Here is a 115,343-nt window from a genome sequence, read left to right as displayed (position 1 = left end):
TACAAGCGGTAATTTTCCACTTGAACCGTAGTACATATATACTTTTTTATCGTCATCTTGAAAAATAGCTGGATCCCAAGTTGGCAACATAGCTTTGTCTACGTGACGTGTCCATCTTCCAGATTTTGGATCTGCTGTTTTCCAGATTGGATGATCTCTTTTCCAAGTTGAACCAACATAAAATAAAGTATCATTAACAACCCAAGCTGCAGGAGCGCATTGATCATCATCGCCTGGTTGTCTTTGGAAACTTCCATAAACAAAATTCCAATCAGACATATCTTTACTCCAAAAGAAACCTGCCTGATTCGTTGCAAATAAATAATATTCACCTTTATAAGTAATAATTACTGGATCAGCACTTGAGCGGCGAGATTCTGGAATTCCGTTGTGATTGTGTGTTGTATAATTGTAGCCAATATTAATCGGATTACAATAAGTGGTCGCAGGTTTATTAGGATCAAACCATTCTGTTTTACCTAATTTTTGTGCCGAAAGATTATTTACGAAAAGCATCGCAAACAATAGTATTGGCATCGTAAGTTGTTTATATATTTTTTTCATGGTTAGATTTTAAGTTTATAAGCCTAAAAGATTATTTTTTTGCCTGTAATCTTTCAGTTAGAAGTTCGGGTTCGTTTGTCGTAATGTAATTGAATTTATGATCGATAATCCAATCCATATCTTTTGCCTCATTTACTGTCCAAGCATTCAGAAGAATTTTATTGTCTTTTGCCTCTTGAATCCATTCAGGATGTTTTTGAAAAACAGAATAATGATAATCAACGCCGTTAATTTTATCAGCCTTTACCTCTTTTGGAGATTTATTCCCTTCTAAATATTGCAGAGAAGTTTTAGGATCCATTGCTCTAATTTTTTTTAGAATATCATAATCAAAACTGATGTAGCAGGTATTTTTATTGGCTTTTAATTTTTTAATGGTTTCGACTGCTGCTACACCCGTTTTTTGTCCTCTTTCTTTACTAATTTCTGATGGTTTGATTTCGCAAACCAAAAGTGTATGTTTATTATTCCGCATTCCTTCCGAAATGTATTCGTACAAGGTTGGAAGCTTTTCTCCATTAGAAAGCTTAAACTTTATCAAATCAGCATAATTTGTTTCTTCGATAAGCAGTTTATTGTAATGTGCATCGTGATTGATTACAAGAGAATCATCGGCTGTTCTCCAGACATCAAATTCTGAACCTGGCAATTTTAAATCAATTGCATGTCTCAATGATGCAATCGAATTTTCGGGAAGATTGTTTCTTTTCCAAGCTCCTCTGTGTGCAACTATTGCATTCTTTTGAGCATTGCAATATGAAAAAGCAATTAGACATACTGCACTAAATATTTTAAAAGTATTCATAATTACGTAGTTAAAAAATTACAAAAAAGGTTCTTCAGCTTAGAAAAAAAGCCCTCCAAACGAAGGGCTTTTCACTAATCAAATAAACCAACTATTTAGTTAACTCAAAACTAACTTTCTTATCGGCGTTTGAATTTCCTCCAACGAAAATATCAAACTGACCAGGCTCTGCTACAAATTGTAAATCAGAGTTATAGAATTTTAAATCTTCTGCGGTGATATCAAAACTTACTGTTTGTTTTACACCTTTTTTAAGTGCTATTTTTTGGAAACCTTTCAATTCTCTAACTGGTCTTGTAACTGAACCAACTAAATCTCTAATGTATAATTGAACCGTTTCTTTTCCGTCAAAATTTCCAGTGTTTGTTACATCAACAGTTACTTTCAATTTTCCAGATGGATTCATTTTATCAGAAGAAATTTTCAAGTTTGAATAATCAAAAGTGGTGTAGCTTAAACCAAATCCGAATGGGAATAAAGGCTCGTTTCTTTCGTCAATATAATTTGATCTGAATTTCTCGAATTTACCTTCTGTATTAGAAAGTGGTCTTCCTGTATTTTTGTGTGCGTAGTAAATTGGCAATTGTCCAACGCTTCTTGGGAAAGTTGAAGTTAATTTTCCTGAAGGATTTACATCTCCAAATAACACATCAGCAATAGCATAACCAGCTTCTGTACCAGCAAACCAAACGTTTAAGATAGCAGGAACTGTTTTTTCTTCGTCAGTAATTACTAACGGACGCCCATCAAATAAAACTAAAACAACTGGTTTTCCTGTTTTTAATAAAGCGTTTAATAAATCTTTTTGCGCTTGTGGAATTTCTAAATTCGTACGGCTGCTAGATTCACCGCTCATTTCAGCAGATTCTCCCAAAGCAGCAACAATTACATCAGATTGTTCAGCTACTTTTAAAGCTTCAGCTAATAAATCTTCTTTTGAACGTGAATCACGGTGTAATGTTTTTCCAAACATTGTTGCATTAGTTTCAAAAGTTTCATCGTAATCTAAATTGCTTCCTTTTGCATATAAAACTTTGGTTCCAGCTCCAGCAACTTCTTGAATACCTCTCAATAATGAAACAGCATTTTCCATTTTTGTAGCCACACTCCAAGTTCCTGGCATATTTTCTTTAGCGTCAGCTAATGGTCCGATTAAACCAATTGTACCTGATTTTTTAAGTGGTAAAAGCTGGTTTTGGTTTTTTAATAATACTAAAGATTGAGCTGCAATATCTCGTGCTTCTTTTCTGCTATCTGTTGTAAAGATTTCAGTTTTAGCTCTTTTTTCATCACAGTATTTGTATGGATCTTGGAATAAACCTAAATCATATTTTGCCTCTAAAATAAGTTTTACAGCATTATCGATAGTTTCGATTTTTACTTTTCCTTCGTCTAAAGATTTTTTCAAAGTTCCTAAGAAACCTTCTCCAACCATATCCATTTCAACACCAGCATTCATAGCTAATGCAGACACATCTTGAAGATTTCCCATTCCGTGTTCGATCATTTCAGGAATTCCTGTAAAATCTGTTACTACAAATCCTTTGAAACCCCATTGTTTTCTCAAAACATCTGTCATTAACCATTTGTTTCCAGTTGCTGGAATTCCGTCAACTTCGTTGAAAGAAGCCATTACAGAACCTACACCTGCATCAACTGCTGCTTTGTAAGGAGGAAAATAATCGTTAAACATTCTGATATGGCTCATATCTACCGTGTTATAATCACGACCAGCTTCTGGAGCTCCATATAATGCGAAGTGTTTAACACAAGCTAAAATTGAGTTATTCTTAGAAAGATCATGTTGTTGGTATCCGTTTACCATTGCTTTTGCAATTTGTCCACCTAAGTATGGATCTTCTCCTGAACCTTCAGAAACTCTACCCCATCTTGGATCACGAGAAATATCAACCATTGGTGAAAACGTCCAGTTAATTCCATCAGCACTTGCTTCTTTAGCAGCAATTTGCGCGCTTCTTTCGATAAGATTCATATCCCAAGTACAAGACAATCCTAACGGAATTGGGAATGTTGTTTCGTAACCGTGAATAACGTCCATACCAAAAAGCAATGGAATTTTTAAACGGCTTTTCTCAACAGCAATTTTCTGTACTTCTTTAATTTTTTGTACTGATTTAATGTTGAACAAACCTCCTACTTTGCCTTCAGCAATATTTTTTGCCACATTTGAGCTGTTTGCCTGCCCTGTGGTAATATCACCAGATGTTGGCAAGTTTAACTGACCCAATTTCTCGTCTAAAGTCATTTTTGACATTAATTCCGCCACAAATTCAGACTTTGGTTTAATTTTCACTGTATTTTTAGCTGGCTTTTTTTGAGCATAACCCAAAACAGCGCATCCTAAAAAAAGTAAGACTAATTTGTTTTTCATTCTATTCTATTTATTTGTTTGTATTCGTTTTTCTTTGCTGAAACATCCAGTCGTAGATTTCTTTGTTATCATAAACTCTTGTCCAGCTGTCATGATTTGCATCATCAAAAATGGTCAGCTTAACATCTTTTGCGTTGCATTTTTTCAATTCATTATAAATTGTAATTGCATAATTCACATTTACCACATTATCCTGTAATCCGTGAAAAATTCTGGTTGGAATATTGGCTATTTCACAAGCATGTTCTAACTGAATTAAATCTACAAAACCAGCAACAGGTACGTTTGCGGCAAATAGATCTGGATGTGCAAAAGCCAAATTCCAAGAAGCCCAGCCTCCTGAGCTCAAACCAGTAACATATATTCTTTCTGAATCGATTTTATTCTCTTTCTGAATTTTTACGATCAGCTGATAAATTGATTCTATATCCCAATTTTCGTCTTCCTTACATTGTGGAGCCAATACATAAGCGTCTAATTGGTTCGTTTTTAAATATTTTAAAGGACCATTAATTTTTACTTTTTCTAGATCAGTTCCTTTTTCTCCATCTCCTGAAATAAAAACAATTAATGGCTTTTTCTCCTTAACATTCGCTGGACGATGCAAAACATATCCCAGCTCATATTTAGACATTATAACTGTATTAATTTTTCCTGTTGTTTCACTCTGCCCAAAAACAACTATAGAAAATAACAGTGATATAAATGCTAATGTATTCTTCATAGAATTTTAAATTCCGTATTTCCCAGATTTAAATCCAAGTTTTGTTAAACCTTGTTTTACTTCTGGTGCGTTCATAAATAATTTCCACAATAAACCTGTACGGTAATTTTCTATCATTACTACTTCAGGACCTTGATCAATTGCTAAATAACGTTTTGCAACCCATTTATTACCTAAGCTTAGAGCATCATAAAAACCTGCATCTCCCCAAGTTTCTTCTTTATGGTTTTCATACAAATTGCGAATAAATGTCATTGATTCCTTTGGTGTATAAACAATTGAACTGATTGCTGCAGTTGGCGAAATCACACCTTGATCATTACTTGGCATGTGTGCATTATATCCAATAGAACCATCAGGATTTCTAGAATATGATGCTGTTAGTCCCCAATATTCTGGACCATATCCAGCGATTTTCTTTGGATTTTCTACGCAGTATTGATAATTGATTTTGGTCTGATTTACATTTAAATCCCAATAATTAGCGTATTTATCGCTTAATTGATTTGGATCTAAACCTACATAAGAATAATGAGCCCAGAATAATGGACCGCCAAATTCTTCTGCACCATTGTGCTTTAAAATAAGTGGGATATTATATTTTGTTTTTGAAGAAACTATGCCACCGCTTCTTGCCCAACCTTCGTGATATGCTTTCGCATCGATTGTATGTGTTGGCGAAGACGCTGCCATTACGTAAGTAATAAGGCATTCGTTATATCCTTGTAGTGGGAAATTCATCTCCCAAGCATAGCTCGGAGACCAGTGCCAATATAGTACATTTTTTTGATTTGTATACCATTGCCAGTCAACACCTTTCCAAAGTGCATCGTATTTTTGAGCAACTGCTTTTTCTTTTTCAGAACCATCTTTAAGATATTCACGAACTGTAATCATTCCTGCAACCAAAAATGAAGTTTCGACCAAATCGCCACCATTATCCTTGGTTCCAAAAGGTTTTACTTTTCCTGTATTTCCATCGATCCAATGCGACCATGCTCCGTGAAAACGATCAGCTTTACCTAAAAAATCTGCTATTTTGTTAAGTCTCTCTACACCTTTTTCTTTAGTAATGTAACCTTGTGACATTCCTGAAACAATCGCCATTAATCCAAAACCTGAACCACCTGTTGTAACGATATTCGAATCATTTTCAGGATAAACTCCGTCAGGATGATAACGTTCTCTAGCTAACCCAGAATTTGGTTCTGCGTAATCCCAGAAATATTTAAAGGTTTGTTTTTGAACAGTATCTAAAAGCTGCTCATCTGTTAATGCAGCAACACCAGAAGTATTTTCTTCCGCATTTTCTTTCGACTTATCGGCATTTGATCCACAGCTAAAAAAAGTAAAAGCTAAAAATAAAACTGAAATTCTAATCATTATAAAAATTTAAGATTTTAATAAAATAATCACTTCCTTCAGCAAAGTGAAGGAAGTGATATATAGTGGTATTAATTGTAACCTGGATTTTGTTGAGACATTCCGTCTGCCTGCAAAATGAAGTTAGCAGGAATTGGGAATAATTCATTTTTACCTACAGTAAATACTTTTCCGTCTGCAGCAAAAGCACTTTCAGCTTGACCAGTTCTAACTAAATCAAAGAATCTATCAAACTCAAAAGCTAACTCAACTCTTCTTTCTTTCCAGATTGCAGTTCTAACTGCTGCTTGAGTAGTTGCTGGAGTATCTCCTAGTTGAGCTCTGTGTCTAATTTGGTTCAATAACCCTATAGCTTCAGAAGTTTGACCTAATTCGTTTAATGCTTCAGCTTTCATTAAAAGCACTTCACCATATCTTAAATATTTAATATTTGCATCCGTTTCCCATGCGTCAGTATATGAAGAAGAATATGCTTTAAAATTATACATTGGATTTTCTACCGTTTCTGGCACAACTCTTCCATCATATAATGTAGAATTTCTAAAGATAATTGTAGCATCTTTTCTAACGTCTCCTGCCTCATATGCATTTAACAAACTTTGTGATGGAACATTGAATCCCCATCCCCATCCACCGGCACCACGAGCACCTTGTGTGTTTGAGTAACCTGAGATACCTTTAGTTGGTACTGCACCGTTTCCGTTTATTTCGAAAATTGATTCAACATCATTTTCACCTTCTAATCTAAACATTTTAGCATAGCTTGGATTAAGACTGTAACCTGTAATTAGGTCACAGTTATCTACAACTTGCTGCCATTTCTTTTGATACAAACTTACTTTTGCTAATAAAGCATAAGCTGCTCCTTTTGAAGCTCTCGCTTTTTCATCTGCAGCATAAGCACTTCTGTTTGGTAAAACTGCAATTGCTTCTGCTAGATCTTTTTCAATAAAAGCATATACTTCTTCTACAGATTTACGAGTCAGCAACATTTTTTTATCTTCCTCAGAAGTTGGGCTTTGTAAACGATCAACAATTGGAACACCTCCGTAGCATTTTACTAATGTAAAATACATGAAAGCTCTTAAAAATTTTGCTTCACCCATTAATCTTTGTCTTAATGTAGCATCAGCTTTATCCAATTTTGGGATCATATCTAAAGCTTGGTTACATCTGTTAATTCCATCGTATTGAGCAATAAAAGTACTTTCTGCAGATGGGTTTGAAGCATTATATGTTAAGGCATCCAAAACGTCTTTATCTGTTCCTGTATCACCAGGAGAAGATCCTTTATCAGCATCATCAGAAGTGATACTTGCTAAACCAATCCATCCAAATGAACTCATATCCCAATCAAGGAATTTACTGTAAATTGAAGTTACAAATGTTTTTGCACCACTATCGCTATTGTATTGATCAACATCTGTCGTTGGTACAGCTTGTGTTGAATCAACATCTAAAAAGTCATCTGCACACCCTGTAAAGAATAATGCTGATAGAGCTAACATTGATATATATATCTTTTTCATAATATTAAAATTTTAAATTAGCACCTATAACGAAAGATCTTAATGTTGGATAAGCATCTAGCTCAATCCCTTGAGTTCCGTAAGGATTACCGTCTCCATTTAATTCAGGAGAAAAACCTGAGAATTTTTGAGTAATAAATGGGTTAATAGCATTTACATAAAGTCTGCAATAGTTGATAAAACTTGTCTCATTTAAAGGAAGTTTGTATCCTAAAGTGATGTTGTTAATTCTAAAGAAATCTCCTGATTCCATATAGTATGTTGAAGCAACTGGCACTTCATTAAACGGTGCAGGATTTGATGCTGTTGTATTTGATGCTGTCCAGAAATCGCTTGTTAAAGAAGCTTCAACATTTTCACCTGTAAAACGTTGTGCTTTTTTACCATTGTAAACTTTAGCACCACCAGTACCATAACCGTCAACAGAGAAATCAATGTTTTTGTAGTTTAATCCTAAAGTAACACCGTAGTTGTTTTTAGGTAAAATAGAACCAACATATTTTTTGTCTTTTGTAGCGTCAAGTAAGTTTTGAGTTACTTTATCACCAGCTGCATTATAGTATAACATTTTACCATTAGCTGGGTCAATACCTGCATACTCATATAAGTAGAAGCTTCCCAATGGTTGGCCAATTGAAGTTTTGTTCAACATTTTAGTATTTTGACCATTACCTAAATTACCTCCAATTACTGGCGAAATATCAAAATCTTTTATAGAAGCAAGTTCGTTTTGATTGTGAGAGAAGTTTCCTCCAACCCAATAGCTTAAGTTATCGTTAATCTTATCATCCCAACGTAAAGAAACCTCATAACCTTTGTTAGAAATCTCACCAACGTGTGCAGGAGTTGCGATTGTCAAACCTGATGGCATGTATGGAATTGTATTTAAAATAACATTGTTTGTATTTTTATCATACCAATCAAAAGATCCTTTTAATCTGCTGTCTAAGAATTCAAAATCAACACCCACAGAAGTTTCCTCTGTAACCTCCCAAGATAAACTCGGATCAATTTGAGAGTTAATTGTTGTTCCTTGATATAAAAGTGAACCTCCTAAATAAGCATTAAGTCCAGAAGCATATGCTTGAGTATTTAAAGGAACATTTTGATTTCCTAATTTACCCCAACCTCCTCTTAATTTAATTAAATCAACACCTTTAACACCAGCTAAGAAACTTTCTTTTGTCATAACCCAACCAAGACCGAAAGATGGGAAAGTTCCCCAACGGTAATCTTTACCAAAGTTTGAAGATCCATCACGTCTAATAGTTCCAGTAAATAAATATCTGTCCATTAATTTATATTGGAATCTTCCAAAGTATGAAGCTAATCTGCTTTCATTATATTTAATATCATATAAACTAGTAACATCACCAACATATTGAACACCTGTTGCGTCTTTTGCATTATACAAAGACCAATAGTCTGAATTTTCACTTACATTTTTTCTTGCAATAGTCAAAGTTTCTCTTGGCCCTTTTACAGAAGCCTCGATACCTGCAGTAAGTTCAACGTCGTGAATATTTGCAAAAACTTTGTTGTAAGTTAAGTAGTTAGATAAATTCCAGTTAAAGTATTCTTCTCTACCTCTTGTCAATAAATTTACTGGATCTGATGCGTGAGTAGCTACGTAGTCTGCTTCTGTTGTGTTAGGGTTTGCAGCCATCCAGATACCTTGCTTATCTTCAAAATTGTATTGGTTCCAATTATAGTACTCACCATTAAACTGAGAAGTAAATTTTAATTCTTTTAAAATTTCCCAATCTAATTTTAAACCTCCTTGAAGCGTAATGCTTTTTTGTTGTTCATTATAGAAATCTAACTGAGCAACTGGATTTCCAACATTATTAAATGATGAACCAATTGGAGCAGCTACACCATTAGCATCTACACGAGAAACACCATATTGACCGTCAGCAAAACGTACTGGTACTATAGGAGATTGTTTATAAGCATTTGTAAAAGCTCCTAATGGTTTTGGTGAAGATTTAGCTGATGTAAAACTGAAATTTTGATTTAACGTTACTTTCTTAGACAGTTTAAATTCATTGTTGTTTCTGAATGTAGTACGCCCGTAATCAAGACCATTTAAAATACCTTTCTCTTCATAGTTTCCTAAACTAAAGAAATATTTAATATTTTCAGAAGCTCCAGAAACCGAAACGTTATTTTGGGTATAAGATCCTGTTCTTGTAATTTCATCTAACCAATCTGTATTAACTGGCTGATTAGCAGCAAATGTGTTTGTTCCTAATGCCGCGTTTGAGTAAGCTGCATATTGGTTTCCGTTTGCCATTTTCACTTTTTTCAATGGAGATCTAACACCACCAAAACTTTCAATCTCTACAGATACTTTATCACCTTTACCTTTTTTAGTTGTAATAATGATAACCCCGTTTGCAGCTCTTGTTCCATAAATAGCTAACGCAGAAGCATCTTTTAAGATTTCATAAGAAGTAATATCGTTTGTATTAATGTTATTGATATTTTCCGTTGGCATACCATCAACAATATATAAAGGACTTCTACCTCCTAATGCTGTACCTAAACCTCTAATAACTACAGAAGGTGTGCTTCCAGGAACGTCTGAAGAAGTTACTTGAACACCCGCAGCTTTACCTTGAATAGCTTGTGATGCATTTAAAACTTTTGTTTTAGTAACATCTTCTGCTTTTAATGAAGCCACGGCAGTAGTATTATCAATTTTCTTTCTGGTACCGTAACCAATTACAACCACCTCTTTTAAGGCTGTATCACCAGCTTCTTTTAAAGTGATTGACATACCTGCAGCTGCTGGAACAGAAACTGCATCGAAACCAAGCATTGAGATTTTTAAAATTTCTCCTGGTTTTGCATTAATGGTGAAATTACCATCGAAGTCAGCATCAGCAGAAGTTCTGGATTCTGAAGCACTAATAATTGCTCCTGGAACTCCCATTCCGCTACTGTCTACTACTTTTCCTTTAATTGCTTGTGCTTGCCCCATCATATATGTAGGCAGCAACAAGAGAGCTAAAAAGCTAAAAATAAAATTTTTCATACAGTACGTAATCGTTTAAGTTAGTAGAGCCAAATTAAGCAATTACAACGTTGTAGTACATCAAATACCACTACAACATAGCTACATCATTATGTTAAAATTTTACCTTACAACAATGATTATCAACACTATAAATGTTAAAGAAATTCGTTTAACATAACATTATGATGTAGTAATGATGTATCACAATTATATAAAAAATGATATGGAAAAATATAAATTCTGTAAAAAACAAAACCAAATCTTACAGAGTTAATAAAAACTTTGACAGGTTTTCGTCCTGAGTAAGGTTTAGCTTCTTTCTAAGACGATATCTATGCAATTCTACACCTCTAAAAGAGATATTCATCATAGGAGCAATTTCTTTAGAAGAAAGGTTCATTTTTAGATAAACACACAGTTTTATATCCTTTGGAGTTAGTTGTGGATATTTTTTAGAAAGGTTTATAATAAACTCGTTGTGAATTTGATTCAGATTGGTCTCAAATATTTCCCATTCGTGTTTATTTACTTCATTAATCTTAATCGCTTTTTTAATTTCGTTTTTAAGCTTGCCAAAATCTTTTTCTGTTTCTAAAATACCTTGAATTTTATCAATCATTTCTGTTTGCTTCGCAATAGATAAAGATTTCCCAGCTACCTCAGAAGATTTTGCTTGTAATTCTAATTCTAAAATATGTTTCTCATATTCCTGAATATTGAGCTCGTTTTCTTTTTTCAATTCCATTTCTAGAATTTCTCGCTGATGCTTTAATTCTTCTCCCTGCAATTTTAGTTTTTGCATATAACGAAGTTTATTCCATTTATAATAGAAAAATAGAACTACGCCAACAACCAGTAAATAAAGCAGAATCATCCAGAAAGAAAAATACCAAGGTTCTGCTACTTTAAATTTATAGGAAGAAACTTTGTCATAAGTTGCGCCATCGTGTTTAAATATTTCAACAGAATGATAACCGCTTATTAAATTATTCAAAACAATTAATCCGTCAGAAATTGGGACAAAATCTTTTTCCTTGTCTAGTTTATAAAATAGATTTGGTTTACTAGCTCCGTAAATTCCAGAAATGACATTTATCTTTAATTCTGTATTGAACTTTATTTTCTCATCGTTTGGAATTAAAACATCATTACTAAACGCTTCGATTTCAACTTTTGAATTTTGTTTGTTTTCATATTCAAGCTTAAGCGAGATAAATCCGTCATCTAGATTAAACAAATAATAATTGTCTTTTTTGAAGATCCTTAAATTTTCGTTTATCAGCTTTCCTTTATAATATTTCTCCTGAATTATATTCCAGATAAATTTATTTCCTTGAGCATAAATGTGATATAAGATTCCGTTTTGCAAAACCATAAAATGGTCTTCATCAATAGACACAACATCTGTTACATTCTTGAAACTTGCATTAAACAAGTCATTTTGCTCCAGTTTATTAGCAATTGAATTATAGGTATACCAAGAATTATTAATTAGAAAAAGTATTTCTTTTCTAAACTCAAAAATCTTAATTCCAAAATCATTCTTTATTTTACTTTGCTGAGTGACATTTTCTACTTTTAAAGTATTGTAATTATCATCTAACAAAACACGATATAAACCTCGATAATTGTCGGCAGCCCAAATTTCATTTTTCTTGTTTTGAGCAACATATTTTATTGGTTTGGCAAGATCCTTTATTATTTTATAATGAGATAAATTCGTAGGATCATCATAAACTAAAATACCGCTGTATGTCGATTGAAAATAAGTATTATTAATACTGCTTTTAGACATATTCCAACCGCCGCTTATTCCGTTTATTTTTGTCAAAGCATTGTTTTCGTATGAAAAAGTACCGTCATTATGTCCTATAATATATTTTCCGTCAATAAAAGAAATATTCCAACCCTGTCCTTGTGTATTAGGCATCATATTGAATTTCCCTGAACTATACTCGAAAATTCCATGATTTGAAGCAATCAAATATCCTTTATTAATTGCAGCCACAGCATAAACTGATCCTAAAAGACCTGAATTATCATAAAAGAAAGAAATAGGCGAATTAACCTCAACATGCGCAATACCATTATCCAAACCTACCCATAAGTCGTTTTCTTTGTCAAATCCTAAACTTAAGACCGAATTATTCATTAAAACATTGTCACGTTCAATATTTTTATAGGAATTGTTCTTTAAATCCAAAAGGTAAATCCCCCTGTTTCCAGTCCCAATAATTAGCTTTTCGTCGTTGATAAATTTTGCCACATTTATTGTAGCCGATTTTAAAGTTTCATTTATCGGATTATCCCAACTTTTTAAACCATTTTTTTCTACAATAAAAACCCCTTTTTTCTGTGTAAATATGTAAGTCTTGTTTTGATGTTTTTCTATGGCATGGACAACAGTGTTTTTTAAAATATTCCATCCTTTAGGATTGGCAATATGGTTACCATTCATTTTAAAAATCCCATCCTGTACAGAAGCTACATATAAATTCTGATCTACTCCAAAACAATACGAAATCAGAAACGGAAACTTAATTTTCTTAATTGTTTTTCCGTTGTAAATGAAAACATCGTTGAAGGATTGAAAATAAAGTGATCCGTTGAATCTAAAAATCTTCCAGATTTCTTCGTTATCTCTTTCATCAAATAATCTAAGGTTTTTGGTAATTGAAACATAATGCATTGTTCCATCTTTTCTATACCAATAACCAAATTCTTTATAAGAGCCAGAATAAATTTTATCACCTTCAATCAAAATTGATCGGATAATCGTTTTATTTGGAAGTGTATATTTTTCCCATTTTACGCCATCATAACGCAATAAGTAATGATTATTGGCAAAATACATGGCATCATCATTTCCTTGTGCAACATTCCAGATTTGATTATCACCCTGATAATCTGATTTACTGTAATTTTCGACAAATGGAAGTAATTCTTGTGCTTGAAGTTGTAAAGCGATGAAAAAGAAGAAAACTGATTTAAAAAGTATCGATTTCAAGATATTCGTTTTTAAATTCAAAGATACTCACAAATATTTAATTTTTAGAGCTAAAAAAAACTCCTCGAATCGAGGAGTTCTTTCTAATATTCTTTCAAATCTAATTCTCTAGTAAGTTAAAAACCTGATTTGCAATTTCATACTCTTCATCTGTTGGAACGACTAAAACCTTTACAATAGATTTTTCTGAATTTATTTCACGCAATTCTTTAGAACGAATTTGATTCTTTTCTTTGTCAATTTCAATTCCAAAATAATTCATATCTGTACAAATTAAATTACGCATATATGATGAGTTTTCTCCAATTCCAGCCGTAAAAACAATCGCATCTAGTCCGTTTAAAGCTGCGACATAAGCGCCAATTGTTTTTCTAATTCTGTACGCATTCATTTGCAAAGCCAGTTGACAATCTTTATTTCCTTTCTCTGCTTCTGCTTCAATATCACGCAAATCGCTGTAACCTGTAAGTCCAAGCATACCGCTTTGCTTCAATAAAACTGCATTTACTTCGTCTGGAGTATATCCTAAATTTTTAATCATATAAAATACAACCGACTGGTCAATATCTCCAGCGCGCGTTCCCATTATTAAACCATTTGAAGGAGAAAATCCCATTGAAGTATCAATACATTTTCCGTTTTTAATAGCTGCCATACTACAACCGTTTCCTAAATGAATGGTAATTATTTTTGAATTGTCCTGTAAATAATTAATCGCTTTTTCAGAAACATATTTATGGCTAGTTCCATGAAAACCGTAAACTCGCACTTTATTTTCGGTCAAAAGGTAATTCGGAATAGCATATTTATAAGCTACTTCAGGCATTGTTTGATGAAAAGCCGTATCAAAAACCGCAATTTGCTCAGCCGAACTGAAAATTTCTTCTGCCACATTAATTCCTTCTAAATTAGCAGGATTGTGTAATGGAGCCAATTCAAAAAGCTGTTTAATTTTTGCTTTTACTTTTTCATCAATTTTTACTGTAGCGCTAAAATCGCTTCCGCCATGCACAACGCGATGTCCAACAGCAGCAATCTCTGAAGTTGATTTAATAACGCCTTTTTCAGCATCCAAAAGCATATTAGCTACTTTTTGCAAACCAACTTTATGATTTGGAATTGGTAGCGTTTCTTCACGTGAAGCTGTCGCAGTTTTAAAAGTAACATTTGAAGTTTCTAAGCCAATTCGGTCAATCATTCCAGAACAAATTACTTCATTTTCTGGCATTACCATTAATTGGTATTTAATTGAAGAACTTCCTGAGTTTATTATAAGTATTTTCATTTTTTAAGGTACTAAGATGCTAAGTTTCTAAGGTGCTGAGTTTTTTTAGAAGACTCAAAACTTTTTATTTTATATTTTTAATATCACGAATTCACATTAAAATAAAGGTGATTTTTAAGGTAAAGTATAATTCATAATTTACCATTAACAATTCACAATTATTTACATTCCCTGCGCTTGAATCGCTGTAATCACAACTGTATTAATAATATCGTCTACAGTACAACCACGGCTCAAATCGTTTACTGGCTTGTTTAAACCTTGTAACATTGGCCCAATTGCCAAAGCTCCAGTTTCTCTTTGAACGGCTTTGTAAGTATTATTTCCAGTATTTAAATCAGGGAAAATAAGCACACTCGCCTGGCCTGCCACTTCTGAATCTGGCATTTTGCTTTTTCCAACACTTAAATCAACCGCTGCATCGTACTGAATTGGCCCTTCAATCTTTAAATCAGGTCTTTTTTCTTTTACGATTGCCGTAGCAGCTCTTACTTTATCAACTTCATCACCTTTTCCTGATGATCCAGAAGAATAAGAAAGCATAGCTATTTTTGGTTCAATTCCGAATGCTAAACTTGATTCTGCAGAAGAAATTGCAATTTCTGCCAATTGCTCAGCCGTTGGATTAGGATTGATGGCACAATCTCCAAAAACTGAAACTCGATCTTCTAAACACATGAAAAATACAGAAGAAACTACAGAAGAATTTGGTTTTGTTTTAATGAATTGCAATGCTGGCAAAATAGTATGTTGTGTAGTATGTGCCGCTCCAGAAACCATTCCGTCTGCGTGTCCTTTGTACACCATCATTGTTCCGAAATACGAAACATCTTCCATTAAATCTCTTGCCATTGTGATACTTACGTTTTTCGCTTTTCTAAGCTCATAATAAGTATTAGCATAATCCTCATACATTTCAGATTCGATCGGATTGATGATGTTTACTTTAGAAAAATCAAATGTAAGTCCAAGTTCTGCAACTTTGCTTTCAATTTGCTTTTTGTCTCCAATAATAGAAATATCAACCACATCCATATCTAATAATCTTGAAGCTGCAGCAATAATTCGGTCATCATTTCCTTCCGGCAAAACAATATGTTTTCTGTGCTGTTTAGCTCTTTTAACCATGTTGTATTGAAACATTTTTGGCGTCATGCCTTCAGGTTGGAAAGTAATTACTCTTTGTGATAGAGCTTCAATCTCAACGTATTTTTCAAAAGTATTAATTGACGTTTCAATTTTGTGTGTATTATTAGCGTAAATCTCCGATTTTATAGAACCAATTTTATTAGTAATATGATAAGTTCCTCCATCAACAGCGATAATCGGAACAATAGCAGAAAGTCCTTCAATAAGCTTCAAAATACTCTCTTCTGGAACAATATTTCCAGTCAGGATAATTCCTGAAATGGTTGGATAATTAGCCGATTCATTTGCTTGCAAAGCCCCTAAAATAATATCCGAACGATCTCCAGGAGTAATTACTAAGGCATTATTATGCAAATGCACTAAATAATTATGCAATTGCATCGCACCAACGCTGTAATGTCCAATTTCATTGTTTAAATAGTTTTCTCCAAATAATACCTTAGCATTCAATTCGTTTACAATTTCCTGCATAGTTGGATTATTCAGACTAGAAACAAGCGGAATTGTATTGATTAATACGTTTGATGGCAGACTTTTTTGTAAACTATTCGTAACCAATTCGATATTTTCTGGCTGTACTTTATTAGCAAAAACAGATAAAACCTCAACCTCTTTTACTTTAAAAGAATCGTAAACCAAATACAAACTATCTAAAAGTTCTTCTAAAGTTTTACCAACTCCTGAACCGACAATTATGGTTGGAATTCCAAGATTTTTAGCAATTAAAACGTTCAAATCTAATTCGATCGAAGTTCCTTCGCCAGTAAAACTCGTTCCCTCTACCAAAACAAAATCGAAACGTTCTTCTAGTTTTTTATACTTTTCAATAATTAAATCAAGAACCTCTCCTATTTTACCTTTATTCTTTTTCTTAATTAATCTGCTTTTAGTAATAGCGTACGCATCTTCAAACGCAATATCAAGGTTAAAATACGACAAAACGGTCTCGATATGATTATCTACCTCACCATCAACAAAATCTTCGATTATAGGTCTAAAATACCCTACTTTGGCTGTTTTACCAATTAAGATACTCATCAAACCGAGTGTGATAATTGATTTACCACTATTATGATCGCTAGTGGCTATATATATTGCTTTACTCATAATTATTTATATTTATTCTAAATAACAAATTTATATAAAATCACATTCTTCCAAAACAGAACAAACGTTAAAACCAGCGTCGTTTCTTAAAATAAATGATTAGGGCTAATACCAACAAAAACATTACGCCCATCACTACAAAATAGCCATTTTGCATTTTGAGTTCTGGCATATTTTCAAAGTTCATTCCGTACACTCCCACAATAAAAGTAAGCGGAATAAATATAGCTGAAATGATGGTCAGCGTTTTCATGATTTCGTTCATTTTTCGGCTTTGTTCCGAAAAATAAAAGTTCGAGGCACTTTCTAAAGAACTCATATCTGATTCTATTTGATCCAAAAGCTCCAAACTTTTTTGATGCAGTCTAATAAAGAAATTGAAAGTGTCTTTCTGAATTAAACCATTATCTTCATCGTCGTCTTTTTTCGTTTTCAAATAATAAAGCGAATCTCGAAGCGGTACTATAGAACGCTTTAGAAAATTCAAGTTATCTCTGTGATTTTCAATTTTTTCTAAAATAACAGGTTTCGCTTCTTTTTTTGTCAAATTGATTAATTCTTCAATCTTATCTTCTTCGTCTTCCAATGTGATGTAGAAATTCTCCATTACAGCGTCTAAAAGTAAATACAAGAGGTAATCAACCTTTTTAGTTCTAACTATTCCTGCATGCGTACGCAAACGCTCGCGAATGTGTGTAAAGAAATCGCTTCTCTTTTCTTGAAAAGAAATTAAGATTCCGTCTTTTAATATAAAACTTAACTGTTCTACACTAATATTATCTGAATATTCAGAAGGAAGGAGCGATTTTATATTAAAGAACAAAATATCTTGCTGTTCTTCTAATTTGGTTCTCTTAGTAGTATTTAAAATATCGGCAAGTAGGAAATCATCAATTTTGAAATGCGCACCAATTGTTTTTATAAGATTGATATCATTTAAACCGTGAATATTGAGCCAATTGTTTTTGGTGTAATCAAAACAAGAATTTAAAGCTAAAACTGTAAACTTATCGTATTCTATAACATCTGCGTCATTATATACAAAAAGCTGCATTTCTGTTTCGTGCTCTTTATGCGTGCCAGTATACTCTAAAGTAATGTGTTGCAGCTTACGTCCTTTCTTGTATTTGATCTTTCTCATCCATGAAATTTTACAATAGTAATATTACGAAAAAGAATCTGAACAGGAAATGACATTTATCAGTTTGTGCAAAACCTAGACTTAGACGCACTGCAGTGCGTCTCTACAGTAATTCATACCCATAAAAAAACCGAGTCATTTCTGACTCGGTTTTATATCTTAATACTTTGCACTAATTACTTAGTACTAAAGAATTACTTAACCTCTTCGAATTCAACGTCTTCAACATTGTCTCCAGATTGCTCTTGTTGTGGAGCAGCTTGTTGAGCGTCACCACCTTGAGCGTACATTGCTTCTGTAGCTGTTTTCCATGCTGCATTTACATTGTCTAATCCTTTTTGGATTGCCTCAAGATCTTGAGATTGGTGAGCGAATCTTAATTCAGTTAAAGCAAATTCGATAGCTGTTTTTTGATCGTCTGTCAATTTATCTCCTAACTCTTTCAATTGAGATTCAGTTTGGAAGATAGTACTGTCAGCTTCGTTCAATTTCTCAGCTCTTTCTTTTGCAATTCTGTCAGCATCAGCATTAGCTTCAGCATCTTTTTTCATTTTTTCGATTTCTTCAGCTGTTAATCCAGAAGAAGCTTCGATACGGATATCGTGAGATTTTCCTGTTCCTTTATCAGTTGCAGAAACTTTGATGATACCATTAGCATCGATATCGAAAGTTACTTCGATTTGAGGAACTCCTCTTGGTGCTGGTGGAATACCATCTAAGTGGAAACGACCGATAGTTTTGTTATCAGCAGCCATAGCTCTTTCTCCTTGTAATACGTGGATTTCAACAGATGGTTGAGAATCAGCAGCAGTAGAGAATACTTGAGATTTTTTAGTTGGAATAGTTGTGTTAGACTCGATTAATTTAGTCAATACACCACCCATAGTTTCGATACCTAAAGAAAGAGGCGTTACGTCAAGTAACAATACATCTTTTACATCTCCAGATAAAACTCCACCTTGAATAGCAGCTCCAATAGCAACAACCTCATCAGGGTTAACGCCTTTAGAAGCTTTTTTACCGAAGAATTTTTCAACTTCATCAGCGATTCTTGGCATACGAGTAGAACCTCCTACAAGGATTACTTCGTCGATATCAGATGTAGATAAACCTGCATCTTTTAATGCTTTAGCAACTGGCTCCATAGAACGTTTTACTAAAGAATCAGATAATTGCTCAAATTTAGCTCTAGATAATTTTTTCACTAAGTGTTTTGGTCCAGAAGCAGTAGCAGTTACGTATGGTAAGTTGATTTCTGTTTCAGCAGAAGATGATAATTCAATCTTAGCTTTCTCAGCAGCTTCTTTTAAACGTTGTAATGACATTGGATCTAAACGTAAATCAATACCTTCTTCAGATTTGAATTCGTCAGCTAACCAGTCAATAATAACTTGGTCAAAATCATCACCACCTAAGTGAGTATCACCATTTGTAGATAATACTTCAAATACACCATCTCCTAATTCAAGAACAGAGATATCAAAAGTACCTCCACCTAAATCGTAAACAGCAATTTTTTGATCATTTCCTTTTTTATCTAATCCGTAAGCAAGTGCAGCAGCAGTTGGCTCGTTGATGATACGCATAACTTTAAGACCAGCGATTTCACCAGCTTCTTTAGTAGCTTGACGTTGCGCATCGTTAAAGTAAGCAGGAACTGTAATAACTGCCTCAGTTACTGTTTGACCTAAATAGTCTTCAGCAGTTTTTTTCATTTTTTGAAGTGTCATTGCAGACAATTCTTGAGCAGTGTATAAACGACCGTCAATATCCACACGTGGAGTATTGTTGTCACCTTTTACAACACTGTAAGGAACTCTTTTTGCCTCTTCTTGAGTTTCAGCAAAAGTGTGTCCCATAAAACGTTTAATAGAAGCAATCGTTTTTGTAGGATTCGTTACTGCTTGTCTTTTTGCAGGATCACCTACTTTAATTTCTCCACCTTCAACAAAAGCGATGATAGATGGTGTAGTTCTTTTTCCTTCTGCGTTAGGGATAACAACTGCTTCGTTACCTTCCATTACAGAAACACAAGAGTTCGTCGTACCTAAGTCAATTCCGATTATTTTACCCATTTTTTATATATTTAATTTTTGATTTAATTTTATTAACTCAGGTGGCATAAGTCAATCTTTGTGCCAATATAAAAAACCAAATAAAATTGTCAGTTTTCATATTGGCAGAGGAAAAACCATCTGACAACATGACATTTTTCAAGACTGACAGATATGGCAAACCACTATTTTTCATGTCATTATTAGAGAAAGTGTCTCATAATATTTTTTCAATAATGACTCTTCAAAAACAAAATTTCATATAAATCAAAAAAACACAATATTTGAAAAACGTTCTTTTATCATATAAATAATTTATATTTGAAATAAGCAAAACCTGATTAAAACGTAAAAAAATGAAGTTAACTCAGTTTATTTTAATACTACTGTTCTCCTCCTTCGCTATTGGTCAGGGAAAAAAGAACGAAATAAAAATCACAGGAAAAATCACAGGAAAAATTCCGGATATCATTGAATATACTTTACCAATTCACGGAATCGATTATTTTGGATTTACAGATTCTGCTCAAATCGATTCGTCTGGCAATTTTCAAATCACTATTCCTTTAGAAAAACCTTCTTTTATTGATTTATCAAACAGTTATAAATCTTACGGAACTTTAATTATAGAACCTGGAATGACTTATAAAGTCAGCATCAATACTGAAGCTTCTGAAAACAAATTTGTAGTGGAATCTCCGAACCAAAAAGGCCAAATACTTTACAACCAGATTCCAAATCGAAGCATGATTGTAGGCGGTCATTTTGAATTGGAAACAAAAAAATATACACAAGACAGTGTTCCTTCAGAAATAAAACAAAAAATAGAACAAAGCAAAGAAGCTGAAATGGCTGGGTTTAAAAAGCTTCTGAAAGAAAAAGTAATCTCAAAAGATTTTTACAATCTCGTAGAAACAGACCGAGATTATTTTAATAAAGGAATCCAAGGAGGTCTCGCATTTATTAATTATTTGCTTGTCGCACAAAATAAAAATAAACTTTCCAAGGAACAATTTAGTGAAATGTGGAAAGAGATTTTTCAGTCAAATCCTGTTACAAATCCTAAGCTTTTAAGTTCGCCGTGGTTTTATTTTTATATCGAAAATTATCTCCGTTACAACGAATTAATTCTTGAAAAAGTAGACACTAAAATAATAGCTGAATTTCAGAAAAAAGGTCAGATTCATACTCATAATATAGACAACGCAAAAAAATATTTATCTGGACTTCAGCTAGAATATTATTTCGCCGCTTATGTTTATTATGAAGCGATAAATAATAATTACGAAAAAGAATTGATTACACTTTTTGAGCAATTTAAAAAAGAATATCCTTCAAGTCCATATAAACACTTTTTGGAGCCTGTAATTATGCCAATTATTGCCTTTCATAAAAAACAAGCGGGGCCATTAAACGAAAAAATTAATTTTATAGCTAATTCTTCCAATCTTAATTCTGTAAATGATGTTTTAAAAAGTTTGAATGGAAAACAATATTATGTTGACATTTGGGCAACATGGTGCAGTCCGTGTAAAGCCGAATTTAAAGACAATGCTAAACTTTATGAATTATTAAAATCAAAAAACATTACTATGGTTTATATTTCTATCGACAAAGAAAGCAGAGAAAAGCAATGGAAAGAAATGATTCATTTTTATAATTTAGAAGGATATCATATCAGGGTAAACGAAAAATTAGATGCCAATTTAAGAAGCTTATACGGCAATCAGTCTATGGGAATTCCGTGGCATTTTTTGACTGATGAAAACGGAAATATTGTAAAGAAAAATGTTAGCGGACCTTCTGAAATTGAAAATTTAGAAAAACAATTAAGTAATAATTAATGCCCGAATGGAGAATTACACCATCATCATTTTCATATTAGCCATCGTTATTGGTTTATCAGCATTTGCAGAAAAGTCAAAACTACCTTATCCTATTCTTTTAGTTATTGTGGGAATCCTGATTGGTTTTGTTCCAACAATGCAGGAAATCGAAATCAATCCGGAAATTATTTTCTTGATATTTCTTCCGCCATTGTTATATGATGCTTCTTTCAATATTTCACCCAAACATTTTAAAACGAATCTTAGCACTATTAGTACATTGGCAATTCCGCTTGTATTTCTTACTACATTTTGGATTGCAGTTGTTTCTCACTACATGATTCCAGGCATGACATGGCCTTTGGCTTTTGTTCTAGGCGCTATTCTCTCAGCTACAGACGCTGTTGCAGCAGTAAACATTACAAAAGGTCTTGGTTTACCCGAAAAAACACTTACAATATTAGAAGGCGAAAGTCTTATAAATGATGCCTCTGCTCTTGTTGCTTATCGCTTTGCCGTTGCGACCGCAATGGGTTCTGCCTTTATTATTTGGAAAGCAGCCCTAAACTTTGCTTTATTGCTTGGAGGAGGTTTTTTGGTTGGTTTTGTAATGAGTAAAATCCTTGCTTTTATTCTTGGAAAAGTTCGCAAAAACATAAATGTAACGGTTAGCTTTATGCTTTTAATGCCATTTGTTACCTATCTAGTTGCTGAACATTTGCATGTTTCTGGAGTAATTGCAGTTGTTATTCTAGGTTTAGCAATGGCGCGTTTGAGCAATAAAATCTTTCCCGAAAATTTAAAAAACAATTCGAAAAGCCTTTGGGATGTTATTATTTTTTTACTCAACGGATTGATTTTCATTTTAATCGGACTCAATTTTCGATATATTTTAAAAGACATTGACGATGGTATGATTTTACCCTATATTGGTTATGCCGTAATCATTACAATCGTTGCATTATTAACTAGAATGACAAGAGTTTTTTTTCAAAAGAAAAACCTGCAAAAGGCCTTTTTAAACAATAAAAAAGGAAAACGAAAAGTCAGTGAGCATGCGCTACTCGATTTTGGCAATAGCTTAATTATAAGCTGGTCTGGTATGCGCGGCATTGTATCATTGGCAATCGCAATCGGACTTCCTAAATTCCTAGAAGACGGAACTCCTTTTCCTCATCGAAATGCTATTATTTTTATTTCGGTCGCAGTTGTATTATTGACTTTAATTGGACAAGGGCTAACACTGCCGTGGATTGTCAAAAAAATAAAAGAAATAGAAGAAAAAAAACAGCTAAACCAACAAATTCCCAAAACACATAATAACTAATTAAAACCAAAAAAAACATGGAACAAGAATTAAAAGGCCAATTTGATGAATTTGAAAAACCAGACATAATAAGACGCAAATTACTTCCGTGGTGGATAAAAGTCTTCTGCTGGATTTTTATGCTAATGGGCATAGGTGCCATTGGATCGCTAATTACAAATCTTTTTGTTCCAAATGTAAACTTATCTCTTTACGGTTTCTCTAGCGATACCGCTTATTCAGGAACAGGCCTTTTTATTATCGCTGTCATGCTTCTAAAAGCTTTTGCTGCATTTTCACTTTGGTTCGAAAAACCAAATGCAATTATGATTGCTAAAATAGATGCCGTCGTAGGTATTGCAATATGTATCGCTTCCTTATTTATACTTCCTTTCAGTACTACTAATGGACACTTTTCTTTGCGTTTAGAAATTTTACTTCTAATTCCATATTACATGAAAGTAAATAAAATAGAATACGAATGGGATAATCTTGAAACTATTTAACCCCAAAACACATGAAAAACATTTTAATAATTCTCGCGCTCTCAATTAGCTTGATTTCCTGCAATAAAACAGCAAAAGCAGCATCAGAAAATGAAAAACTTGTAAGACAGTATTTTGATCTTTTCAATAAACATCAATGGAAGGAAATGTCCGATATGTATATTGAAAATGCTGAATTTAAAGATCCTACTTTTGGAATTGGCGTTAGAAGACAATCTAAGCAGGAAATTATAGAAAAATACGCTGGACTTGGAGCTTATTTCCCTAATATTGAAGATAAAATATTGCAAATTTATCCTTCAGGCGAAAAGAACGTTATTGTCGAATTTATTTCAACTGGAACTGGAATTGACAAATCAAAATTCACTTTACAAATCTGTACAATTTTCACTATCGAAAATGGAAAAATCACTCAAGATTTTACTTACTACGATAATTTTGAAAAAACAGCTGAATAATTGATTTATAAAAATAAACGTAACTTTATCATACCGCATTTTCGTTTAATTTAAAACTTTTCAGAAATGACTTTAGAGATTCTTTCCACAACGCCAGATTCAGAAATCGTGACCACACGAATTTTGAATTTCCCGCAAGAACTTGTTTTCAAAGCATGGAGCACGCCTGAACATTTGAAAAATTGGTGGGGACCAAAAGGTTTTACCAATACTTTTCATGAGTTTAATTTTTGCGAAGGCGGTAAATGGAGTTTTATTATGCATGGTCCAGAAGTGGGAAATTATGCCAACGAATGCGAATTCATCAAAATTGACAAACCTAATCTTATTGCATGGAAACGCCATTCTAAACCGCTTTTTCAAATCTTGACAACATTTGAAACTGTTGCCGAAAATCAAACCAAAGTAGTTTTTAAAATGCTTTTTGAAACCGAAGAAGAATGCCAGAAATTAAAGCCTTATGTTGTCGATAAAAATGAGGAGAACTTTGATAAACTGGAAGTTGAATTAGCAAAAATGAAATCATGAAAACTTAATTCCATATTTTTACAAATAATCATCAATCATTAAACAATCAAAAATCAATCACATGAAAAAAGTTCTTTTACTAGCAATTTTTCTAATTGCTCAATCATTTTATGCGCAAAACCAAATCGCGAAAAAACCTGAAACCGTTATTATTATTAACAACGAAATTGCCACAATGGATCAAGTTATGAAATATGGCAATGAGGGTTATGTCAAATCAATGAATAAAGGCGTTAGTGAAGAAAAGCGAAATGAACTAGCAAAAAAATTTGGCGATAAAATTGGCGATAGAGAGTTTATAGTGGTCGTAGAGGTTTTTACTGAGCAAGAAAAAATCGAAAACGATAAAAAGCTTAAAACCGATGTCGCAGAACAACAAACTCCAGCAAAACAAGAGCAATTTCTCTTAAATGTAAACGATAAAGCCAAAGACTTTACTTTAAAACTTGTTGACGGAAAAGAGGTAAAACTTTCTGATTTAAAAGGAAAAGTGGTACTTGTTAATTTTTGGGCTACTTGGTGCGCACCGTGCTTACAAGAGTTTTACGATATTCCATCAAAAATTCTAGAACCTTTCAAAAATGATAATTTTGTCTTTTTAGCCATTTCAAGCGGGGAAACTGAAACTGCAGTGGCTAAAAAAGTAGTGAAATTAAAAAAAGATGGTCTAGATTTTAATTTCGGTATTGATCCAAAGGAAATAATATGGAATCAATATGCAACGAATTCAATTCCTAAAAACTTTGTAATTGATCAAAACGGAATTATACAATATGTAGCAGTAGGAAATGCTGAAGGAAACCTAGACAAAATAGCAAGCGAAATCAAAAAACTACTTTCAAAATAGATTTATTGATAACCCATTTACAATCTGACAAGAAAAAAAATATATGCACGCATAGTAATTTTGTGCTATTCGTTTATATTTTATTCGTAATTTCGGTTCTTCAATAAAATACAATATTAAAAATGGCTTCATTTACAAAAGAAATATCTTTTCGCTGGTCAGATCTTGATCCAAATTTTCACGTTCGCCACAGCGCTTATTACGACTTTGGTGCGCAACATCGTATCGAAATTTTAGAAGAATTGGGTTTAACATTAAAAGTAATGCAAACGCAAGGTTTTGGTCCTGTTTTGTTCAGAGAAGAATGTGTTTTCAGAAAAGAATTAAAACTTTCAGACAAAATATTCATTCATACCAAAACTTCAAAAATGAAAGCCGATGCTTCTCGCTGGTCAATCATTCATGAATTTAGAAGAGAAGACGACACGCTTTGTGCGACAATTACTGTTGACGGCGCATGGATGGATACAAAGTTGAGAAAATTAGCTTCTCCAACGCCAGAAATTGCGATTCAAGCCTTGAGTATTTTCCCAAAAAGTGATGATTTTGTTGGTTTGTAAAAACGAATAATGATCTTAAATCAGAAAATCCCAAAAGCAATTTTAAATATTGTTTTTGGGATTTCTTCTTTCAAATCAAAAATTTATCTAGGCATATTATTCAAACTTTAATCCAAAATTCACTTTTTCAAAAGTTGTACTGCATGAAATTGCAAATCGCCCGATATTCAAAGTGCCGAAGATCCCTCCTACTGAATGTCCAGAATAAAATCCTCCAGCCGAAAATCGGTTAATCTGATATTTTAAAGCGATATCATTTACTCTTGAACTCAGCTGTCCAAAAGCAATTACATGCGGAATAATTTCATAGCTTCCAAAGGCTTTTGGAACCAGCTTTTGATAATAATCGAAACTTTCATCGGTTTCATAATCAATACTTGTCGAATGCAGATTTTCGAGATTTCCACCAATATAAGTGTTCTCAGAAAAATGCCAGGAAATACTAAAACCTGTAAAAGTTCCTTCGTAACCGCTCCTAGATTCGAGATAACCAATACCAATTGTGGCTCTGAATTTTTCGCAAATTTTTCCGATGTAACCAACATACGTTCGGTCAATTTCCGACTTATCAATTCCAGCACCTACAATAATATCGTCATCACACATATTAAAAGCATACTGAAAATAAGCCGAATATTGATCTTCATTTGCCGCGACAACGCTTCGGCCTTTATCAAGATCGATATTTGGTGAAATTAAGGTTGAGTTTATAACGGCGAAATCAAAAGTATTGAGTTCTTGGGCAAATGTGGGGACTGTGAGCAGGAATAAAAGTATCGTTTTTTTCATAATACTATTTTTTAGGCTTACAACATTCTTATATTAAAATTACGCACTATTTCACTATTAATGAAAGAATTTCCCTTAAGTGCCACATTACTCGTCAAAATGCATTATTTTCATAATCAATATCATTTAATCGATAAAACTTCAATAAATCATCGATTATTGACATCAAAAACAATGAAACCATTTTGAATGCTTTTTTTTGGATAACTTTAAGATTTTAGGTTTTGTTTTGAAAATGGATCGGTTTAACTTTATAAATCATAAAAAAACAAAAGTCCATCAAATGAAAATCCTGAAATTTTTACTGCTTTTCGTTCCTTTTTTCGCTTTATCTCAAGAAGGAAAAATTAAGTCTTTAGATATCAATTTAACAAATTATGAATATCCATTTCCCATGCACTTTTTAGAGTTAAGCAATCAGCGCCAAGCGTTTAAAATGGCTTACATGGATATTAAACCCGATAATTACAACAATAAAAATGTTGTTTTGCTTCACGGAAAAAATTTCAATGGCGCTTATTGGGAAACCACTATTAAAGCCTTAACAAAAGAGGGGTTTCGTGTCATTGTTCCAGATCAAATTGGTTTTGGAAAATCTACAAAACCTAACAATTTCCAATATACTTTTCAGCAATTAGCCGAAAATACCAAAAGGCTTTTAGATCATTTAGGAATTCAAAAAACAACAATTTTAGGTCATTCTATGGGCGGAATGCTGGCGACACGTTTTGCTTTGATGTATCCTGAAACTACAGAAAAATTAGTTTTAGAAAACCCTATTGGCTTGGAAGATTGGAAATTGATTGTTCCTTACAAACCTGTTGATTGGTGGTACGAATCGGAATTGAAACAGAATTACGAAGGCATTAAAAAATACCAAATGGCGAATTATTATGACGGAAAATGGAATCCCGATTATCAAAAATGGGCTGAACTTGGTGCTGGATGGACAACTGCACCAGATTACGATCGTGTAGCTTGGAATTCTGCTCTTTTGTACGATATGATTTTTACGCAACCTGTTTTGTATGAATTCAAAAACATCAAAAGTCCGACACTTTTAATTATTGGAACGAGAGATAAAACGGCTTTAGGAAAACCTTTAGTTTCAGCTGAAATTCAAAAAACAATGGGTAATTATGCCGAATTGGGTAAAAAGACACAAAAGGCAATTCCGAACTCAAAATTGGCGGAAATTCCAAACACAGGACATTTGCCACATATTGAATCTTTTGATGCGTTTATAAAATCATTAATTGTATTTTTGAAATAAAAACTTTTTTGTTTGCCACGAATTATACTAATTCATGGCAAAATCTAAAATCTAAAATCAACAATCTAAAATTAAAAATATGTTTACAATAGAACAGATAAAAGAAGCACATTCAAAAGTAAAATCAGGCGCAGATTTTCCAAATTACATTCAGGATTTAATCATTTTAGGCGTAAAAGGATATGATACTTATGTGCATGACGGAAGCACTGTTTACTTCGGATTAAACAATTATACCGCTGCCGCTGAAGAAAAATATCCAGAAATTAAAGTAGCAGATTTTGCTAACAAAGAACTTTTTATCGAAAATTTGGTAAAACATCAGCACGGAGAAACCGATTATATGACTTTCTGCAATCATTGTGCGCAAGCTGGAATTGCAAAATGGCGCGTTGATATTGTTGAAATGACTTGTACTTATTTTGACAAATCGGAACATGAAATTTTAATCGAAAAAATTCCTGTTTAACCATTCACTATTCATGACTATTTTCAACCAAAACCACCAAACCACCTTTAAGAAAAGCATTTTACTTTTAGCTTTAATTGTTTCTTTCTTTGGCTTTTCCCAAAACAAAAAAGAACATTCAAAATTTAAAGCCATTGCTTTTTATACCGCAAAAAACGATCAGGCGCATATTAGTTTTGTGCATGAAGCCAATAAATACTTTCCGAAATTAGCGGCAGAAAATCATTTTCAGTACGATTCGACCAGCAATTGGGATAATTTAAATGCAAAGTTTTTGGCGAAATATCAAGTTGTTTTGTTTTTAGACACAAGACCTGAGAAAAAAGAACAGCGAGAAGCTTTTCAAAAATATATGGAAAACGGTGGCGGTTTCATTGGATTTCATTTTTCGGCATTTGCTTTAAATGATTCGAGTTATCCGCAAGATTGGAATTGGTATCACAACACTTTCTTGGGTTCTGGCGAATATGGAAGCAATACTTGGAAACCAACTTCGGCAGTTTTGAGAGTAGAAAATCAGCATTCTGTAACCAAAAATCTGCCTACAAAGTTTACTTCAGCTCCAAATGAATGGTACAGATGGTCGAATGATTTAACCAAAAATCCAGACATTGAAATTTTATTGGCTATTGATGAATCTAGTTTTCCATTAGGAACTGGTCCAAAAGCCCACGAAATCTGGCATAGCGGCTATTATCCAGTTGTTTGGATAAACAAAAAATATAAAATGCTGTACGTAAATATGGGACACAATGATATTGATTATGAAGGCGGAACAAACAAAACCTTATCATACACTTTTGAAAATAAAACACAAAGTCAGTTAATTTTAAATGCCTTGCTTTGGCTTGGAAATTCGAAGAAAAAATAAAAAATGTCTACTATTTCTCCATTAATTACGGCTCAAGAATTAATCGAATTAAATGCCACTTCAAAAATCATTTTAATTGATGCTCGAGCTGGTGCAAACACTTTTGAATCTTATCAAAACGAACATTTAAATGGCGCACGTTTTGTCGATTTAAATCGTGATTTGGCCAATATTCCAGAAAATCCAGCAAATGGAGGAAGACATCCTTTGCCTTCTCATGAAGAATTTTCAGAAACACTTTCTTCATTAGGAATTTCGCCTTCAGATCATGTTGTGGTTTACGATGATAAAAACGGCTCTAATTTTGCCGCACGATTCTGGTGGATGATGCGTGCAATTGGACACGAAAAAATTCAGGTTTTAAATGGTGGTTATCAAACTGCGATTCAAGCTGGTTTTCAGACAAATTCTGAAAATGAGACTTTTGAAAAAACATTATATCCTTCGCAAGAATGGAAATTAGCTTTAGCAGATATAGAAGAAGTCGAAAAAGCTCGTAAAAACGATCAAAATATAGTAATCGATGTTCGTGATAAAAACCGTTACGATGGTTTAACAGAACCTTTGGATTTAGTTGCAGGACATATTCCTGGAGCGATCAACGTTCCATTAACTGAAAATTTAGACGAAAACGGATTGTTTAAATCTACCAATGAATTGTCCGAAAAATACAAAGCAATTCTTGGAAATAAAAAGACAGAAAATACAATTGTACATTGCGGTTCTGGCGTTACAGCTTGTCACACATTATTAGCAATGGATTACGCCGGACTTCCAATTCCTAAATTATATGTGGGTTCATGGAGCGAATGGTCGAGAAACGATCGCGAAATGGCGTTAAAAGAGAATAAATAATATTAAAAAATTACAATGCAACATTGGGATATACTTTTATCGAATCAGGTAAATAAAAAAGCTTTTATAGACAATATATTAAACGGAGAAGCCAAAGGAGAATTAGCCGTTTTTAATAATCAAAAAGGAATTCTTTTCTCTGATATTTCAATTGAAAAATTTATTGAAAAAGAGTTTCAATACGACAGCGTTGAAGCTTCAACAACTTCAAATAGACAATTGCGAACTTTTTCTTCTGGAGAACGCAAAAAAGAGTTTTTACGTTATTGCATTGACCAAAAACCAGATTTTATCATTTTCGACAATCCGTTTGATCATTTAGATCAGGCTTCTAGAGTTGTTTTGGCTAACTCTCTTGAAAAACTAACCGATTCTATTGCGATTATTCAATTATTGAATCGCAATGTCGACGTATTAGATTTTGTTCCGAATAAAGCTTTAATTAAAGACAACTCGTTCGAATTACATCCTTTTGTAAAAAACGAAAATCATTTTAAAACGCTAAATACAGCTTCAATTCCAAAAGCGACAGAAACACATTCTTTTCAAGATAATGTATTAATAAAACTGGAAGATGTTTCTGTAAGCTACGAAGAAAGAAAAATCATAAACAATATTTCTTGGACAGTAAAACAAGGCGAATTTTGGCAATTAATTGGTCCGAATGGTTCTGGAAAAAGTACTATTCTATCTTTAATTACAGGAGATAATCCGAAAGGTTTTGGACAGAATTTATTTTTGTTTGGAAGAAAAAAAGGAACTGGAGAAAGTGTTTGGGAAATCAAGAAACAAATTGGAATTTTCACAACTTCTATGACCGATTTATTTCAAAAAGGCCATACGTTGGAACAAATGATTTTATCAGGTTTCTTTGATTCTATTGGACTTTATACTGAACCAACAACACATCAAAAACAAATTGTAAATCAATGGCTTGAAGTGATCGAAATGACGCATTTAAGAAAAAAGCGTTTTATAGATCTTTCCATCGGACAACAACGTGTTGCATTAATTGTTCGTGCCGTTTTAAAACATCCGCCATTATTAATTTTAGACGAACCAGTTGAAGGTTTAGACGACGAAAATGTAGATTTAGTTATTCAATTAATTAACACTATCAAACAAGAAACAAATGTGAGTATTATTTATGTTTCGCACCGAATTGAACAAGGCCTTGCTCCCACTTCTGTTTTCGAACTTTTGCCTTCAGAAACAGGATCAATCGGAAAAATAAAATATCACTCAGAATTGAATTAGAATGAGTTAATTAGGTAATAGGTCAATTAGATAATTTATCGACAGAACGCAAAGCATATCTGTAGAGACGCACTGCAGTGCGTCTCCGCAACGAATATCCACAATACGTTAGACGTACAGCAATGCACCCCTACGCAATACCGGAACGACACCAAATTATGATAAAGCAAATAAGCATTACATTTATTTTTTTACTGATTTTAAGTTCGTGTTCAAGCACGATATCGACTTCTAAAAAAGAATACATCTTACAGCATTCAAAAGAACTAAAATCAGACTGGACAATCAATTCTAAAGAATGGGTTTTAAAAAATGATACCCTCACAGGAAACGGTTCCCTTTCACCTTGGGGAGTTTTGGTTTCAAAAAAAGAGCTTCCAAAGAATTATGAAATTGATTTTAAAGTCAACATGACAAATGCATCTTTATTCGAAATTATGCTCAATTTAGACAAAGGAAAATACATTCGAACCTACTTGTATCAAATTGATCAAAACATTGTAATTGGCGACGGAATGTATAATAAAAAAGATGATTCGTATGGAAAAAGAGGCGGAAAAACATTGTTTAGAAAACCAATGGAATTACAAAACAATAAATGGTATGCTGTGAAAATTAAAGTTTTAAATAATCAATTATTCTTTTCTGTAGACAACAAAACTTCTTTAGAATGTTCTCTAGAAAAAAGCAATCTAAACCAAAAAGGAAAACTTGGTTTCATAACCAACGGAGAAGTCAAAATAACTGGTTTAACAATTAAAACTTTCTAAAAAGATTCGCTGCGAATGGAAAAATACGAGATAATGCAAAATGGTGATAACGAAATGACTATTTCATTTTATTTCAATAAAAAATCACTAATTATTCCTTGGATAATTTTCTTTTCAATATTACTATTAATCATCTGCAAGTTAAAACCTGAACTATTAGCTGAAACATTTATCTCAATAATCATTGCAATGTCAGCACTCGCATATGTACTATTTAATGATTACTTTGAATGGTACAGAAACAAATTTCATGTGCTTAGTATTAGAAATGAAGATTTGTACATCAATAATAAATTTCATTGCAAATTATTTAAATTACAATCTGTAAATGTTATTTATCTAAACGGAAAATATAGTTTAGGCTGGATGGTCTATTTGGATGTCTTTCCTATTTCTTCTAATGACTACATTATAAAAAAACAATTAAAAGAAAAAGATGCGCATGAAATAGCAGAAAAAATCTCAATATTTCTTGATCGAAATGTCAAAATAGAATCATAAAAAAAAAGCTCCAAAAATGGAGCTTTTTCAATTTTATTCAAGTAATGAAAGAAATTCTCTAATTGACAAATTCTCTAATTTTCTAATTACGATTCATCCTCAACATTATGCGACTTCACATAATTTTGCCATTTCTCGATACAATCCTTAAAATCTTGAGGCAGTTCTGTATCAAAACGCATCATTTCGCCAGTAGTTGGATGAACAAATCCAAGCGTTTTTGCATGCAGCGCTTGACGTGGTAAAGCTTTAAAACAGTTCTCTATAAATTGCTTATATTTTGTAAAAGTCGTTCCTTTCAAAATCAAATGCCCGCCATAACGCTCATCATTAAATAACGGATGACCGATATGTTTCATGTGCGCACGAATCTGGTGCGTTCTACCCGTTTCTAATTTACAAGAAATCAAAGTTACATAACCAAAACGCTCCAAAACTTTATAATGCGTAATAGCAGGTTTACCAATTTCTGGATCATCAAAAACTGCCATTTGCATACGATCTTTCAAATGTCTCGCAAGATTCCCTTCAATTGTACCGCTATCTGCCACAACATTTCCCCAAACTAGAGCAATATACTCGCGCTCGGTAGTTTTAGCCTCAAATTGCTTTGCTAAATGCGTCATTGCAGCTTCTGTTTTAGCCACAACCAAAAGACCAGAAGTATCCTTGTCAATTCTATGAACCAAACCTGGGCGTTCGCTGCTATTCATTGGCAAATTATCAAAATGATGCGCCAAAGCATTTACCAAAGTTCCAGTATAATTTCCGTGACCAGGATGCACAACCATTCCAGGCTCTTTATTAATCAATAAAAGAGCATCGTCTTCATAAACAATATTCAGCGGAATATCTTCAGGAAGAATATGATTTTCAAACGGAGGATGCGACAACATAACCGTTATCACATCAAAAGGTTTTACTTTATAATTTGATTTTACTGGAATTTCATTCACAAAAATGTTTCCATTAGTTGCCGCATTCTGAATTTTATTTCGCGTGGCATTCGGAATCAAATACATTAAATATTTGTCAATACGCAAAAACGCTTGACCTTTTGGGACTTCAAATCTGTAATGTTCGAATAATTCGTCTTCTAGATCTAAATTTTCTTCAATATTATTGTTCATCAGCTGGGGTTTCTACAGGCACTGCAGTACTGTCTGCCTGACTATCATCAACATAACTTGCTTTTCCGTCTCCTAAAACCAAATCAATTTTAGAAGCTTTAAGCACGCGATCTCCTACTTTTAAGTTTCTTCCTTTTAAACGCATTTCCAAAACCATATCTTTTCCAAGATTCGGAATATACGTAATCGTTCCTGGCTCCAAACCTAACGCTTTTAAAGTTGGCACAGCTTCACGATATGTTTTTTCGATCAAATCTGGAATTTTCACAGAAGAAAAACCAGAAGCATTAATCTTAATATAAATTTTTCTACCCACTTTTACCTTTGTTCCAGGCAATGGATCTTGTTCAACAACACTATATTTTGGGAATTCACTTCTGTAATCAACACTATCCAATAGCACATAATCTAAATCTAGTTCATCCAATTTTTCTTCAACTTGTTCTTCAGTCAATTTAGACAAATTCGGAACAGCAATTTCGTGTCCGTGATCAGTTGTAAAAGTCAACCAATGCATAAATAAATAACCAATAAGCGCAATAATTGCTGCCGAAGCAAGCAATTGCAAGAAAAAAACTCGGCTTGTTAAATACTGACGTAAACTCATAAATTTATTTTTAATAGCGACAAAGATAAAGTATTTCGTTTCAAAAAAAATGATAATTTTGTTTAAAACAAGAAAGTGCCATGATTGTCATCCTGAGCAAAGTCGAAGGATAATTTTCAGGAGCTGTTTCCTGCTATCCGCTGTATTCCCGATAAACAAAAACTACGGCTAAAAAGCCTTGTTTTTCTAAATCGGGAGATGCCGCTTCTATCAGGGCTAGGGCACTTGGTTACATAAGAACGTTATTTATTAAAAAATCATATATCAAATTAAAGTTTCAAAACAGATTTAAACGATTTACGGCAAAACCTGAAACTTGAAACAAATTAAAACCTGAAACAAAAACATGAAAAACATTGCCATCATCATGGGCGGCTATTCCAGCGAATACAAAATATCTTTAATCAGCGGGAATGTCGTGTATCAATATCTTGACAAAACAAAATACAACGGATTCCGTATTCACATTTTCAAAGAAAAATGGGTGTACGTTGACCAAAACGATGCCGAATTTCCAATTGATAGAAATGATTTTTCAGTTACAGTAAAAGGTGAGAAAATCACATTTGACTGTGTTTTCAACGCCATTCACGGAACTCCAGGCGAGGACGGATTAATGCAAGCTTATTTCGAATTAATTGGTCTGCCACAATCTTCTTGCGATTATTACCAATCGGCTTTAACATTCAACAAAAGAGATTTATTATCTGTTTTAAAGCCATACGGAATCAAAACAGCGATTTCTTATTACTTGAACAAAGGAGACGAAATTAATACAGCAGAAATCGTTAAAAAAGTTGGACTTCCTTGTTTCGTAAAACCAAACAAAGCAGGTTCAAGTTTCGGAATCTCAAAAGTAAAAACTGAAGCTGAACTTCCAATTGCGATTGAAGTAGCATATAAAGAAGACAACGAAATCATTATTGAAAGTTTCCTTGACGGAACAGAAGTTTCTGTTGGAGTAATCAATTACAAAGGCGAAATTAAAGTTCTTCCAATCACAGAAATCGTATCAGAAAATGATTTCTTCGATTATGAAGCAAAATACGAAGGAAAATCACAAGAAATAACACCAGCGAGAATCTCTGACGAAATGACTAGAAAAGTTGGAGAAACAGCAAAACGTGCTTACGAAGTTTTAAAAATGAAAGGTTTCTCAAGAAGCGAATTCATCATCGTAAACGACGAGCCACACATGCTGGAAATGAACACAATTCCAGGTTTAACAACAGAAAGTTTAATTCCGCAACAAGCAAAAGCAGCAGGAATTTCTCTAGAAGATCTGTTTACAAATGCAATTGAGTTAGCTTTAAAATAGATGCTAAGATACTAAGGCGCTAAGATTCTAAGATTTTAGTGCCTTAATTTTTCGATAGTCAAGCTGAGCGAAGTCGAAGCCATTTAACTTTAAACCTTTGTCACTTTGTACCTTTAAACCTAAGAAAATTAGTCCCTTAGAATCTCAGAACTTTAGCACCTTAAAAAAATGAAAGAAATCTTCGAATGGAATAGACTATTTTTTAATGAATTGCCAGAAGTCTTTCTTTTGGAAGTAATATTTCGTTCGACAGTAATGTTTACTATTTTGCTGCTAACGTTAAAATTGGCTGGTAAACGAGGTGTAAAACAATTATCAATTTTCGAAACCGTAATTATTATTGCATTAGGCTCTGCTGCTGGCGACCCAATGTTTTATGAAGATGTTGGCATCGTTCCTGCGGCAATTGTATTTTTGGTAATTATTGTTTTGTATCGTTCTGTGACATGGCTTACTGGAAAAAGCAAAAAATTCGAAGAATTTATAGAAGGGAAAACCGAGTGTTTAATCAATGATGGGAAATTTTCTGTATCGAGTTTTAAAAAAGAAACTTTGGCACAAGACGAATTTTTCTCAGAACTTCGTGTAAAATCAATAGAACATTTAGGACAGGTAAAACATGCTTTTATAGAACCAAGTGGCGAAATAAGTGTGTTCTTTTATCCAGATGAAAAAGTAAAATACGGATTGCCTATTTTGCCTTCTTTGTTTAATGCTAAGAGCAAATTCATTCCAACCGACGGAATCTATGCTTGTTCGTTCTGCGGACACACACAAGAAGTTAAAAAAGGAACTGCAAAATGTGATATCTGTAAAAGAGAAGAATGGGTCGAAGCGATAAAAACTCTTAGAATAACTTAAAATAAATTCCAAAAAAGAAAAATTCCAAATTCCAAAACAAAGAAAAACTAAGATTCAGCACCATCCAAATAAAACTTAGAATCTTAGCATCTCAGAACCTTAGAAACTTAAAGAAATGCGAAAAGCCATATTCCCAGGATCGTTTGACCCTATTACACTCGGACATGAAGATATTATCAAAAGAGGACTTCCTTTATTTGATGAAATTGTAATTGCAATTGGGGTTAATGCCGAAAAAAAATATATGTTTTCATTAGAAGAAAGAAAACGCTTTATTGAAGAAACCTTCAAAGACGAACCAAAAATTTCTGTTATTACTTATGAAGGTTTAACAATCGATCTGGCAAAAAAACTAAAAGCCAATTTCATCCTAAGAGGTTTGCGTAACCCAGCCGACTTCGAATTTGAAAAAGCTATCGCGCATACCAATAGAAAATTATCAAAAATAGAAACCGTTTTCTTGCTTACAGCTGCAAGTACTTCATTCATCAGTTCGAGCATTGTGCGCGATGTATTGCGTCATGGTGGCGAATATGAAATGTTGGTTCCTGAGGCTGTTAGGGTTACAAAATAAAAACTCCTTAAAAGCCATAGACTTGAAACAGATTTCAAAAGCAGATTTTAATCCGTCAACATCAAGTAATAATATTTGCCAGCGAAGCAAATTATAAGTAATTTCGCATTTTTAAAACAAACAATAAATAATGAGCATCGAAAGAGAATTAAGCAAACGAAGCGGATCTAAATGTGAACTTTGTGGCGCCGAAGAAAATTTAAAAGTTTATCAAGTCCTGCCAACTAAAAAAGGCGGAATTGACGAAGCTATATTAGCCTGTAATACTTGTATTGACCAAATTGAAAATCCAGACAACGTAGATTTAAATCACTGGAGATGCCTGAACGACAGTATGTGGAACGAAAATATTCCAGTACAAGTTGTTGCTTGGAGAATGTTAAGCCGTTTGCGCGCTGCAGGATGGCCACAAGAATTACTAGATATGATGTATCTTGATGAAGATACGCTAGAATGGGCAAAAGCAACTGGAGAAGGCGAAGATGACGAAAATAAATTAGTTCACCGTGACAGTAACGGCGTAGTGCTACAACACGGAGATTCTGTAGTTTTAATCAAAGATCTTAAGGTAAAAGGTTCTAGCATGGTTGCTAAACAAGGAACTGCTGTTAGAAACATCCGTTTAGACCACGAAAACGCTGAATACATTGAAGGAAAAGTCGATGGCCAGCAGATTGTGATTATTACGCAGTACGTTAAAAAGATTTAAAAAAGTTGCTAAGGTTCTGAGATACTAAGATTCTAAGTTTTAGAATACTGCATAATTTAACCGCAAAGCACACAAAGTATACGCAAAGTTCGCAAAGTTTTATTCTCAAAGCTTTGCGAACTTTGCGCTTTTAAAAGCCTTTAAGTAAAAAAACTTAGCGTGCTTTGCGTTAAAATTAAAGACAAAGTTTATCAAGCTGAAAATGAAACATTTACACAAAGTTTTATTCACAAAGCTTTGCGAACTTTGCGCTTTTAAAAGCCTTTAAGTAAAAAAACTTAGCGTGCTTTGCGTTTAAATTAAAGGCAAAGTTTATCAAATTGAAACTTGAAACATTTACGCAAAGTTTTATTCACAAAGCTTTGCGAACTTTGTGCTTTTAAAAGCCTTTAAGTAACAAAACTTAGCGTACTTTGCGTTAAAATCAAAGACAAAGTTTATCAAACTGAAACTTGAAACTAAAAAAAAGCCGTTCAAATTGAACGGCTTTTTATACATATATCGAAAATTATTTTTGAAATAATTTACTGATTTGATCTTTTACGAATGGCTCAGAAACGTTGTTTGTTGCTGCGTCTCTTTCTTTTCCAGAAACCATAAACTGAACTGTAGCTTTGTCTGGAACCACATTACCTGTGTAATGTAACCAAATGTAGTTGTTAGGTAACTCTAATTTGATATCATACAACGGAGAAGCTGTAAATCCGCCCATGATAATGTTGTATAAAGAGTTATAAGCATTATCTATGTTCTTGAATGAAAATTTTCTCAAAGTCGAATCATCATCACTTTGAACGATAGTGTAATACACAGTGTATTCGTCACCAATTTTCTGAATGTAGTTGTTGTTTACTTTTCCTAATTTTTCTACAGGAACTGTTTCTAGAACCTTAACCTGTGCAAACGAAACAAAACTAAAAAACAATGCGGCAAGAGTAATAATCTTTTTCATATAGTATTTGGGGTTTACAATTTTACGAACACAAAAAAACATAGAAATATTGAAAAAACCCCTATCAATTCATTATTTTTTTAACATAAAATTGTAAAAGTTAGTTACACAAAAATAAAACACTGAAAAACAATAAGATAAAAACTAAAATTTCATGATACAAAATCCATTTTTGTACTAAAAATCATTTAATTTAAACTAATATTTTCCTCTTTTCTCCTCTTCTACTTTCTTGATGACATTACGGGCAACTTCGATTTTAAACTTCTTTCCTTTCATTTTTTCATCTCTGATGTTTTTTAGCAGATCTTTTACTTTATTGTACTTTACTGCTGCAAACGAAACAAAATCTTTAACTTCAATTAATCCTAAATCTTCTTTCTCTAATTTTCCTTTTTGAGAAAAGAACCCAACAATGTCAAATTTGTTCAGTTTAGTCTTTTTTCCGCCACTGATATAAATAGTTTGAAATTGAGGCGGATTTGGAAGCGAAACTTTTCCTTCAACGTCCAAAACCTCCATTTCATAATCAATGTAGTCTAATTGTTTTTCACTTTCGTGAATAATAACATACGCCGTTCCTGTTGCTTGCATACGCGCTGTACGGCCATTTCTATGCGTAAATTCGTCTTCTTTTAATGGGAGATGATAATGAATAACGTGTTTCATTTCTGGAATATCCAACCCTCTTGCAGCCAAATCTGTGGTTACAAGATAAGTTACACTTCCATTTCTAAACTGAATTAAAGCACGCTCACGTTCTTCCTGATCCATTCCGCCATGATAATACACAGAATAAATTCCTTTTTCGTTTAAAGTATCGCTAATACGTTCTGCGGCATCACGATGATTACAGAAAATAATTGCTGATTCTGACTTTAAAGAACATATCAAATTGAATAAACTTTGCAATTTATCTTTTGCTGGCGAAATCACCATTTTCATCGAAAGATTTGCTTTTTCTTCTTCCTCTGGAATAAAATCCAAAACAACCGGATTGACAACTCGTGTGTATTTCGGAATTTCGATATCTGAAGTTGCCGAAACCAAAACGCGTTTGTTTACTCTAGATAATCTTCCAATTATAAACGACATTTGTTCGTGAAAACCTAATTGCAGCGATTTATCAAACTCGTCTAAAATTAAAGTCTGAATTTTATCTGTTCTAAAAGTTTCTCTTTCTATATGATCAGCAATTCTTCCAGGCGTTCCTATTAAAACCGCCGGCGGATTGCTTAAGTTTTTGATTTCAGTTTCAATTGAATGTCCGCCATAACAAATATTGACTTTGTATTGCGTTCCCATTTTTTTCCAAACCTGTTCGATTTGAAGTCCAAGTTCGCGTGACGGAACCAAAATCAAACACTGAACAGACAATACTTCTGGCTGTAACAATTCTAAAATAGGAAGCAAGAAAGCCAATGTTTTTCCAGATCCTGTTGGAGAAAGTAATAAAGTATTGTTTTCGTTTAAAATAGCATCGTGTGCCATTTCCTGCATTTCGTTCAGACTCTGAATCCCTAAATTCGAAAGTATATCGTTGGAATGGTGTTTTTTATTCATTTTGCAAAAGTAGGTAAAAAAGTTGTTTCTAGTTTTTCTTGTTTCATGTTTCAAGTTTATTTAGCTGCAAAGTGTGTAAAGATTCTGTTTCACGCAGATTTTGCAGATTCGGGCAGATCAAAAAAAGATTTTTTAATTAAAAATAAAATCTGCTTAAATCTGTAAAATCTGCGTGAAACCATTAACCACAAGCATATCAACCTGAAACCTGAAACTTGAAACAAATAAAACTATTATATTTGATCATCAAAAAACCAAACCCATGAAACTTTTTACATTTCTCTTTTCACTTCTCACTATAACCATTACTGCTCAAAACAACAAAAAATACGATACGTTTTTTGAGAAAGGAAACGGAAATCAATCGGCTTCTTATCAAGAAACTATCGCTTATTTTAAAATGCTTGCCGCTGATTTCCCAACGATTCAAATGAAAGAAATGGGACTGACAGATTCTGGCGAACCTTTGCACATGATTACTTTTAATCCTGACAAGGAATTTGATTTTGACAAAATCCAGAAAACTAAAGCCGTTTTGTTTGTCAATAACGGAATCCACGCTGGAGAACCTGACGGAATCGACGCTACAATGCAATTCTACAGAGATTTGGCAACAGGAAAAATGAAAGCACCAAAAAACACCGTTTTGGTTACGATTCCAGTTTATAATATTGGCGGAGCTTTAAACCGAAATTCGACAACTCGTGCGAATCAAGATGGGCCTGAGATTTATGGTTTTAGAGGAAATGCCAGAAACTATGATTTGAATCGTGATTTAATGAAATCGGATACTCGAAATACGAAGAGTTTTGTGGAGGTTTTCCAAAAAATAAATGCCGATGTTTTTATCGATAATCACGTAAGTAATGGTTCTGATTATCAATACAAACTGACGTACATCATGACACAGCACAACAAACTGGGAAAAGTTTTAGGTGATTTTATGAATGATGAAATGATGCCAGCTTTGGTAAAAGATCTTCAGAAAAAGAAAATCGAAACTACGCCTTATGTCGATTCGTTTAAAGATACGCCAGACAAAGGTTTTGGACAATTTGTTGATAGTCCGCGATATACAACGGGTTATACTTCATTGTTTAATACGATTGGTTTTGTGGTGGAAACGCACATGCTGAAAAAATATGCAGAACGCGTAAAAATGACGTACGAATACATGAAATCGACTATGGATTTTACCGATGCGAATTATCAAAAAATAAAAGATTTACGAGTAAAAAATTTAGAACAATATCTGCCAAAGAAATCATACACTTTAAAATGGGAATTGGACAGCACAAAAGCGACAACTTTTTCGTTTTTAGGTTATGAAGCAGGTTACAAAAAAAGTGAGGCTACAACTGGAAATCGTTTGTATTACGACCGAAGCAAACCGTACAAAAAAGATGTTCCGTATATAAAAGAATTCAAATCGCAAAAAGAAGTTGCTATTCCATCTGCTTATATCATTCCGCGTGGTTATTGGAATATTATTGACCTTTTGAAAAACAATAACATTTCGTTTAAACAAATTAAAAACGATACAATTATTGAAGTCGAAAGCTACAAAATTGCCGATTTTAAAACCGTTCCTTCTGCTTACGAAGGGCATTATTTACATAGAAATACAACGGTAACATCTAAAATCGTTAAAATGGCTTTCGCCAAAGGGGATTATATTGTTCCAACAAACCAAAAAGGTGTAAAATATCTTCTAGAAGCTTTTGAACCAGAAGGCGTAGATTCGTTCTTTAATTGGAATTTCTTTGATGCCATTTTACAGCAAAAAGAACATTACTCAGAATATATTTTTGAAGATACTGCTGGACAGCTTTTAAAAGAAAATCCGTCACTAAAAGCAGAATTAGAAACTAAAAAACAAAACGACCACGAGTTTGCTAAAAACGCCCAAGCGCAATTGGATTGGATTTACAAGCATTCTGTTTATTATGAAAAAGCGCATATGCAGTATCCTGTTTATCGTGTTTTGTAGATTTTTTTTGCCTGTTTTTTTAACGCAAAGTGCGCTAAGATTTTTTTGATTTCCATTAGTTTTTGTTTGCGATAAGAACGCAAAGCTTTGGGTTAGAACTTTGTCAAAGTTGTATTATGGTTTTCCGTAAAAACATTTTATTTTAAAATTTTACATTTGAAATTCTAAATTTTAAATCTAAGTAGCAATGAATATTAAACACAAAGAGATAATTATCGAAACTGAAAATCCATTTGCAAATTGTAAATTGGACAGAAAAAAGTATTCAGAAGTTTTAACTGGAATTATTGAGGCTTATTCTGAAGGTTTTGTTCTTGCTATAAATAATAAATGGGGAACTGGAAAAACAACATTTATTAGAATGTGGGAACAAGATTTAAAAAATAATGGCTTTCAAACGGTATATTTTAACGCTTGGGAAAATGATTTCGAAAATAATCCTCTAGTAGCTCTCATGGGAGAATTAAAAACTTTAACAAATAAACCTACTGATCCAGCGTTTCAAAGAATATTAAAAAAAGCTTCTATTTTATCAAAACATATAATACCTATTGTAGCACAGTCAGTTGTTGATAAATATATAGACACTAAAGGAGTTAAAGATGCCATTGTAGAAGCATCTAAAGGTGTTGCAGATTTATTTGAAAATGATGTAAACCAATATTCGAACAAAAAGAAAAGTATTCAAGAATTTAGAACTGAATTATCACATTACATAGCCAATACTAATAATGGAAAACCATTAATATTTATAATTGATGAATTAGACAGATGTAGACCAAATTATTCAGTTTCAATTTTAGAACAAATAAAACATTTCTTTTCAATTCCCGATATTGTATTTATACTATCAATCGATAAAGAACAGCTCGGAAATGCAGTTCGTGGAGTTTACGGAAGTGATAGAATCGATTCTAATGAATATTTAAAACGTTTTATTGATATCGAATATTCAATTCCAGAACCCGATAAAGATATTTTTTATAAATATCTTTATTCTTACTTTGACTTTGATGATTTTTTAGAAAATAGCGTAAGAAAAAAACATTCAGAACTAGCATCAGATAAAAGATCTTTTTTAGAATTTTCAGCCATTTTATTTTCAAGTGATTCTGTCACTCTTCGACATCAAGAAAAAATATTTGCGCATTGTCGCTTGGCACTGAGAGCATTTGGAGAGAATATGTATCTAATTCCAGAAGTATTTCTATTTCTAATCCACACAAAAGTTCTTAATGAAGAATATTACAACAATATTAAATTCAAAAAATTATCAATTTCTGACCTACAAGGAAAATTTTATCAAATTATTAAAAACAAACTAAATGAAGACACTGAAAGATTACTTATGTGGCTTGAAGCATATCTAATATTATTCTATTCTAATTATATAAATAAGTTTGGCAGAATGAATAATATATACAAATATGATTCTGACCAACGAAAAAACATTTTATTAGTTGATTCAATTATAAATAATTCAAATAAGGATAGATTTTTGGATATTTTTGAAAATATTGAGCGATCGAGAAATGGCGGAAGTCTTGATTTAAGTCACTTTATAAAAAGAATTGATTTAACAGAATCTATAATCAACTAAATAAATCTCAAAAAAAAACAATAACAAAAAACTATGGTTATTTTTGTTTTAATAAAATTTATTTATAAATTTGATTATTATTAAGTTAAAAAATATATTAATCATGGATTCTGAACTAAAAGATATTATTTACGAACTTACATCAGAAGTAAGGAAATTAAGAGATGAAGTAAAAGAGCTAAAAGAAACAACTAAAGAAGTAAGTTCAAAACTTTATATAACGAATGAACATCTTAGCACTCTTAATTAAAAAGATGGTAAAAACAAAAAGATAAAAGCCTAATAAAAACAATTTTTATTAGGCTTTTCTATATTCCAAAAAGAACAAAAACTTATTTATCCTTCAATATTTTTTCTAAATACTCCACTTTATCTTTTTCAGCTTGAACCAAACGTTCGTAAAGCTTTTTATTTTCTTCGTAAGCTTCAATCAATTTCTCTAAAGGATTAAAAGTAAGATTATTGCAAGAGTTATTTAATATTTGTCCTTGTGCGCTATTATCGTAGAAATTATTGAAATAATTAATCGCCGCTTCCTCTGAAAAGTTTTTCAGCGCTTCAACATTTACTCCCAAAGCTTTTGCAATCTGTTTTAGCTTTTCATCATCTATCGTTTCACTATTTTCTAAAGCAGAAATCGCTTGTTGGTTTGTTCCTAAAGCCTGAGCCAAAGCTTCTTGCTTCATGTCACGAAGTTCACGAATTCGGCTTATTTTTCTTCCTATATGGCTTGGTTTTGATAGTGTGCTCATAATTCAATAATATTAGGGTAATAACAAGCAATGTATTTTGTTATTGCATCTTGAACAAAAATACAATAAATATTGATGAATTATTGTAATTAATCATTTTCCTACTTATTTTTAAAATTATATATTTGAAATCAATAATTTCATAAACAATAAAAGCCTCAAGAAATGGGAATATTCGATAATCTCTTCAAAAAGAAAGAAGAAAAAACAGCTTCATCAAGTACTCAAAACAATCAAACTATCAGTTTTACTTCTGAAAATAATTTTTTAGAGAAATTTGGAGCTCTTGCCTTAGAAAAACAGAGAAATCTATACAATGTAACAGGAGGACTTTCTTGGAATGTCAATATGGACGCAGAAGAAATTACTTTTGGAGATGATCTTACTTTTCCAATGCAGGTTTTGGGTTCATTTTCGCATTCGTCAGAAACTTGGCTTTGGCTTTGGGACAATAAAGCGGGCGGTTATGCAGAATCTGTTATGCAACAAGCGCTTTCATTAAAAAAATACGGAGAAGAAAATAATATTGATTTATTAAGCGTTGGAAAATTTGACGCTGTTCCAAACGATTTACATCTTATTGGGATGATTGCTACTACAATGTTTAATTTGAGCGGTTATTATCTTGGAAATTATGGTCAGGGAACAATGGTTGTTACCCTTAAAGATGATTCGATTGACAATACTGAAAGTGAGGAATTCTCAAGAATTTTGACCGTTTTTCCAGAATTGATTTCGACTTTTGAAATTCAAAATCATAAAAATGCTTTTACCAATTATCTTTCTAAAAAAGGTTTTGAATTGAGTTTGAACGGAAATGAAATTAAAGCGGAAAAGAATGGAAATGTTATTAATGCAGTTTTTAATGACAATAATCTTTTGACAAGCTTAAATGGTAATTCTTAAACTTAGAATACTTAATAATCTATAAAGATCTTCTGAAACCGAATGCCCGCGTGAGGGATAGAAGCAAGCTACCGAAGTAGCGCGGATAGCCCGACAGCAATAAAAAAAAGACCCAATGAACACAAAGTTGATTGGGTCTTTTCTTTTATTGGTGGCACGTCTAAAATAATTAAATTTTAAAATTACTATTTCTAATACAAGCAAAAGTTTGAAAAATAATTTCGAAGTTTGAAATTTTAAAAAAATATATTAATCATAAATTTCAACTATTGGATTTACTTTAATAAATTCTGTTCTATCATTCTTTTTTCTAACTAAATAAACTGTAGCATTACTAAAAAAGTTCACCAATTCAGCATTGTTTAATTTATTCTTTTTGTTTTTATTGTAATATTTTGAATCTCTTACAAAATCTTTTAGGCACAGTATTTCTTTAGGCCGTAAATCATTTAAAACTTCAACCCCTTTAAAATAAAACTCTTCATCTTCATTTTTATCTTTTAACAAAAACTTATTTGGTTTAGTCTTGGATTCTTTAATATATGAATCATCTAATTTAAAAAATAATGTGCCATTGAATTTTTCTTGAGCATATAAGCTGAATCCAAATAAAAATATAGCTAATATATATATATGTTTTTTCATAACTCGATTTAAAAAATAGGTAATTGAACTTAGGTAACTAATATACAAAAAGTATTGCTATTAATACATTTTACGGACAAGGAACTGTTTTGCCTAAAATAGGCACTCTGTTTGCCAATGAATTAATAGATGCTTTTTTATCTGGTGTCAAATCTGCCCAAGCTTTTACATTACTATCTTTTAAACCTCCCCACGCCAGAGCTTCATAGAAAGCATCACTTGGAACTTCACCATAATAATTCACATAGTTGTTATAATCCGTACTTAATACTGTTTTATGAAACGCTTTTAAAGCATCTTTCATACTACTAAGGTAAACTTGCGCCATTGCATTGTGCTGGTTTTCATATGTTTCAAAAACTTTTTTAAAATCACTTGCATCAATATCTTTAGAATTTGTTGTATTTAGCTTTCGATACATATCTGCATGTATATATTCGTGCAAGATTATTCTAGCACATTCCAAAGCCGCAAGTCCGTCCAATCTACTTGTACTTATTTCTATCGTCATAAGACTATTCACCTTATCAAATCCTGTAGTCCCGTTTACTTCTTGGTTAGTTGATGAATAAACCTTCGGAAGTGAGACAATTTCAATATTGAATTCTGATTTTCCGGTAAATTGATTAAATATATTTTGGACAAAATTATTTCCATTAGTACTCAAAAGACCATTTATACATTTAGCTTTTCCTGTTAGATTGTCTATAATTTTCATAACTGGTGCTGAGGGCGTACTTCCACTATTACCGCCGCCTCCCCCATAACTAGGCATTGTTGGTTCCTCTGTACTTCCTCCTGCTTCACAATATACCAAACTTATTGGTTCAAAATGTCCATCCTCATACCAATAGCCATACCAAACACAATCTAGAGCTTCTTCTCTCATTTTAGAAGTAAGCGATGGTTTAAGTACATCGCCTTTTTGAAACTTCAGTTTGGAAATGTTTTTTTTAGCTAAATCTTGAACAAAAACTTTACCATTAAAATCATTTTGAATTTTATAAAAATTAAAATCTTTATCTATAAAGTTTGCATTTATTTCATCTGTAAAAATTTGGACATAATAAATTTTAAACTCACTTTCACCTTCTTTAATAAACATCAATCTATGATGGTCATTATGCAAGTTAGCTTTCTCATTTGATGTACTTAAATCATCTACTAAAGTAAACGGTACTTCTACTACCTTCCCATCAATCCCGTCTGAAATAATTGCGTCCTCCCATTTTAGGTTTTCAATATATTTTAAAATGGGTGAATTGTAATCTTCTTTGTGGTTCGCATACCAAATTTTAGCTTCATTGGTCGACTGAATATTTGATGTCTCGTCCGCTTCATTTGTGACACAATTCGTCATTAAAAGTAAAAAACTCAAAAGCAAAACACTTTTAAGCAGTTTTGCAATTTTTATCATATTAGTGTAATTTATTTTATGAACGAAAATACATCTAATAAATATAAGTCTAATACGGGATTCCGTAATGAAATAAAAAAACATTTTACTACATCATTAGAAAAACACCTACTAGAAAATTACTTAAGTAACAATATTTTAGACCTTAGAAATGAAATACACAACCATATCAACGAAATCGGAATTGAAAAAGAATCAAAAATTGAAATCCTAGCCAATTAAACAAAGTTGATTGTTTTTTTAATTGGTTGGCACGTCAAAAAGATAACCAACAGGATGGATTAATCTCGATGATTTAAACCTATTTTAAAAAAAAAGACCCAATGAACGCAAAGTTGATTGGGTCTTTTCTTTTATTGGTGGCACGTCCTAATCTAAGATTCTGAGATGCTAAGGTTCTAAGTTTTTAAGATTCTAAATTTTCTTTTTTTGCTTTTAAATCTGCTGGAACTTTTTTGTCTTCTTCAAACAATAATTTAATGTTTTCGTATGAATTTTTAAGTGCTTCTTTGATTTGTTCTGGGTTTAACCAAGCAACTTTTTCGATTCCTTCTTCAAGTTGTCCGTGTGGTGTACCTTCAAAATCAGACTGCATTTCGAACCAATGCGTGATTTTGAGTTTGTATTTTCCGTTGCGCTTAAAGATATGATAGGTTTTTTGGAGTTTATTCGTAATACGAAGCTGGTTTACTCCTGTCTCCTCTTCTACCTCACGCATAGCCGTCGCTTCAATGTCTTCCCCTTTCTCGATTCCGCCTTTTGGCAAGTCCCATTTTCCGTTTCTAAAGATAAACAAGACTTCGCCTTTCTTATTGTAGACAAAGCCTCCGCCAGCTTTATTAACCGGAATTTTGGCTTTTAGGGTTTTCATCATCTCACTTTCGTCGGGATGATATAGAATGGCTTTTTGAATTTTATTTTGAAAAATTTTTATAATAAGCTGTTCGATATCAATACTCTCCAACAAGAACAATTGGAAATCTGTTTCCTTTGAGATTTCATTTGTCAAAAAAAGTGGTTTGTCGTTTACAAAAACTTTATACATTTGTACTATGATTTTTAATAAAGATACTGCCGAAAAAACAGCCGAATTGCTTTTGCAAATAAATGCAATTAAATTGAATCCCGAAAATCCTTTTACATGGGCTTCTGGTTGGAAATCTCCTATTTACTGCGATAATAGGTTAATTCTTTCATTTCCGAGCATCAGAAACTATGTTCGTGATGAGTTTGCTAAAAACATCGAAAAACAATTTGGAAAACCTGATGTGATTGCTGGTGTTGCTACTGGAGCTATTGGAGTTGGAATTTTGGTTGCCGAAAGTTTAGGTCTTCCTTTCGTATATGTGCGTCCGGAACCAAAAAAACACGGTAGACAAAACCAAGTGGAAGGTTTTTTACAAAAAGGACAAAATGTTGTGGTTGTCGAGGACTTAATTAGTACTGGAAAAAGCAGTTTAATGGCTGTTGAAGCTTTGAGAAGCGAAGGTGCTAACATAAAAGGTATGGCGGCTATCTTCACATACGGTTTTGGTGTTGCCGAAGAAAATTTCAAAGAAGCTAATATTGATTTATTCACTTTAAGCAACTACGAAAACCTTCTTAGTTTAGCAGTTCAAAAACAATATATAACAGAAGATCAGCAATCGACTTTGTTGGAATGGAGCGAAAGCCCTTCTACTTGGGGACAGGAATAAGATTTTAGATTTTAGATTTTAGATTTTAGATTTTAGATTTTAGATTTTAGATTTTAGATTTTAGATTTTAGATTTTAGATTTTAGATTTTAGATTTTAGATTTTAGATTTTAGATTTTAGATTTTCTAAAAAATCGCTTCGCTCTTTTTTTTAATTTCAGCTTTGCGAACTTAAATAAAGTCATAGTAAAGAAAAAAAAACCTTGCGTTCTTTGCGTTAAAAAAACAAAAACAAAACAAAAAACACTATATGAACTTAGAAAGTCCAAAAGTTACAGTTCAGAAATCAGCTCAGGATTTATTTGATCAACTGACTGACGTAAAGAATTTCGAAAAATTAATGCCAGACAATATCGCTAAATTTGAAGTGACTGGCGAAGACGCTTTTATTTTTGGATTGAAAGGGATGCCTGAAATCAAATTGAAAATGAAAGATAAAGTAGCGCCAAACAAAATTGTTTTGGGCGCTGCAAGTGATAAACTTCCGTTTACACTTACTTCAAACATTGACACTGTTTCTGATTCAGAAAGTGCTGTTCAATTGTTCTTTGAAGGTGAATTCAACGCTATGATGGCGATGATGGTTAAAGGTCCAATCAGCAAGTTTATTGAAACTTTAGCAAACAATATGAACAAGTTATAATGGTGAATTGTAAATTGTGAATTATAAATGAAAAGTCCAATCTAACGATTGGACTTTTTTATTTTTTGTAATTTATCATTCTTGAAGGTGATAAACTATGTGGTAACTTTGCGTTAGACGCACTGCAGTGCGTCTCTACGGAAAAATTCTTTATCAAAAATCTTAGAATCTTAGTAACTCAGAACCTTAGCACCTTAGTTAGACGCACTACAGTGCATCTCTACGAAAAACCTTTGCCACTTTGTCCCTCTGTCCCTTTGCAACTTTCAATAAAGCATTTTCACTTCTTTAATCTCAAATTCCACAACAGAATCATCTTCTAATAAAACCTGTAGTTTACCAATTGGAGAAACTCCTTGAATGATTCCCATAAAATCCTGGTTGTTGTTGTCTCTAAATGCTGTCGGAACTCCTTTTTTAAATAAAAAATTAAAATAATCTTTCCAAAAATTTTCCGAATCGGTTTTCCAGAACTGAATTTTTTCTTTTAGTTTTTCAACGATTAAAATTGCTAATTCTTGCTTATCAAAAGGTTTTCCCGAAATCACTGCTATTGAAGAAGCATTTGGCAATTCGTCAAAATCGGTTTGATTGACATTAATTCCGATTCCGACAACTGACACAATTCTGCCATCGCTTTTTAAGGTGTTTTCGATTAATATGCCAACTAACTTCTTATTGTATGACAGAATGTCGTTTGGCCATTTTATGCATATATTAGGAATATTTATCGATTTTAAAGTTTCTGCAACAGCCAAAGAAACAGCTACGCTAAGATTAAAAACTTGCTCGTTATCAAAGAGAAAATCTTTTACCAAAATGCTCATAGTTAAGTTCTTACCAGCTTGAGTCTTCCATACACCACCAACTTGTCCTTTCCCTTTTGTCTGATTTTCAGCTGTTACGACCGTAAAATTCTCCAGTTCTTCTTTGCTGGACAATGATTTTAAGAAATCATTTGTCGAATCTATGGCATCGAGTTTGATTAGTTTCATTAAATAATTTAAATATCTTAATTTAATATTTTGTTAAGGTTCAAAAATAATCACAAAATTTGGTAACTTTACAAATTCATATAAAATAATTCATGGCGAAAAAGACTATTAATAATGATGTTCTACTGGCGAACATAATCAAAGGGATTGAGGAAGTAAAAGGAAATGATATCGATATTCTTGACTTAAGAGAAATAGATACGGCAGTATGCGACTATTTTGTAATTTGCAATGGTAGCTCAAACACCCAAGTTAACGCCATCGTAAACTCAATTCAAAAAACAGTATCAAAAGACTTAAAAGATAAACCTTGGCACGTAGAAGGAACCGATAATGCAGAATGGGTTTTAATGGACTATGTACACATTGTAGTACACGTTTTCCAGAAACATATTCGCGAATATTACAACATCGAAAGCCTTTGGGGCGACGCCAAGATCACTACAATCGAGAACAAATACTAAAGAAACTTTCACTAAATGGCTAAAGATAATAATCCAAATCCGAATAAATTTAAAATAAGTCCTTGGTTAATATATACCGCAATACTTTTAGTTTTTTTATTCATAAGTTTTGCCACAGGAGGATCAAGCTTAAGCGAACCTGCTCAATTAACTTCTTCTAAATTCAACACCCTTCTAGAAAAAGGCCAAATTGAAAAAGTAATTGTTTACAACAAAGCAGAAGCTGAAGTGTATTTAAATGCTGCGGCTCTTAAAGACCCAGCAAATAAAAAAGTAGCTGAAGATATTTTCAAACAACCAAACAAAGGTCCACATTACACTTTGGAAATTGGTAATGATCAAATCTTTCAGACTAAATTAGAAAAAGCAGTTACTGAGGGTAAACTGAAAGATTTCAATTTCCTTCAAAAAAATAACTGGAGCGATATTTTAATCAGCTTACTTCCTATCATCATTATTGTTGGTGTATGGATCTTCATTATGCGCAAAATGTCTGGTGGAGGCGCTGGAGGTGGCGGACAGATTTTCAATATCGGAAAATCTAAAGCTAAACTTTTTGACGAAAAAACAGATATCAAAACTACGTTTAAAGATGTTGCTGGTTTAGAAGGTGCTAAAGAAGAAATTCAAGAAATTGTTGAATTCCTTAAAAACCCAGAAAAATACACAAACCTTGGAGGTAAAATCCCAAAAGGCGCTTTACTTGTAGGACCTCCGGGAACTGGTAAAACTTTATTGGCAAAAGCTGTTGCTGGTGAAGCACAGGTACCTTTCTTCTCTTTATCAGGTTCTGATTTCGTAGAGATGTTCGTTGGAGTTGGTGCTTCACGTGTACGTGACTTATTCAAACAAGCAAAAGAAAAATCTCCTGCTATTATCTTCATCGACGAGATTGATGCTGTTGGTAGAGCAAGAGGAAAAAGCAATATGTCTGGCGGAAACGACGAAAGAGAAAACACTTTGAACCAATTACTAACAGAAATGGATGGTTTTGGTACAAACTCTAACGTAATTGTTCTTGCTGCGACAAATAGAGCTGACGTTCTTGATAAAGCTTTAATGCGTGCTGGACGTTTTGACAGACAAATTTTTGTTGACTTACCAGACATTCGCGAAAGAGCCGAAATCTTCAAAGTACACTTAGCTCCTATCAAAAAAGTTGAAGGTTTAGATCTTGATTTCTTAGCAAAACAAACTCCAGGTTTCTCTGGTGCTGATATCGCTAACGTTTGTAACGAAGCTGCATTAATTGCCGCAAGAAACAACAAAGCTGCAGTTGACAAACAAGATTTCCTTGATGCTGTTGACAGAATTATTGGTGGTTTAGAAAAGAAAAACAAAATCATTACTCCAGAAGAAAAAAGAGCAATTGCAATTCACGAAGCTGGTCACGCAACTGTAAGCTGGATGTTAGAGCACGCTGCGCCACTTATTAAAGTAACTATCGTTCCTCGTGGACAAAGTTTAGGTGCTGCTTGGTACTTACCAGAAGAAAGACAAATCGTAAGAACAGATCAAATGTTAGACGAAATGTGTGCTACTATGGGAGGAAGAGCTGCTGAAAAAGTAACTTTTGACAGAATTTCTACAGGCGCTTTAAGTGACTTAGAAAAAGTAACGCGTCAGGCTCGTGCTATGGTAACGATTTATGGATTAAATGACAAAATCGGAAACGTTACTTATTACGATTCAACTGGACAAAGCGAATATAATTTCTCTAAACCATATTCTGATGAAACTGCAAAAATCATTGATGCAGAAATTTCAGAATTAATCGAAGGTCAATACAAAAGAGCTATTCAGATATTAGAAGAAAACAAAGATAAATTAAATCAACTTGCTGATATTCTGATCGAAAAAGAAGTTATTTTCAAAGATGACTTAGAAAACATTTTCGGAAAACGTACTTTTGATAAAAATTTAGAAGAAGTAGTTTCATAAGTTAATTACGAAATACGCAATAATTTTTTAAAATCTTAATTCAAAATACCCTTTTGAATTAAGATTTTTTTATCTTTGAACGTTTTCAATTAACATGTAAAGCATTTCATATAAAAAAATGAATTTTTTCAAAAAAATATTTGGCTCAAGCGAAGCCGCTTCTGATGAAGAGCACGAAAGCGAATATGCGGGCACACCTGCTCAGAATAGTCATTTATCTTTAGATGAACAGTTTATTTTCAACTTCAAAAAGAATGGAGGTAAATTTTTATACTGTGAAAACACTCTAGAAGTTGCTGAACAATTTGAAAACATTTTAGAAGAAAATGATTGGTTCGAAAATGAAGTTTTATGCTACGAACCGGCACTTTTTGGTTTACTGGAAGAAAACAAATTATTTTATATTGCTCCAACAAAACCAAGATTCTTATTAGCAAGCTGTGAAAACCTTATAGCCGATGAAGGTTCGATTTTATTTTCATCGAAACAAATCAGACAAAACAAACCAAACGAATTACCTGCTAATATTGTTATTATTGCAACCACAAGCCAAATCCTTCCAATGAAAAGCGACGGATTGAGCGCTATAAAACGCAAATACGAACGAGACTATCCTACTAATATCACTACAATAAAATATTTCGAAAAAGCGAAAGAAGAAGATTTTACACAATACGGAAGTGTTGCGAAAAACCTATATTTACTGCTTCTAGAAGATCTTTAAGATGAACGAAACACTGAAGAGAACCATTTCTGGTGCTGTTTATATCGCTTTATTATTAGCTTCGATATTGTTTTCCACAGAGAGCTTTATTACTCTTTTTGGTATTTTCTTGATTATTACGATATACGAATTTTCTAATATCGTAAAATTGAACAAAGTGTTTTCTATATTTTTCGGAATCTTAGTCTATGCAGCAATTATCCTTGTTAGTCATTACAATAAAGAAACGAGCCTATTTTTAAATGATTCGTTTAATTCTAATATAAGCTTAGAAACAAACATTAAACAGCTCGATTTAGTCTTGCTGGCAGTTACTATTGTTGTTTCCATTAAATGCATCATATTCTTATTTTATGATTCTGTACAAAATGTAAGCACCTCTTCAAAATATTTATATCTACTAGGATATATTACACTTCCATTTGTATTTATTGTCAAAATCTCTTTTGGAACAAATGATTATAATCCGAAAATTATTTTAGGTTTATTTGTCTTGATTTGGACCAATGATACTTTTGCGTATTTAGTTGGAAAATCAATGGGAAAACACAAATTATTTGAACGTGTTTCGCCTAAAAAAACAATTGAAGGTTTTATTGGCGGTGTTGTTTTTGCTGCATTTGCAGGTTTTTTGATCTCTAAGCTTTACATTCAGCCAAAACCTGAGTTTAGCAGTAAATCGATTTTAATCTGGACTGTTATCGCATTAATAGTAAGTATTTTTGGAACTATTGGAGATTTAATAGAATCCAAATTTAAACGAATTGCAGGAATAAAAGACAGCGGTTCGATAATGCCTGGTCACGGAGGTATTTTAGATCGATTAGATAGTGTTATATTTGTAGCACCAATTATATTTTTATTTTATCAAATTTTATATTATGTTTCATAAAGAGGGAGGCCCGTCCATTTTATTAGGTACTGTATTTACTGTAGCTGTACTTTTACTTGCTGATAAATTCATTGATATTGCTTGGCTGAGAATGCTTGTTCAATTTGCAGCGCTTGTAATTTTGATTATTATTTTACAATTCTTCAGAAATCCGAAGAGAATTGCAGTTAGAAACAGTGATCATATCCTTGCTCCAGTAGATGGAAAAGTGGTGGTTATTGAAGAAGTTTATGAAGGAGAATATTTTAAAGATAATCGTTTACAGGTTTCTATTTTTATGTCGCCAATCAATGTGCACGTTACTCGTTACGCAATGGATGGTATCATCAAATTTAGCAAATATCATCCTGGAAAATTCTTAGTTGCTTGGCATCCAAAAGCAAGTGAAGAAAACGAAAGAACTACAGTAGTTATCGAAAATGAAACTTTCGGCGCTATTTTATATAGACAAATCGCTGGAGCATTGGCTCGTAGAATTGTAAATTACGCTAAAGAAGGAATGCAAGTGATTCAAGGAACTGACGCTGGTTTCATTAAATTTGGATCGAGAGTAGATTTATTTTTACCTTTAGGTACACCAATCAATGTTGAGTTAAATCAGAAAGCGATTGGAGGAAAAACAATTATTGCTACAAAGGCATAAATGGCTGATAAAGATTTAGATATTCGCTTTGCTAAAGCTGTAGAAGTTGCGATGACAATGACTCAGGCTTCACTGCCGCAAGATGTGCAGTTGAGACTTTACGCTTTTTACAAACAGGCCACTTTTGGTACAGCAGTTTACAATCAATCTGAAAATTTTGATTTAAGAGATGCTTTTAAAACCAATGCTTGGATGCAAATTAGCCATATGTCGATTGATGAAGCTAAAGAAAATTATATCGAGATCATCAATTCATTAACATCAAAATAAATAACATTATGAAGAAAAACGTTGTTCTTTTTAGCACTTTAGCTTCATTTTTACTATTGTTTTCTTGTAAAGAAGATAAGCTGACAGAAGTTGTTGAGGTTCCTCTGCCAACAAAAGAGGAAAAAATAACTATTGGTTCGCCAAATGATGTTAAAGCTGATGCCGGTTCTTTTGAAATGACGAAACTGCCATTTAATTATGATGCCCTTTCGCCAGACATTAGAACTTTAACTTTAGAAACTCATTATTCTAAGCATTATTTATCGTTCACAAATAATTTCAATAAAGAAATTCTTTCGACTGAATTTGAAAATATGCCTATTGAAGACATTTTAAAAAAAATGCCTCTTACTAATTTAAAACTTCGTCAGAATGCTGGCGGATATTACAACCATACGCTTTATTTTAATACCTTGACTCCAAAAGAGCAGACTCCAAAAGATACGCTTGCAGGTTCAATTAATAAAGAATTTGGTTCGTTTAATAATCTAACCAATCAATTTAAAGCGCAATCAGAAAAGCAGTTTGGTTCTGGATGGGTTTGGCTGGTTGTAGACCGATATGGTAAATTACAAATTACTGCAACTGACAATCAAGATAATCCGTTAATGAAAAATGCTTTGATTCCTGGAACACCAATTATGGGAATTGATCTTTGGGAACATGCTTATTATTTAGATTACCAAAACCGAAAAGGGAGTTATATTGATGCCTTTTTCAAACATATTAATTGGGAAAAAGTAAACGAATATTACGTTGAAGCACTCAAAAAGGTTAAAAAAGTATAGAAAAAAAGCTGATGCAATTAAGTATCAGCTTTTTTTTATACCTTTTAGGTACTTAAACGAAGATCATGAAAGACATTGCCAATCGTTTTATAGAAAACCCTTTATTATCACCATCAGATTTACCACCAAGCAGAGAAGGATTAGAAATTACCTGTTTGCTGAATCCTGGCGTGTTTCAATTTCAAAATAAAATCTGGCTTGCAGTGCGAGTTGCAGAAAGACCAAAACAAAGCGAAAATATCATTTCGTTTCCTGTTCTTAATGACGCTGGCGCCATTCAAATTATTGAAATTTTAAAAGATCATCCGGAACTTATTGCAACAGATGCACGAGTAATAAACTATCAAGGAATTGATTATTTAACTACTCTATCTCACATTCGTTTATTATGCAGCACAGATGGGAAACATTTTTACGAGCCAGAAGATTACCCTTATTTGGTTGGTGAAGGTATTTTGGAAACTTTCGGAATTGAAGATTGCCGTGTTTCTTTAATTGAAGGAAAATATTACCTCACTTTCACTTCAGTTTCTGGAAATGGCGTTGGTGTAGGTTTAAGAACCACAACGGATTGGAAGAATTTTCAAAAACACGGAATAATATTTCCTCCTCACAATAAAGATTGCGCTATTTTCGAAGAAAAAATAAACGGATTATTTTATGCTTTACATCGTCCGAGTAGTGTGGATATTGGCGGAAATTATATTTGGATTGCTTCTTCTCCAGATGGAATTCATTGGGGAAATCATAAATGCATCATCAAAACCAGAAAAGGCAATTGGGACAGTAAAAGAGTTGGCGCTGGCGCTGCACCAATTAAAACCGAATTGGGCTGGCTCGAAATTTATCACGGAGCAAACGAATTTCATCAATATTGTTTGGGCGCATTTTTAATGGATTTAGAAAATCCTTCAAAAGTAATTTCAAGAACTGAAACTCCAATTATGTTTCCTAAAACAAGTTATGAATTAAGTGGTTTCTTCGGAAATGTCGTATTCACAAATGGCCACATTATTGATCCTGATGGCGATACATTAACGGTTTATTATGGCGCTTCGGATGAATTTGTGTGTGGCGCGCAATTTTCAATTAGAGAAATCCTTTCGTTACTTAAAAAGGTTTAAAAACAAAGAAACTTGTCTAGAGAATTACTAGACAAGTTTCTTTTTTAAACCTTTTTTTCTTTTTATTAATTCACTTCATAAATAAATGATTCAGAAGGCTTTATTTTAACTCTTGCGGAACCTTCTCCATTTTTAACTGTAAAATAAGTTTTACTTGCTGAATATATTTTATCTACAAGCACATAAGAACCATCTTTCAGCTTCCACTTTGAAATAATAGATGAAGGAATTTTCAAATCAAATTCGCTTTCTTTTTCTGATGAGAAATTAGCTATTACAATTAATTTTTGGCTCTCTGACCAACGAACATAGCTATATAATAACGCATCATAATTTGAATTTCCTTGACGATTTACGGATTGAATTTCCTCAAAACTTCCCATTAAAGCACTGCTTTTGATTGTGAAATTCAACAAACGTTTGTAAAAATCACGAAGTTCTTTTTCTGAATTAGAAAGCTGTCCGCCATCAAATTTACCATCATTCATCCAACGCTGATGATTTGGAACTCCGATATAATCAAAAATGGATGTTCTCGAGCGTTTTCCAAAACCGGCATCTTCGTTTCCTGATTCCCCTACTTCTTGCCCGAAATAAATCATTGTTGGCGAAGTACTAATCGTTGCCGAAATTACCATCAAAGGTTTTCCTCTTTCTGGCGTTCCTGCAAATTCTGGACTTGCTAAACGCTGTTCATCGTGATTATCTAGAAAATGAAGCATATGATGTTCGATATCCGACATTCCGTTTTGGATTTTTGTTAATTCGTCAGGCGAAGATTTTCCACGAATAACATCTTTCAACTTATCGTAAGTTTCTACTTTATCATACAAATAATCCATTTTTCCTAAACGAATATAATTTCGGTATTCATTAGGGTTATAAACTTCTGCCAATAAAAATGCTTTTGGATTTTTCATTTTTATAGAAGAGTTCATATAACTCCAAAATTCGTAAGGAACCATTTCTGCCATATCATAACGGAATCCGTCAACTCCTTTTGCGATCCAATACAATGCAATATCTCTAAATTTCTTCCAAGAATTTGGAACATCTTTATCTTGCCAAAAAGCAAAATGCTCTTGATATGATTTTTGGTCAAAACCAGCAGGAAGTTCAGGAAAATCTTTAGTTCCGCCTGGGCGAACTCCATAATTTACTTTTACCGTTTCATACCAGTCATTTTGGTCTGGTTTGAATTTTCTTGAACCATTTCCGGTCCATTTCGCAGGATTTTCGTCAAACTTTCCATCAATCAATGGATTCTTTTCTCCATTTAAAGGAACATCTCCATCTGGAATTTCGAAATGCTCATTTGGAATATAATAGAAATTATTATCTCGTTTGTATTCAACCGTTACATCATCATCTGCACCAAAATCATTTATGCCCGCAGGATTTGATTTTCCTTCGTATTTACGAGCAATATGATTAGGAACAATATCAATAATTACTTTTAAACCCGCATTGTGAGTCCGTTTTATTAAAGCTTCAAATTCTTCTAAACGCTTTGCAGGATTAACAGCCAAATCCGGATTTACATTATAATAATCTTTCACAGCATAAGGCGAACCTGCGCGTCCTTTTACTACTTCTGGATCATCATTTGAGATTCCGTATGCTGTATAATCGCGCACTAAAGCATGATGAGGCACTCCAGTGTACCAAATATAAGTAACACCTAAATCTTTTATTTCATGAAGCGCTTTATCTGTAAAATCATTAAACTTTCCAACACCGTTTTCCTCGATAGTTCCCCAAGGTTTATTTGTTGTATTTTTATTTCCGAAAAGGCGTGTAAAAACTTGATAAACTACAACTTTCTTTTCTGTTGCAGTTTGTTCTTTTGCTGTACTCATTTTTAAATCTTTTGTTTTACAGGCTGAAAATAGTACAGTTAACGTAATTCCGGCTGCAATTATTTTTTTACTTATCATATCTTTTTTGGCTATTCTTAACTTGTCTTATAATTTAAATACCACAAAAGGCATTAAAACTAATCTCTAAATGTAATTCATTTTTTAAAATTCAGAACATCATCTTTTTAAAATGCTCTGTTTTAAGTCTAAAATACCACAACTACAACGTGAGAGTTCTTTGTTTTGTTGAAAAAATAAATGATGTTCAACTTCTTAATTAAGGTATTGATGACGAATTATAAATTAATGCTAATATCAGCCACAGGTTCTAACCTTTTTTATAAATTTGACAAAAATTTAATCAGTTGAATAAATCACTCTTTTTCATATTTTGTTGTTTGTTTCTTAGTGCACAATTTATTTCTGCGCAAGCAAAAAAAACTGCACAAACTCCTAAAACTATCGTCATCGAAAATGCTGACTTTTCTGATGTTGATCAGGTCAACGTACCAGATGCACTTTTACTTACCGGAAATGTAAAAGTAAATCATGATGGTGTTGTATTAACTTGCAATAAAGCCTATTTTTTTCAGAAAGAAAATTATTTAAAAGCATTTGGAAATGTACAATTAGTACAAGGAGACACTTTGTTCTTGAATAGTAAATATGCTGAATATAGTGGAAATGAAAAGAAAGCTTTTGCGACAGGAAATGCAGTTTTAACTTCTCCTGATGCTACTTTACAGACCGATACGATTAATTTTGATAGAAATATTCAGGAAGCTTTTTATAACACAAAAGGAACTATCATAAACAAAGACAATACTTTAGTAAGTAAATCTGGAAGATATTTTGTTAAAGAAAAGAAATTCCAGTTTTTAACTGAAGTTACAATTACGAATCCAAAATATGTGATTAAATCAAATCATTTGGATTATTACAGTAATTCTGGGCACACTTACCTTCTTGGTCCTTCGACTATTACAAGTAAAGCCAATTACATTTATACAGAAAAAGGTTTTTATGATACGAAGAAAAACTTAGCTCATTTTCTGCGAAGATCGTATATCAAATATGACGATCGGCTTATAGAGGGCGATAGTTTATACTATGATCGAAATATAGAATTTGCGTCAGCAACACGAAATGTAAAAATTACTGATTCTATAAACAAAGGAATCGTAAAAGGCCATTACGCAGAGCTTTACAAACTTAAAGATTCGATGTTTGTAACCAAAAGAGCTGTTGCAGTTAATCTAGTTGAAAATGACTCTGTTTATATTCATGGACAGAAATTAATGGTGACTGGAAAAGAAGGGGAAAGAATTTTGAGAGCTTATAAAAATGTTCGTTTCTATAAAACAGATATGAGCGGTAAATGCGATTCGATACATTCTGATTCTAAAACTGCCTTGACAAAACTAATTGGAAATCCGATTCTTTGGAATGGCGACAATCAGATTACTGGAGATATAATGCATTTAATTGGTGACAATAAAACGAGAAAAATCGACTCTTTAAAAGTTTTAAACAATACTTTCGTCCTATCCAAAGACACGCTCGGAACCGGTTTTAATCAAGTCAAGGGACTGAATCTGTTTGGAAAATTTCGGGACGGAAAACTTCATGATGTTGATGTCATTAAAAACACCGAGGTGATTTATTACATGCGAAATGATACCAAAGAATTGATTGGAATCAATAAAAATGTCAGCAGTAAAATCAACATGATATTGGAGAATAATGCTATTGAAACCATTACTTTCTACAATAAAGTAGATGGAGATATTTATCCCGAAGACGAACTTCCTGAAAATGCCCGTAAACTGCGAGGTATGAATTGGAGAGGCGATGAAAGAATAAAGTCGAAAGACGATATTTTTACCGATGAAGACAATGAAATGAATGAAAAGCTGATTAAAGAAGGAAAAGAACAGGAAGAAAAAGGTAAAAATGTCCCAATGAAAGTCAGGAAAGAGACTTTGAATTACGACAAGAAAAACCCAACTACTAAAACGGAACCAAAGCCTAAAAGTAAATAGTTTTTAGTCGCGGTCGCAGTTTACAGTGCCTTGCGATTGTTTAAACCACAAAGTTTAAGCGTAATTGGAAAGTTTTCAGTCGCAGTCACAGTTTACAGTGCTTTGAGAATAATTAGTTCAAAAAGTTAACCTAAGCGTAAAATAAAAAAAACTTAGAATCTTAGTACCTTTGCAACTTTGAATTTTAAAAGTTTACAGTCTCAGTTTACAATAAAAAACTTAGAAGCTCAGAATCTTAGCCTCTTAGCAACTTAAAAAAAATGAATCCAGATTTTATAAAATACCAAGCGCAAACTTCTCCTTACCCACTCGGAATGGAAGTTTCACACGCCATTGGCTCTTACATATACGACACAAACGATAAAAAATATTTAGATTTTGTTGCCGGAGTTTCGGCTTGTACTTTAGGACATCAGCATCCAAGAGTAAATCAGGCGATAAAAGATCAGTTGGATAAATATTCGCACGTAATGGTTTACGGAGAATACTCACAGAGTCCAGCCGTTCAATATTGCAAATTAATGGCCTCTCTGCTTCCAGAATCTTTAAATAAAACCTATTTGGTCAATTCTGGTACAGAAGCGATTGAAGGCTCGTTAAAATTAGCCAAACGAGTTACAGGACGTAGTCAGCTTATTTCATGTCATAATGCGTATCATGGAAACACAATGGGTTCTATGAGCGTTATGGGATTTGAAGAAAGAAAACAAGCTTTTAGACCTTTGCTTCCAGATGTTGACTTTATTACTTTCAATAACGAAGAAGATCTGCAAAAAATAACTACGAGAACAGCAGCCATTCTTTTAGAAACCATTCAGGGAGGTGCTGGTTTTATTCAGCCAGAAAACAATTTCCTTCAAAAAGTCCGCAAACGCTGTGATGAGGTTGGAGCCTTAATGATTGTTGATGAAATTCAACCAGGTTTCGGAAGAACTGGAAAGCTTTTTGGTTTCCAAAATTATGATGTTGTTCCAGATATTGTGGTTATGGGTAAAGGAATGGGCGGCGGAATGCCGGTTGGAGCCTTTACTGCTTCTGCTGAAAAAATGGATCTTTTAACAGAAAATCCAAAATTAGGGCATATTACCACTTTTGGAGGCCACCCTGTCATTGCGTCAGCTTGTTTAGCTACTTTGCAAGAATTAACTGAAACAAATTTAATGGCAGAAACGCTAGAGAAGGAAAAACTCTTCAGATCGCTTTTGGTACATCCTTTGATTACAGAAGTTAGAGGAAAAGGATTAATGCTTGCCGCTATGACAGAATCGGCAGATATTACAAACGAAGTTATTTTAACCTGTCAAGACAGAGGACTTATTTTATTCTGGCTTTTATTTGAAGGATGCGCAATAAGAATTACACCTCCTTTGACCATTTCTGAAGACGAAATTAGAGAAGGCTGTGCAATTATTCTAGACGTTATGGACGAAATAATGAAGAAGAAGAACAATTAAAATACAAAATTATTTGAGCGCTATTTTAATAAAACTGACAGAAATGAACGCTCAATTTCTATTTCAAAAAAGTCTTCCAACACAAATAAAAAAATGACAATACCGAAGCTAATCCCTTAATAATAAAGGAGATTTCTTCCCAAAATAGAATAAAAAACGCCATATATTGTTAATTAAATTGTTCAAAACAATTAATTTCTTATCCTTACAGCGATTATATGGTTGCCTAAATTTATAACAGGCTAATTTCAAATATACGAAGTATGCAATTAAGCAACGAAGAAGAAGATTATAACCTATCCCTATCCAAATTTGAGTCAATGTTAAAAACTAACAAAGTACTCTTTTTTGATTCTGAAGAATTCGAAGAAATCATTCTTCATTATTTAGACATAGGCAAGGCTAATTTAGCAAAAAAAGCCTTGAAACTTGCATTAGACCAGCACCCAAAATCTACAGGCTTAAAGTTAGTACAAGTAGAAATGTTGGTTTATGATGACAAACTCGACATTGCTGAAAAGCTTTTGAATGAGTTATACGCAATTGAACCTAACAACGAGGAAATCTATATCCAAAAAGCCAATATCTGCTCAAAAAGAGATCAGCACGAAAAAGCAGTCGAACTGTTAAAAATCGCGCTTCAATACACTGATGATTATGCCGATGTGTACAATTTGATTGGTATGGAATATCTTTTTATGGATAACCTTGAGATGGCAAAGGAGAGTTTTATCAAATGCCTTGAAGAAGACTTAGAGGATCAATCTGCTCTTTATAACGTAGTGTATTGTTTTGAATTTTTAGATCAAAATCAAGAAGCTATTGTCTATCTAAACGAATACATCAACAGAAATCCGTACAGCGAAATTGCGTGGCATCAGCTTGGACGTCTTCATTATGGCGTAAAAGAGTATGAAAATGCTATTCGCGCATTTGATTACGCAACACTGATTGATGATGAATTTTTAGGCGCTTTTATGGAAAAAGCAAAAGCTTATGAGCGTCTAAAAAAATACAATGAAGCAATCGAAAGCTATAACAGAACCATCGAATTAGACGATGCAACCTCGTATGCACTTCTTCGAATTGGAAAATGTTATGAAAAACTTGGAAATTTAGCGAAAGCGATCCAATACTATAACCAAACTGTTCACGAGGATCCGCTTTTAGACAAAGGCTGGATTGCAATAACAGATTTTCATCTTCGCCAGAAAAACTATCAAAAAGCATTATTTTTTGTGAATAAAGCTTTAGCAATCGACAATCAAAATCGTTTGTACTGGAAAAGATATGCCACAATCAATAAACAAATGAATTTCTTTGAAGAAGCCGAATTTGGTTTCAGAAAAGCAGTTGAATTTGGAGATTATGCATTAGACACTTGGTTGTATTGGGTTGATATTCTTCAGTTTTTAGGAGAATTTGAAACAGCAATTCAGACTTTATTGCAAGCTTCAGAATATTTTCCTGAAGAAAATGAAATTGAATATCGTTTGGCTGGATTGTATTTTATGATTCAAGACACCACAAAAGCTAAATTCCACTTAAGCAATGGCTTACGTCTAAACTTTGAGAATTATATCTTAATTGAAGATTTGTTTCCTGTAGTTTGGGCAAAAAAAACAGTAAAAAATTATATAGAGAAACATCGTAAATAAGAATGGTTGATATTTTATTAAGAAGACGTTTTGGATTGTTAGGTCGCAACATAAGCTACTCTTTTTCAAAAGGTTATTTTACAGAGAAATTTAATAATGAAGTTTTTGCTGGAAACAGCTACGAGAATTTTGACATTTCAGAAATTAATTATTTTACAGAATTAATTAAAAACAATCCTGATCTAAAAGGATTAAATGTTACTATTCCGTACAAAGAACAAGTTATTCCTTTCTTGGATAAACTATCAAAAAAAGCCTCTTTAATTGGCGCTGTTAATACTATTAAATTCACCAAAAACGGCAAACTAAAAGGCTACAACACCGATTATTACGGATTTAAAAAATCTCTAAAACCATTATTGGAGCCACATCATAAAAAAGCTCTTATTCTAGGAACAGGCGGAGCTTCTAAAGGTGTTGCTTTTGCTTTGGATGAACTTGACATTCCGTACACTTTTGTTTCTAGAGAAGCAAAGGAAAACATAATCGATTATGACTTGATCAATGCTACTACTTTTGATAATTTCCAAATCATAATCAATTGCACGCCAGTTGGAACAAGCCCAAATATTGAAGCTTATCCAAATTTACCTTATGAGTTTTTTACCGAAAAACATATTGCTTACGACCTGATCTACAATCCAGCAGAAACTACTTTTTTACGAAAAGCAAAAGAAAAAGGTGCCGTAACCAAAAATGGACTCGATATGCTTATTTTTCAAGCTGAAAAAGCATGGAAAATCTGGAATAAATAAATAAGTATCAAAAAATAAAATGTTAACGTATTTTTCGTATTTTTAAACCACTAATTAACAGGTGGTTATGAAGAAAATACAATTACTTAGCATTTTATTTTTTTTATTTAACAATCTACTTTCGGCTCAAAATACAGACACCATACAAAGTCCGCTATCTGAGCCTCGATACCATTATTTTCTAAAAACAATTCTGTTTTATAATGAGTATCTTGATACAGACAAAGGTTCTTTTAATACAACCCAAGTTCGTTTTTTGGTACCAATTGGCAACAAAGCCTGGAATTTACGTTTTGATCTTCCACTGGTTTCTACTAATACAAATTCTACCAATAAAACAGCTATTGGTGATGTTGGAGGCGGAATAAGTTTTATTCCTTACTTAAGGAACAATAATGGAGTTGCGGTAAGAACTCGTATTTATTCTAACACCGCTGAAGATCCAAATTTTGGAACTGGAAAATGGGTTGTCATGCCTGCAGCAGTTTATGGAAGATATTTTAATCAAAAAAAGTTTTTATCATTAACAACACTGGAATATCAGCAGAGTTTTGCAGGGAAAAGTGATCGTGATGACATCAGTATAATTCTTTTCGAAAATCTCTTAATGCATTTTTTTGGAAAAAACTGGGTTTCTGGCGATGTTGCTTTTCGCTATAATGCAGTTTTAGAAGGATTTCAAAATAATGCTTTTGTCGAATTCGGACGAAAAATAACGCCTTCAAATCTAGTTTACATACATCCCAGCGCTGGATTTGGACCAAATAGAACCTACAATTGGGGTATGGAAGTTGGAGTATTAATCCTTTTTTAATTGAGAAGAATAACAATAGAAGCTTTATAAATTTGATTATTAAGCAATTTATATAAAAAACAATAGTGATTTCGGATTTACATATACTTCAGTATTTCAATTAAAATAGATTCAACCTAGATAGCAAATACTTGTAAAGAATATGAATTTCGTCGTAAAATACCGTATAAACAAGCGATTTATTTTGTAGTTAGAAACACCTTTACTATCTTTCGCATTGTTTAAAATAAAAACCTTATACATTTTAAAGATGTTAGAAGAAAAGAATGATAACCTGCATGAAGCAGACGGAAAATCAGGAATCGAAATAAATGATTCTGTAGCAAATGATGCAATTGAAACATCAGATTCTGAAACTGTAATTCAAAATTCAGATCCAGAAACTGAAAATGAATTAGTTAACCAAGAAAATGCTCATCAAGAAGCATTAGATGTCATTACAAATTCAAATGCTGCTGAAAGCGAAGACGAAACTTTAAAAGATCGTCACGCTATTCCTATGCAAGATTACAATACATTTTCTTTAGATGCTCTTGTTGATGAACTTAAAAAACTGGTAAATACAGATAAAGTAATGTCTGTAAAAGACCATATTGAAGAAATCAAAAAGGCTTTCTTACTACAATATCACCATCTCCTAGAGGAAAAAAAAGAAGAATTTCTTGCTTCTAATCCTGATCCTAACGAAGAATTCGAATATCATTTACCTTTAAAATCAAAATTCGAGGAATATTATAATGTTTTCAGAGATAAGAGAAATGTCCATTTTAAACATTTACAGACTAATTTAAAAAGCAATTTAGAAAACCGTCTGGCAATTGTCGAAGAACTAAAAGAGCTAATTAATCCGCAGGAAAATATAAAAGATACTCTTAAACATTTTAATGAATTAAGAGAAAGATGGAAAAACGCTGGTGCTATTCCAAAAGACAAATACAATCACGTTTGGAATAATTACCATTTCCACGTAGAAAACTTTTACGATTATCTTCACTTAGACCGTGAAGCGAGAGATTTAGATTTTAAACACAACCTAGAATTAAAACAAAAAATAATCGCTCGTGTTGAAGAATTAGTAAATGACGCAGATGTAAATAAATCTTTCCGTGAATTACAGGATTTACACAGAATTTGGAAAGAAGAAATTGGACCTGTTTCTAAAGAATACCGTGACGTTATCTGGAATCAATTTAGCGAATTAACTAAAAAAATCCACGATAAGAGAGAACTTTTATTTGAAAACCAAAGAGCAAACGAGCACAAAAATCTTGAAGTTAAAAAAGAAATTATAGCTAAAATAGAAGCTCTTGGAAGTGAAAAAGTAAATTCTCATTCGCAATGGCTTGTTCAAATTCAAAAAGTAGAAGATTTAAGAAATGAATTTTTCTCAGCTGGAAAAGTACCATCTGAAGTAAATGAAGAAACATGGGCAGCATTTAAAACTGCTGTTAGAAACTTCAATGCTTTTAAAAACTCTTTCTACAAGGATATTAAAAAAGATCAAAACGACAATCTAAATAAAAAACTGGCTCTTGTTGCTAAAGCAAAAGAATTACAGGAAAGCACCGATTTTACTGCTACAACGCCTGTAATGAAACAAATCCAGGAAGAATGGAAACAAATTGGCCACGTTCCTAAAAAATATTCAGATAAAATCTGGAAAGAATTTAAGGATGCCTGCAACCATTATTTCGATAAATTAAAAGAACATAAATCAGAGGAAAACAGCGAAGAAGTAGCCGCTTTTGACAATAAAAAGGCATATTTAGATACTTTAAGAGCTTTTCAATTAACTGGCGACCACAAAACTGATTTAGATGCTATAAAAGCACATATTGAAACTTGGAAAGGATTTGGAAAAGTTCCTTTTTCAAGAAGACATATCGAAGGAAAGTTCAATAAAATTCTAGATGCTCTTTTTGAAAAATTAAGTCTTAGCAAAAAAGAATCTGAAATGATGCGTTTTGCAAACCGCATTGATTCATTATCTGACAGCAACGACACGCGTAAATTAGACAATGAAAAAATCTTTATTATGCGTAAAATTGAAGAAGTTCAAAATGAAATTTTCCAATTAGAAAATAACATTCAATTCTTTACCAATACAAAAAATGCAAAAAAAGAGAATTCAATAGTTACTGAAGTACGCAAAAACATTGCTATCCATAAGGAAAGTCTTGATGTATGGAAAGATAAATTGAAACAATTAAGAAACTTAGGACAAGAATAGACTTAAGTTTATAAAAAATTAAAAAGGTGTAATGAGTTTCATTGCGCCTTTTTTTGTGCTTATTTTTTTAACGCAAAGCTTTGCGAACTTTGCGTAAACCTTTGTGTCTTTGCGTTTAAATCAAAACGATAAGCCCAAAACTTAACAATACAATTAAATTTCATAAAACTATTCTGCAAAATATTGATTATATTTGAGTTACCACTATTAACTGGCAATCAAACAAATAACATTTAACACTAATTTTTAAAATAAGAAAACTATGAAATTTACAAGAAAAGCACACGCCAACTGGAAAGGAACTGGCATGGAAGGAAAAGGAACTATTAGTACACAAAGTACAACTTTAGATAACGCTCAACTGTCTTTCAAAACTAGATTTGCTGATGGTGTAGGAACCAATCCTGAAGAACTAGTTGCTGCGGCTCATTCTGGCTGTTTTACAATGCAATTAAGCTTTTTATTGAACGAAGCTGGTTTTACTGCAGATGATTTAACCACAGAAGCTACAGTAACATTTGAAGATGGCTCAATAACTTTAATCCATTTAGATTTAAAAGGAAAAGTTCCATCAATTTCTGCAGAAGAATTTGCTTCAACCGCAGCTAAAGCAAAAGAAATCTGTCCGATTTCCAAATTATTAAATACAACTATTACTTTATCTGCTGAGTTAATAAGTTAGAAAATTAGACATAAAAAAACCATCCTTAACGGATGGTTTTTTTATTTACAAGAATACTCTAATTACATTTTTGCTTTTAAAGCTTTTGCTTCTGCAGTCATTTCAAGAGCGCTGTAAACTCCTAATAATGTTTTAGAAACATCTTCGTTTTTAGGATCTAATTCGTTTGCTTTTTTAAGGTAAGGAATTACACCTTTGAAAACACTTTCTCTTTGCGCTTTTAAAACATCGTAACGTTTCATGTCTTTAGCAGAAGTACCTAGTTTATTCATTTCATCAATGATTGGTTTCTCTGCTTCTAACTTTAATGCCGCAAGGTTTAAGTAAGCATTTGTATAGTTAGGATTGATTTCGATAGCTCTTAAATAATATTTTTCTGCGTCAGCATTATTTTTAGCGCCAGCACTAATTACTCCTAAATTGAACACTAAATCAGCATTGTTTGGATCTTTCTGCAAAGCTTCACCAACTAATTTTTTGTACATCTCAAAGTCTTTAGTCTCTAAATATAAATTAGCCTCTGTTAAGATTAAAGAAGTATCATCTGGATTTGCTTTTCTAGCATCAGCGATTGCTTTTTTAGCATCTTCTGTACGTCCTTTTTGAACTAAGATTAATGCTAAGTTTTTGTAGATTTCACCTCTTTTAGAAGGAATTGCTTCTGTTTTAGGTTTTTCGTGAGTACCTAATTTAACAGCCATATCTCTTTCTTTAGCATTGGCAAAACTATCATCATTTCCAGAAGCTTTGTTTACAGCTGTATACATTGTTCCTTTTCCAGAATAGTTTAGTTTTTTCAACTCTTCATACATTGGTAAAGCAAGATCAAAATCTTGTGCATTTACAGCTGTAGAAGCTGCATAGTACAAGTTGATTGTATCTTTCTTGTCTAAAGCATAAGCATCATATAATTTCTTAGCTCCTTCAACATTTTTGTTTGATTGAGTATCGGCAATTGCAGAGTTAATCAATAAACCTTTAATGCTAGTAATTGATGCAGCAGCTTGAGTTGAATATTTTTGTTTTCCTGAAGTTTTTTCAACTTCAATTAATTTTTTATAGCTCTCAGCAGCAGCAGATAAGTTTTTGCTTTCTTCAACTTTTTTATTTGCAAGCTCTAATAGAGCATTTCCTTGCACGAAATAAAATTGTGCTTGCTCAGTATCTTTAGCATTTACAATTAAGTTCTCTGCATCTTTTAATTGAGCAAGAGCACCTTGTGCATCTCCACCCTTTAATGCCTTTTCAGCATTCTTAATTTGATCTTTTTGAGCAAACGTAGCTACAGAGATCAGTAATGCTGATGCAAGTATTACATATTTACTTTTCATAATGATATTTGTTTGTATTTAATTTTTTGTTTTTTAATTATTCTTCAGACTCCTCGTCTTCTGCGTCCTCCGCTTCATCTTCTACTTCATCGTCAGAATCATCTTCATCTTCAGCAGTTCCATCATCTTCTAAAACTTCCAGGTCAGGTTTAATTCTTTCGATTGTAGACTCGATTACATTTCCGTCTTCGTCTAATACTACTTCTTCTGCATCGTCTTTCATTACAGTTGTAACAGCAGCAATAGAATCTTTACCTTTAAGATTAATCAATCTAACACCTTGAGTTGCACGTCCCATAACACGTAAATCTTCGATCGCCATTCTAATTGTCAATCCAGATTTATTAATAATCATTAAGTCGTCTGCATCAGTAACAGCGTTGATCGAGATCAATTTACCTGTTTTGTCCGTAATATTAAGTGTTTTAACACCTTTACCTCCACGGTTTGTAATTCTGTACACATCTTCTCCGTCGTCGTCAACTAATTTTGTACGTTTTCCGTATCCATTTTCTGTTACAACAAGAATTTGCGATGTAGAAATATCGTTTTTATCTACAGTAACCATTCCGATTACTTCATCAGTTTCGTCTTTTAAAGTAATACCACGAACTCCAGAAGCCGTTCTTCCCATCGGACGTGTTTTAGTTTCTTCAAAACGAACTAATTTTCCAGATTTAACTGCTAAAATGATTTGGCTTTCTCCATTTGTTAATTGAGCTCCAATTAATTCATCTCCTTCTTTAATTGTAATTGCAGCAACTCCATTTGCTCTTGGTTTAGAATATTTCTCTAAAGAAGTTTTCTTCACCTGACCTTTTTTCGTCACCATTACAAGATTATGCGTATTGATATAATCTTTATCTTTTAAATCTTGCGTACAAATGAAAGCTTTTACTTTATCGTCACTTTCAATATTCACCAAGTTCTGAATTGCTCTACCTTTTGCAGTTTTGCTTCCTTCCGGAATTTCATAAACGCGCATCCAGAAACATTTTCCTTTTTGCGTAAAGAACATCATATACTGGTGATTTGTTGCAACAAACATGTGTTCCAAGAAATCTTGATCTCTTGTTCCAGCGCTCTTCTGTCCAACTCCACCTCTATTTTGTGTTTTGTATTCTGTAAGGTTTGTACGTTTAATGTAACCTGCATGCGAAATTGTAATCACTACATTCTCATCAGCAATTAAATCTTCGATACTTACATCTCCTCCAGAATATTCAATTTGAGAACGACGATCATCACCATATTTATCGCGAATTTCAGTCAGCTCTTCTTTAATTAAATCTGTTCTTAAATTAATATCTGCCAATAATGCTTTCAAATGCTCAATTAACTTCATTAATTCGTCAAACTCAGCTCTCAATTTATCTTGTTCCAGACCTGTTAACTGACGTAAACGCATCTCAACAATAGCACGAGCTTGAATATCAGATAATTTAAATCTCTCGATTAATTTCTCTCTAGCTTCATCTGTGTTTTTAGAACCTCTAATTAACGCAATAACTTCATCAATATTATCAGAAGCAATGATTAACCCTTCTAAGATATGAGCTCTTTCTTCTGCTTTACGCAATTCAAACTGCGTTCTTCTAACCACTACTTCGTGACGGTGCTCGATAAAATAATGAATCATATCTTTCAGATTCAACATTTGCGGGCGACCTTTTACTAATGCAATATTATTTACACTAAAAGAAGATTGTAATGAAGTATACTTATATAAGGTATTTAAAACTACGTTTGGCGTAGCGTCACGTTTTAAGATATAAACGATACGCATACCGTTTCTATCCGACTCGTCACGGATATTGGCAATACCTTCAATTTTTTTCTCGTTAACTAAATCAGCCGTACGTTTGATCATTTCGGCTTTGTTAACTTGATATGGAATCTCAGTAACGATGATGCATTCTCTTCCGTCAACTTCTTCAAAACCAACTTTAGCACGCATTACAATACGTCCTCTACCAGTTTTAAAAGCTTCACGAACACCTTCATAACCATATATTACACCACCAGTTGGAAAATCTGGTGCTTTAATATGCGTCATTAATTCATCAACTTCAATATCATTATTATCTAAGTACGCTAGAGTACCATTGATCACTTCAGTTAAATTGTGTGGTGGCATATTGGTTGCCATACCAACTGCAATACCTGTAGCTCCGTTTACTAATAAAGTAGGAACTTTTGTAGGCATTACTTTTGGTTCATATAATGTATCGTCAAAGTTCAATTGAAAATCAACTGTTTCTTTTTCAATATCCGCCATAATTTCTTCAGAAATTTTGCGCATTCTAGCCTCAGTATAACGCATTGCTGCAGGACTGTCACCATCGACAGAACCAAAGTTACCTTGACCATCAACTAATAAATAACGCATACTCCACTCCTGCGCCATACGCACCATTGCGTCATAAACAGAGGTGTCTCCATGCGGGTGATACTTACCCAGAACCTCCCCTACAATTCTCGCAGACTTTTTGTGGGCAGATCTTGATGTTACACCTAAATCATACATTCCGTAAAGAACTCTTCGATGTACTGGTTTCAAGCCATCTCTAACATCAGGAAGTGCTCTCGATACAATTACTGACATCGAATAATCGATGTAAGCTGACTTCATTTCATCCTCTATGTTAATAGGAATTAACTTTTCTCCTTCAGACATAAGTTGTTATATTAAAAAATTATATTAGTTTCAAAGCGTGCCAAGATACGTTTTTTTAAAATTTTTTCAGCTATTTCCTTACACTTATTTAAATGATTTATTAACAACTTTATTTTGGTTTTTAGTTAATAAATTAAGCGTTTTTTAACGCTTTTATTGTCTTTTTTTTCGTCTATTAGCTGACAGTAGTTCTTGAAGGTACGGTTTTTGTTTTTAAAACAGTAATTCACTAAATTTACAATACCAATTATATATTATGGATGATAATTTTTCACCAAGAGTAAAAGATGTAATTACGTACAGTAAGGAAGAGGCTCTTAGATTAGGCCACGACTTTATTGGTACAGAGCATCTTATGCTAGGTATTTTAAGAGATGGTAACGGAAAAGCTATTCATATACTTAATAACCTAGCTGTCGATTTAGATCATTTACGCAGAAAAGTAGAAGTACTTAGCCCTGCTAACCTGAGCGTTGAAGTAAATGCAGAAAAGAAAAACCTTCATCTTACCCGACAGGCCGAAAGAGCCCTGAAGACCACTTTTCTTGAAGCAAAAGTATTTCAAAGTTCATCAATTAGCACCGCTCACCTGCTGTTATGTATCTTGAGAAACGAAAACGATCCAACAACCAAGCTATTGAATAAACTAAAAATAGATTATGACGTAGCTAAAGAACAGTATTTAAATATGACTCCAAACGAAGAAGAATTCTTAGAAAACTTGCCAAGAAACGAATCATACAATGATGATTCAGGACAAGATGACAGTCTGAAAGAAAGCAGCTTTAATAATCCCGCCAATAAGTCAAACAAGAAATCTAAAACCCCAGTTTTAGATAATTTTGGGAGAGATTTAACAGAAATGGCTGAAGAAGGGAAATTAGACCCAGTTGTAGGACGAGAAAAAGAAATTGAGCGTGTATCGCAAATTTTAAGCCGTAGAAAAAAGAACAATCCGCTTCTTATTGGAGAGCCTGGAGTTGGTAAATCTGCTATTGCAGAAGGACTTGCTCTACGTATTATCCAAAAGAAAGTATCGCGTATTCTTTTCCACAAACGTGTTGTAACTCTTGATCTTGCAAGTTTAGTTGCAGGAACAAAATACAGAGGACAATTTGAAGAAAGAATGAAAGCCGTAATGAACGAGCTTGAGAAAAACGACGATATTATTCTTTTTATTGACGAAATCCACACTATTGTAGGCGCTGGTGGAGCAACAGGTTCGCTTGATGCTTCAAATATGTTCAAACCTGCTTTAGCTAGAGGAGAAATTCAATGTATTGGTGCCACTACTCTTGATGAGTACAGACAATATATTGAAAAAGATGGTGCTTTAGAAAGACGTTTTCAAAAAGTAATTGTTGAGCCAACTTCTGTTGAAGAAACAATTGCGATTTTGAACAACGTAAAAGATAAATACGAAGATCACCACAACGTAACTTATACTCAAGAAGCTATCGAAGCTTGTGTTAAGCTAACAAACAGATATATGTCTGAGCGTTTCTTACCAGACAAAGCAATCGATGCAATGGACGAAGCGGGTTCACGTGTACACATCACTAACATCGATGTTCCAAAACAAATTTTGGATCTAGAACGTCAGTTAGAAGAAGTTCGCGAAATGAAAAATATGGTTGTTAAAAAACAAAAATATGAAGAAGCAGCCAAACTTCGCGATGATGAAAAACGCATTGAAAAAGATCTTGCTCTTGCACAAGAACAATGGGAAGAAGATTCTAAAAACAACAGAATTGAAGTTACAGAAGATAACGTAGCTGATGTTGTTTCTATGATGACTGGAATTCCTGTAAACAGAATTGCACAAACAGAAAGCAACAAACTAGCTCAATTGCCTGAATTGATTCAGAACAAAGTAATTGGTCAAAATGAAGCTGTTTTAAAAATCGCTCGTTCTATTCAACGTAACAGAGCTGGACTTAAAGATCCGAACAAACCAATTGGTTCATTCATTTTCTTAGGTCAAACTGGGGTTGGTAAAACGCAGTTGGCTAAAGTATTAGCTAAAGAATTATTCGATTCAGAAGATGCATTAGTTCGTATCGACATGAGTGAATACATGGAGAAATTTGCGATTTCTCGTTTAGTTGGAGCGCCTCCAGGATACGTTGGATACGAAGAAGGTGGTCAATTGACTGAAAAAGTTCGTAGAAAACCATACTGTGTAGTTCTTTTAGATGAGATCGAAAAAGCACATCCAGATGTATTCAATATGATGCTTCAAGTTTTAGATGATGGATATTTGACTGATAGTTTAGGTCGCAAAATCGACTTTAAAAACACAATCATCATCATGACATCTAACGTTGGTGCTCGTCAGTTGAAAGATTTCGGACAAGGTGTTGGATTCGGAACTGCAGCAAGAACAGCTCAGGCAGATGAAAACTCAAAAAGCATTATCGAGAACGCTTTGAAGAAAACTTTTGCTCCTGAATTCTTAAACAGAATTGATGATGTAATTGTATTTAATGCATTAGAAAAAGCTGATATCGATTTGATTATCGAAATCGAATTGAAAAAACTTTACTCTCGTATTGCAGAGTTAGGTTATAAATTAAGCTTGACTGATAAAGCAAAAGCATTTATCGCTGAAAAAGGTTTTGACAAACAATTTGGAGCAAGACCGCTTAAGAGAGCAATTCAAAAATATGTTGAAGATTTATTAGCAGAAGAAATCATCACTTCGAAAATTCATTCAGGCGATGAAATCATGATGGATCTAAAAGACGATTCACAAGAATTGTCAGTAGAAATACATAAAGCTGAAGAGCCGACTAATCAATAAATTAGTTAAAAAATTATAACACACATAATATGCCCGTTACGTTTTCATAACATAACGGGTATTTTTTTTATTAAAAATCACTATCTTTAGTAAAAGCAAATAGCTATTTTTGAATTTAAATTCATAACAAAAAAACAATTTATGCTTCAAAACAAAGTCATTTTAGGCAGCGAAGAATGGTGCTCATTTCCAGAACTAGGAATCCCAACAATCAAGGCTCGTGTGGATTCTGGCGCTAAAACTTCGGCAATGCACGCTATAAACATAGCTCCTTTTATAAAAAATGATGCTAATTGGGTTAAATTCGACATTAATCCAATTCAGAATAATATTAAAACTGTTATTCACTGCGAAGCACCACTTGTCGACAAAAGAATTGTAAAGAGTTCAAGTGGTTTTAGAGAACACCGTTATGTCATTCAAACCAGCTTAAAAATTGGTGAAGCAAAATGGCCAATCGAAATGACTTTGACTAATCGCGATTCTATGGGATTTAGAATGCTTTTAGGACGTGAAGCTATGAGCGGAAGGGTTCTAGTTGACCCAGAACAAAAATATCTTTTAGGACAACCTACAGCCGAATCTTTAAAAGAATTATACCAAAATTCAGAAAAAGCAAAAACAGGTTTACGGATTGGTCTTTTAGCCAGTAATCCAGAATTGTATAGCAATAAAAGAATCATGGAAGCCGGCGAAATGCGCGGGCACGAAATGCATTTCCTGAACATCAAGGAGTGCTACATGAAACTGGACGCCAAAAAACCTGAAATTCATTATAGAGGTGGAAAAATCCTAAACGAATTTGACGCTATTATTCCGAGAATTAGACCAAGCATTACTTTTTACGGTTGTGCTTTAACGCGTCAGTTTGAGGCTTTGAAGGTTTTTGTTTTAAATTCGGCAACAGCCATTACACAATCTAGAGATAAACTATATTCATTACAACTTCTTTTGAACAGTGGAATTGACATTCCAACTACAGGATTTGCCAATTCTCCGCTTGATACAGACAATCTTATCAAAATGGTAGGTGGTTCTCCCCTAATTGTAAAATTATTAGAAGGAACACAAGGAAAAGGAGTTGTTTTGGCCGAAACTAAAAAAGCAGCTGAAAGTGTAATCAATGCTTTTAAAAGTTTAAATGCCAACATCTTAGTTCAAGAATTCATTAAAGAAGCTAACGGAAAAGATATTCGTTGTTTTGTAATTGACGGAAAAGTAGTTGCCGCAATTCAGCGTGAAGCGATGCCAGGAGAATTTAGAGCTAATATTCACCTTGGCGGAACTGCATCAGTTATAAAAGTAACGCCTGAAGAGAAAAAGATCGCGATTAAAGCAGCAAAAGCAATGGATTTGAAAGTAGCTGGTGTTGATATTATTCGTTCTTCAAAAGGCCCGTTATTACTGGAAGTAAATTCATCTCCAGGTCTTGAAGGAATTGAAGGTGCTACAAATAAAGATGTTGCTGGAGAAATGATTAAAGCTATTGAAAAGAATTTCAAATTGAGTTAAGTTCATTTTAACTTAATATCGTATAAATAATTTAGCAGCTTTGTCAAAGTTTACAACTTTGGCAAAGCTTTTTTATTTAACTTTAAAATAAAAAACATGCATTTTCCTTATTTAGATATTATCATACGAAGTGTTGCTGTCTATTTTTTCATGACAATCGCTTTACGTATTTTCGGTAAAAAAGAACTTTCCCAATTAAACACAGCCGATATAATCCTGATTTTATTAATCAGCAACTCTGTTCAAAATGCAATGGTTGGACCAGATACTAGTCTTTTAGGCGGTTTGGTCGCAGCTTTAGTTTTGTTTGTAATTAATTTCATAATTAAAAAACTAACACGCCGATACAAAACTCTTGGCAATATATTACTTGATAAACCCGAAGTGTTAATTCACGATGGAAAATTAGATTTTAAAGCTTTAAGCAAATTGGATATTTCCGACGAAGAATTAAAAGAAGCCATGCGCGAACACGGAATTGAATTCTTCAAAAATGTAAAACTGGCAATGCTTGAAATTGACGGAACAATAAGTATTATTTCTGAAGATCAAAAAAACTTAAAGCAAACGCATTATAAGCGTAAGCATAATCATAAGAATTTGCAGAAGTTTTAATTCTTATTTTTAAACGAAACTTTTGATTTTCCATAAAATGACAGAAGCAAATCTTCATCTGCAAATTTTCCATCAAGATCATATTTTGAAGGTGTTTTTACTAAAAGAGTGGTAAAATTTCCTTCAACATCAATATAAATCTTTTTCATATTATATCTTTCCGATGTTAAAAGACAATGATTAATTGCAAACAACAATTTTCTCCGTGAAGTTTTTTCAATCCCTATCATATCAGTAACTTTTGTGATTACCAAAATAGTATCATTTCTTTCTACCGAATAATATTTTAATTTATCTGTATCAATACCATTTAAAGACCTACTAACCGATTCTTTTATAAAGCATGAAATTACATCTGACTCTTCGTTTGGATTGCTCGTTACTTTCTTTTGATCTACTTTTAAGCGAATCCTTCTTACATCATCTTCTTGGCAAGAAAACAATGAGAAAAAAATAAGTGAGAAAAATAGTTGTGAAACTATCTTATTTTTGAATTTGTACATCACTTTGGGGTTAGCTGTTTTTCAAAATCATTTCAAACTTTTTTTCTCACTTTGTCATTTACTAAAACTGATAAACAATCATGCAAATGTCCATCTAAAAAATAGCATGAATAGCTACTAAAAATTTAAAAAATATCATTTAAAGACATATATAAAACAGAAAACAAAAAGCCGATTTTAAGTAAAATCGGCTTTGTAAAACTATTTCACAGCACTAATCTTAATCGGAGGATTAGCCATTCTTTTAAACATCCATAGTAAACAACATACTGTCAAAACTACCGTGATAATTAAAAACGGATAGAAGCCTATTACTTCAGCTACTTTTTCAAAAATATAAACATACCACTTTATAATCCTTGTACGAGTTATTACACGCGTCTCCATATATTTAGCATACCAAGTGAAAATTCCTCCCATAACGGCAACAAAAGCCGCAACAGATCCAGGAATAACAGCAGCACTAAGAGCTGATATTTGCTTTTCTTCTCGCTTAAAGCCTAATTGTTTAAATTTTTCACTAATTGATTTCTCTGCTTTTCTTGTAGTTTCAGAATCTTTAAAATCAATAGTTTTATAAGTTACAGAATCTGCATTTCTCACTTCAAACATAATGTGTGAATCATTTTCAGGTTCAAATTCATATTCAAAGATTTCATTAATATTTATTATCGATTCAAATTCAGATGAATTAAAAACGTTTTTCTCTATTCTTTCAATACTTAAATCAGCATTTTCTTTTGTAATATTTCCAATTATATGATCTCCATAAATTAGAACTACATTTCCTTCTTCGCCTTCAAGAATTATCGGTTTTTCAAAAATCATTGCCATTCGCTTTTAAATTAATTAGTAAAATCCTCAATAAATAATTTTGCAAAGGTCTTTACATAGAATTCAATTAATAGCTCTTAAAAGTTTTTAAACTATCATTTTAAGACATTTAATTTTTCATTTTAAAACATAAAAAAAGCCGATTTCATATTTGAAATCGGCTTTTTAAAATTATTTTGTAGCCTTAATTTTAAAAGGAGGATTAAACATTTTTTTAATTAGCCAAAACAAACATAAAATAGTTAAAACAGCTGTAAGAACTAAAAAAGGAAGATATCCTATAGCTCTCGATATTTCATCAAACAATTTTACATACCATTTAATTCTTCTGCGTGTTGACTCATAATTATCAACATTATAGGCAAACCAAGTAAGTATTGCTCCACCTCCGGCAACTCCAAGCATAGTTATAGCTGGAGAAACAGCAGCTTGCAATGGTGTTAATTGAATTTCTTCTCGTTTAAAACCCAATTGTTTAAATTCTTTTTCAATTGACAATTCAGCTTCTTTCGCAACATCTACATTTTGAAAATTAATAGTCTGGAAAGAAGTGTCATTATTTTTAGATATTTCAAACTTTAAAAAAGAATCATTTCCTATAATAAATTCATATCCTACAATATCATTTATAAAGATAATTGAGTCAAATTCTGATTCAGCAAGGGAGTTGTTTTTAATTTTCTCAATACTTATATCTGCATCCTCTTTTGTAATATTACCAATAACATATTGTCCGTAAATTAATACTACATTTCCACCTTGACCATTATGAATTATCGGTTTTTCAAAAATCATTGCCATTTGCTTTTAAATTATAATTTGTAAAATCCTTATTAAATAATTTTGCAAAGGTCTTTACATAGAATTCAATGAATAGCTCTTAAAAGTTTTTAAACTATCATTTTAAGACATTTATTTTTTCATTTTAACCCATAAAAAAAAGCCGATTTCAAATATGAAATCGGCTTTTTTTTATGTTTACAAAATGTGATTTACGTCTCACATTTCACAATAATCAATTTACTAAATAAATACGCTTAGTATAAAATAAACCAAACCTGCTAATATAGCTGAAATTGGAATAGTTAGAATCCAAGCCCAGATTAAGCTTACGGTAACTCCCCAGCGAACTGCAGATACACGTTTTGTTAATCCAACCCCAATAATAGAACCTGTAATGGTGTGCGTTGTACTTACAGGAATTTTTAAATGCTCTGTAAAATATAGCGTCAAAGCTCCTGCTGTTTCAGCTGCTACACCTTCAAACGAACTTACTTTTGTGATTTTAGATCCCATTGTTTTCACAATTTTCCATCCACCGCTTAAAGTTCCTGCTGCAATTGCAGAATAACACGCTAACGGAATCCAAGGCGGCATTTTAAAAGCACCATCTTCAGAAGGAAGAGCTACATCTAACCATGAATCCATATGAACACCAGGATTTGTATTAATATAAACAACAACTGCTGCTGCAATGATACCCATTACTTTTTGCGAATCATTTCCACCGTGCCCTAAACTAAAAGCTGCAGAAGATAGTAGTTGCATTTTCTTTAAAGCAGCATCTGCCTGATGAAGATTTAAACTGCTAAAAATTAAACAAAAACCGCTTACTGTTAATACGATAAACGCAACTAAAAACCATTTTATATTATGAGGTTCAAATGCAACGCTCCAAAAAACAGAAGAAGCAAAACGGGGTTTATGTCCATCTTTTATAATTTCCTCGTAAGGAATCATTTGTACGTAAACAAACCAAATAGTTGCAATCATTAAAGCTACTGTAAATATTTTTGGACCAATACTTTTACGAGAAGCATTTAATAACCAAATCGAAATTAAATAGGAAGCTAAAGCTCCTAATAGTGGTGCTAGAACAATAAAAGCAATAATAATAAGAACTCCTGACGGCATTGCACCATCTTTTCCAGCCTTATACCAACTCACTATATCATACCAGTGATGTGTTGTTCCGTCTGCTCCAACATAAGCTGAAAAACCATGAACTGCAATAGCATGCGCTACCGCCGCACCAGCAAAACCACCGATAAGAGTATGCGAAGAACTTGAAGGAATACCTAACCACCAAGTCAATAAATTCCAGCATATTGCAGCAATTACACCTGCTAAAATTACCACTAGGTCAATTTGCATTGTATCCGCTGTTTTAGCAACAGTATCCGCAACACCAAATCCGAAAACCCAATAAGCTAGAAAGTTGAAAAATGCTGCCCAAAGAACCGCCTGAAAAGGCGTTAAAACCTTTGTCGCAACAACTGTCGCTATAGCATTTGCCGCATCATGAAAACCATTGATGTAATCAAAAATTAAGGCAAGCACTATAATTAATATAAGTATAGTCATAAAATTATAACTTCAGATTGAAAAATTGAATTAAGAATGTTTTACAGAAATAGATTCTAGTATGTTTGCAACACTCTTACATTTGTCTGTTGCTGATTCTAAAACAGATAACACTTCTTTATATTTAATGATATTTTTAGCGTCTGTTTCGTTTTCAAAAATTTCAAAAACTGCTTTGTTATATACGTTATCAGACTTGTTCTCTAGTTTGTTAATTCTAGCACAAGCATCTTTAATAACTTTAAAATTCTGTAAGTTTCTCAACTCTTTTACTGCACTGTCAATGTTTTGACAAGCTTCAAGGTTGATTTCTGTCATCTTTCTGATAGATTTTGTAATCTTATCAACTTGATACAATCTCATACGGCTAGATGCACCATGCAGGTAATCTGCAACGTTGTCAATTGAAGTAATTAACGTGTGAATATCTTCTCTATCAAATGGAGTAATAAAGTTTCTGCTTAACTCAAGGTTAGTCTGACGTGTGATGTCTTCTCCTTTTTGTTCTAATTCGTCAATCTTTTGAAAAAGAATTTCTCTTTCTTTTAATGGTAAATTTACAGCTTCGTGTAAGTTAGAAGCTAATTCAATTAAATTGCTAGAAGCCTCTTCAAAAAGTGGAAAGAATTTTTTGTCTTTCGGCACTAAAAATTGGAAAATACTGTTTATTGACATTGTTTTATTTTTGATAGTGCAAAATTACTTCAATAATATTTTGCAATGTTAAGCCATTGTTAACAAATCGTTTTCTATTTGGAAACTCTCAAGGAATAACACCGTGTTTTCTATGTCATTATGTAAGATTCTGTCTTCTTTTACCAAAGGCACAACTTCTCTATAGCTACTCAAGAACATTTCGATAAAATCGCTTGATTTTAGTGGCTCTCTGTAAGCAATTGCCTGAGATGCATTCAATAATTCGATCGCTAAAATACGCTCCAAATTGTCTAAAATTCGTAAGGCTTTTGTAGCGCCGTTTGCTCCCATGCTCACGTGGTCTTCCTGACCGTTGCTAGAAACAATGCTATCAATACTCGCTGGAGTTGCCAATTGTTTGTTCTGGCTTGCAATACTTGCAGCAGTATATTGCGGAATCATAAACCCTGAATTCAACCCTGGATTATCTACCAAAAATGCCGGAAGATTTCGCAATCCAGAAATTAACTGATACGTTCTTCTTTCAGAAATACTTCCTAATTCTGCCAAAGCAATCGCCATAAAGTCTAGAGCTAATGCCAAAGGCTGTCCGTGGAAATTTCCGCCCGAAATAATCTGATCGGCTTCAATAAATATATTAGGATTATCCGTTACCGAATTAATTTCTGTCTTGAATACTTTTCTAACATAATCGATCGCATCTTTTGAAGCTCCGTGAACCTGTGGCATACAACGGAAAGAATATGGATCTTGAACGTGTTTCTTTTCCTGAGTGATAATTTCGCTTCCTTCTAAGAATTCAGTAATGCGTTGTGCGGTTACGATTTGTCCTTTGTGCGGACGTATATAATGTATCAATTCGTTGAATGGCTCGATTCTTCCATCAAAACCTTCTAAAGAAATAGTTCCGATTAAATCTGCTAAATACGAATATTTATAAGCTTTAATTAAAATATGAGCTCCGTAAGCACTCATAAACTGCGTTCCGTTCAATAAAGCCAAACCTTCTTTTGACTGTAAAACGATTGGTTCCCAATTAAAATGTTTTAAAACTTCAGCAGAAGCGGTTTTCTTTCCTTCAAAAAGAACAACTCCTTCGCCAATTAAAGGCAAAGATAAATGCGCTAATGGTGCTAAATCTCCTGAAGCTCCAAGTGAACCTTGTGTATAAATAATTGGCAGAATATCATTATTATAGAAATCAACCAAACGCTGCAATGTGATTAACTGAATTCCAGAATGTCCATAGCTTAAAGACTGGATTTTAAGTAAAAGCATCATTTTCACAATTTCGGCAGGAACTTCCTCTCCTGTTCCGCAAGCGTGCGATTTTACTAAGTTTTCCTGAAGCTTAGATAAATTTTCGTTAGAGATTTTTACACTATATAAAGACCCGAAACCTGTGTTGATTCCGTAAATTGGTGCCGTATGCGTTGCCATCTTTTTATCTAAATAGTCACGGCATTTTTGAACATTTACTTTAGCCTCTTCAGACAATTCAAGAATTTTATTGTTGGATAAAATTTCGTGTAAAGTTTCTAAAGTTATTGTTTCAGTACTTATATAATGGATCTCTCTCATGATGTTTTTCAATTTTAAGACGTCAAAATTCAACAAATCAACATTAAAAAGCAACATTTTATCACAATAATTAAAATTTCAATCTCAATTGATCTCTGTCTTTATTTGTTTTTAAAAGCGAAACATCATGTGTTTTACTGCTTTTTAGCCAATTTTCGAGTTAAAAATCAGCCCTTTGAATGGGTTTGATTTATAAAAATGCTATTCTAAAATCTATCAAAACCTCAGTTTAGAATATTGAATTTTAACAAATACTCAATATTGAATTAATCCAATTTGAATTATTAAAATATTCGCAAAAAGACTTTTAGAGTTTTTAATACTTCTAAAAAACTGTACTTTTGAAAAATCAAAAATGAAAAGTAACAGCATAAAATATCAATCTACAATTATTACAGCTCAAACAAGAGTTGCAATTGCTGCTACCATTATTTCTACTACAACTACTACTACCCCTTAGGGGTATACATTTTTACATATAATCCTAGGTTATCTATACTTTTTTCTTGAAAGAAGAGAGTCATTGGATACATAAAAAACATTTACAAAGAAAAAAAGTCGCAGTTTTCAGTTTCAGTTCACAGTTGATAACCTTTGAACCTTTGTCACTCAAAACCTTTGCACCTTATTAAAAAATATCATAAAATGAAAGTATTAAAATTTGGCGGAACTTCGGTTGCCAATGCTCAAAATATAAAACTCGTTCTCGAAATTGTAAACCAAAAAGCAAAACAGGATCAACTTGTTGTTGTAGTTTCAGCGCTAAGCAAAGTGACAGATTTATTGCAATTGGCTGCGGCAAAAGCAGCAGCAAACGACGAAAGCTTCAGAGAAGTTGTGGGCGAAATCGAGAAAAAACACCTTGATACACTTAAAGAACTAATTCCAGTAAGCGAACAAAGCAGTCTTTTAAGCCATGTAAAAAGAATCATCAACCATTTAGAAACTTTATTAGACGGATGTTTCTTGCTTGGCGAATTGTCTCCAAGAACTGCCGATACTATTTTAAGTTTTGGAGAATTACTTTCTTCATTCATCATCGCTCAGGCGTATCAGCAAATCAGCAAAGATGCGGTTTACAAAGACAGCCGAGAATTAATTAAAACAGATAATAACTTCGGAAAAGCGGTTGTTAACTTTGAAGTTTCGAATAAATTAATTCAAGAATATTTTGCTTCGAATGAATCAAAAATCAATATTCTTCCTGGTTTTATTGCGCAGACTTTAGACGGAATCACTTCGACTTTAGGACGTGGCGGATCTGATTACACTGCAGCCATTATCGCTGGAGCAATCGATGCGGAACAATTGGAAATCTGGACTGACGTAAACGGAATGTTTACTGCAAATCCGAAAATCGTAAAACAAGCACAGCCAATTGCTAATATATCTTATCAGGAAGCAATGGAATTGTCGCATTTTGGTGCAAAAGTTTTGTATCCGCCAACAATTCAGCCTGTTTTAAGAAAAAATATTCCTATTTTAATCAAAAATACTTTTGAGCCAGAAGCTGAGGGAACTTTAATTTCGAGTCAGGTTTCATCAAAAGATACTGTTGTAAAAGGAATTAGTCATATCGATCATATTTCGCTTTTAACTCTTGAAGGTCCAGGAATGATTGGAGTTGCGGGTTCTTCTAGACGTTTGTTTGAAGTATTATCTCAAGAAAAAATCAACGTTATTTTTATTACTCAAGCTTCTTCTGAGCATTCAATTTGTATCGGAATTCTAAATTCAGATGCTGATAATGCCGAAGCTGCGATTAACAGAGCATTTGAAATCGAAATTTCGCAAAACAAAATCGATCCTTGTTATGTAGAAAAAGACCTTTGCATTATTGCTTTGGTGGGTGAAAACATGAAAAATCACCAAGGTCTGAGCGGAAGAATGTTCAGCACTTTAGGAAAAAACAACGTGAACATTCGTGCCATTGCGCAAGGTGCTTCTGAAAGAAATATTTCGACTGTAATTAACGAAAGAGACGTTAAAAAAGCGTTGAATACTTTACACGAGAATTTCTTCGAAGAAAACACAAAACAGCTGAATTTATTTGTAATGGGAGTTGGAAATGTGGGAGAGAAATTCATCGAACAGATTCACAGCCAAAAGAAATTCTTAAAAGATGTTTTAAAAATTAATGTTCGTGTTATCGCTTTATCTAATTCAAGAAAAATGATTTTTGATGAAGACGGAATTTCTCTAAAAAGTTGGGATTCCGCTTTAAGCGAAGGCGAACCAGCAAGCATTGAAGAATTCATCAAAAAAGCAAAAGAACTGAATTTACGTAACAGCATTTTCGTAGACATCACTGCAAATGCAACGGTTTCTGAAGCTTACGAGAAATTCTTAAAAGAAAGTATTGCCGTTGTAACTTGTAATAAAATTGCTTGTTCTTCTGCTTATGATAATTATAAAAAACTAAAAAGCTTATCTCGTCAATACAACGCTCCATTTTTATTTGAAACGAATGTTGGTGCAGGATTACCAATTATCGATACGGTAAAAAATCTGATTGCATCTGGAGATAAAGTGCATAAAATTCAGGCGGTTTTATCTGGAAGTTTGAACTTTATTTTCAACAATTTTGACGAAAACAATTCTTTCCATGATGTGGTAAAAGAAGCTGGAGTTCAAGGTTTCACAGAACCAGATCCGAAAATTGACTTAAGCGGAATCGATGTGGCTCGTAAAATCCTGATTCTTATTCGCGAAAGCGGTTACGAAATGGATATTGACGCCATTGCAAACGAATCATTTTTACCTGCTGAATGTTTAGCAACAACAAACAACGAAGATTTCTTCGCATCGTTAATCAAACACGCTGCTCATTTTGAAGGTATTTATAAAGAAGCTTTAGCCAAAGATTCAAGATTGAAATACGTAGCGCAATTCGAAAACGGAAAAGCAAGCGTAGGTCTGCAATTCATTCCAAAAGATCATCCTTTTTACAATTTAGAAGGAAAAGACAATATCGTATTGTTCTACACAGATCGTTACGTAGATCAGCCTTTATTGATCAAAGGAGCTGGAGCTGGAGCAGCAGTAACAGCATCAGGAATTTTTGCGGATGTAATTAGAATAGGAAACGTGTAAAAGATACTAAGATGCTGAGTAGCTAAGATTCTAAGTTTTTTTCTTAACTAAACTTAAAATCTCAAACTCTCATTCACTTAGAATCTTAAAAATAAAGTTGCAAAGAAATCTTAGAAACTTAGAATCTTAGCATCTTAGAAACTTTAAAAAAAAAATGGAAATAAAATTATTCTGTCCCGCTACAATTGCAAACCTCTCATGCGGATTTGACGTATTGGGACTTTGCTTAGACAATGCGGGCGATGAAATGATTGTTCGAAAAGTCGATCAAAAAGGAGTTCGAATCACTAAAATTGTGGGTGCCGATTTGCCTTTGGAAACCGAGAAAAATGTTTCTGGAGTTGCGGCTTTGGCTATGCTAGAAACTTTAGACGAATTAGACTTCGGATTCGAAATCGAAATTTATAAAAACATAAAAGCCGGAAGCGGCATCGGAAGCAGTGCTGCAAGTTCTGCCGGAGCGGTTTTCGGAATTAATGAATTATTAGGAAGACCTTATTCTCGTAAAGATTTAGTTCAGTTTGCGATGCAGGGCGAGAAATTGGCCAGCGGAAACGCGCATGCCGACAACGTTGCTCCTGCCCTTTTAGGCGGATTTACTTTGGTAAGAAGTTATGCTCCGCTTGATATTATCAGAATTGATAGTCCAGAGGAATTGTATGCAACAGTAGTTCACCCACAAATTGAGTTAAAAACATCTGACGCCCGTTCGGTTTTAAAACAAAACGTTTCCCTAAAAAGCGCCATTATGCAATGGGGAAATGTAGGCGGATTAGTAGCAGGTCTTTATACTAAAGATTACGAATTAATCGGACGTTCGCTTCATGACGAAATCGTTGAGCCTTTAAGAAGTGTTTTAATTCCAGGTTTCGATCAAATCAAACAAACGGCTTACGAAAACGGCGCTTTAGGTTCTGGAATTTCAGGTTCTGGCCCGTCAATTTTCGCTTTAAGCAGAGGAAAAGAAACCGCCGACCAAATCGCAAAAGCCATGAGCGAAGTTTACGAAAAAATGAATTTACCGTATGAAATTCACGTTTCGAAGATAAACCCTGATGGAGTAAGAATTTTGTAGAAGAGTATTAAGTACGAAGAATTAAGAATTAAGACAAAGTTTGTCAGGCTAAGCGTCCCGAGGCTTCGGGAGAAGCCCGCGCAAAGTATAACCGCACAGTTTGTCATAACCATACAGTTTGTCATCCTGAGGAACGAAGGATCACACAAGAAGCTCGACAAAGATTGGATTAACGTTGCGGAGTTACTTGCGAAGATTTCTCCTTACGTCGAAATGACAAACAGTACGTTTATACTTTATGTCTATACATTGCGCGGGCTTCGACTCCGCTCAGCCTGACAGAAATAATACATCATTGAAAATATAAATTATTGAAATAAAAAAATATAACCACAAAGCTTTGCGAACTCTGCGTTTTCAAAAGAAACCAATTCCTTGCGCTCTTTGCGGTTAAAAACACAAACCATTGGAATTTGGAATTTTAGCATTGGAATTTACTCTCCAAAAAATCTAAAATCTAAAATCTAAAATCTAAAATCTAAAATATCAAAATGAAATACTATAGTTTAAACCATAATGCCCCAAAAGTTTCTTTCCAAGAAGCTGTTATACAAGGATTAGCAACTGACAAAGGATTATATTTCCCAGAAAGCATCACACCGCTTGATCCTTCTTTTTTTGACAAAATCGAAAATTTAAGCCACGAAGAAATTGCTTTTGAAGCGATTAAACAATTTGTTGGCGATGAAATACCTGCAGACAAATTAAAAGAAATCATTGCCGAAACTCTAGTTTTTGATTTTCCGGTTGTGAAAGTCGAAAACGGAATCTATTCGTTAGAATTATTTCACGGTCCTACAATGGCATTTAAAGACGTTGGAGCGCGTTTTATGTCACGTTGTTTGGGCTATTTCAACAAAGACAAAAAAGACGCTAAAAACACCGTTTTAGTAGCGACTTCTGGAGATACAGGCGGAGCCGTTGCCAGCGGATTTCTTGGCGTTGACGGCGTTGATGTTGTCATTTTATATCCGTCAGGAAAAGTGAGCGATATTCAGGAAAAACAATTGACTACTTTAGGGCAAAACATAAAAGCTCTTGAAGTTGACGGTGTTTTTGACGATTGTCAGGACATGGTGAAAAAAGCGTTTTTAGATGAAACTTTGTCTCACAAAAACCTGACTTCTGCAAATTCTATTAATATTGCGCGCTGGTTGCCACAAATGTTTTATTTCTTCTTTGCTTACAAAGCCTTGAAAAGCCAAAACAAACCTTTAGTTTTCTCTTGCCCAAGCGGAAACTTCGGGAATATTTGCGCCGGAATTATGGCAAAGAAATTAGGTTTGCCAATTGAACATTTTGTAGCTTCTACAAACGTAAACGACACGGTACCAAGATTCTTAGAAAACGGAAAATACGACCCGAAACCTTCTAAAGCAACAATCTCTAACGCAATGGACGTTGGAAACCCAAGTAACTTTATTAGAATTCAGGAATTATACAATAATGACTTAAAAGCGTTCGAAAAAGACTTTTCTTCTTATAGTTATACTGATGAAGAAACTCTTGAAGCTCTAAAGAAAATTTATAACACAGACGGTTATATCGCAGAACCGCACGGTGCTGTTGGTTATTTAGGCTTGAAAAAAGAGCTTGAAAAACACCCTAACGCCATTGGTATTTTCTTAGAAACGGCTCACCCTATTAAGTTCTTAGATGTTGTTGAACCTGCTTTAGGAATTACACTTCCTATTCCTGCTCAAATTGAGAGTGTTATTAATGAGGAGAAAGTTAGTGTGAAGATTGGGACTTACGAGGAGTTGAAGGCTTTCTTGGGATAATTTTTTTATATAAAATAAAAAGCCAAGAACTATTGAACATAATTCTTGGCTTTTTTTATGAAAAGACTAAAGAAAATTAAGCATCTCTATCTTTAATTTCTTTTATTAATTCTTCCGATTCTCCAATTAATTCCTTAACTAAAAGATGAATTAGAGTGCAAGGATTATGAATCGCATAATTTTCACAAGTATGTGTTGCGATCAACTTTTCAGCCCATTTTATCGCTTGAGTTTGATTACCATATTTTTCTAAAATATTATACATTTCTGTACTATTCTTTTTGTACTCAAACTTTTTTGGCTTTTTACTTTTTGATTCTTTCGCGATTCTATCATTTATCTCATCTTCAATCGCTTTTTTATAATCTTCTCTTGACATTGAAGTATTTCGATATTGAAAATGTAATAAATACCAAAGTTCAAAAGCTTCATTAGACCACCCAACATTAATATCTTGACTATTTGCCAAATGGATCGCTCCATTAAAATTATCAGGATTAAAACTATCCCTATCAAAAACAGCCCAAACCCTGTCATATTTCTGACTTGAGTTATCTCTTGCCTTAATAGTTCTTTTTACTAAATCCTTGGTATTAGAACCTTCTCCTAAAGTATCAATTGTATAAACAAATGATTTTACATTTGATTTAAATGATTTAAAGTAATTAGGTTCAGTTTTTTCTCCCTCACAAACTATCAAAAAATAAACTCTTACTTCTTTAGTATTTTGTTTTCGTTTTTTTTCAGTTCTTTTTTGTCTTTTAAGAACAGCATTATCAATTTTAATAATATTTGCCATAAGATTAAATCTCTTGAAAGTTTGAAATATAAGGAATTGCTCCGTAGCGCCCCATTATATAATCTTTTTCAAAACTTCTATCTTTTCTAACTGTATTTCCATCTTCATCTTTAAACTCTAATAAAGAATACAAATCACTAGCTTCACAATTATCTTTTTCTGTAAACCAAATTTGATCTCTCCTAAAAAGCTTAGCTCCTAGCAAATTAGTATCATGAGTAGTAAAAATTAATTGAGCATTTTTAGGATTAGTTTCCGGATTATTAAACAATTTAATTATCTCCTGAGTTAATATTGGATGCAGTTTTGCATCTAATTCATCTATAAATAATTGCAATCCAAGATGAAGTGTAAAAGCAATATGACCCGAAATATCGAAAACCTTATTTGTTCCCGAAGATTCATGATCAACTAATTTAAACTCTTTCTCTCCAACTTTATTTCCTTTGTCATCAAAAACATTATGAATAGTATTAATTCTTTTTTTAAAACTTATATCTGAATCTGATTCGATTAAAAATGATTTAAATCCTAAATTAAGTCTACTAATGAATTTTTCAACTATAGCATCATAACTTTCATCTTGATGAACAAGATAAGTCATATTAATCGATTTCTCATGTTCTACTCCAGATTGTATAAAAATATATGCGAAATTTCGCATTATTTTTTTTGCTACTTCAATATTCAATTGATCCAGTAATGGCAAAAACAAACCATTATCTCTTGTGTTTTCAACAAAAGCTTTAGCTTCTTCGAAGTTATCCGCAACCCCAATTCCATCGAGGTTTCTGATAAAAAACAAAACTTCTTTTTTAGAGTTTCTATCTAAAACATATAGCCATTCTTCATGAATTTTTTCATTATCTAATACAAAACCATATCTAAATCGATCTCCATATCTTGTAAATAATATTTCAAAATAACTAGGAGAACGTTCAGTTTTGTTATTAAGAAGAAAAGGTTTGACGTTAAGTATATCCGTTGAGTTAATTTTAGACGAATTTCGAACAGTGGTAACCATAAAATCTAATGCTTTGATAAAATTACTTTTACCACTTGAATTAGCGCCATAGATAACTGCCGAACGAAGCACTTTAAATCTACCATCTTTAACGTAATTGTCTTTATATTCAGTAATAGATCCAGCTTCTAAACTAAATGTTTTTTTCTCTTTAAATGACAAAAAATTCCCAACTGTGAATTCTAACAACATACCTATAGTTTTAATTTGAGAAAATTTCTCAATTTCAAAACAAATGTAATTAATATGATTTAATTACAAACTTATTTTAACAAAACATTCTTCCCTCGCTAGCGTTAGCAATTAAACATAAAAAAAAGACCTTAATTAGATCTTTTTCTTTTTTTAATATATCTTCAAAAACGTTTATTTCCCATTCAATAATTTCTCTAAATACTCAACTTTATCTTTTTCAGCTTGCACCAAACGTTCGTAAAGTTCTACAACTTTATCTAAAGGATTAAAAGTACAACCGTAATTACCTGTAGTAATAGCACCGTGATCTTGAAAAGTATTTCCAATAATATTAAAAACCGCTTCTTCTGAAAAGTTTTTAATTGCTTCAACAGAAACACCAAGAGCTTTTGCAATCTCAATTAGTTTTTGTTCGTCAACCGTTTCGCTGTTTTCAATAGCCGAAATCGCCTGCTGATTTGTTCCTATAGCCTGTGCCAGTGCTTCCTGTTTCATATCTTTAAGCTCTCTGATACGGCTTATATTTCTGCCGATATGTTTTGGTTTTGTTGCTGTACTCATAATTCAAAGATATTTAAAATTCTTAAACGAAAATAAATTTCCGTAAAAAACAAAGCTGTTTTTGTAAGATACTTTTTTCATAATTTATATATTCGCAAGCTCGAGAGTAATTACCAATTATTAATCTTATCGTAAAATGGCAGTTTGGCAATATCTTTTAATCGTAGTTCCTGAAGATTCTATTGATAGTAATTACGAATGTATTTTTAAAAATAACAAAACAGAATTTCTCCCAGAGACTGATGTTTTTTGGGAAAATTTTGATGGTAACATTCCTTCAATCATTTCCGAACTTGATCAAATTATCCCTAAAGCTAATTGGGGAAATGAGACTTATTTAAACTGGAAAGGAAGTGGACAAAATGAAGAAGATAATGATGCTTGTATTTGTTTAAGCGATGATAAATCAAAAATTGAAAGTTTTCAATTTCGAATTGATTTAAGAAAAGCTTCCAATATTACTGACGTTTTGCAATCTATTTTAAATCTTTGCAAAAAAAATCACTTCATTTTAATTGATTTAAAGGGAGAAATTTTTCAACCAAATTTAGAGGATATTTTCAAAAGCATTAAAGCCTCAAATGCAACAAGATTTTTAAATGATCCAATACAATTTTTTGAAGATTTAAGCAAAAAAAGTTCAGATGAAACCAGAGCATAAACTTATCCTTGAATTACTAGAATCTTATTTAGAAAAGAATCCAAGTCAGAGATTTGGACAGGCATTGTTCAATCTCAATATTAATGAATTTCAGAAAACTACAGACCCAAGAAATCCGAATTATAATATAAGAGATATTCATGGCGACAATGATTTAGATATTATTGAACGAATCAAAAATCGTTTAGATTTGATTGAATCACAGAAAAATAATTAGTTCTCTCGCATTAGCAAATGCGCACAATATTAAAATCAATTGCCTCCAGTTTTAACTGGAGGTTTTGTTTTGCACAATAAAAGGCTTTAGCCAAAAATGCACGAAACATTAGGCTAAAGCCATTTTCTAATATACTTTACTCCTACAGCTAAAGCTGCAGTCAATTCATTTTTTAGTTCCCAACAAATACAAAATCTTTGCAGGTCCAGATTTTACTTTTCCAACTTCCCAATTAAAACTGTCTTTGTTATCTAATTTAGAAATCAATTCGTTCATTTCTTCAACAGAATAGGTTCTTAAAGACGAAACTACGCCATCCCATAAAACCAAAATGGGTACAATTGGAATTAGATACGTGAATATAATTCTGCCAACTTTAAAAGGTCTGATAAAAGGCGTTGTCAGTAAAACGGAAATCGGCGACAATATCATCGCTACAATACTTGAAACGCTTCTCTCCTGCCCTTCAAAAATCGCAATCGAACTATTGCTATCAATCGCATTTTTCAGAATCTGCTGTGCATCTTTGGGTTTGAAATGATGAAAAGACAAAAATTGTGTTCGAAGTCCTTTTAAGTTTTCAGGAACATTTTTAGCATCAATAGAAGTTTTTACAAAATCGAAATTGTCGGCTTGTTTTTGAGTATGTTCGAATGTGGGAATATTAGGAAAATAATCGGTCAATAGAATTTTTAAATCGGGATTATTTTTTCGCAATTCGTTGTTGAGCCAAATCAGTCCGCCACCGCCACCTGATGCGAGATCAATAATTTGATTGGTTTGGGTTTCTTTTAAAGCTTTTTCAATTACAGGAACAATTCCTTTATACATAGCTGTTTTATTCGAAAGAAACTGTAAAAAATCAGTCATATAATTTCTAATAAACTCTGGAAGCCATTGTTGATCTTCAAATTCAAACAAGTGTATTCTGCTCATACTTATTGATTTTGTGTTCTATACAAATTTCAATATTTTTATTTAAATATTTACTTACATAAATCAAAAAACTTCTTTTCATTTCACATCAAATTGTAATTTTACATTTCACATTTCACAACAATATATGATTACAAAAGCAACAATCGAAGATATTCCAGCATTAACCATCTTAATTAACTCCGCTTACAGAGGCGAAACTTCCAAAAAAGGCTGGACAACCGAAGCGCATTTACTAGAAGGAAAAAGAACCGACGAACCCGAAATGACCGAAATCTTTCTGGATCCAAAAAATACAATTCTGAAATTTACAGAGAATGACAAAATAATTGGTTCGGTTTTATTGGTTGAAAAAGGACATCAATTGTATTTAGGAATGCTAACCGTTTCGCCAGAACTTCAAAACAGCGGAATCGGAAAAAAGCTTTTGGCTGAAGCCGAAAATCATGCAAAATCTTTGGGATTAACGAGTATTATTATGACGGTAATTTCAGTTCGTGAAGAGCTTGTAGCGTGGTACAAACGTCATGGTTATGTAGATACAGGAAAACGTGAGGCTTTCCCTGAAAGTGAAATTCATGTTACAGTTTCTGAAGAGCCTTTGGAATTTATATATTTAGAGAAAAGTATTTAAGTTTTTCTTTTGCCACGAAGGCTCGAAGACACGAAGTTTTTTTAATCTCGCAATCCCTATAGCTATCGGGAGTAAAGTCGCAAAGTTTTTTCTTTGTCGAGCTACTTGTGATCCTTCTCCCGAAGCCTCGGGATCGCTCAGGAGGACAAAAAATGAGAATAAAATCATTAAAATATTCAATAAATGAACATACAGCTTCTCTCTAAAAAAAATACTAACCCCTCTATTTGGAGTGGCGGATTGACGTATGAATATATGATCTATCCAAAAACCGCAATTTATGCCGATAGAGATTTTGTGTTTAGAATAAGTAGTGCTACAATAGAGCAAACACCTTCAGAATTTACCAAATTTAAAGGCTATTACAGATACTTGGTTATGCTTGATAACAGTTTACAGATTGAGGTAAACAAAGAAAAAAAGGTATATGAGAAGTATGAAATCATGGAATTTCATTCGGATGATGATGTAACTTCTTTCACAAAAGGCATTGATTTTAATTGGATGGTTTCTGAAAAAATATCCCATCATAAACTGGAAATAGTAAATCGTAATCAGAATTGTAATGCTGACGTAGTAATTTTATTTTCTTTACATGCAACGGTTATTACAATTAATGAAAAGCAACACCATTTAGAACCTTATGATTTATTGGTTATTGAAAATCCAAAAAAGGAAAATGTAATACTTCATTTTTCTACTGAATGTCTGTTTGGGATATTGGATTTTTAATTCTTTGTTTTAAGTCGTTTTGCCGCGAAGACACAAAGGCACGAAGATTTTTTAATCTCGCAAAGTCGCAGAGATTTTTCACGCAGATTTAAAAAAATTTAAGCAGATTTAAAATAGATCATTTATTAAATTAAATCTGCCTTAATCTACAAAATCTGCGTGAAACAAAAATCATTTTAATCTCTTTAATCTGTGGCAAATACCTAGACGCACCGCAGTGCGCCTCTACAGAAAAACCTTTGTCACTTTGTCACTCTGTACCTTTGAATCTCTAAATCAAGAAACCGTTCTTTTTATCTTCGAAAGAAACTCGTGCGAAACGCCCAAATACGACGAAAGATTCTTATTATTTATCGAACTCACCTTTTGCGGATAACGCTCTTTAAAATCCAAATAACGCTGTTTTGAGGTTTTATTGAGAACATCTAAAAGTCGCTGTTGAATCGCAACGTTGGCACGTTCGATCATGAGAACATGAAACTTAATAAGTTTCGGAATTACGGCAAATAAATAAGCTTTTTGCATTTTATTGATTACTACTATTTCACTGTCTTCGATAGCTTTAATGTTGTATGTGGTTGGTTTTTGGTGATAAAAACTTTCCAGATCACACATCCATTCGTTTTCGAATGAGAAGAAAATGACAGTTTCAGTTCCGTTTTCGTTTAAAATGTAGGTTTTGAACGATCCTTTTAAAATAAACCCTTCATAACTGTTGTTCGAATTTTGAATTTGTAGGAATTGATTCTTTTTAAGTTTAATGAGTTCTGCTTTTGAGACAATAATGTCCCATTCTTCATCAGTGAGCGGAATCTTTCGCTCAATGTTTTTTCTTAGTAGGTTGTACATTCTTGTGGTTTTTGTTTAAGGAATAAGTTTGTTTATCCATTCATCATTAATTAGGGGCTTAATCAATGTAATCGATTACGTAAAAATACGCTATTTGTGCATTTTTGTAAATTAACAAGTGTTAAAAAAAGACATTTCGTAGAATTTTTTCCGAAAGTTTGAACTTGTTCAACTTTTTTCCTACAGATAATTCTGAGTTTTGCGCTGTTAAACTTTTATAAATAACCAAACTTATTATGAACTTAAAATCAAAACTTTCAATGTTCGCAGCAACATTGCTTTTCGGATTTACAGCATGTAATTCTGAAGAAATTGCTTCAAACACAGAAGCAGGTGTCCAAACAAACGAAACAACAGTTGAAACTCCTGCAACTAACCCGACTGCTAAAATCGGAAACTGCGCTGAGGTTCCAGGTTGGGCTTCGCAAAACGGCGGAACAACCGGCGGTGGCTCTGCCGCTGAGACAACAGTTACAACTTATGCGCAACTGAAATCGGCTATTGAGAACACTTCTGTAAAAGTGATTAAAGTCTCTGGAACCATCACGGTTACTACAAGATTGTCATTTCAGGATCAAACCGGAAAAACGATTTACGGAGCAAGCGGCGCAAAACTGGTTTCAACAAATCAGACAAAAGATGCTTCTGGAATTATTAACATCAAAAGATGTAAAAACATTATCATCAGAAACTTGATTTTTGAAGGCCCTGGAGCTTATGATACTGATGGATGGGATAATGCCATTCTAGATGAATGTACAAATGTTTGGGTGGATCACTGCGAATTTAGAGATGGTGTGGACGGAAATTTCGACATCAAAAACAAATCTGATTATATTTCAGTTACCTATTCTAAATTCCACTATTTAAAACCTCCAAAAGCAGGTGGTTCTGGAGGATCAGATGATCATAGATATTCAAATTTAATTGGTTCAAGCGATGGTGCAACTGCTGACCGTGGCAAATTAAGAATCACTTTTGCAAGATGCTGGTGGGCTCCAGGCTGTAAAGAAAGAATGCCAAGAGTTCGTTTTGGACAAGTGCATATTGTAAACAGTTTCTTTAACAGTACAGTAAGCAACAAATGTATTGCAGCAGGATTTGAAGCAAATATTCGCGTAGAAAGCAACGTTTTTGAAGGTGTGAAAAATCCAATCGATTTAATGACTGGTTATACTGCAGTTACTGCTACAGATAATGTTTTTACAAGTGTAACGGGAACTCAAGTAGGAAGCGGAACTGCTTTTACTCCGCCTTATTCTATTGTAAAATTGGCTAAAACTGCTGTTAAAGCTGATATTTCTGCAAATGCAGGACCTACTTTAGGCGGAAATGTTTGCGGATCTTTTTAATTGAATTAGTATAAAAAGTAAGTTAGTTTTTAGTTAGAACCACGGATTGCAGCGATGCAGTTCGTGGTTTTTTATTTATTTGCCACGAAGACACAAAGACGCTAAGTTTTTTTTAATCTCGCAAAGTCGCAGAGTCGCAAAGTTTTTTTTCTCTTTACCATATAAGTTATATAAGATAATCTAAGCTATACCTAAAATGAATTTATATTACCTACATGGTTAAATTACTTTGCGACTTCACGCCTTTACGAGATTTTTTTACGCAATGTCAAACGCACTGTCCGTCTCTACAGAAAACCTTAGAACCTTAACATCTTAGAACCTCAGTACCTTTTTTAAAGCACTAACTCCTCAAACAAACGTTGAATCGTTTTTTCCAAATCCTGACACAAACCTGGATGCGGTCTTGAGGTTTGAATTGCCGAACTTCTTATAGCTGTTAACCATCGAAAACGTTCCGGAATCTCAAATTCGGCGATTGGACCACCGTCTTTGGCTCCTTTGGCGATTTTTTCTAATGAAGTTAAATTACATTCTAATTGCTCGATGTCGAAATCGGCAGAAAGGGCTTGTATTTTTTCTTTATTTAAATGAAAAAGAACCTTTATAAATTTGGCTTTTTTGCAAAACAAAATGATTCCGATATTCAGGAATTCTTCGCGCTCTACCCTTGGCACCACGCGAATCACAGCATATTCGTATAAGTGATTATCTTGCATTTTGAGCCTGATTTACAAATATTTCTGAATTCTCTAATCTTGTTTTTAAAAACTGCAAATAAACGTTTCGCAATCCTTCTGGAGTTTCGTCTGCGTCTTCCCATTGCAGCCAATCTAATGGAATTGTATTGACAATTTCTTCTAAAATTTCTGGCGTTAAAATCGCTTTAAATTCGGCATCGACTTCTTTTAAAAGTGAAGCTTGTGGCAATAAAACATGATCTTTTATCAACGCAAACGGACTTTTGGCGTGCTGTTCCCAATTGTTCCAAGAATGATGGAAATACAAACAAGCGCCGTGATCGATCAGCCATAATTCTTTATGCCAAATCAGCATATTGGTGTTTTTGAAAGTTCGGTCAACATTGGTAATATATGCATCTAGCCAAACAATCTGAGAAGCTAATTTTGCATCTACAGTTGTTACAACAGGATCGAAAGTTATGGCGCCAGATAAAAAGTGAAGCGCCAAGTTTAATCCCTGACTTCCTTGCAATAAATCTTGAATTTCTTCGTCGCCTTCGGTTCTTCCGAAAGCTTCGTCAAGGTTTGCGAATACTAATTCTGGCAATTGTAATTTTAATGCTTTTGCTATTTGTCCGCCTACTAATTCGGCGATTAGGGCTTTTACGCCGTGTCCGGCACCTCTAAATTTTAATACGTATTTAAAATCGTCATCGGCTTCTGCCAAAGCGGGTAAAGAACCGCCTTCGCGCAGTGGCGCTATATATCGCATGACGTTTACTGTTCTTAAGTCGAAATTTTTCATATTACAAACTTAATGATTTTTGATTTTAGATTGTAGAGAGTATATTTTAGATTTTTTTTCTAACTGAGAAGTTTTTTTGTAGCGCAAAGTTCACGGAGGTTTTACGCAAAGAGCGCTGAGTTTTTTTGAGTTTGCTTTGCTTTTTTTAAGGTCACAAAGTTTTATTGCAGAATAAAACATTTGACTTGTCATCCTGAGGAACGAAGGATCACACTAGGAGCTCGACAAAGATTGGCGAATTACTTTGTGGTTACTGTGTGGAGTTTCTTTTGTGACCCTTCGTTCCTCAGGGTGACAAAACGTAAAACTAATTATCTAATTGACACATTCTCTAATTCTCTAATTCTCTAATTCTAAAAAAGCTTTTCCAAGATACTTAATAATAGTAGAAGCTGTAAAAGACTCATAGCCTGTTTTAGGCAAAGCTAAATCTGCTGTTAAGCCGTGGAGGTAGACTCCTATTTTTGAGGCGTATTTGGGTTCGTAACCTTGTGCTAAAAGACTTGTGAGGATTCCAGTTAAGGTATCTCCGCTTCCTGCGGTTGCGAGTGCGGCGTTTCCAGTTGTGTTTTCGTAGACCGAAGTTCTATTTATAATGAATGTCGGAGCGCCCTTCATGACAATAATAACTTTGTATTTTTCTGAAAAAGCGATTGTTTTTTGAAATTTTTCGGCTTCTGAATTCCATTTTCCAATCAAGCGTTCTAATTCTTTTGGATGTGGTGTTAGAATCGTGTCTTCGGGAACTAATTCCAGCCAGGATAAATTTTCAGAAATGATGTTTAAGGCATCGGCATCTAGAACTAAAGGCGCTTTGTTGACTCTTAAAAATTCAAATAAGGCTTTTTGTGTTCCAAGTTCCTTCCCTATTCCGGGTCCAATTCCAACTGCTTGCGGGATTAATGGCAAATGAATATTGGTAATGAAATTTGTGTTTTCATCGGTTACAGTCATTACTTCTGGAATGGAGATTTGAAGGATTTGATAACCGCATTTTGGTATAAAAGTTGTTACGAGCCCGCAGCCTGATTTGAGACAAGATTTTGAAGCCAAAACTGCTGCTCCTATTTTGCCATAACTTCCGGCTATAATCACCGCATGACCTTGTGTTCCTTTGTGTGCTTTGGAATCTATTGGTTTGTATAATTTCAGAATCTCTTCTTTTGTAATTAAATGCGATGATTTCATTCGAATGCTTTTATATAATAAAATTACGTAAAAAATTGAGAAGATGATTTTTCTTTTTGAAACTGTCAGCCCTAGCCCTGATAGAAGCGGCATCTCCCGATTTAGAAAAACAAGGCTCTTTAGCCGTAGTTTTTGTTTATCGGGAATATAGCGGATAGCAGGAAATAGCTCCTGATTATTGCGAAATTTATAATTTAAGGCATTCTAATTCGATATTTTTTGAATAGATTTGCAGAACAATTTTATATAACAACACAATGAAAAATACTGCGCTTACGCACATACATGAGGGTTTGGGAGCGAAAATGCTGCCTTTTGCAGGTTATAACATGCCTATTACATACGAAGGAGTTAATGCTGAACATGAAACAGTTCGTAATGGTGTGGGTGTTTTTGACGTTTCGCATATGGGTGAATTTTTGTTGACAGGTCCAAATGCTTTGGCTTTAATTCAGAAAGTGACTTCAAATGATGCATCGACTTTGACAATTGGAAGAGCGCAATATTCTTGTCTACCAAATAATGAAGGCGGAATTGTTGACGATTTGATTATTTATAAAATGAAAGAGGAAGAGTATTTGCTAGTTGTAAATGCTTCTAATATTGAAAAAGACTGGAACTGGATTACTTCTCACAATGATTTGGGAGTTGATATGAAGAATCTTTCTGATGAATATTCTTTATTGGCAATTCAAGGTCCAAAAGCGGTTGAAGCTATGCAGTCTTTAACTTCTGTTGATTTGTCTGCGATTACATATTACCATTTTGAAGTGGGTGATTTTGCAGGTTTTAGTGATGTAATTATTTCTGCAACTGGGTATACTGGTTCTGGAGGTTTTGAAATTTATTGCAAAAATGCTGATGCTGAAGCAATTTGGAACAAGGTTTTTGAAGCTGGAGCTGCTTTCGGAATTCAACCGATTGGTCTTGCTGCACGCGATACTTTACGTTTAGAAATGGGATTCTGCCTTTACGGAAACGATATTAATGATACTACTTCTCCTCTTGAAGCTGGTTTAGGATGGATTACTAAATTCACTAAGGATTTTACAAATTCTGAAGCACTTAAAAAGCAAAAAGAAGCTGGTGTTACAAGAAAATTAGTTGCTTTTGAAATGCAAGAGCGCGCAGTGCCAAGACACGATTATGAAATTGTTGACGGCTCTGGAACGGTAATTGGAATTGTAACTTCTGGAACTATGTCTCCTTCTATGAATAAAGGAATTGGTTTAGGATATGTTACTGTTGCAAACAGTGCTGTTGACAGTGATATTTTTATTAGAATTAGAAAAAATGATGTTCCTGCTAAAGTGGTAAAATTACCTTTTTACAAGAAATAATTTAAACCTATAATTTGAAGAATGCATTACGTTTGTAATGCATTTTTTTTTGTCTCAAAATGAAAAAAATCGGGTTAATTCTTTTCTTAATCTGTTCGTTTAACGGTTAAAAACTTTTTGTCGTCGATATTTCAATAAAAATACTACAATTTGTAAAAAAATTAGTGTAACTTTAATCATGAACCCACGAATTTCCATTTATGAAAAAGATTTCACTACTCCTTTTTTTGCTGACATCAACTGTCTTTTTTGGTCAGAACAGCGCAGAAACTTGTGAAATATTAAACAAAATAAATGCGCTTATTCAAAAAGAGCATCTTAGACCTAAACCTGTTGATGACAGCTTATCTGTGTTCGTTTTTGACAATCTCATTAACGATCTGGATCCTTCGCGCAATATCTTTTTTAAGAGCGAATACGATGAATTGGCTCAAAAATACCGTTACAATCTTGATGATTTAATTTTAAAGAATGACTGCAGTTTTCTTAGTGAAATTAAAGCGAAATATGTCGATGGCCTTATACGAACTAAAAAAGTTTTAGAAAAAATTCAGACTCTGCCTATTGATTACAATAAAAAAGATACGATTCGTTTTTATAAAAAGTCTTTTGCCTTTTATCTTAAAAAAGAAGACATCGAAAAGGTTTGGGTAAAAAAACTGCGTTATCAAATTTTAGACGATATTGCTGAAACAAGTGAAGATTTAGATTCCATAAAAGCTAATTTTAAGACCATTGAACAAGCTTCAAAAAATAGAATTGTCTCAAATGAAATTTGCCGTTTTACGACTTTATTAGAAAGCAATGCTAAACAGGAAGAAAAGTTATACAATTTCTTTTGTACTTATTTTGATCCTCATACGGCTTATTTTAGTGATGATTCTAAAACTAGTTTTGTGGCTTCGTTATCAAAAGAACATTTATCGCTTGGAATGACGGTTAATTTGAATGAGAAAAACGAAATTATCATTGATGAAGTAGATCCAAATGGTCCTGCATATCAAACTGGACAAATAAAAAAAGGCGATCAGATTATTTCGATTTCAAATCAAAAAGAAACCCTTCAAGTTTCTTGTGCTTCGCTAGAGTCTATTTCTACCATGATTTTATCTGAAAACAACAAACATATTACACTTACTTTAAAACGTAATTCGGGTAAAAGTTTTGATGTTTACATCGAAAAGCAAATGATGAAAGATGAAGATAATTCTGTTTTCAGTTTCATTATTGGCAAGGACAATAAAATTGGCTACATAAAAATTCCAAGTTTCTATGCAGATTTAGATGGAAACAGCAGAAAAGGCTGTGCTGATGATGTCGCACGCGAAGTTATAAAACTCCAAAGAGATAATATTAAAGGTCTTGTAATTGATCTTATTGACAACGGCGGCGGTTCTATGGAAGAAGCTATAAAACTTGCCGGAATGTTTGTAGATTACGGTCCGCTTTCTATTGTAATTGATAATAAAAAAGAGAAATCGGTTATAAATGACCCTTTTAGAGGTGTTATTTATAGAGGTCCAATTGTCGTTTTGGTTAACAGCAATACGGCTTCGGCAAGCGAATTCTTTTCTTCTATAATGCAGGATTATAATCGTGCTTTATTGTTAGGAAGCAATACACTTGGGAAAGCGACAATGCAGACTATTCTTCCGCTTGACGAAGAGAAAAATACGGATTTCTTAAAAATTACGATTAATAAATTTTATAGAATTACAGGAAAAAGCCATCAGTATTTTGGTGTAAAACCAGATGTTGTCCTTCCTGAATTTTATGAGGATATTTATCAGAAAGAAAGTGATTTTCCGACTGCTATTAAAAACGATAGTATAGAGCCTTTCTTAAAATATAAAACGTATGTAAAGCGAAATTTGATTGATAAAATTGCCAAAAACAGTTCAGATAGACTTGCAGATAATTACTTTTTTAACAATATCAAAAAGATCAACCTTAAAATAGATCAGATTGTAAATACTCCAAAGTCTGAAATTCCGATGACATTAGATGCGGTTTTCAAACAGAAAAAAACGCTTAATGCTCTTTGGACAGAGATTAATACTTTTAATGACGAGAATAATCCACTGGATGTTTATAATTCGAGTATTAATCAGTTTTTACTTGGCGCTTCAAATGAAAAAGCGATTAACCAATATCAAATGGATAATCTCAAAACCAATCCATACCTGAACGAAGCCGTAAATATTATAAACGAGTTTAATGGGATGAGTAAATAAGGGATTTGTTTCAGGTTTCAGGTTTCAGGTTTCAGGTTTCAGGTTTAACTGTATGAGAAGTTTTTTTACCGCAAAGTGCGCAAAGGTTTACGCAAAGAAATTTTTAAGTTAATTTACAAAATAAACGAGCTCGCAAAGCTTTATCCATTTAGCTTTGCGAGCTTTGTGTTTATAAGCGTAATCTTAAATAAAAAAACTTTGCGAACTTTGCGGTTAAATTCAACACAAACCAAGTAACTTGAAACCTGAAACTTTAAACCTTAAAACTGAAACAAAAAAGAACAATTTTGTTTTTGGAAAAATAAGGAATAACCGTATTTTTGCATCACAAAACTAAAAATTAGAAATGGGAAGAGCATTCGAATTTAGAAAAGGAAGAAAAATGAAACGTTGGTCTGCAATGGCCAAAACATTTACCAGAATTGGTAAAGATATCGTAATGGCTGTTAAAGAAGGTGGTCCTAACCCAGATGCCAATTCTAGATTAAGAGCTGTTATACAAAACGCGAAAGCTGCTAACATGCCTAAGGACAATGTGGAGCGCGCGATTAAAAATGCTAGTAATAAAGATACTGCTAACTATAAAGAGATTTTGTTTGAAGGATACGCTCCTCACGGAATCGCTATCTTGATCGAAACTGCTTCTGACAACAATAACAGGACTGTAGCAAACATTCGTAGTTATTTTAACAAATGTAACGGAACAATGGGAACTCAAGGTTCTGTTGAGTTTATGTTTGATCACACTTGTAATTTCAGAATTGCAAATAATGGTCTTGATGCTGAAGAATTAGAATTAGAACTTATTGATTTTGGTGCTGAGGAAGTTTTTGAAGATGAAGACGGAATCTTAATCTATGCTCCTTTTGGAAGTTTTGGTGCTTTACAGAAAGAATTAGAAAACAGAGGTCTTGAAATTTTATCTTCTGGTTTTGAGCGCATCCCGCAAATCACAAAAGAATTAACCGAAGCTCAAATCGCTGACGTTGAAAAATTAATCGAGAAAATCGAAGAAGATGATGACGTTATGAACGTTTATCATACAATGAAAGAGGAATAGTCTTTCTGTAAAAACATATTTTAAAAAAGCTCTGGATTTTTTCTAGGGCTTTTTTTTATTGATACTAATTTATTTGAAATCATTTTAAACTAAGGTGAAATATAGCTAAAGATAACATTTCGATTATATTTGCAACACCTCAAATAAAAATAAAAAAAAATGCAGACATCAAAATTTACCAAAATCGCAGTAATTGTGCTAGTACTTGTGTTCCTAGTATTAAGTGTAATCAGTTGTAGTACACACACGCATACACACACTCACACAACTTCAGGTAAAAAAATACCACCAGGACAAGCCAAAAAAATGAATGGAGACAAAAGTGCTAAAGCTTATGCTCCAGGACAGCAAAAAAAGAGATAAATAATTTATAAGCCTTCTGAGTTTCAGAAGGCTTTTTTTATACTATTAGTTTATTTTTTCTTCAGAATGTGGAAAACCGTAAGGATTTATATAACTAAATATATACTTTTGGGAAAATTTTAATAGTCTATTACGTTTTAAACCAAATCAGATTCTATGGAAATAACTTTACATTCTTAAATATTGCTACTCTAAAGATTAGAATTCCCAAAATTTTAACTTTTTTAGCAATTCTTCTTTAATAGCCCCAATCTCAAAATACATAACCAAACCTACTATAAATTGAAAAAAATTACTTCAAAGTTTCCTTCTTTTGTATTAAGTGTCGTTTTATTTCTTGTAAGTTTTAATAGTTTTTCTAATACTTATATAGATACATTAAGTAATCCTAAAAAACTTGTACCTTCAAAAAACATTATTTTAAATAATGTTGCCAATTCTTCAAACTCTTTTAACTATCATCAAAATTCTGAAAGTGAATTTACAAATGGTTATTTAAAAAAGAATTTCCCTATAGCACAGGAAACCAATGAGGATTTAAAACTGGCAAAAGCTACTTTTGAAGAAATAGAAAAAAGCAGCAATGTTACTGATTTTCTTGAGCCTCAAAAATTATCTATGCTTCCCCTTGGAATCAAAAAGACAATTGGAGGAGTTCAATATATGCTTGGGATTAGCAGTGCTAAGTTTACACCAAAATATACTGAATTAACTGCTTTTGTTAGAATTATCATTCCTCAAGCTGATTCTACCGGTAGAAGAAAAGAATTGTTCTTTGGAGCAAACAATATTAAATTATCTCATAAAGGAGGATTAACAGGCGATACTAATTTAGTTTTACTTGGTGATGTTCCTATTCCTATTTTAGGGAGTAAAGCTATTTTGATTTTGAAAGGTGGTATGAATATGACCACTGGAAAAATTGACAATAAAACCTATGTAACTATTGATTGTAACGGTTTTAAAGAGCTTGGTATTACAGCAGATGTACAGTTTTCACAAAAAATAATTGTTCCTGTAGATGCCGATAATAAAATCATTAAAGACAAACCCGTAATTGGGACTTTTAATACGAAGGCAACGAATTGGAATGATATTTTGATTGAAATGTCACTTCCAAAATTTCAAATTACAAATTTTTCTGGTCTTTGCTTTCAGGTAAAAGATGCTAAGATAGATTTAAGTGACCTTAGAAATTCCGATAAAATAGTCTGGCCAACCAATTATCAAAAAGACTATCTAGTTCCAGGAAACGAATCTTTATGGAGAGGTTTTTATGCTAAAACCGTAGAGATCACATTACCCGAGGAATTCAAAATAAAATCAGGACAGAAAAGGGTTGCTTTTTCTGCCACTGATTTACTTATTGACGGAATGGGTGTTTCCGGAACATTTGCGGCTAATAACATTTTAGATATTAATGCTGGAAGTGCTGGCGGATGGTCATTTTCTGTAAAAAGCATCAATTTAGGATTTAAAGCCAATACTTTGGTTGCAGGTGGATTTGGAGGATCTTTTGTACTTCCGATAACGAATACTGGAGCAAAATGTAAAGATGGTGCTGTAGTTGAACTTGCGTATAATGCAATCATAAACCCAATTGATAATTCCTATCTTTTAAAAGCAGAAATAGCCAAAAACTTGTGTTTTTCAGCTTTTAAGGCAACTGCAAATATTGAAAAGGGTTCTTACATTGAATTAAAAGTAAAGGAAGGCAAGTTTTTACCTAAAGCATTATTAAATGGTAACCTGACCATTAAAACTGCTATTTTAGAAAAAAGTGAAGCAAAAGACGGAACTGAAACTAAAAAAGTCCTAAATGAAACCTTTGATCCTGAAGACATAAAAAGTGGTATTAAGTATCGCACAGAAACCACTAATGCAAAGGGTGAAATTGAAAAAGGAGCAATAGATAAGGATGGTAACCAAATAGAGCTAGATCCAACTACAGGAAAAGCAGTTACCACACCTGATGGAACTCCTAAGTTAGTAGACGGTGAAGTTCCTGAATCTAAAAAAATTATTCTTTTTGAAGGAATCATATTCCAGAACCTTCAGCTTCAAACTGTAACACCTATTCTTAAAACTGATTATTTTGGTTATAAAGATAATTACGATGATGAGCTAGGATCTTCAAAAGTTGCAAACTTTCCAATTACGATTCATGAAATAGCGCTTATTGCTGATGATAATTCAGCAAGATTACGACTTGATCTTTCTGTTAACATGATGAAAGATCAATTTAATGGCCGTACCAAATTTGATCTTATTGGGAAATTTAAAGAAAATGAGGGAATTCAGAAATGGAAATTCGACAGCGTTAAATTTGAAGAAATAAAAATAGCCGCCGATCTTGGAGGTGTAAAATTTAAAGGAAGTATTACCATCCTAGATGATGATCCTATTTATGGAAATGGTTTTAAAGGAATGCTTGGTGCCGATTTTACTGGTGGTATTTCTGTTGAAGCAAATGCAATATTTGGCTGTAAAGGATTTAGATATTGGTACGTTGATGCCATGGTTGACAATCTAAATATTCCTGCAGGTGCCATCACTTTTAAAGGTTTTGGCGGTGGTGCTTACTACAAAATGAGAAAGGACGGATTTAGCAGCAGCTTTGTCGCGTCGGGTTCAAATTATGTTCCAGATATAGATTCTGGTCTTGGTGTAAAAGCGATGATCAAATTTGCTGGAACAGCAACTGCAGATGCCTTTTGGGGTGGTGCAGGATTTGAAATTGCATTTAATACTCACGGTGGTATTAATAGAATCAGTCTTTATGGTGAAGGACACGTAATGCAAACATTCGAAATACCTGGAGCATCTGAATTAACAGAAGCTTTAAAAACCGTAACTGAAAATGAATCTTTAATGTCATCAGTTGCATTAGAAGCTTTAAAAACTTCAAATCTTTCTAAAGCAGCCGAGCAGCTATATCCTACAGATGTTAAAGCGCGAATGGGAATTAATGCTTTCGCAGCAATTGAATATGATTTTAGATCTAAAACTTTACACGGAACTTTTGATTTATATATCGACACTCCTGGAGGTTTCATCAAAGGTCGTGCTTCTGGCAATAGAGCTGGTTGGGCGGTACTGCATTTTGCACCAGATAAGTGGTACATTAGAATGGGTACACCAACAGATCGTTTAGGAATAAAACTAGCAATTGGTTCTTTTGAAGTAGAAGCTGGAGGTTACTTTATGATTGGAGACGATATTCCTGCCAGCCCTCCTCCACCAGACATTGTTGCTCAAATATTAGGTGTTAGTGTTGAATCTCTAGATTATATGAGAGATGAAAACAGTATTGGAAATGGTAAAGGTTTTGCTTTTGGATCTGATTTTAGTTTAAAAACTGGTGATTTAACCTTCTTGATATTTTATGCCAATTTCCAATGTGGATTTGGATTTGATATTATGGTTAAAGATTATGGCGAAGCACAATGTAAAGGTTCTGGACAAATTGGTCTTAATGGATGGTATGCTAACGGGCAATCCTATGCTTATCTGCAGGGAGAACTCGGAATCAACATCAAATTATTCATGATTAGAAAGAAAATATCTATCATAAAAGGTGGTGGAGCAGTTCTTTTACAGGCCAAACTGCCTAATCCCGTCTGGATTCGAGGTTATCTCGGAGGTTATTTTAACTTACTCGGCGGTGCCATTAAAGGAAGTTTTAGGTTTAAATTGGAATTTGGAAAACAATGTGAGTTTGTCAATGACGCACCATTAGGCGGATTAAAAACAATTGCTGACATTACGCCAGGTGAAGGCGCAAAAGATGTAAGCGTTTTTGCAGTACCTCAGGTAGGTTTTAATGTACCAGTAGATAAAAGTTTCACATTAGAAGAAGATTCAGGCGTTAAAACATATAGACTTAAATTGGAAGAATACACGATTAAAAAAGATGGTGTTGTGATTCCAGGAGAAATAACATGGAATCAAACTAAAGATTTATTAAGCTTTACTCCTTTTGATGTATTTCCTCCAAACTCAAATCTTATCAGTACGGTAAAAGTAAGTTTTCAGGAATTTACTAATGGAGCATGGAAAACGGTTTTAGACAAAGGTCAGGTTGCTACTGAAACTGAGGTTCGAAATTTCGCTACAGGACTTGCGCCAAACAATATTCCTGTAACCAATATTGCGTATTGTTATCCTGTAATTGATCAGAAATATGTTTACCAAAATGAATCTAAACAAGCATATGTAGTGCTAAAACAAGGACAGCCTTATTTGTTTGAATTAAAACAAGGACAGTCTCAAAAAGCATTCTACAAAACTGGAACAGCTTCAAGTACTGGGGCAATAACTTATAATAGTACTCTGAAAAAAGTAAGTATAGATTTACCAGCGTTACAAACATCTAAAACTTATAATATTTCTTTAATGACACTTGAAACAAAAAGTGATGCCAACAGCAATTTGAAAGAAAGTTATACGAACCAAGATTTGGGTGAAAATGCAAATGTTGAAATAAAAGACAGTAAACTGGCAGAAGTTGTAACTGGTGGTGACGGCGTAGAATTATTGCAATATAATTTCAATACAAGCCAATATAACAGCTTCTCAGAAAAAATGGCGGCAAAGAAACCGAAACAGACTTTGGTAGAAATTATCTACTCTGATGTTCATGCTTTACAGTCATTAAACAGTTCAACTGAACCATTTGATGAAATCGAAATTATTGGTAATGCAAAAACAATGTTTGTTCCATTGGTAAATGTAGAAGCGATTCTGGATGATAGCTATTATAAGAACGAGATTTTCCCATTGATTTATCAAGGATATCCTTTAGAAGCAGATCTTCAATTTGACAGAAATGCATCAACTCTTGGAGTTCCGCCAACAAAAGGTGTAGAAACATTGGCTTGGTATCAAGATTATTTAATTAATAATCCAACAAGTTTTATGCTTAAAGAATATTTGCCATACAGATATAATATGCCATACTACTATAAAACAGATTTTGTTAATCTAAGATATAAAGTGGTAAATAAGTACATAAACTCTCTTAATCAGCAAATGATTACGAAGTATGATTATATCATTAATGGGAAATTCCCATATATCAAACAAGGAAACTATAACATAAAACTGAATTACACTCTTCCTGGAGGACAATTAGGAAGCAGTTCTGTATTCACATTCAATAAATCAATTTAATAATGAAGTTCAAATTTTTCTTTATCCTTTCTTTAATTTTCACTTTTTCTGGAATTGCGCAAAACAATTCTAAAGAAAATAATGACATAGAAAAAAAGAACGAAATCCAAGTAATTGCAAGGGTTCAAAAAGATCGTATTTTACTGCGTTGGGCAGTAAACACTCCAATTGCTTGGAAAAAATTAAATACTTATGGTTATTTAATCGAAAGATTCACCGTTACAAGAGACAATAAAACACTGACAAAACCAGAACGTGTTGTTTTAGCTGAAGCGTTTAAACCAGAACCTGTAGAAACCTGGGAAAAATTAATTGATGGAAATGATAATGCAGCCATCATGGCACAAGCAATTTTTGGAGAAAGTTTTAGCGTAGCTGGAGGTGATAATTTAGAATCTATTGTAAACCTTTCTGAGGAAGCAGAACAGCGTTTTACATTTGCATTATATACTGCCGACAAAGATTTTGAAATTGCAAAAAAAGCAGGTTTAGGTTTTGAAGATAAAAATGTCAAACAAAATGAAAAATATGCCTATCGCATTTCCTCAAATGTTCCTGAAAAGGAATTAGGTATTGTTTATGGAGGTGTTTTCGTAAGTTTAAAAGAATATGAGCCTTTACCAAAACCTATGGATCTTACGGCTCATTTTACAGACAACAATACTATGTTAAGCTGGAATTTTAAAATTCTTGCACATGTTTATGGAAGTTATTATGTAGAAAGATCAACAGATAAGGTTAACAACTATAAAAGAATTACAGAAAAACCATATACTAGTTTAAGTCAGGAAAATTCAAACAACAATAGAATTTTTTATGTAGATTCTATTTCTAATAATACTTCTTATAGTTATCGTATTCAGGGTATTTCTCCTTTTGGTGAGTTAGGCCCTTATTCTGATGTCGTTTCTGGTAAAGGGAAATCTTTACTAAAATATGTACCTCATTTGACCGTAAAGGAGTTCAAAGATGATTCTACTGTTACTTTAACTTGGGAATTTCCTGAAGAAGGGAATCCAGAAATTTCTAGTTTCGAACTAAATCGTTCTGATTATGATGACGACAAATACGTTAAAGTTCTTAAAAATATTCCACCTAAAGATCGTTCGGTAACTTATAATAAACTTGCTGGCACAAATTATTTTACCATAACAGCAATTGGAAAAAACGGAAGCAGCAGAACCTCTTTCCCTATGCTTGTTCAGCCTGTAGATTCTATTCCGCCAGCAAAGCCTCTTGGTTTAAAAGCTACTATTGATAGTTTAGGAGTTGTAAAATTATCTTGGACACCAAATAAAGAAAAAGATCTTTTAGGATATCGTATATATAGAGGAAATATTGCTGGAGAAGAATTTAGTCAGTTGACTGTTAGTCCACACGAAAAAAATACTTATGAGGACAAAGTGGTTATTAAAAGTTTGAATGATAAGGTATATTACAAAATTATAGCTGTCGATTATCGCTATAATATGTCTCCATTTTCAGAAACTTTAATTGTTAAAAAACCAGACGTGATTCCTCCTACTTCTCCAATTTTTACTAAATATGAAATTGTAGATGGAGTAGTCAATTTAGAATGGATAAATAGCCAAAGCCAAGATGCAAAATCACATCAGCTTTATCGAAAAGAAAATGACCAAGCGCAATGGGAATTAATCTGGAATGGCACAGATAAAATTGAAACTTATCAGGATAAAAAGACAAAAGAAGGCAATACCTATAGATATGCAATTTTTGCGAAAGATGAAAGCGGATTAGTTTCTAATGCTTCACCAGAAGTTGCATTGTTTGTGCCAAATTATACTGTAAAACAAGCTGTAAAAGGATTTTTCGCGCAAGCCAATGTCAATACTAAAAGCATTGATTTGTCTTGGAATTATGATGAAAGCAATGTAGAAAGTTTTGAAATCTACAAAGCAACCAATGCAGAGCCATTACAGCTTATTCAAGTTGTAAAATCAGAAACGAGAAAATTATCAGATCCAACACTAACAATTAACACAACTTATAAATACGGAATACGAGCATTATTTAAAGATGGAAGAACGTCTAAAATGGATTTCTATACTGTCAAATTTTAATTTATAAATCTAGTTTTTTAAACCCCAAGTTTAATACCAGCATGAGGAAACTCTACTTACTATTTTTTCTGTTTACTAATGCATTTTGCTATTGTCAAACTTATGATTTTGATGTAGTAGATGGTGTATTATGTAATACTTGCTGGGAAGGTGCACAGGGACCTACTTATAATACTTTTGAAGCAACACAGTTTTCTTGGTCTGTGAAACAAAATAGCACAATTACGGTAGCTTCAGGCAGTAAAAATGGTTATGTTCCAAATGCCAAAAATACAACAAGCTATACAAACAAAGTCTTTTCAATAGGAAGTACATTTTTAATCTCAATCAATTCTACAGGAAGTGTCCATTATGAAAGCGGTAATAGCGGATCTTGCAATACAAACACTTCTGTGACTAGCACACTTGATAATTTAATAGTAAATGGCTTTGCTGGATTTAGTGATTCTCCTTGCGGAATTACAGCGCGCATTTCGAAGTTCAAGCCAAGTAATTTTGTTATTACCAATTTAAATCTTGAAAATCCAAATAACGTATGTGCTGGCGAAATGCTAAATTTATCTGTAAATGGTGCTGGACTTTATCCTGACGTAGCATTTCATTGGCAGTATTCTGTCGATAATACAACTTGGATTGACTTGCCAATTGCTAAAAATAATAGAGCTATTACTGAATTTTCTATACAAGAAATTTTAGGTAATTCGCATATTAATTATTTTAAAAAACCTCTTTATTTTAGGCTTGGTTACATCGGAAGACCTTTTTCTGAAACATTTACTATTACTTATTCACCTTGTGCTCCAGTAGCAGAAAGAATTTTTTATCAAGGCCCTAAGTGCAATGGAGATAATATTCAGGCAATTGATGTCTTTTTTGATCGCAATCTTACACAAAATGAAGATATCAGTGTTATGTATGTCATAAATAGCGTTACATCAGCTATATCTCTTCAAAATACAGCTGTAATAAAATCTCTTGTATTTGATTCGGTAGCTCAAAAATATAAATACTCTTTTTCAAATTTAGGAACATTAGAAAATGGCCAAACCTACAATATCAAATACCAAACAAGATTAAATGAACAGAATACTGGAGCTTTAGAAAGCACCAATACTCCATTCAAATATATAGATCCTGAAAAATTAAGTTTTAATACTAAAGGCGAACTTCCTTCTTGTGCAGGAGGGAATGATGGTTTTATTGAAATCACAATTACTAGCGGTACTTCGCCTTTTCATTTTTATAAGAATCAAGAAGAAGTTACTCCAGAATTGAGCGGTGGAAAATATTACATAAGAAATTTAAGCCAAGGGGATTACAATATAGTAGTTACTGATACCAGTAACTGCATAGATAAAAACGCTTATGACTAAAAAGATGAAAACAAAATTACTCGTTGTATTATTTCTCTTTTTGGGGCTAATAACTGAAATATCACCTTTGATTTTTCAACTTATTAGAACTGATTCACAATGTTGTGATCAAAATGGTTCTGTAAGAATTGAAGCTTCAGAAAGAACAGCGTCTTATTACCATAAAATAGATTCAAGAAGTGAAGTTGAACTCACTTCTGCAACACAATATATAAAGGTTATAATCAAAAATAATTGCATTGATTTAGGTGCGAACGATAGTATATGAAGAAACTTTACTTTATTTTTCTTATTATAGTGACGAGTCCAATATTCTCTCAGACGGGCCTTAATTATTCTGTTGATGTGGAATACTATAGAGGATCTTTTGGCTGTAACAATACCAACGTCCCTGCGCAAACAAGAAAAACTTGTGATGCTAATACTACTATGTGGGCTTTAAAAAATGGAGCAACAACTCTGATAAGCGAAAATATTACTAGTACCGCATCTACAATTAAAACTTATAGCATTCCCGTTTCTACAACTTATAATTTCTCTGCGCAGGTATTTTGCAGCTGTAGCGGAGGTGTGCCATCTATA

98 protein-coding genes (2 of these 98 running past the window's edge) are annotated in these 115,343 nt (G+C 33.1%); 59 read left to right on the top strand and 39 right to left on the bottom strand.

Translation table 11 applies throughout. From position 1 onward, the window contains the following. The 12 genes from V6624_RS13175 to dnaK all read right to left on the bottom strand — a co-directional run. Positions 1 to 564, bottom strand: partial view of a discoidin domain-containing protein gene (locus V6624_RS13175; protein WP_338838842.1) — the 5' end (the start) only. 1,359 nt of this gene lie to the left of the window's left edge; the window shows 564 of its 1,923 coding nt (coding positions 1-564); the start codon lies at positions 562 to 564; the stop codon falls past the left edge of the window. A 31-nt stretch (positions 565 to 595) separates the two neighbouring features. Then, entirely contained in the window at positions 596 to 1,369 is a 774-nt protein-coding gene (locus tag V6624_RS13170) for a glycerophosphodiester phosphodiesterase family protein (protein ID WP_338838841.1), read from the bottom strand. 91 nt (positions 1,370 to 1,460) lie between these two features. Further along, entirely contained in the window at positions 1,461 to 3,761 is a 2,301-nt protein-coding gene (bglX, locus tag V6624_RS13165) for a beta-glucosidase BglX (protein ID WP_338838839.1), read from the bottom strand. A gap of 10 nt (positions 3,762 to 3,771) precedes the next feature. After that, positions 3,772 to 4,485: a prolyl oligopeptidase family serine peptidase gene (locus tag V6624_RS13160; RefSeq protein WP_338838838.1), complete on the bottom strand. Its 714-nt coding sequence runs from the start codon at positions 4,483 to 4,485 to the stop codon at positions 3,772 to 3,774. Positions 4,486 to 4,491: 6 nt separating this feature from the next. Next, on the bottom strand, positions 4,492 to 5,868 hold the full coding sequence (locus tag V6624_RS13155) for a glucoamylase family protein (RefSeq protein WP_338838836.1): 1,377 nt from the start codon (positions 5,866 to 5,868) through the stop codon (positions 4,492 to 4,494). Positions 5,869 to 5,939: 71 nt separating this feature from the next. Then, on the bottom strand, positions 5,940 to 7,397 hold the full coding sequence (locus V6624_RS13150) for a RagB/SusD family nutrient uptake outer membrane protein (RefSeq protein ID WP_111283671.1): 1,458 nt from the start codon (positions 7,395 to 7,397) through the stop codon (positions 5,940 to 5,942). Positions 7,398 to 7,401: 4 nt separating this feature from the next. Next, positions 7,402 to 10,437, bottom strand: coding sequence for a SusC/RagA family TonB-linked outer membrane protein (locus V6624_RS13145; protein ID WP_338838833.1), 3,036 nt, complete (start codon positions 10,435 to 10,437; stop codon positions 7,402 to 7,404). A 244-nt stretch (positions 10,438 to 10,681) separates the two neighbouring features. Further along, a complete protein-coding gene (locus tag V6624_RS13140) occupies positions 10,682 to 13,426 on the bottom strand; it encodes a helix-turn-helix and ligand-binding sensor domain-containing protein (RefSeq protein ID WP_338838831.1) in 2,745 nt (914 codons plus the stop codon). A 100-nt stretch (positions 13,427 to 13,526) separates the two neighbouring features. Then, positions 13,527 to 14,711, bottom strand: a complete 1,185-nt coding sequence (locus V6624_RS13135) for an acetate kinase (RefSeq protein WP_338838830.1) — start codon at positions 14,709 to 14,711, stop codon at positions 13,527 to 13,529. 162 nt (positions 14,712 to 14,873) lie between these two features. Beyond that, positions 14,874 to 16,967, bottom strand: a complete 2,094-nt coding sequence (gene pta, locus V6624_RS13130) for a phosphate acetyltransferase (protein ID WP_111283665.1) — start codon at positions 16,965 to 16,967, stop codon at positions 14,874 to 14,876. A 67-nt stretch (positions 16,968 to 17,034) separates the two neighbouring features. Beyond that, positions 17,035 to 18,108 (bottom strand): magnesium/cobalt transporter CorA, encoded by a 1,074-nt coding sequence (gene corA / locus V6624_RS13125; RefSeq protein ID WP_338838827.1) that lies wholly within the window; start codon positions 18,106 to 18,108, stop codon positions 17,035 to 17,037. 194 nt (positions 18,109 to 18,302) lie between these two features. Continuing rightward, on the bottom strand, positions 18,303 to 20,183 hold the full coding sequence (gene dnaK / locus V6624_RS13120) for a molecular chaperone DnaK (RefSeq protein WP_338838826.1): 1,881 nt from the start codon (positions 20,181 to 20,183) through the stop codon (positions 18,303 to 18,305). Between the two features lie 335 nt (positions 20,184 to 20,518). On the opposite strand from dnaK, the gene V6624_RS13115 reads away from it, so the two are divergent. The 7 genes from V6624_RS13115 (at position 20,519) to V6624_RS13085 (ending at position 26,193) form a co-directional block, all read left to right on the top strand. Continuing rightward, positions 20,519 to 22,006 carry a TlpA disulfide reductase family protein gene (locus V6624_RS13115; RefSeq protein ID WP_338838825.1) on the top strand — a complete coding sequence of 496 codons (1,488 nt, stop codon included), beginning with the start codon at positions 20,519 to 20,521 and terminating at the stop codon, positions 22,004 to 22,006. A 7-nt stretch (positions 22,007 to 22,013) separates the two neighbouring features. Next, a complete protein-coding gene (locus tag V6624_RS13110; protein ID WP_338838824.1) occupies positions 22,014 to 23,315 on the top strand; it encodes a Na+/H+ antiporter in 1,302 nt (433 codons plus the stop codon). A 17-nt stretch (positions 23,316 to 23,332) separates the two neighbouring features. Next, positions 23,333 to 23,800: a hypothetical protein gene (locus V6624_RS13105; protein WP_338838822.1), complete on the top strand. Its 468-nt coding sequence runs from the start codon at positions 23,333 to 23,335 to the stop codon at positions 23,798 to 23,800. Positions 23,801 to 23,811: 11 nt separating this feature from the next. Continuing rightward, on the top strand, positions 23,812 to 24,258 hold the full coding sequence (locus V6624_RS13100; RefSeq protein ID WP_338838820.1) for a nuclear transport factor 2 family protein: 447 nt from the start codon (positions 23,812 to 23,814) through the stop codon (positions 24,256 to 24,258). A 66-nt stretch (positions 24,259 to 24,324) separates the two neighbouring features. Further along, positions 24,325 to 24,786: an SRPBCC family protein gene (locus tag V6624_RS13095; protein WP_338838819.1), complete on the top strand. Its 462-nt coding sequence runs from the start codon at positions 24,325 to 24,327 to the stop codon at positions 24,784 to 24,786. Positions 24,787 to 24,847: 61 nt separating this feature from the next. Further along, positions 24,848 to 25,633, top strand: coding sequence for a TlpA disulfide reductase family protein (locus tag V6624_RS13090; RefSeq protein WP_338838817.1), 786 nt, complete (start codon positions 24,848 to 24,850; stop codon positions 25,631 to 25,633). Between the two features lie 122 nt (positions 25,634 to 25,755). Next, a complete protein-coding gene (locus V6624_RS13085) occupies positions 25,756 to 26,193 on the top strand; it encodes an acyl-CoA thioesterase (protein ID WP_057122622.1) in 438 nt (145 codons plus the stop codon). A 96-nt stretch (positions 26,194 to 26,289) separates the two neighbouring features. Here the strand turns inward: V6624_RS13085 and V6624_RS13080 are convergent, their stop codons facing one another. After that, positions 26,290 to 26,982 (bottom strand): hypothetical protein, encoded by a 693-nt coding sequence (locus tag V6624_RS13080; RefSeq protein ID WP_338838815.1) that lies wholly within the window; start codon positions 26,980 to 26,982, stop codon positions 26,290 to 26,292. Positions 26,983 to 27,265: 283 nt separating this feature from the next. Between V6624_RS13080 and V6624_RS13075 the strand changes: the two genes are divergently transcribed. The 7 genes from V6624_RS13075 to V6624_RS13045 all read left to right on the top strand — a co-directional run bounded on the left by V6624_RS13075 (position 27,266) and on the right by V6624_RS13045 (position 32,978). Beyond that, positions 27,266 to 28,255: an alpha/beta hydrolase gene (locus V6624_RS13075; RefSeq protein WP_338838813.1), complete on the top strand. Its 990-nt coding sequence runs from the start codon at positions 27,266 to 27,268 to the stop codon at positions 28,253 to 28,255. A 79-nt stretch (positions 28,256 to 28,334) separates the two neighbouring features. Further along, positions 28,335 to 28,724, top strand: a complete 390-nt coding sequence (locus V6624_RS13070; RefSeq protein WP_111283643.1) for a DUF1398 domain-containing protein — start codon at positions 28,335 to 28,337, stop codon at positions 28,722 to 28,724. 13 nt (positions 28,725 to 28,737) lie between these two features. Continuing rightward, positions 28,738 to 29,595 (top strand): ThuA domain-containing protein, encoded by an 858-nt coding sequence (locus tag V6624_RS13065; protein WP_338838811.1) that lies wholly within the window; start codon positions 28,738 to 28,740, stop codon positions 29,593 to 29,595. A gap of 3 nt (positions 29,596 to 29,598) precedes the next feature. Beyond that, positions 29,599 to 30,450 (top strand): sulfurtransferase, encoded by an 852-nt coding sequence (locus tag V6624_RS13060; RefSeq protein ID WP_338838809.1) that lies wholly within the window; start codon positions 29,599 to 29,601, stop codon positions 30,448 to 30,450. 15 nt (positions 30,451 to 30,465) lie between these two features. Next, on the top strand, positions 30,466 to 31,707 hold the full coding sequence (locus V6624_RS13055) for an ATP-binding cassette domain-containing protein (protein ID WP_111283637.1): 1,242 nt from the start codon (positions 30,466 to 30,468) through the stop codon (positions 31,705 to 31,707). A gap of 158 nt (positions 31,708 to 31,865) precedes the next feature. Beyond that, positions 31,866 to 32,477 carry a hypothetical protein gene (locus V6624_RS13050; RefSeq protein WP_338838808.1) on the top strand — a complete coding sequence of 204 codons (612 nt, stop codon included), beginning with the start codon at positions 31,866 to 31,868 and terminating at the stop codon, positions 32,475 to 32,477. Positions 32,478 to 32,666: 189 nt separating this feature from the next. Next, entirely contained in the window at positions 32,667 to 32,978 is a 312-nt protein-coding gene (locus tag V6624_RS13045; protein ID WP_338838807.1) for a hypothetical protein, read from the top strand. A gap of 86 nt (positions 32,979 to 33,064) precedes the next feature. On the opposite strand, the gene V6624_RS13040 is transcribed toward V6624_RS13045, so the two are convergent. Together V6624_RS13040 and V6624_RS13035 are read right to left on the bottom strand one after the other, a co-directional pair. Then, a complete protein-coding gene (locus V6624_RS13040) occupies positions 33,065 to 34,108 on the bottom strand; it encodes an RluA family pseudouridine synthase (RefSeq protein ID WP_338838806.1) in 1,044 nt (347 codons plus the stop codon). Continuing rightward, complete coding sequence (locus tag V6624_RS13035; protein WP_111283629.1) at positions 34,098 to 34,715, bottom strand: PASTA domain-containing protein; 618 nt, start codon at positions 34,713 to 34,715, stop codon at positions 34,098 to 34,100. Before V6624_RS13035 ends, V6624_RS13040 begins: the two co-directional genes overlap by 11 nt. 346 nt (positions 34,716 to 35,061) lie before the next feature. Here V6624_RS13035 and V6624_RS13030 point away from each other — a divergent pair, with 346 nt between their 5' ends. The 4 genes from V6624_RS13030 (at position 35,062) to V6624_RS13015 (ending at position 38,177) form a co-directional block, all read left to right on the top strand. Further along, positions 35,062 to 36,033, top strand: coding sequence for a D-alanine--D-alanine ligase (locus V6624_RS13030; RefSeq protein WP_338838805.1), 972 nt, complete (start codon positions 35,062 to 35,064; stop codon positions 36,031 to 36,033). Positions 36,034 to 36,201: 168 nt separating this feature from the next. Beyond that, complete coding sequence (locus V6624_RS13025; RefSeq protein WP_111283625.1) at positions 36,202 to 36,894, top strand: DUF421 domain-containing protein; 693 nt, start codon at positions 36,202 to 36,204, stop codon at positions 36,892 to 36,894. A gap of 115 nt (positions 36,895 to 37,009) precedes the next feature. Further along, positions 37,010 to 37,468 (top strand): pantetheine-phosphate adenylyltransferase, encoded by a 459-nt coding sequence (gene coaD, locus V6624_RS13020; protein WP_111283623.1) that lies wholly within the window; start codon positions 37,010 to 37,012, stop codon positions 37,466 to 37,468. Positions 37,469 to 37,598: 130 nt separating this feature from the next. Next, positions 37,599 to 38,177 carry a PhnA domain-containing protein gene (locus tag V6624_RS13015; protein WP_111283621.1) on the top strand — a complete coding sequence of 193 codons (579 nt, stop codon included), beginning with the start codon at positions 37,599 to 37,601 and terminating at the stop codon, positions 38,175 to 38,177. 508 nt (positions 38,178 to 38,685) lie between these two features. On the opposite strand, the gene V6624_RS13010 is transcribed toward V6624_RS13015, so the two are convergent. Then, positions 38,686 to 39,129, bottom strand: a complete 444-nt coding sequence (locus V6624_RS13010) for a hypothetical protein (RefSeq protein ID WP_111283618.1) — start codon at positions 39,127 to 39,129, stop codon at positions 38,686 to 38,688. 198 nt (positions 39,130 to 39,327) lie between these two features. Then, positions 39,328 to 40,692: a DEAD/DEAH box helicase gene (locus V6624_RS13005; protein ID WP_338838804.1), complete on the bottom strand. Its 1,365-nt coding sequence runs from the start codon at positions 40,690 to 40,692 to the stop codon at positions 39,328 to 39,330. A 262-nt stretch (positions 40,693 to 40,954) separates the two neighbouring features. Here V6624_RS13005 and V6624_RS13000 point away from each other — a divergent pair, with 262 nt between their 5' ends. The 3 genes from V6624_RS13000 (at position 40,955) to V6624_RS12990 (ending at position 44,532) form a co-directional block, all read left to right on the top strand. Further along, positions 40,955 to 42,682: a M14 family metallopeptidase gene (locus V6624_RS13000; protein ID WP_338838803.1), complete on the top strand. Its 1,728-nt coding sequence runs from the start codon at positions 40,955 to 40,957 to the stop codon at positions 42,680 to 42,682. A gap of 187 nt (positions 42,683 to 42,869) precedes the next feature. Next, positions 42,870 to 44,282 carry a KAP family P-loop NTPase fold protein gene (locus V6624_RS12995; RefSeq protein WP_338838802.1) on the top strand — a complete coding sequence of 471 codons (1,413 nt, stop codon included), beginning with the start codon at positions 42,870 to 42,872 and terminating at the stop codon, positions 44,280 to 44,282. Positions 44,283 to 44,385: 103 nt separating this feature from the next. Continuing rightward, a complete protein-coding gene (locus V6624_RS12990) occupies positions 44,386 to 44,532 on the top strand; it encodes a hypothetical protein (RefSeq protein WP_338838801.1) in 147 nt (48 codons plus the stop codon). An 82-nt stretch (positions 44,533 to 44,614) separates the two neighbouring features. Here V6624_RS12990 and V6624_RS12985 read toward each other — a convergent pair whose 3' ends face one another. Beyond that, entirely contained in the window at positions 44,615 to 45,034 is a 420-nt protein-coding gene (locus V6624_RS12985) for a helix-turn-helix transcriptional regulator (protein WP_338838800.1), read from the bottom strand. A gap of 165 nt (positions 45,035 to 45,199) precedes the next feature. On the opposite strand from V6624_RS12985, the gene V6624_RS12980 reads away from it, so the two are divergent. Continuing rightward, positions 45,200 to 45,940, top strand: a complete 741-nt coding sequence (locus V6624_RS12980; RefSeq protein ID WP_338838799.1) for a DUF6882 domain-containing protein — start codon at positions 45,200 to 45,202, stop codon at positions 45,938 to 45,940. Positions 45,941 to 46,189: 249 nt separating this feature from the next. Here the strand turns inward: V6624_RS12980 and V6624_RS12975 are convergent, their stop codons facing one another. The 3 genes from V6624_RS12975 to V6624_RS12965 all read right to left on the bottom strand — a co-directional run bounded on the left by V6624_RS12975 (position 46,190) and on the right by V6624_RS12965 (position 49,047). Then, positions 46,190 to 46,585 carry a hypothetical protein gene (locus V6624_RS12975; protein ID WP_338838798.1) on the bottom strand — a complete coding sequence of 132 codons (396 nt, stop codon included), beginning with the start codon at positions 46,583 to 46,585 and terminating at the stop codon, positions 46,190 to 46,192. A 70-nt stretch (positions 46,586 to 46,655) separates the two neighbouring features. After that, positions 46,656 to 48,002: a hypothetical protein gene (locus V6624_RS12970; protein ID WP_338838797.1), complete on the bottom strand. Its 1,347-nt coding sequence runs from the start codon at positions 48,000 to 48,002 to the stop codon at positions 46,656 to 46,658. A gap of 406 nt (positions 48,003 to 48,408) precedes the next feature. Next, the gene (locus V6624_RS12965; protein WP_338838796.1) at positions 48,409 to 49,047 is read right to left on the bottom strand and encodes an NUDIX hydrolase; all 639 of its coding nucleotides are present in this window, start codon (positions 49,045 to 49,047) and stop codon (positions 48,409 to 48,411) included. Between the two features lie 7 nt (positions 49,048 to 49,054). On the opposite strand from V6624_RS12965, the gene pyrE reads away from it, so the two are divergent. Both pyrE and V6624_RS12955 read left to right on the top strand, forming a co-directional pair. After that, a complete protein-coding gene (pyrE, locus tag V6624_RS12960; RefSeq protein WP_338838795.1) occupies positions 49,055 to 49,699 on the top strand; it encodes an orotate phosphoribosyltransferase in 645 nt (214 codons plus the stop codon). Positions 49,700 to 49,948: 249 nt separating this feature from the next. Continuing rightward, complete coding sequence (locus tag V6624_RS12955) at positions 49,949 to 50,341, top strand: SRPBCC family protein (RefSeq protein WP_111283220.1); 393 nt, start codon at positions 49,949 to 49,951, stop codon at positions 50,339 to 50,341. A 266-nt stretch (positions 50,342 to 50,607) separates the two neighbouring features. Here V6624_RS12955 and V6624_RS12950 read toward each other — a convergent pair whose 3' ends face one another. Then, on the bottom strand, positions 50,608 to 51,336 hold the full coding sequence (locus tag V6624_RS12950; protein WP_338838794.1) for a biotin--[acetyl-CoA-carboxylase] ligase: 729 nt from the start codon (positions 51,334 to 51,336) through the stop codon (positions 50,608 to 50,610). Positions 51,337 to 51,428: 92 nt separating this feature from the next. Here V6624_RS12950 and rsfS point away from each other — a divergent pair, with 92 nt between their 5' ends. The 8 genes from rsfS (at position 51,429) to V6624_RS12910 (ending at position 58,182) form a co-directional block, all read left to right on the top strand. Then, positions 51,429 to 51,800: a ribosome silencing factor gene (gene rsfS / locus V6624_RS12945; protein ID WP_007809313.1), complete on the top strand. Its 372-nt coding sequence runs from the start codon at positions 51,429 to 51,431 to the stop codon at positions 51,798 to 51,800. Between the two features lie 15 nt (positions 51,801 to 51,815). Further along, positions 51,816 to 53,741, top strand: a complete 1,926-nt coding sequence (gene ftsH, locus V6624_RS12940) for an ATP-dependent zinc metalloprotease FtsH (protein ID WP_338838778.1) — start codon at positions 51,816 to 51,818, stop codon at positions 53,739 to 53,741. A gap of 118 nt (positions 53,742 to 53,859) precedes the next feature. Further along, positions 53,860 to 54,465: a lactate utilization protein B/C gene (locus V6624_RS12935; protein WP_111283214.1), complete on the top strand. Its 606-nt coding sequence runs from the start codon at positions 53,860 to 53,862 to the stop codon at positions 54,463 to 54,465. 1 nt (position 54,466) lies between these two features. Further along, positions 54,467 to 55,357 (top strand): phosphatidate cytidylyltransferase, encoded by an 891-nt coding sequence (locus V6624_RS12930; protein WP_111283212.1) that lies wholly within the window; start codon positions 54,467 to 54,469, stop codon positions 55,355 to 55,357. Next, complete coding sequence (locus V6624_RS12925) at positions 55,347 to 56,000, top strand: phosphatidylserine decarboxylase family protein (protein ID WP_111283210.1); 654 nt, start codon at positions 55,347 to 55,349, stop codon at positions 55,998 to 56,000. The genes V6624_RS12930 and V6624_RS12925 overlap by 11 nt, the downstream gene beginning before the upstream one ends. Further along, entirely contained in the window at positions 56,001 to 56,270 is a 270-nt protein-coding gene (locus V6624_RS12920; protein WP_111283208.1) for an acyl-CoA-binding protein, read from the top strand. An 8-nt stretch (positions 56,271 to 56,278) separates the two neighbouring features. Next, a complete protein-coding gene (locus V6624_RS12915) occupies positions 56,279 to 57,058 on the top strand; it encodes a superoxide dismutase (protein ID WP_111283206.1) in 780 nt (259 codons plus the stop codon). A gap of 65 nt (positions 57,059 to 57,123) precedes the next feature. Continuing rightward, positions 57,124 to 58,182, top strand: a complete 1,059-nt coding sequence (locus V6624_RS12910; RefSeq protein WP_111283204.1) for a glycoside hydrolase family 130 protein — start codon at positions 57,124 to 57,126, stop codon at positions 58,180 to 58,182. Between the two features lie 65 nt (positions 58,183 to 58,247). Here V6624_RS12910 and V6624_RS12905 read toward each other — a convergent pair whose 3' ends face one another. Then, entirely contained in the window at positions 58,248 to 60,119 is a 1,872-nt protein-coding gene (locus tag V6624_RS12905) for an alpha-amylase family protein (protein WP_111283202.1), read from the bottom strand. Between the two features lie 320 nt (positions 60,120 to 60,439). On the opposite strand from V6624_RS12905, the gene V6624_RS12900 reads away from it, so the two are divergent. From V6624_RS12900 to V6624_RS12870, 7 genes are all read left to right on the top strand, one after another. After that, positions 60,440 to 62,083, top strand: coding sequence for an OstA-like protein (locus V6624_RS12900; protein ID WP_338838773.1), 1,644 nt, complete (start codon positions 60,440 to 60,442; stop codon positions 62,081 to 62,083). Positions 62,084 to 62,343: 260 nt separating this feature from the next. Next, positions 62,344 to 63,537: an aspartate aminotransferase family protein gene (locus V6624_RS12895; protein WP_111283198.1), complete on the top strand. Its 1,194-nt coding sequence runs from the start codon at positions 62,344 to 62,346 to the stop codon at positions 63,535 to 63,537. 263 nt (positions 63,538 to 63,800) lie between these two features. Beyond that, a complete protein-coding gene (locus tag V6624_RS12890) occupies positions 63,801 to 65,195 on the top strand; it encodes a tetratricopeptide repeat protein (protein ID WP_111283196.1) in 1,395 nt (464 codons plus the stop codon). Between the two features lie 2 nt (positions 65,196 to 65,197). After that, complete coding sequence (locus V6624_RS12885; RefSeq protein WP_111283194.1) at positions 65,198 to 65,950, top strand: shikimate dehydrogenase family protein; 753 nt, start codon at positions 65,198 to 65,200, stop codon at positions 65,948 to 65,950. Positions 65,951 to 66,017: 67 nt separating this feature from the next. Continuing rightward, the gene (locus tag V6624_RS12880; RefSeq protein WP_111283192.1) at positions 66,018 to 66,764 is read left to right on the top strand and encodes a lipid A phosphoethanolamine transferase; all 747 of its coding nucleotides are present in this window, start codon (positions 66,018 to 66,020) and stop codon (positions 66,762 to 66,764) included. A gap of 250 nt (positions 66,765 to 67,014) precedes the next feature. Beyond that, positions 67,015 to 68,994: a DUF349 domain-containing protein gene (locus V6624_RS12875; protein WP_338838772.1), complete on the top strand. Its 1,980-nt coding sequence runs from the start codon at positions 67,015 to 67,017 to the stop codon at positions 68,992 to 68,994. A 262-nt stretch (positions 68,995 to 69,256) separates the two neighbouring features. Beyond that, positions 69,257 to 69,676, top strand: a complete 420-nt coding sequence (locus tag V6624_RS12870; protein WP_111283188.1) for an OsmC family protein — start codon at positions 69,257 to 69,259, stop codon at positions 69,674 to 69,676. Positions 69,677 to 69,738: 62 nt separating this feature from the next. Here the strand turns inward: V6624_RS12870 and V6624_RS12865 are convergent, their stop codons facing one another. Together V6624_RS12865 and gyrA are read right to left on the bottom strand one after the other, a co-directional pair. After that, the gene (locus V6624_RS12865; protein ID WP_111283186.1) at positions 69,739 to 71,007 is read right to left on the bottom strand and encodes a tetratricopeptide repeat protein; all 1,269 of its coding nucleotides are present in this window, start codon (positions 71,005 to 71,007) and stop codon (positions 69,739 to 69,741) included. 37 nt (positions 71,008 to 71,044) lie between these two features. Beyond that, the gene (gene gyrA, locus V6624_RS12860) at positions 71,045 to 73,684 is read right to left on the bottom strand and encodes a DNA gyrase subunit A (RefSeq protein ID WP_111283184.1); all 2,640 of its coding nucleotides are present in this window, start codon (positions 73,682 to 73,684) and stop codon (positions 71,045 to 71,047) included. Between the two features lie 256 nt (positions 73,685 to 73,940). Here gyrA and V6624_RS12855 point away from each other — a divergent pair, with 256 nt between their 5' ends. The 3 genes from V6624_RS12855 (at position 73,941) to V6624_RS12845 (ending at position 78,614) form a co-directional block, all read left to right on the top strand. Beyond that, positions 73,941 to 76,487, top strand: a complete 2,547-nt coding sequence (locus V6624_RS12855; protein ID WP_111283182.1) for an ATP-dependent Clp protease ATP-binding subunit — start codon at positions 73,941 to 73,943, stop codon at positions 76,485 to 76,487. Positions 76,488 to 76,628: 141 nt separating this feature from the next. Beyond that, positions 76,629 to 77,999: a 30S ribosomal protein S6--L-glutamate ligase gene (rimK, locus tag V6624_RS12850; protein WP_111283180.1), complete on the top strand. Its 1,371-nt coding sequence runs from the start codon at positions 76,629 to 76,631 to the stop codon at positions 77,997 to 77,999. Between the two features lie 96 nt (positions 78,000 to 78,095). Continuing rightward, positions 78,096 to 78,614 (top strand): DUF421 domain-containing protein, encoded by a 519-nt coding sequence (locus tag V6624_RS12845; protein WP_338838770.1) that lies wholly within the window; start codon positions 78,096 to 78,098, stop codon positions 78,612 to 78,614. Here V6624_RS12845 and V6624_RS12840 read toward each other — a convergent pair. The 6 genes from V6624_RS12840 to hutH all read right to left on the bottom strand — a co-directional run bounded on the left by V6624_RS12840 (position 78,611) and on the right by hutH (position 84,553). Next, positions 78,611 to 79,057 (bottom strand): hypothetical protein, encoded by a 447-nt coding sequence (locus tag V6624_RS12840; protein WP_338838769.1) that lies wholly within the window; start codon positions 79,055 to 79,057, stop codon positions 78,611 to 78,613. The genes V6624_RS12845 and V6624_RS12840 overlap by 4 nt on opposite strands. Positions 79,058 to 79,318: 261 nt before the next feature. Then, the gene (locus tag V6624_RS12835) at positions 79,319 to 79,951 is read right to left on the bottom strand and encodes a hypothetical protein (RefSeq protein WP_338838768.1); all 633 of its coding nucleotides are present in this window, start codon (positions 79,949 to 79,951) and stop codon (positions 79,319 to 79,321) included. 171 nt (positions 79,952 to 80,122) lie between these two features. Next, on the bottom strand, positions 80,123 to 80,746 hold the full coding sequence (locus V6624_RS12830) for a hypothetical protein (RefSeq protein ID WP_338838767.1): 624 nt from the start codon (positions 80,744 to 80,746) through the stop codon (positions 80,123 to 80,125). Between the two features lie 228 nt (positions 80,747 to 80,974). Beyond that, positions 80,975 to 82,315: an inorganic phosphate transporter gene (locus V6624_RS12825; RefSeq protein WP_338838766.1), complete on the bottom strand. Its 1,341-nt coding sequence runs from the start codon at positions 82,313 to 82,315 to the stop codon at positions 80,975 to 80,977. 30 nt (positions 82,316 to 82,345) lie between these two features. Further along, a complete protein-coding gene (locus V6624_RS12820) occupies positions 82,346 to 82,990 on the bottom strand; it encodes a DUF47 domain-containing protein (RefSeq protein ID WP_008462731.1) in 645 nt (214 codons plus the stop codon). A 48-nt stretch (positions 82,991 to 83,038) separates the two neighbouring features. Continuing rightward, positions 83,039 to 84,553 carry a histidine ammonia-lyase gene (gene hutH, locus V6624_RS12815; protein ID WP_338838765.1) on the bottom strand — a complete coding sequence of 505 codons (1,515 nt, stop codon included), beginning with the start codon at positions 84,551 to 84,553 and terminating at the stop codon, positions 83,039 to 83,041. 645 nt (positions 84,554 to 85,198) lie between these two features. On the opposite strand from hutH, the gene thrA reads away from it, so the two are divergent. The 3 genes from thrA to thrC all read left to right on the top strand — a co-directional run bounded on the left by thrA (position 85,199) and on the right by thrC (position 90,502). Further along, complete coding sequence (gene thrA, locus V6624_RS12810) at positions 85,199 to 87,646, top strand: bifunctional aspartate kinase/homoserine dehydrogenase I (RefSeq protein ID WP_338838764.1); 2,448 nt, start codon at positions 85,199 to 85,201, stop codon at positions 87,644 to 87,646. Positions 87,647 to 87,800: 154 nt separating this feature from the next. Beyond that, positions 87,801 to 88,721: a homoserine kinase gene (locus V6624_RS12805; protein ID WP_338838763.1), complete on the top strand. Its 921-nt coding sequence runs from the start codon at positions 87,801 to 87,803 to the stop codon at positions 88,719 to 88,721. 491 nt (positions 88,722 to 89,212) lie between these two features. Beyond that, on the top strand, positions 89,213 to 90,502 hold the full coding sequence (gene thrC, locus V6624_RS12800; protein ID WP_338838762.1) for a threonine synthase: 1,290 nt from the start codon (positions 89,213 to 89,215) through the stop codon (positions 90,500 to 90,502). A 76-nt stretch (positions 90,503 to 90,578) separates the two neighbouring features. Here the strand turns inward: thrC and V6624_RS12795 are convergent, their stop codons facing one another. From V6624_RS12795 to V6624_RS12785, 3 genes are all read right to left on the bottom strand, one after another. After that, a complete protein-coding gene (locus tag V6624_RS12795; RefSeq protein ID WP_338838761.1) occupies positions 90,579 to 91,301 on the bottom strand; it encodes an RloB family protein in 723 nt (240 codons plus the stop codon). A gap of 4 nt (positions 91,302 to 91,305) precedes the next feature. After that, the gene (locus tag V6624_RS12790; protein WP_338838759.1) at positions 91,306 to 92,517 is read right to left on the bottom strand and encodes an ATP-binding protein; all 1,212 of its coding nucleotides are present in this window, start codon (positions 92,515 to 92,517) and stop codon (positions 91,306 to 91,308) included. Positions 92,518 to 92,691: 174 nt separating this feature from the next. Then, positions 92,692 to 93,081, bottom strand: a complete 390-nt coding sequence (locus V6624_RS12785) for a helix-turn-helix transcriptional regulator (protein ID WP_338838757.1) — start codon at positions 93,079 to 93,081, stop codon at positions 92,692 to 92,694. Between the two features lie 136 nt (positions 93,082 to 93,217). Here V6624_RS12785 and V6624_RS12780 point away from each other — a divergent pair, with 136 nt between their 5' ends. Both V6624_RS12780 and V6624_RS12775 read left to right on the top strand, forming a co-directional pair. Then, complete coding sequence (locus V6624_RS12780; protein ID WP_338838755.1) at positions 93,218 to 93,742, top strand: hypothetical protein; 525 nt, start codon at positions 93,218 to 93,220, stop codon at positions 93,740 to 93,742. Beyond that, entirely contained in the window at positions 93,726 to 93,959 is a 234-nt protein-coding gene (locus V6624_RS12775; RefSeq protein ID WP_095954678.1) for a hypothetical protein, read from the top strand. Before V6624_RS12780 ends, V6624_RS12775 begins: the two co-directional genes overlap by 17 nt. A gap of 165 nt (positions 93,960 to 94,124) precedes the next feature. On the opposite strand, the gene V6624_RS12770 is transcribed toward V6624_RS12775, so the two are convergent. Beyond that, positions 94,125 to 94,895, bottom strand: coding sequence for a hypothetical protein (locus tag V6624_RS12770; RefSeq protein WP_338838754.1), 771 nt, complete (start codon positions 94,893 to 94,895; stop codon positions 94,125 to 94,127). A 127-nt stretch (positions 94,896 to 95,022) separates the two neighbouring features. Between V6624_RS12770 and V6624_RS12765 the strand changes: the two genes are divergently transcribed. Then, positions 95,023 to 95,529 (top strand): GNAT family N-acetyltransferase, encoded by a 507-nt coding sequence (locus V6624_RS12765; RefSeq protein ID WP_338838753.1) that lies wholly within the window; start codon positions 95,023 to 95,025, stop codon positions 95,527 to 95,529. Positions 95,530 to 95,712: 183 nt separating this feature from the next. Beyond that, on the top strand, positions 95,713 to 96,261 hold the full coding sequence (locus V6624_RS12760; RefSeq protein ID WP_338838752.1) for a HutD family protein: 549 nt from the start codon (positions 95,713 to 95,715) through the stop codon (positions 96,259 to 96,261). Positions 96,262 to 96,537: 276 nt separating this feature from the next. On the opposite strand, the gene V6624_RS12755 is transcribed toward V6624_RS12760, so the two are convergent. Next, positions 96,538 to 97,110 (bottom strand): Crp/Fnr family transcriptional regulator, encoded by a 573-nt coding sequence (locus tag V6624_RS12755; protein ID WP_111283152.1) that lies wholly within the window; start codon positions 97,108 to 97,110, stop codon positions 96,538 to 96,540. 236 nt (positions 97,111 to 97,346) lie between these two features. Here V6624_RS12755 and V6624_RS12750 point away from each other — a divergent pair, with 236 nt between their 5' ends. After that, positions 97,347 to 98,462 carry a pectate lyase family protein gene (locus V6624_RS12750; RefSeq protein ID WP_338838751.1) on the top strand — a complete coding sequence of 372 codons (1,116 nt, stop codon included), beginning with the start codon at positions 97,347 to 97,349 and terminating at the stop codon, positions 98,460 to 98,462. Between the two features lie 335 nt (positions 98,463 to 98,797). On the opposite strand, the gene V6624_RS12745 is transcribed toward V6624_RS12750, so the two are convergent. The 3 genes from V6624_RS12745 to V6624_RS12735 all read right to left on the bottom strand — a co-directional run bounded on the left by V6624_RS12745 (position 98,798) and on the right by V6624_RS12735 (position 101,138). After that, the gene (locus V6624_RS12745) at positions 98,798 to 99,181 is read right to left on the bottom strand and encodes a DUF3037 domain-containing protein (RefSeq protein WP_111283149.1); all 384 of its coding nucleotides are present in this window, start codon (positions 99,179 to 99,181) and stop codon (positions 98,798 to 98,800) included. Then, on the bottom strand, positions 99,171 to 99,950 hold the full coding sequence (locus V6624_RS12740) for a HipA family kinase (protein ID WP_111283147.1): 780 nt from the start codon (positions 99,948 to 99,950) through the stop codon (positions 99,171 to 99,173). The genes V6624_RS12745 and V6624_RS12740 overlap by 11 nt, the downstream gene beginning before the upstream one ends. Before the next feature lie 339 nt (positions 99,951 to 100,289). Continuing rightward, a complete protein-coding gene (locus tag V6624_RS12735) occupies positions 100,290 to 101,138 on the bottom strand; it encodes an NAD(P)H-hydrate dehydratase (protein WP_338838750.1) in 849 nt (282 codons plus the stop codon). Between the two features lie 257 nt (positions 101,139 to 101,395). On the opposite strand from V6624_RS12735, the gene gcvT reads away from it, so the two are divergent. The 9 genes from gcvT to V6624_RS12690 form a co-directional block, all read left to right on the top strand. Next, positions 101,396 to 102,478, top strand: coding sequence for a glycine cleavage system aminomethyltransferase GcvT (gene gcvT / locus V6624_RS12730; protein WP_111283144.1), 1,083 nt, complete (start codon positions 101,396 to 101,398; stop codon positions 102,476 to 102,478). Positions 102,479 to 102,678: 200 nt separating this feature from the next. Further along, entirely contained in the window at positions 102,679 to 104,712 is a 2,034-nt protein-coding gene (locus tag V6624_RS12725) for a S41 family peptidase (RefSeq protein ID WP_111283142.1), read from the top strand. A 346-nt stretch (positions 104,713 to 105,058) separates the two neighbouring features. After that, the gene (locus tag V6624_RS12720; RefSeq protein WP_026729302.1) at positions 105,059 to 105,772 is read left to right on the top strand and encodes a YebC/PmpR family DNA-binding transcriptional regulator; all 714 of its coding nucleotides are present in this window, start codon (positions 105,059 to 105,061) and stop codon (positions 105,770 to 105,772) included. A 159-nt stretch (positions 105,773 to 105,931) separates the two neighbouring features. Continuing rightward, on the top strand, positions 105,932 to 106,135 hold the full coding sequence (locus V6624_RS12715) for a hypothetical protein (RefSeq protein WP_111282947.1): 204 nt from the start codon (positions 105,932 to 105,934) through the stop codon (positions 106,133 to 106,135). Positions 106,136 to 106,417: 282 nt separating this feature from the next. Beyond that, positions 106,418 to 111,307, top strand: coding sequence for a hypothetical protein (locus V6624_RS12710; protein WP_338838745.1), 4,890 nt, complete (start codon positions 106,418 to 106,420; stop codon positions 111,305 to 111,307). Between the two features lie 2 nt (positions 111,308 to 111,309). Beyond that, entirely contained in the window at positions 111,310 to 113,388 is a 2,079-nt protein-coding gene (locus tag V6624_RS12705) for a hypothetical protein (RefSeq protein WP_338838743.1), read from the top strand. Between the two features lie 41 nt (positions 113,389 to 113,429). Then, the gene (locus V6624_RS12700) at positions 113,430 to 114,761 is read left to right on the top strand and encodes a hypothetical protein (RefSeq protein WP_338838741.1); all 1,332 of its coding nucleotides are present in this window, start codon (positions 113,430 to 113,432) and stop codon (positions 114,759 to 114,761) included. 4 nt (positions 114,762 to 114,765) lie between these two features. Further along, a complete protein-coding gene (locus V6624_RS12695; RefSeq protein ID WP_162614883.1) occupies positions 114,766 to 115,029 on the top strand; it encodes a hypothetical protein in 264 nt (87 codons plus the stop codon). Then, a protein-coding gene (locus V6624_RS12690) for a hypothetical protein (protein WP_338838740.1) crosses the window boundary here: on the top strand, positions 115,026 to 115,343 show its 5' portion. The gene runs 1,122 nt beyond the window's last position; only the first 318 of its 1,440 coding nucleotides appear in the window; the start codon lies at positions 115,026 to 115,028; its stop codon lies off the right edge, out of view. The genes V6624_RS12695 and V6624_RS12690 overlap by 4 nt, the downstream gene beginning before the upstream one ends.

The sequence above is a fragment of the Flavobacterium ginsenosidimutans genome (assembly GCF_037478105.1).
Classification (GTDB): domain Bacteria; phylum Bacteroidota; class Bacteroidia; order Flavobacteriales; family Flavobacteriaceae; genus Flavobacterium; species Flavobacterium ginsenosidimutans.
Note: the sequence above shows the minus strand (reverse complement) of the source record. Positions and strands in the feature narration are given on the sequence as shown.

Coding starts and splice junctions, on each gene's coding strand:
- V6624_RS13170 (WP_338838841.1), bottom strand. CDS start 1,369: ATGAATACTTTTAAAATATTTAGTGCAGTATGTCTAATTGCTTTTTCA.
- bglX (WP_338838839.1), bottom strand. CDS start 3,761: ATGAAAAACAAATTAGTCTTACTTTTTTTAGGATGCGCTGTTTTGGGT.
- V6624_RS13160 (WP_338838838.1), bottom strand. CDS start 4,485: ATGAAGAATACATTAGCATTTATATCACTGTTATTTTCTATAGTTGTT.
- V6624_RS13155 (WP_338838836.1), bottom strand. CDS start 5,868: ATGATTAGAATTTCAGTTTTATTTTTAGCTTTTACTTTTTTTAGCTGT.
- V6624_RS13150 (WP_111283671.1), bottom strand. CDS start 7,397: ATGAAAAAGATATATATATCAATGTTAGCTCTATCAGCATTATTCTTT.
- V6624_RS13145 (WP_338838833.1), bottom strand. CDS start 10,437: ATGAAAAATTTTATTTTTAGCTTTTTAGCTCTCTTGTTGCTGCCTACA.
- V6624_RS13135 (WP_338838830.1), bottom strand. CDS start 14,711: ATGAAAATACTTATAATAAACTCAGGAAGTTCTTCAATTAAATACCAA.
- pta (WP_111283665.1), bottom strand. CDS start 16,967: ATGAGTAAAGCAATATATATAGCCACTAGCGATCATAATAGTGGTAAA.
- corA (WP_338838827.1), bottom strand. CDS start 18,108: ATGAGAAAGATCAAATACAAGAAAGGACGTAAGCTGCAACACATTACT.
- dnaK (WP_338838826.1), bottom strand. CDS start 20,183: ATGGGTAAAATAATCGGAATTGACTTAGGTACGACGAACTCTTGTGTT.
- V6624_RS13115 (WP_338838825.1), top strand. CDS start 20,519: ATGAAGTTAACTCAGTTTATTTTAATACTACTGTTCTCCTCCTTCGCT.
- V6624_RS13110 (WP_338838824.1), top strand. CDS start 22,014: ATGGAGAATTACACCATCATCATTTTCATATTAGCCATCGTTATTGGT.
- V6624_RS13105 (WP_338838822.1), top strand. CDS start 23,333: ATGGAACAAGAATTAAAAGGCCAATTTGATGAATTTGAAAAACCAGAC.
- V6624_RS13100 (WP_338838820.1), top strand. CDS start 23,812: ATGAAAAACATTTTAATAATTCTCGCGCTCTCAATTAGCTTGATTTCC.
- V6624_RS13095 (WP_338838819.1), top strand. CDS start 24,325: ATGACTTTAGAGATTCTTTCCACAACGCCAGATTCAGAAATCGTGACC.
- V6624_RS13090 (WP_338838817.1), top strand. CDS start 24,848: ATGAAAAAAGTTCTTTTACTAGCAATTTTTCTAATTGCTCAATCATTT.
- V6624_RS13085 (WP_057122622.1), top strand. CDS start 25,756: ATGGCTTCATTTACAAAAGAAATATCTTTTCGCTGGTCAGATCTTGAT.
- V6624_RS13080 (WP_338838815.1), bottom strand. CDS start 26,982: ATGAAAAAAACGATACTTTTATTCCTGCTCACAGTCCCCACATTTGCC.
- V6624_RS13075 (WP_338838813.1), top strand. CDS start 27,266: ATGAAAATCCTGAAATTTTTACTGCTTTTCGTTCCTTTTTTCGCTTTA.
- V6624_RS13070 (WP_111283643.1), top strand. CDS start 28,335: ATGTTTACAATAGAACAGATAAAAGAAGCACATTCAAAAGTAAAATCA.
- V6624_RS13065 (WP_338838811.1), top strand. CDS start 28,738: ATGACTATTTTCAACCAAAACCACCAAACCACCTTTAAGAAAAGCATT.
- V6624_RS13060 (WP_338838809.1), top strand. CDS start 29,599: ATGTCTACTATTTCTCCATTAATTACGGCTCAAGAATTAATCGAATTA.
- V6624_RS13055 (WP_111283637.1), top strand. CDS start 30,466: ATGCAACATTGGGATATACTTTTATCGAATCAGGTAAATAAAAAAGCT.
- V6624_RS13050 (WP_338838808.1), top strand. CDS start 31,866: ATGATAAAGCAAATAAGCATTACATTTATTTTTTTACTGATTTTAAGT.
- V6624_RS13045 (WP_338838807.1), top strand. CDS start 32,667: ATGTCAGCACTCGCATATGTACTATTTAATGATTACTTTGAATGGTAC.
- V6624_RS13040 (WP_338838806.1), bottom strand. CDS start 34,108: ATGAACAATAATATTGAAGAAAATTTAGATCTAGAAGACGAATTATTC.
- V6624_RS13035 (WP_111283629.1), bottom strand. CDS start 34,715: ATGAGTTTACGTCAGTATTTAACAAGCCGAGTTTTTTTCTTGCAATTG.
- V6624_RS13030 (WP_338838805.1), top strand. CDS start 35,062: ATGAAAAACATTGCCATCATCATGGGCGGCTATTCCAGCGAATACAAA.
- V6624_RS13025 (WP_111283625.1), top strand. CDS start 36,202: ATGAAAGAAATCTTCGAATGGAATAGACTATTTTTTAATGAATTGCCA.
- coaD (WP_111283623.1), top strand. CDS start 37,010: ATGCGAAAAGCCATATTCCCAGGATCGTTTGACCCTATTACACTCGGA.
- V6624_RS13015 (WP_111283621.1), top strand. CDS start 37,599: ATGAGCATCGAAAGAGAATTAAGCAAACGAAGCGGATCTAAATGTGAA.
- V6624_RS13010 (WP_111283618.1), bottom strand. CDS start 39,129: ATGAAAAAGATTATTACTCTTGCCGCATTGTTTTTTAGTTTTGTTTCG.
- V6624_RS13005 (WP_338838804.1), bottom strand. CDS start 40,692: ATGAATAAAAAACACCATTCCAACGATATACTTTCGAATTTAGGGATT.
- V6624_RS13000 (WP_338838803.1), top strand. CDS start 40,955: ATGAAACTTTTTACATTTCTCTTTTCACTTCTCACTATAACCATTACT.
- V6624_RS12995 (WP_338838802.1), top strand. CDS start 42,870: ATGAATATTAAACACAAAGAGATAATTATCGAAACTGAAAATCCATTT.
- V6624_RS12990 (WP_338838801.1), top strand. CDS start 44,386: ATGGATTCTGAACTAAAAGATATTATTTACGAACTTACATCAGAAGTA.
- V6624_RS12985 (WP_338838800.1), bottom strand. CDS start 45,034: ATGAGCACACTATCAAAACCAAGCCATATAGGAAGAAAAATAAGCCGA.
- V6624_RS12980 (WP_338838799.1), top strand. CDS start 45,200: ATGGGAATATTCGATAATCTCTTCAAAAAGAAAGAAGAAAAAACAGCT.
- V6624_RS12975 (WP_338838798.1), bottom strand. CDS start 46,585: ATGAAAAAACATATATATATATTAGCTATATTTTTATTTGGATTCAGC.
- V6624_RS12970 (WP_338838797.1), bottom strand. CDS start 48,002: ATGATAAAAATTGCAAAACTGCTTAAAAGTGTTTTGCTTTTGAGTTTT.
- V6624_RS12965 (WP_338838796.1), bottom strand. CDS start 49,047: ATGTATAAAGTTTTTGTAAACGACAAACCACTTTTTTTGACAAATGAA.
- pyrE (WP_338838795.1), top strand. CDS start 49,055: ATGATTTTTAATAAAGATACTGCCGAAAAAACAGCCGAATTGCTTTTG.
- V6624_RS12955 (WP_111283220.1), top strand. CDS start 49,949: ATGAACTTAGAAAGTCCAAAAGTTACAGTTCAGAAATCAGCTCAGGAT.
- V6624_RS12950 (WP_338838794.1), bottom strand. CDS start 51,336: ATGAAACTAATCAAACTCGATGCCATAGATTCGACAAATGATTTCTTA.
- rsfS (WP_007809313.1), top strand. CDS start 51,429: ATGGCGAAAAAGACTATTAATAATGATGTTCTACTGGCGAACATAATC.
- ftsH (WP_338838778.1), top strand. CDS start 51,816: ATGGCTAAAGATAATAATCCAAATCCGAATAAATTTAAAATAAGTCCT.
- V6624_RS12935 (WP_111283214.1), top strand. CDS start 53,860: ATGAATTTTTTCAAAAAAATATTTGGCTCAAGCGAAGCCGCTTCTGAT.
- V6624_RS12930 (WP_111283212.1), top strand. CDS start 54,467: ATGAACGAAACACTGAAGAGAACCATTTCTGGTGCTGTTTATATCGCT.
- V6624_RS12925 (WP_111283210.1), top strand. CDS start 55,347: ATGTTTCATAAAGAGGGAGGCCCGTCCATTTTATTAGGTACTGTATTT.
- V6624_RS12920 (WP_111283208.1), top strand. CDS start 56,001: ATGGCTGATAAAGATTTAGATATTCGCTTTGCTAAAGCTGTAGAAGTT.
- V6624_RS12915 (WP_111283206.1), top strand. CDS start 56,279: ATGAAGAAAAACGTTGTTCTTTTTAGCACTTTAGCTTCATTTTTACTA.
- V6624_RS12910 (WP_111283204.1), top strand. CDS start 57,124: ATGAAAGACATTGCCAATCGTTTTATAGAAAACCCTTTATTATCACCA.
- V6624_RS12905 (WP_111283202.1), bottom strand. CDS start 60,119: ATGATAAGTAAAAAAATAATTGCAGCCGGAATTACGTTAACTGTACTA.
- V6624_RS12895 (WP_111283198.1), top strand. CDS start 62,344: ATGAATCCAGATTTTATAAAATACCAAGCGCAAACTTCTCCTTACCCA.
- V6624_RS12890 (WP_111283196.1), top strand. CDS start 63,801: ATGCAATTAAGCAACGAAGAAGAAGATTATAACCTATCCCTATCCAAA.
- V6624_RS12885 (WP_111283194.1), top strand. CDS start 65,198: ATGGTTGATATTTTATTAAGAAGACGTTTTGGATTGTTAGGTCGCAAC.
- V6624_RS12880 (WP_111283192.1), top strand. CDS start 66,018: ATGAAGAAAATACAATTACTTAGCATTTTATTTTTTTTATTTAACAAT.
- V6624_RS12875 (WP_338838772.1), top strand. CDS start 67,015: ATGTTAGAAGAAAAGAATGATAACCTGCATGAAGCAGACGGAAAATCA.
- V6624_RS12870 (WP_111283188.1), top strand. CDS start 69,257: ATGAAATTTACAAGAAAAGCACACGCCAACTGGAAAGGAACTGGCATG.
- V6624_RS12865 (WP_111283186.1), bottom strand. CDS start 71,007: ATGAAAAGTAAATATGTAATACTTGCATCAGCATTACTGATCTCTGTA.
- gyrA (WP_111283184.1), bottom strand. CDS start 73,684: ATGTCTGAAGGAGAAAAGTTAATTCCTATTAACATAGAGGATGAAATG.
- V6624_RS12855 (WP_111283182.1), top strand. CDS start 73,941: ATGGATGATAATTTTTCACCAAGAGTAAAAGATGTAATTACGTACAGT.
- rimK (WP_111283180.1), top strand. CDS start 76,629: ATGCTTCAAAACAAAGTCATTTTAGGCAGCGAAGAATGGTGCTCATTT.
- V6624_RS12845 (WP_338838770.1), top strand. CDS start 78,096: ATGCATTTTCCTTATTTAGATATTATCATACGAAGTGTTGCTGTCTAT.
- V6624_RS12835 (WP_338838768.1), bottom strand. CDS start 79,951: ATGGCAATGATTTTTGAAAAACCGATAATTCTTGAAGGCGAAGAAGGA.
- V6624_RS12830 (WP_338838767.1), bottom strand. CDS start 80,746: ATGATTTTTGAAAAACCGATAATTCATAATGGTCAAGGTGGAAATGTA.
- V6624_RS12825 (WP_338838766.1), bottom strand. CDS start 82,315: ATGACTATACTTATATTAATTATAGTGCTTGCCTTAATTTTTGATTAC.
- V6624_RS12820 (WP_008462731.1), bottom strand. CDS start 82,990: ATGTCAATAAACAGTATTTTCCAATTTTTAGTGCCGAAAGACAAAAAA.
- hutH (WP_338838765.1), bottom strand. CDS start 84,553: ATGAGAGAGATCCATTATATAAGTACTGAAACAATAACTTTAGAAACT.
- thrA (WP_338838764.1), top strand. CDS start 85,199: ATGAAAGTATTAAAATTTGGCGGAACTTCGGTTGCCAATGCTCAAAAT.
- V6624_RS12805 (WP_338838763.1), top strand. CDS start 87,801: ATGGAAATAAAATTATTCTGTCCCGCTACAATTGCAAACCTCTCATGC.
- thrC (WP_338838762.1), top strand. CDS start 89,213: ATGAAATACTATAGTTTAAACCATAATGCCCCAAAAGTTTCTTTCCAA.
- V6624_RS12795 (WP_338838761.1), bottom strand. CDS start 91,301: ATGGCAAATATTATTAAAATTGATAATGCTGTTCTTAAAAGACAAAAA.
- V6624_RS12790 (WP_338838759.1), bottom strand. CDS start 92,517: ATGTTGTTAGAATTCACAGTTGGGAATTTTTTGTCATTTAAAGAGAAA.
- V6624_RS12785 (WP_338838757.1), bottom strand. CDS start 93,081: ATGAGTACAGCAACAAAACCAAAACATATCGGCAGAAATATAAGCCGT.
- V6624_RS12780 (WP_338838755.1), top strand. CDS start 93,218: ATGGCAGTTTGGCAATATCTTTTAATCGTAGTTCCTGAAGATTCTATT.
- V6624_RS12775 (WP_095954678.1), top strand. CDS start 93,726: ATGAAACCAGAGCATAAACTTATCCTTGAATTACTAGAATCTTATTTA.
- V6624_RS12770 (WP_338838754.1), bottom strand. CDS start 94,895: ATGAGCAGAATACACTTGTTTGAATTTGAAGATCAACAATGGCTTCCA.
- V6624_RS12765 (WP_338838753.1), top strand. CDS start 95,023: ATGATTACAAAAGCAACAATCGAAGATATTCCAGCATTAACCATCTTA.
- V6624_RS12760 (WP_338838752.1), top strand. CDS start 95,713: ATGAACATACAGCTTCTCTCTAAAAAAAATACTAACCCCTCTATTTGG.
- V6624_RS12755 (WP_111283152.1), bottom strand. CDS start 97,110: ATGTACAACCTACTAAGAAAAAACATTGAGCGAAAGATTCCGCTCACT.
- V6624_RS12750 (WP_338838751.1), top strand. CDS start 97,347: ATGAACTTAAAATCAAAACTTTCAATGTTCGCAGCAACATTGCTTTTC.
- V6624_RS12745 (WP_111283149.1), bottom strand. CDS start 99,181: ATGCAAGATAATCACTTATACGAATATGCTGTGATTCGCGTGGTGCCA.
- V6624_RS12740 (WP_111283147.1), bottom strand. CDS start 99,950: ATGAAAAATTTCGACTTAAGAACAGTAAACGTCATGCGATATATAGCG.
- V6624_RS12735 (WP_338838750.1), bottom strand. CDS start 101,138: ATGAAATCATCGCATTTAATTACAAAAGAAGAGATTCTGAAATTATAC.
- gcvT (WP_111283144.1), top strand. CDS start 101,396: ATGAAAAATACTGCGCTTACGCACATACATGAGGGTTTGGGAGCGAAA.
- V6624_RS12725 (WP_111283142.1), top strand. CDS start 102,679: ATGAAAAAGATTTCACTACTCCTTTTTTTGCTGACATCAACTGTCTTT.
- V6624_RS12720 (WP_026729302.1), top strand. CDS start 105,059: ATGGGAAGAGCATTCGAATTTAGAAAAGGAAGAAAAATGAAACGTTGG.
- V6624_RS12715 (WP_111282947.1), top strand. CDS start 105,932: ATGCAGACATCAAAATTTACCAAAATCGCAGTAATTGTGCTAGTACTT.
- V6624_RS12705 (WP_338838743.1), top strand. CDS start 111,310: ATGAAGTTCAAATTTTTCTTTATCCTTTCTTTAATTTTCACTTTTTCT.
- V6624_RS12700 (WP_338838741.1), top strand. CDS start 113,430: ATGAGGAAACTCTACTTACTATTTTTTCTGTTTACTAATGCATTTTGC.
- V6624_RS12695 (WP_162614883.1), top strand. CDS start 114,766: ATGAAAACAAAATTACTCGTTGTATTATTTCTCTTTTTGGGGCTAATA.